Annotated in this window: 119 protein-coding genes and 3 pseudogenes (1 of these 122 cut by a window edge); 57 read left to right on the plus strand and 65 right to left on the minus strand. The window is 60.8% G+C overall.

Features of this window, described 5'->3' with window-relative positions:
* The 6 genes and pseudogenes from EV281_RS05950 to EV281_RS05975 form a co-directional block, all read right to left on the minus strand.
* Positions 1-80: pseudogene (locus EV281_RS05950) on the minus strand (cytochrome c biogenesis protein CcmE); the annotation flags it as partial.
* Positions 77-1249 (minus strand): c-type cytochrome biogenesis protein CcmI, encoded by a 1173-nt coding sequence (gene ccmI / locus EV281_RS05955; protein ID WP_132652028.1) that lies wholly within the window; start codon positions 1247-1249, stop codon positions 77-79. The gene ccmI and the pseudogene EV281_RS05950, both read right to left, overlap by 4 nt.
* 99 nt (positions 1250-1348) lie before the next feature.
* On the minus strand, positions 1349-1777 hold the full coding sequence (locus EV281_RS05960; RefSeq protein ID WP_132652029.1) for a hypothetical protein: 429 nt from the start codon (positions 1775-1777) through the stop codon (positions 1349-1351).
* Positions 1778-1897: 120 nt separating this feature from the next.
* Positions 1898-3301: a HAMP domain-containing sensor histidine kinase gene (locus EV281_RS05965; RefSeq protein WP_132652030.1), complete on the minus strand. Its 1404-nt coding sequence runs from the start codon at positions 3299-3301 to the stop codon at positions 1898-1900.
* Positions 3291-3962, minus strand: a complete 672-nt coding sequence (locus EV281_RS05970) for a response regulator transcription factor (protein WP_132652031.1) — start codon at positions 3960-3962, stop codon at positions 3291-3293. Before EV281_RS05970 ends, EV281_RS05965 begins: the two co-directional genes overlap by 11 nt.
* A gap of 54 nt (positions 3963-4016) precedes the next feature.
* Positions 4017-4265: a hypothetical protein gene (locus EV281_RS05975; protein ID WP_132652032.1), complete on the minus strand. Its 249-nt coding sequence runs from the start codon at positions 4263-4265 to the stop codon at positions 4017-4019.
* Between the two features lie 272 nt (positions 4266-4537).
* Between EV281_RS05975 and EV281_RS05980 the strand changes: the two genes are divergently transcribed.
* Entirely contained in the window at positions 4538-5752 is a 1215-nt protein-coding gene (locus EV281_RS05980) for an MFS transporter (RefSeq protein WP_132652033.1), read from the plus strand.
* Between the two features lie 518 nt (positions 5753-6270).
* On the opposite strand, the gene EV281_RS05985 is transcribed toward EV281_RS05980, so the two are convergent.
* The 4 genes and pseudogenes from EV281_RS05985 to EV281_RS06000 form a co-directional block, all read right to left on the minus strand.
* Positions 6271-6576, minus strand: coding sequence for a Dabb family protein (locus tag EV281_RS05985; protein WP_132652034.1), 306 nt, complete (start codon positions 6574-6576; stop codon positions 6271-6273).
* Positions 6577-6680: 104 nt separating this feature from the next.
* Positions 6681-7301, minus strand: a pseudogene (locus EV281_RS05990) (hypothetical protein); the annotation flags it as partial.
* 387 nt (positions 7302-7688) lie between these two features.
* Positions 7689-8255 (minus strand): TetR/AcrR family transcriptional regulator, encoded by a 567-nt coding sequence (locus EV281_RS05995; RefSeq protein ID WP_132652036.1) that lies wholly within the window; start codon positions 8253-8255, stop codon positions 7689-7691.
* A 21-nt stretch (positions 8256-8276) separates the two neighbouring features.
* The gene (locus tag EV281_RS06000) at positions 8277-8738 is read right to left on the minus strand and encodes a nuclear transport factor 2 family protein (protein ID WP_132652037.1); all 462 of its coding nucleotides are present in this window, start codon (positions 8736-8738) and stop codon (positions 8277-8279) included.
* A gap of 276 nt (positions 8739-9014) precedes the next feature.
* Here EV281_RS06000 and EV281_RS06005 point away from each other — a divergent pair, with 276 nt between their 5' ends.
* Positions 9015-10427 carry a hypothetical protein gene (locus tag EV281_RS06005; RefSeq protein ID WP_132652038.1) on the plus strand — a complete coding sequence of 471 codons (1413 nt, stop codon included), beginning with the start codon at positions 9015-9017 and terminating at the stop codon, positions 10425-10427.
* Between the two features lie 94 nt (positions 10428-10521).
* On the opposite strand, the gene EV281_RS06010 is transcribed toward EV281_RS06005, so the two are convergent.
* The 3 genes from EV281_RS06010 to EV281_RS06020 all read right to left on the minus strand — a co-directional run bounded on the left by EV281_RS06010 (position 10522) and on the right by EV281_RS06020 (position 14236).
* Positions 10522-10890, minus strand: a complete 369-nt coding sequence (locus EV281_RS06010) for a DUF983 domain-containing protein (protein WP_037105104.1) — start codon at positions 10888-10890, stop codon at positions 10522-10524.
* Between the two features lie 391 nt (positions 10891-11281).
* Positions 11282-12685, minus strand: a complete 1404-nt coding sequence (locus EV281_RS06015) for a PLP-dependent aminotransferase family protein (RefSeq protein ID WP_132652039.1) — start codon at positions 12683-12685, stop codon at positions 11282-11284.
* 120 nt (positions 12686-12805) lie between these two features.
* Positions 12806-14236 carry a PLP-dependent aminotransferase family protein gene (locus tag EV281_RS06020; RefSeq protein ID WP_132652040.1) on the minus strand — a complete coding sequence of 477 codons (1431 nt, stop codon included), beginning with the start codon at positions 14234-14236 and terminating at the stop codon, positions 12806-12808.
* Between the two features lie 88 nt (positions 14237-14324).
* On the opposite strand from EV281_RS06020, the gene EV281_RS06025 reads away from it, so the two are divergent.
* The 5 genes from EV281_RS06025 (at position 14325) to EV281_RS06045 (ending at position 17545) form a co-directional block, all read left to right on the plus strand.
* Positions 14325-15188 carry a DMT family transporter gene (locus EV281_RS06025; RefSeq protein WP_132652041.1) on the plus strand — a complete coding sequence of 288 codons (864 nt, stop codon included), beginning with the start codon at positions 14325-14327 and terminating at the stop codon, positions 15186-15188.
* Between the two features lie 53 nt (positions 15189-15241).
* Positions 15242-15958 carry a class I SAM-dependent methyltransferase gene (locus tag EV281_RS06030; RefSeq protein WP_132652042.1) on the plus strand — a complete coding sequence of 239 codons (717 nt, stop codon included), beginning with the start codon at positions 15242-15244 and terminating at the stop codon, positions 15956-15958.
* Between the two features lie 82 nt (positions 15959-16040).
* The gene (locus EV281_RS06035) at positions 16041-16730 is read left to right on the plus strand and encodes a glutathione S-transferase family protein (RefSeq protein WP_132652043.1); all 690 of its coding nucleotides are present in this window, start codon (positions 16041-16043) and stop codon (positions 16728-16730) included.
* Positions 16731-16739: 9 nt separating this feature from the next.
* Entirely contained in the window at positions 16740-17084 is a 345-nt protein-coding gene (locus EV281_RS06040) for a metalloregulator ArsR/SmtB family transcription factor (protein ID WP_132652044.1), read from the plus strand.
* Positions 17084-17545 carry an SRPBCC domain-containing protein gene (locus EV281_RS06045; RefSeq protein ID WP_132652045.1) on the plus strand — a complete coding sequence of 154 codons (462 nt, stop codon included), beginning with the start codon at positions 17084-17086 and terminating at the stop codon, positions 17543-17545. The genes EV281_RS06040 and EV281_RS06045 overlap by 1 nt, the downstream gene beginning before the upstream one ends.
* Here EV281_RS06045 and EV281_RS06050 read toward each other — a convergent pair.
* Complete coding sequence (locus tag EV281_RS06050; protein ID WP_132653188.1) at positions 17532-18152, minus strand: ABATE domain-containing protein; 621 nt, start codon at positions 18150-18152, stop codon at positions 17532-17534. The two genes, EV281_RS06045 and EV281_RS06050, sit on opposite strands and share 14 nt — an antisense overlap.
* Before the next feature lie 273 nt (positions 18153-18425).
* On the opposite strand from EV281_RS06050, the gene EV281_RS06055 reads away from it, so the two are divergent.
* The 3 genes from EV281_RS06055 to EV281_RS06060 all read left to right on the plus strand — a co-directional run bounded on the left by EV281_RS06055 (position 18426) and on the right by EV281_RS06060 (position 19936).
* A complete protein-coding gene (locus EV281_RS06055; RefSeq protein ID WP_245508234.1) occupies positions 18426-18854 on the plus strand; it encodes a TMEM175 family protein in 429 nt (142 codons plus the stop codon).
* 27 nt (positions 18855-18881) lie between these two features.
* A complete protein-coding gene (locus EV281_RS31560; RefSeq protein ID WP_245508235.1) occupies positions 18882-19028 on the plus strand; it encodes a hypothetical protein in 147 nt (48 codons plus the stop codon).
* Positions 19029-19096: 68 nt separating this feature from the next.
* On the plus strand, positions 19097-19936 hold the full coding sequence (locus EV281_RS06060) for an alpha/beta hydrolase (RefSeq protein ID WP_132653189.1): 840 nt from the start codon (positions 19097-19099) through the stop codon (positions 19934-19936).
* A 10-nt stretch (positions 19937-19946) separates the two neighbouring features.
* On the opposite strand, the gene EV281_RS06065 is transcribed toward EV281_RS06060, so the two are convergent.
* From EV281_RS06065 to EV281_RS06075, 3 genes are all read right to left on the minus strand, one after another.
* The gene (locus tag EV281_RS06065) at positions 19947-20321 is read right to left on the minus strand and encodes a VOC family protein (RefSeq protein ID WP_132652046.1); all 375 of its coding nucleotides are present in this window, start codon (positions 20319-20321) and stop codon (positions 19947-19949) included.
* Between the two features lie 74 nt (positions 20322-20395).
* Positions 20396-20830 (minus strand): DUF1801 domain-containing protein, encoded by a 435-nt coding sequence (locus EV281_RS06070; protein WP_132652047.1) that lies wholly within the window; start codon positions 20828-20830, stop codon positions 20396-20398.
* 9 nt (positions 20831-20839) lie between these two features.
* Positions 20840-21271 carry a DUF1801 domain-containing protein gene (locus tag EV281_RS06075; protein WP_132652048.1) on the minus strand — a complete coding sequence of 144 codons (432 nt, stop codon included), beginning with the start codon at positions 21269-21271 and terminating at the stop codon, positions 20840-20842.
* 163 nt (positions 21272-21434) lie between these two features.
* Here EV281_RS06075 and EV281_RS06080 point away from each other — a divergent pair, with 163 nt between their 5' ends.
* On the plus strand, positions 21435-23057 hold the full coding sequence (locus tag EV281_RS06080) for an ABC-F family ATP-binding cassette domain-containing protein (protein ID WP_132652049.1): 1623 nt from the start codon (positions 21435-21437) through the stop codon (positions 23055-23057).
* On the opposite strand, the gene EV281_RS06085 is transcribed toward EV281_RS06080, so the two are convergent.
* Positions 23054-24010 (minus strand): SDR family NAD(P)-dependent oxidoreductase, encoded by a 957-nt coding sequence (locus EV281_RS06085; protein ID WP_132652050.1) that lies wholly within the window; start codon positions 24008-24010, stop codon positions 23054-23056. The genes EV281_RS06080 and EV281_RS06085 overlap by 4 nt on opposite strands.
* Positions 24011-24126: 116 nt before the next feature.
* On the opposite strand from EV281_RS06085, the gene EV281_RS06090 reads away from it, so the two are divergent.
* Entirely contained in the window at positions 24127-25047 is a 921-nt protein-coding gene (locus EV281_RS06090) for an AraC family transcriptional regulator (protein WP_132653190.1), read from the plus strand.
* A gap of 159 nt (positions 25048-25206) precedes the next feature.
* A complete protein-coding gene (locus EV281_RS06095) occupies positions 25207-26112 on the plus strand; it encodes a S1C family serine protease (RefSeq protein WP_132653191.1) in 906 nt (301 codons plus the stop codon).
* 90 nt (positions 26113-26202) lie between these two features.
* Here EV281_RS06095 and EV281_RS06100 read toward each other — a convergent pair whose 3' ends face one another.
* Entirely contained in the window at positions 26203-26931 is a 729-nt protein-coding gene (locus tag EV281_RS06100) for an alpha/beta hydrolase-fold protein (protein WP_132652051.1), read from the minus strand.
* Positions 26928-27893: an acetylxylan esterase gene (locus EV281_RS06105; protein WP_132652052.1), complete on the minus strand. Its 966-nt coding sequence runs from the start codon at positions 27891-27893 to the stop codon at positions 26928-26930. The genes EV281_RS06100 and EV281_RS06105 overlap by 4 nt, the downstream gene beginning before the upstream one ends.
* Before the next feature lie 242 nt (positions 27894-28135).
* Between EV281_RS06105 and denD the strand changes: the two genes are divergently transcribed.
* Genes denD through EV281_RS06120 form a run of 3 tightly spaced genes read left to right on the plus strand, consistent with a single transcriptional unit; the run spans position 28136 to position 31014 of the window.
* Positions 28136-29122, plus strand: coding sequence for a D-erythronate dehydrogenase (gene denD, locus EV281_RS06110; protein WP_132652053.1), 987 nt, complete (start codon positions 28136-28138; stop codon positions 29120-29122).
* Between the two features lies 1 nt (position 29123).
* Complete coding sequence (gene otnK, locus EV281_RS06115; protein ID WP_132652054.1) at positions 29124-30386, plus strand: 3-oxo-tetronate kinase; 1263 nt, start codon at positions 29124-29126, stop codon at positions 30384-30386.
* Positions 30379-31014, plus strand: coding sequence for an aldolase (locus EV281_RS06120; protein ID WP_132652055.1), 636 nt, complete (start codon positions 30379-30381; stop codon positions 31012-31014). Before otnK ends, EV281_RS06120 begins: the two co-directional genes overlap by 8 nt.
* Here the strand turns inward: EV281_RS06120 and EV281_RS06125 are convergent.
* A complete protein-coding gene (locus EV281_RS06125; RefSeq protein WP_184327199.1) occupies positions 31011-31820 on the minus strand; it encodes an endonuclease/exonuclease/phosphatase family protein in 810 nt (269 codons plus the stop codon). The genes EV281_RS06120 and EV281_RS06125 overlap by 4 nt on opposite strands.
* Before the next feature lie 95 nt (positions 31821-31915).
* Between EV281_RS06125 and EV281_RS06130 the strand changes: the two genes are divergently transcribed.
* Together EV281_RS06130 and EV281_RS06135 are read left to right on the plus strand one after the other, a co-directional pair.
* Entirely contained in the window at positions 31916-32119 is a 204-nt protein-coding gene (locus tag EV281_RS06130) for a hypothetical protein (RefSeq protein ID WP_132652056.1), read from the plus strand.
* Positions 32120-32131: 12 nt separating this feature from the next.
* On the plus strand, positions 32132-32314 hold the full coding sequence (locus EV281_RS06135) for a hypothetical protein (protein ID WP_132652057.1): 183 nt from the start codon (positions 32132-32134) through the stop codon (positions 32312-32314).
* Position 32315: 1 nt separating this feature from the next.
* Here EV281_RS06135 and EV281_RS06140 read toward each other — a convergent pair whose 3' ends face one another.
* On the minus strand, positions 32316-33230 hold the full coding sequence (locus EV281_RS06140) for an SDR family oxidoreductase (RefSeq protein WP_132652058.1): 915 nt from the start codon (positions 33228-33230) through the stop codon (positions 32316-32318).
* 98 nt (positions 33231-33328) lie between these two features.
* Here EV281_RS06140 and EV281_RS06145 point away from each other — a divergent pair, with 98 nt between their 5' ends.
* From EV281_RS06145 to EV281_RS06155, 3 genes are all read left to right on the plus strand, one after another.
* Positions 33329-33895 (plus strand): TetR family transcriptional regulator, encoded by a 567-nt coding sequence (locus tag EV281_RS06145; RefSeq protein WP_132652059.1) that lies wholly within the window; start codon positions 33329-33331, stop codon positions 33893-33895.
* Between the two features lie 128 nt (positions 33896-34023).
* The gene (gene ampC, locus EV281_RS06150; RefSeq protein ID WP_132652060.1) at positions 34024-35181 is read left to right on the plus strand and encodes a class C beta-lactamase; all 1158 of its coding nucleotides are present in this window, start codon (positions 34024-34026) and stop codon (positions 35179-35181) included.
* 124 nt (positions 35182-35305) lie between these two features.
* Positions 35306-36817, plus strand: coding sequence for a mechanosensitive ion channel family protein (locus EV281_RS06155; protein WP_132652061.1), 1512 nt, complete (start codon positions 35306-35308; stop codon positions 36815-36817).
* Positions 36818-36820: 3 nt separating this feature from the next.
* Here EV281_RS06155 and EV281_RS06160 read toward each other — a convergent pair whose 3' ends face one another.
* Positions 36821-37306 (minus strand): YcgN family cysteine cluster protein, encoded by a 486-nt coding sequence (locus EV281_RS06160; protein ID WP_132652062.1) that lies wholly within the window; start codon positions 37304-37306, stop codon positions 36821-36823.
* A gap of 186 nt (positions 37307-37492) precedes the next feature.
* Between EV281_RS06160 and EV281_RS06165 the strand changes: the two genes are divergently transcribed.
* From EV281_RS06165 to EV281_RS06175, 3 genes are all read left to right on the plus strand, one after another.
* Positions 37493-39667 carry a PBP1A family penicillin-binding protein gene (locus EV281_RS06165; protein WP_132652063.1) on the plus strand — a complete coding sequence of 725 codons (2175 nt, stop codon included), beginning with the start codon at positions 37493-37495 and terminating at the stop codon, positions 39665-39667.
* 130 nt (positions 39668-39797) lie between these two features.
* Positions 39798-40385, plus strand: coding sequence for a DUF1214 domain-containing protein (locus tag EV281_RS06170; RefSeq protein ID WP_132652064.1), 588 nt, complete (start codon positions 39798-39800; stop codon positions 40383-40385).
* Positions 40378-40926, plus strand: a complete 549-nt coding sequence (locus EV281_RS06175) for a DUF1254 domain-containing protein (protein WP_132652065.1) — start codon at positions 40378-40380, stop codon at positions 40924-40926. The genes EV281_RS06170 and EV281_RS06175 overlap by 8 nt, the downstream gene beginning before the upstream one ends.
* 15 nt (positions 40927-40941) lie before the next feature.
* On the opposite strand, the gene EV281_RS31060 is transcribed toward EV281_RS06175, so the two are convergent.
* The gene (locus EV281_RS31060) at positions 40942-41112 is read right to left on the minus strand and encodes a hypothetical protein (protein ID WP_165911853.1); all 171 of its coding nucleotides are present in this window, start codon (positions 41110-41112) and stop codon (positions 40942-40944) included.
* A 540-nt stretch (positions 41113-41652) separates the two neighbouring features.
* Between EV281_RS31060 and EV281_RS06180 the strand changes: the two genes are divergently transcribed.
* Together EV281_RS06180 and EV281_RS06185 are read left to right on the plus strand one after the other, a co-directional pair.
* Positions 41653-41859 carry a hypothetical protein gene (locus EV281_RS06180; protein WP_132652066.1) on the plus strand — a complete coding sequence of 69 codons (207 nt, stop codon included), beginning with the start codon at positions 41653-41655 and terminating at the stop codon, positions 41857-41859.
* Between the two features lie 243 nt (positions 41860-42102).
* On the plus strand, positions 42103-43155 hold the full coding sequence (locus EV281_RS06185; protein ID WP_132652067.1) for a DUF2336 domain-containing protein: 1053 nt from the start codon (positions 42103-42105) through the stop codon (positions 43153-43155).
* A 39-nt stretch (positions 43156-43194) separates the two neighbouring features.
* Here EV281_RS06185 and EV281_RS06190 read toward each other — a convergent pair whose 3' ends face one another.
* From EV281_RS06190 to EV281_RS06200, 3 genes are all read right to left on the minus strand, one after another.
* Positions 43195-44826 (minus strand): ABC-F family ATP-binding cassette domain-containing protein, encoded by a 1632-nt coding sequence (locus EV281_RS06190; protein WP_132652068.1) that lies wholly within the window; start codon positions 44824-44826, stop codon positions 43195-43197.
* Between the two features lie 111 nt (positions 44827-44937).
* Complete coding sequence (locus tag EV281_RS06195; RefSeq protein ID WP_132652069.1) at positions 44938-45288, minus strand: DUF1491 family protein; 351 nt, start codon at positions 45286-45288, stop codon at positions 44938-44940.
* A gap of 163 nt (positions 45289-45451) precedes the next feature.
* Positions 45452-46426 carry an oxidoreductase gene (locus EV281_RS06200; protein WP_132652070.1) on the minus strand — a complete coding sequence of 325 codons (975 nt, stop codon included), beginning with the start codon at positions 46424-46426 and terminating at the stop codon, positions 45452-45454.
* Between the two features lie 156 nt (positions 46427-46582).
* On the opposite strand from EV281_RS06200, the gene EV281_RS06205 reads away from it, so the two are divergent.
* Positions 46583-47647, plus strand: a complete 1065-nt coding sequence (locus EV281_RS06205) for an AraC family transcriptional regulator (protein WP_132652071.1) — start codon at positions 46583-46585, stop codon at positions 47645-47647.
* Between the two features lie 45 nt (positions 47648-47692).
* Here EV281_RS06205 and EV281_RS06210 read toward each other — a convergent pair whose 3' ends face one another.
* Together EV281_RS06210 and EV281_RS06215 are read right to left on the minus strand one after the other, a co-directional pair.
* Positions 47693-48643 (minus strand): peptidoglycan-binding domain-containing protein, encoded by a 951-nt coding sequence (locus EV281_RS06210; protein ID WP_132652072.1) that lies wholly within the window; start codon positions 48641-48643, stop codon positions 47693-47695.
* Positions 48615-50180 carry a HAMP domain-containing sensor histidine kinase gene (locus EV281_RS06215; RefSeq protein WP_165911855.1) on the minus strand — a complete coding sequence of 522 codons (1566 nt, stop codon included), beginning with the start codon at positions 50178-50180 and terminating at the stop codon, positions 48615-48617. Before EV281_RS06215 ends, EV281_RS06210 begins: the two co-directional genes overlap by 29 nt.
* A gap of 423 nt (positions 50181-50603) precedes the next feature.
* On the opposite strand from EV281_RS06215, the gene EV281_RS06220 reads away from it, so the two are divergent.
* Complete coding sequence (locus tag EV281_RS06220; RefSeq protein WP_132653193.1) at positions 50604-51128, plus strand: DUF5330 domain-containing protein; 525 nt, start codon at positions 50604-50606, stop codon at positions 51126-51128.
* Between the two features lie 210 nt (positions 51129-51338).
* Positions 51339-51761 (plus strand): SufE family protein, encoded by a 423-nt coding sequence (locus tag EV281_RS06225; protein ID WP_132652074.1) that lies wholly within the window; start codon positions 51339-51341, stop codon positions 51759-51761.
* 55 nt (positions 51762-51816) lie between these two features.
* Here the strand turns inward: EV281_RS06225 and EV281_RS06230 are convergent, their stop codons facing one another.
* The 10 genes from EV281_RS06230 to EV281_RS06275 all read right to left on the minus strand — a co-directional run bounded on the left by EV281_RS06230 (position 51817) and on the right by EV281_RS06275 (position 61021).
* The gene (locus tag EV281_RS06230; RefSeq protein ID WP_132652075.1) at positions 51817-52242 is read right to left on the minus strand and encodes a YciI family protein; all 426 of its coding nucleotides are present in this window, start codon (positions 52240-52242) and stop codon (positions 51817-51819) included.
* Positions 52243-52513: 271 nt separating this feature from the next.
* Positions 52514-52945 carry a MucR family transcriptional regulator gene (locus EV281_RS06235; RefSeq protein WP_007821525.1) on the minus strand — a complete coding sequence of 144 codons (432 nt, stop codon included), beginning with the start codon at positions 52943-52945 and terminating at the stop codon, positions 52514-52516.
* A 431-nt stretch (positions 52946-53376) separates the two neighbouring features.
* Positions 53377-53715 (minus strand): monovalent cation/H(+) antiporter subunit G, encoded by a 339-nt coding sequence (mnhG, locus tag EV281_RS06240; protein ID WP_132652076.1) that lies wholly within the window; start codon positions 53713-53715, stop codon positions 53377-53379.
* Positions 53712-54032: a cation:proton antiporter gene (locus EV281_RS06245; RefSeq protein WP_132652077.1), complete on the minus strand. Its 321-nt coding sequence runs from the start codon at positions 54030-54032 to the stop codon at positions 53712-53714. Before EV281_RS06245 ends, mnhG begins: the two co-directional genes overlap by 4 nt.
* Positions 54026-54508, minus strand: coding sequence for a Na+/H+ antiporter subunit E (locus EV281_RS06250; RefSeq protein ID WP_132652078.1), 483 nt, complete (start codon positions 54506-54508; stop codon positions 54026-54028). Before EV281_RS06250 ends, EV281_RS06245 begins: the two co-directional genes overlap by 7 nt.
* Positions 54505-56052, minus strand: a complete 1548-nt coding sequence (locus EV281_RS06255; protein WP_132652079.1) for a Na+/H+ antiporter subunit D — start codon at positions 56050-56052, stop codon at positions 54505-54507. Before EV281_RS06255 ends, EV281_RS06250 begins: the two co-directional genes overlap by 4 nt.
* 202 nt (positions 56053-56254) lie before the next feature.
* On the minus strand, positions 56255-56632 hold the full coding sequence (locus EV281_RS06260) for a Na+/H+ antiporter subunit C (RefSeq protein ID WP_132652080.1): 378 nt from the start codon (positions 56630-56632) through the stop codon (positions 56255-56257).
* Positions 56632-57051 (minus strand): Na+/H+ antiporter subunit B, encoded by a 420-nt coding sequence (locus EV281_RS06265; protein WP_132652081.1) that lies wholly within the window; start codon positions 57049-57051, stop codon positions 56632-56634. The genes EV281_RS06260 and EV281_RS06265 overlap by 1 nt, the downstream gene beginning before the upstream one ends.
* A gap of 256 nt (positions 57052-57307) precedes the next feature.
* A complete protein-coding gene (locus tag EV281_RS06270; RefSeq protein ID WP_132652082.1) occupies positions 57308-59671 on the minus strand; it encodes a putative monovalent cation/H+ antiporter subunit A in 2364 nt (787 codons plus the stop codon).
* Positions 59672-60022: 351 nt separating this feature from the next.
* Complete coding sequence (locus EV281_RS06275; protein WP_132653194.1) at positions 60023-61021, minus strand: LacI family DNA-binding transcriptional regulator; 999 nt, start codon at positions 61019-61021, stop codon at positions 60023-60025.
* Between the two features lie 329 nt (positions 61022-61350).
* On the opposite strand from EV281_RS06275, the gene EV281_RS06280 reads away from it, so the two are divergent.
* The 5 genes from EV281_RS06280 to EV281_RS06300 all read left to right on the plus strand — a co-directional run bounded on the left by EV281_RS06280 (position 61351) and on the right by EV281_RS06300 (position 66686).
* Positions 61351-62832, plus strand: a complete 1482-nt coding sequence (locus tag EV281_RS06280; RefSeq protein ID WP_281026256.1) for a sugar ABC transporter ATP-binding protein — start codon at positions 61351-61353, stop codon at positions 62830-62832.
* Entirely contained in the window at positions 62829-64142 is a 1314-nt protein-coding gene (locus tag EV281_RS06285) for an ABC transporter permease (RefSeq protein ID WP_132652084.1), read from the plus strand. Before EV281_RS06280 ends, EV281_RS06285 begins: the two co-directional genes overlap by 4 nt.
* Positions 64129-65094, plus strand: a complete 966-nt coding sequence (locus EV281_RS06290; RefSeq protein ID WP_132652085.1) for a substrate-binding domain-containing protein — start codon at positions 64129-64131, stop codon at positions 65092-65094. Before EV281_RS06285 ends, EV281_RS06290 begins: the two co-directional genes overlap by 14 nt.
* Positions 65095-65233: 139 nt before the next feature.
* Positions 65234-65647, plus strand: a complete 414-nt coding sequence (msrB, locus tag EV281_RS06295) for a peptide-methionine (R)-S-oxide reductase MsrB (protein ID WP_132652086.1) — start codon at positions 65234-65236, stop codon at positions 65645-65647.
* Positions 65648-66035: 388 nt separating this feature from the next.
* A complete protein-coding gene (locus EV281_RS06300) occupies positions 66036-66686 on the plus strand; it encodes a pyridoxamine 5'-phosphate oxidase family protein (RefSeq protein WP_132653195.1) in 651 nt (216 codons plus the stop codon).
* A 93-nt stretch (positions 66687-66779) separates the two neighbouring features.
* Here the strand turns inward: EV281_RS06300 and EV281_RS06305 are convergent, their stop codons facing one another.
* Positions 66780-67850, minus strand: coding sequence for an FAD-dependent oxidoreductase (locus EV281_RS06305; RefSeq protein ID WP_132652087.1), 1071 nt, complete (start codon positions 67848-67850; stop codon positions 66780-66782).
* Positions 67851-67925: 75 nt separating this feature from the next.
* Between EV281_RS06305 and EV281_RS06310 the strand changes: the two genes are divergently transcribed.
* Positions 67926-68465 (plus strand): GNAT family N-acetyltransferase, encoded by a 540-nt coding sequence (locus EV281_RS06310; protein ID WP_132652088.1) that lies wholly within the window; start codon positions 67926-67928, stop codon positions 68463-68465.
* Entirely contained in the window at positions 68462-69208 is a 747-nt protein-coding gene (locus tag EV281_RS06315; protein ID WP_132652089.1) for a class I SAM-dependent methyltransferase, read from the plus strand. Before EV281_RS06310 ends, EV281_RS06315 begins: the two co-directional genes overlap by 4 nt.
* Before the next feature lie 51 nt (positions 69209-69259).
* Here the strand turns inward: EV281_RS06315 and EV281_RS06320 are convergent, their stop codons facing one another.
* The 5 genes from EV281_RS06320 to EV281_RS06340 all read right to left on the minus strand — a co-directional run bounded on the left by EV281_RS06320 (position 69260) and on the right by EV281_RS06340 (position 72239).
* The gene (locus tag EV281_RS06320) at positions 69260-69958 is read right to left on the minus strand and encodes a pentapeptide repeat-containing protein (RefSeq protein WP_132652090.1); all 699 of its coding nucleotides are present in this window, start codon (positions 69956-69958) and stop codon (positions 69260-69262) included.
* A 166-nt stretch (positions 69959-70124) separates the two neighbouring features.
* Complete coding sequence (locus EV281_RS06325) at positions 70125-70634, minus strand: GNAT family N-acetyltransferase (RefSeq protein ID WP_132652091.1); 510 nt, start codon at positions 70632-70634, stop codon at positions 70125-70127.
* A gap of 74 nt (positions 70635-70708) precedes the next feature.
* Complete coding sequence (locus EV281_RS06330) at positions 70709-71377, minus strand: hemolysin III family protein (RefSeq protein WP_132652092.1); 669 nt, start codon at positions 71375-71377, stop codon at positions 70709-70711.
* Between the two features lie 119 nt (positions 71378-71496).
* Positions 71497-71817, minus strand: a complete 321-nt coding sequence (locus tag EV281_RS06335) for a TraR/DksA family transcriptional regulator (RefSeq protein WP_132652093.1) — start codon at positions 71815-71817, stop codon at positions 71497-71499.
* Positions 71818-71828: 11 nt separating this feature from the next.
* The gene (locus EV281_RS06340; RefSeq protein WP_132652094.1) at positions 71829-72239 is read right to left on the minus strand and encodes a universal stress protein; all 411 of its coding nucleotides are present in this window, start codon (positions 72237-72239) and stop codon (positions 71829-71831) included.
* A gap of 283 nt (positions 72240-72522) precedes the next feature.
* Between EV281_RS06340 and EV281_RS06345 the strand changes: the two genes are divergently transcribed.
* Positions 72523-73386 (plus strand): VOC family protein, encoded by an 864-nt coding sequence (locus EV281_RS06345; protein ID WP_132652095.1) that lies wholly within the window; start codon positions 72523-72525, stop codon positions 73384-73386.
* 259 nt (positions 73387-73645) lie between these two features.
* Complete coding sequence (locus EV281_RS06350; RefSeq protein WP_132652096.1) at positions 73646-76459, plus strand: phospholipase D-like domain-containing protein; 2814 nt, start codon at positions 73646-73648, stop codon at positions 76457-76459.
* 72 nt (positions 76460-76531) lie between these two features.
* On the opposite strand, the gene EV281_RS06355 is transcribed toward EV281_RS06350, so the two are convergent.
* Entirely contained in the window at positions 76532-77605 is a 1074-nt protein-coding gene (locus EV281_RS06355; RefSeq protein ID WP_132652097.1) for an aldo/keto reductase, read from the minus strand.
* A 95-nt stretch (positions 77606-77700) separates the two neighbouring features.
* Between EV281_RS06355 and EV281_RS06360 the strand changes: the two genes are divergently transcribed.
* The 4 genes from EV281_RS06360 to EV281_RS06375 all read left to right on the plus strand — a co-directional run bounded on the left by EV281_RS06360 (position 77701) and on the right by EV281_RS06375 (position 80808).
* Positions 77701-78594, plus strand: coding sequence for a LysR family transcriptional regulator (locus EV281_RS06360; RefSeq protein WP_132652098.1), 894 nt, complete (start codon positions 77701-77703; stop codon positions 78592-78594).
* A 62-nt stretch (positions 78595-78656) separates the two neighbouring features.
* On the plus strand, positions 78657-79115 hold the full coding sequence (locus EV281_RS06365; RefSeq protein ID WP_132652099.1) for a MarR family transcriptional regulator: 459 nt from the start codon (positions 78657-78659) through the stop codon (positions 79113-79115).
* A gap of 41 nt (positions 79116-79156) precedes the next feature.
* Complete coding sequence (locus tag EV281_RS06370) at positions 79157-79561, plus strand: DUF1398 family protein (RefSeq protein ID WP_132652100.1); 405 nt, start codon at positions 79157-79159, stop codon at positions 79559-79561.
* An 80-nt stretch (positions 79562-79641) separates the two neighbouring features.
* Entirely contained in the window at positions 79642-80808 is a 1167-nt protein-coding gene (locus EV281_RS06375; RefSeq protein ID WP_132652101.1) for an AI-2E family transporter, read from the plus strand.
* A 30-nt stretch (positions 80809-80838) separates the two neighbouring features.
* On the opposite strand, the gene EV281_RS06380 is transcribed toward EV281_RS06375, so the two are convergent.
* Together EV281_RS06380 and EV281_RS06385 are read right to left on the minus strand one after the other, a co-directional pair.
* On the minus strand, positions 80839-81618 hold the full coding sequence (locus EV281_RS06380) for a polysaccharide deacetylase family protein (protein ID WP_132652102.1): 780 nt from the start codon (positions 81616-81618) through the stop codon (positions 80839-80841).
* 175 nt (positions 81619-81793) lie between these two features.
* Entirely contained in the window at positions 81794-82186 is a 393-nt protein-coding gene (locus EV281_RS06385) for a DUF930 domain-containing protein (RefSeq protein WP_132652103.1), read from the minus strand.
* Between the two features lie 231 nt (positions 82187-82417).
* On the opposite strand from EV281_RS06385, the gene EV281_RS06390 reads away from it, so the two are divergent.
* The gene (locus tag EV281_RS06390) at positions 82418-84526 is read left to right on the plus strand and encodes a S9 family peptidase (protein ID WP_132652104.1); all 2109 of its coding nucleotides are present in this window, start codon (positions 82418-82420) and stop codon (positions 84524-84526) included.
* Between the two features lie 51 nt (positions 84527-84577).
* The gene (locus tag EV281_RS06395; RefSeq protein ID WP_132652105.1) at positions 84578-85099 is read left to right on the plus strand and encodes a DUF1697 domain-containing protein; all 522 of its coding nucleotides are present in this window, start codon (positions 84578-84580) and stop codon (positions 85097-85099) included.
* Here EV281_RS06395 and EV281_RS06400 read toward each other — a convergent pair.
* The 3 genes and pseudogenes from EV281_RS06400 to EV281_RS06410 form a co-directional block, all read right to left on the minus strand.
* Entirely contained in the window at positions 85096-86001 is a 906-nt protein-coding gene (locus EV281_RS06400) for an SDR family oxidoreductase (RefSeq protein WP_132652106.1), read from the minus strand. The two genes, EV281_RS06395 and EV281_RS06400, sit on opposite strands and share 4 nt — an antisense overlap.
* A gap of 83 nt (positions 86002-86084) precedes the next feature.
* A pseudogene (locus EV281_RS32050) lies at positions 86085-86409 on the minus strand (TetR/AcrR family transcriptional regulator); the annotation flags it as partial.
* 149 nt (positions 86410-86558) lie between these two features.
* Positions 86559-88013 carry an MDR family MFS transporter gene (locus tag EV281_RS06410; RefSeq protein ID WP_132652107.1) on the minus strand — a complete coding sequence of 485 codons (1455 nt, stop codon included), beginning with the start codon at positions 88011-88013 and terminating at the stop codon, positions 86559-86561.
* 258 nt (positions 88014-88271) lie between these two features.
* Here EV281_RS06410 and EV281_RS06415 point away from each other — a divergent pair, with 258 nt between their 5' ends.
* The 3 genes from EV281_RS06415 (at position 88272) to EV281_RS06425 (ending at position 92826) form a co-directional block, all read left to right on the plus strand.
* Positions 88272-89774 (plus strand): protein adenylyltransferase SelO, encoded by a 1503-nt coding sequence (locus EV281_RS06415; RefSeq protein WP_132652108.1) that lies wholly within the window; start codon positions 88272-88274, stop codon positions 89772-89774.
* 43 nt (positions 89775-89817) lie between these two features.
* Positions 89818-90366 carry a glutathione peroxidase gene (locus EV281_RS06420; protein WP_132652109.1) on the plus strand — a complete coding sequence of 183 codons (549 nt, stop codon included), beginning with the start codon at positions 89818-89820 and terminating at the stop codon, positions 90364-90366.
* A gap of 120 nt (positions 90367-90486) precedes the next feature.
* Positions 90487-92826, plus strand: coding sequence for a glucose/quinate/shikimate family membrane-bound PQQ-dependent dehydrogenase (locus EV281_RS06425; protein ID WP_132652110.1), 2340 nt, complete (start codon positions 90487-90489; stop codon positions 92824-92826).
* Between the two features lie 51 nt (positions 92827-92877).
* On the opposite strand, the gene EV281_RS06430 is transcribed toward EV281_RS06425, so the two are convergent.
* Positions 92878-93561, minus strand: a complete 684-nt coding sequence (locus EV281_RS06430; RefSeq protein ID WP_132652111.1) for a type 1 glutamine amidotransferase domain-containing protein — start codon at positions 93559-93561, stop codon at positions 92878-92880.
* 127 nt (positions 93562-93688) lie between these two features.
* On the opposite strand from EV281_RS06430, the gene EV281_RS06435 reads away from it, so the two are divergent.
* Positions 93689-94573, plus strand: a complete 885-nt coding sequence (locus EV281_RS06435; RefSeq protein WP_245508237.1) for a LysR family transcriptional regulator — start codon at positions 93689-93691, stop codon at positions 94571-94573.
* 102 nt (positions 94574-94675) lie between these two features.
* Positions 94676-95185: a hypothetical protein gene (locus tag EV281_RS06440; RefSeq protein ID WP_132652113.1), complete on the plus strand. Its 510-nt coding sequence runs from the start codon at positions 94676-94678 to the stop codon at positions 95183-95185.
* Positions 95186-95243: 58 nt separating this feature from the next.
* On the opposite strand, the gene bla is transcribed toward EV281_RS06440, so the two are convergent.
* The 3 genes from bla to dmeR all read right to left on the minus strand — a co-directional run bounded on the left by bla (position 95244) and on the right by dmeR (position 97472).
* Complete coding sequence (gene bla / locus EV281_RS06445; protein WP_132652114.1) at positions 95244-96128, minus strand: class A beta-lactamase; 885 nt, start codon at positions 96126-96128, stop codon at positions 95244-95246.
* Between the two features lie 70 nt (positions 96129-96198).
* Positions 96199-97176: a CDF family Co(II)/Ni(II) efflux transporter DmeF gene (gene dmeF, locus EV281_RS06450; RefSeq protein WP_132652115.1), complete on the minus strand. Its 978-nt coding sequence runs from the start codon at positions 97174-97176 to the stop codon at positions 96199-96201.
* A 23-nt stretch (positions 97177-97199) separates the two neighbouring features.
* A complete protein-coding gene (gene dmeR / locus EV281_RS06455; protein ID WP_132652116.1) occupies positions 97200-97472 on the minus strand; it encodes a Ni(II)/Co(II)-sensing transcriptional repressor DmeR in 273 nt (90 codons plus the stop codon).
* An 85-nt stretch (positions 97473-97557) separates the two neighbouring features.
* Here dmeR and EV281_RS06460 point away from each other — a divergent pair, with 85 nt between their 5' ends.
* From EV281_RS06460 to EV281_RS06470, 3 genes are all read left to right on the plus strand, one after another.
* A complete protein-coding gene (locus tag EV281_RS06460; RefSeq protein ID WP_132652117.1) occupies positions 97558-97764 on the plus strand; it encodes a hypothetical protein in 207 nt (68 codons plus the stop codon).
* Between the two features lie 102 nt (positions 97765-97866).
* On the plus strand, positions 97867-98361 hold the full coding sequence (locus tag EV281_RS06465) for a GNAT family N-acetyltransferase (RefSeq protein ID WP_132652118.1): 495 nt from the start codon (positions 97867-97869) through the stop codon (positions 98359-98361).
* Between the two features lie 40 nt (positions 98362-98401).
* Positions 98402-98980, plus strand: a complete 579-nt coding sequence (locus EV281_RS06470) for a type 1 glutamine amidotransferase family protein (protein WP_132652119.1) — start codon at positions 98402-98404, stop codon at positions 98978-98980.
* On the opposite strand, the gene EV281_RS06475 is transcribed toward EV281_RS06470, so the two are convergent.
* From EV281_RS06475 to EV281_RS06490, 4 genes are all read right to left on the minus strand, one after another.
* Entirely contained in the window at positions 98962-99267 is a 306-nt protein-coding gene (locus tag EV281_RS06475) for a hypothetical protein (RefSeq protein ID WP_184327206.1), read from the minus strand. The two genes, EV281_RS06470 and EV281_RS06475, sit on opposite strands and share 19 nt — an antisense overlap.
* Positions 99268-99301: 34 nt before the next feature.
* On the minus strand, positions 99302-100216 hold the full coding sequence (locus EV281_RS06480; protein WP_132652120.1) for a cytochrome c: 915 nt from the start codon (positions 100214-100216) through the stop codon (positions 99302-99304).
* Positions 100217-100356: 140 nt separating this feature from the next.
* A complete protein-coding gene (locus EV281_RS06485; protein ID WP_132652121.1) occupies positions 100357-100800 on the minus strand; it encodes a cytochrome c in 444 nt (147 codons plus the stop codon).
* Between the two features lie 136 nt (positions 100801-100936).
* The gene (locus EV281_RS06490; protein ID WP_132652122.1) at positions 100937-101572 is read right to left on the minus strand and encodes a LysE family translocator; all 636 of its coding nucleotides are present in this window, start codon (positions 101570-101572) and stop codon (positions 100937-100939) included.
* Positions 101573-101700: 128 nt separating this feature from the next.
* Between EV281_RS06490 and EV281_RS06495 the strand changes: the two genes are divergently transcribed.
* On the plus strand, positions 101701-102402 hold the full coding sequence (locus tag EV281_RS06495) for a YafY family protein (protein WP_132652123.1): 702 nt from the start codon (positions 101701-101703) through the stop codon (positions 102400-102402).
* A gap of 75 nt (positions 102403-102477) precedes the next feature.
* Here EV281_RS06495 and EV281_RS06500 read toward each other — a convergent pair whose 3' ends face one another.
* Entirely contained in the window at positions 102478-103248 is a 771-nt protein-coding gene (locus EV281_RS06500; RefSeq protein ID WP_132652124.1) for an SDR family oxidoreductase, read from the minus strand.
* Positions 103249-103417: 169 nt separating this feature from the next.
* On the opposite strand from EV281_RS06500, the gene EV281_RS06505 reads away from it, so the two are divergent.
* The gene (locus EV281_RS06505; RefSeq protein WP_132652125.1) at positions 103418-104332 is read left to right on the plus strand and encodes an AraC family transcriptional regulator; all 915 of its coding nucleotides are present in this window, start codon (positions 103418-103420) and stop codon (positions 104330-104332) included.
* Here EV281_RS06505 and EV281_RS06510 read toward each other — a convergent pair.
* The 5 genes from EV281_RS06510 to EV281_RS06530 form a co-directional block, all read right to left on the minus strand.
* A complete protein-coding gene (locus tag EV281_RS06510; RefSeq protein WP_132652126.1) occupies positions 104329-105174 on the minus strand; it encodes a metallophosphoesterase in 846 nt (281 codons plus the stop codon). The two genes, EV281_RS06505 and EV281_RS06510, sit on opposite strands and share 4 nt — an antisense overlap.
* Positions 105175-105238: 64 nt before the next feature.
* A complete protein-coding gene (locus EV281_RS06515) occupies positions 105239-105460 on the minus strand; it encodes a hypothetical protein (protein ID WP_132652127.1) in 222 nt (73 codons plus the stop codon).
* A gap of 38 nt (positions 105461-105498) precedes the next feature.
* Positions 105499-105909 (minus strand): SRPBCC domain-containing protein, encoded by a 411-nt coding sequence (locus EV281_RS06520; protein ID WP_132652128.1) that lies wholly within the window; start codon positions 105907-105909, stop codon positions 105499-105501.
* Positions 105906-106229 (minus strand): metalloregulator ArsR/SmtB family transcription factor, encoded by a 324-nt coding sequence (locus EV281_RS06525; protein ID WP_132652129.1) that lies wholly within the window; start codon positions 106227-106229, stop codon positions 105906-105908. The genes EV281_RS06520 and EV281_RS06525 overlap by 4 nt, the downstream gene beginning before the upstream one ends.
* 150 nt (positions 106230-106379) lie before the next feature.
* On the minus strand, positions 106380-106982 hold the full coding sequence (locus EV281_RS06530; protein ID WP_132652130.1) for a superoxide dismutase: 603 nt from the start codon (positions 106980-106982) through the stop codon (positions 106380-106382).
* Positions 106983-107052: 70 nt separating this feature from the next.
* Between EV281_RS06530 and EV281_RS31065 the strand changes: the two genes are divergently transcribed.
* From EV281_RS31065 to EV281_RS06540, 3 genes are all read left to right on the plus strand, one after another.
* Positions 107053-107199: a hypothetical protein gene (locus EV281_RS31065; protein ID WP_165911856.1), complete on the plus strand. Its 147-nt coding sequence runs from the start codon at positions 107053-107055 to the stop codon at positions 107197-107199.
* A 288-nt stretch (positions 107200-107487) separates the two neighbouring features.
* On the plus strand, positions 107488-109029 hold the full coding sequence (locus EV281_RS06535) for a hypothetical protein (protein WP_312862133.1): 1542 nt from the start codon (positions 107488-107490) through the stop codon (positions 109027-109029).
* A gap of 134 nt (positions 109030-109163) precedes the next feature.
* Positions 109164-109360 carry the 5' portion of a class I SAM-dependent methyltransferase gene (locus EV281_RS06540; RefSeq protein ID WP_132652132.1) on the plus strand. It continues 454 nt past the right edge of the window, so 197 of the gene's 651 nt are visible here — the first part of the coding sequence; its start codon is at positions 109164-109166; the stop codon falls past the right edge of the window.

The raw sequence follows: 109360 nt of genomic DNA on the forward strand, positions 1-109360 counted from the left end.
AACATGACGAGCAGCACGGCAGCAGCAATGAAGCCCATGCCGCCGGCAATCACCGCCAGGCGTTTCTGCTTGCGCGTCATTCACTCTTTCCTTCCCTGGCCACCGATCCGTCCGCGGCAATGCCAAGTTCTTTCGCCAGCGCCAGCAATTGTTTGCCCTCTTCCCCTGGGGCCGGGAAGGCCGCAAGCCCGCGCTTCAGGGCATCTGCAGCGCGATCCTTGTCGTTTAAAACGGCGTAAGAGCGGATAAGACGCATCCAGCCGTCAAAATTGTTGGGATCGGCAGACAGTTTGGCATCGAGGCTTTCCACCATGGTGCGGATCATCTGCTGGCGATCACCGCTGCTCATCGTCTCGGCCGCCGCGACATCCTCGGCGGTCGGTCCGCCGGGTGCTGCCGATTGTGCGGCAGGCGGTACTTGTGCTGCCACCGCCGTGCCGCCGTTCTTGGCAATGTGCTCGTTGACCAGCGGCAGCCATGGCGCATCGGCCGGAGATTGCTTCGCCAATTCCTCGAAGGCGCCACGAGCCTCATCCGACTTGCCCGCCTGCTCCAGGCTCAGCGCAATGTAGAAACGCGCCCGCGGATTGTTCGGCTCCAGGGAGAGCGATTGTTCCAGTATCTTGCGGGCATCTTCCGTCACCACGCCCTCGGCGATTGCCATCAGCGTTTCGGCGAGGCCATCGAGGCGCGCCGGGCTCGGACCCAGCAGGCGGATGGCGTTGCGATAGGCGGTCTCGGCATCGGAGGCCCGCATGGTGTTGAAATAGATCGGCGCCAGCACATCCCAGCCCTTGCCGTCGTCAGGATTTTGCGCCAGATGCCGTTCCGCCTTGGCAACGAGAACGGCGATGTCATTGCCGGGATTGGCAAGCCGCGCCTGCAGCGGCTGCGATGGCAGTTCGGGCCTTCCGGTATTCATGTAAAGACAGAGCCCGATGATCGGCAGGAGCAGCACGATGAAGGCTTCGGTAACACGGTGATGCCTAAGGGGTTTGCTCTTCCCTGCCGGGGCAACACCGGAAACGGCGATCAGGCGCCGGCCGATTTCGGCGCGCGCATAATCGGCCTCTTCAGCGCTGATCAAGCCGCCGGCCAGATCCCGATCGAGTTCAAGCAACTGGTCGCGATAGACAGCGGCCTCGCCAGCACGCGTATTCTCAGCCGCCTTCGCTCCACGCAGAAGAGGGTAAAGCAGGATGGCGGCAACGGCCGCCGTCAGGAAGGCCACAAGAATCCAGAACAGCATATCGGCCCAATTACTTGAAGCGCGCCCTCATTCCAACTGCCAATGCCATGTTGACGAAGATTTGAGGCTTTTGGCCGCAAGGATAACGGGCGACAGAGCTCAGCCCAGCGGCGACCAGGTGCCATTCTCGTTGCGGCAGGCCGCACCGCGCGCGAGCGTATCCTTGCCATCGACAGTGACAGTATGGGTGTACTGTCGGCAATTCTGCGAGCCGACCTGATACGGCGCCGCCGCTACGACGCTGCCTTTCGCTTCGCGGCCAGTCCAGGTGACTGGCTGGCCGACGGCAGCGCCTTCCAGCGCTCGATATTCGGCTTCCAGTGCCCGCTGCTTGTCGCTATCGCTCAGCTGCACACCGGTGCGGGCGACGATGCCGCCCTGTAACGCCGAGATGAAGGCTGCCGAAGCCGGGGGCTTGCCGCCGCCAAAAAGACCGCGCGAAGCGGCACCCTTCGTCGTCGTGCAGCCAGAGAGCGCGACGGCGGCGATAAGGGAAGAAACGATCATGCCTTGCCAACGTAGAGTCATTGCAATCGAACCACGATCAGGGGTGGATTATCAGCCGATCGAAGTGCAGAGTCCCCGTGTCAGCATTAAGGCAAAGCATGCTATACATTTGCCACTATCTTTGTGACATCAAGCAGTTGCTCATGCAACATCCTTTGTCACACCCGGCAAGATAAGCTTGGCTTTCAGCCCGCCCCACTCTCCGCGCGAGAGCTCTAATCGGCCCTGGTATTCATTGGAAATTTCGGTGACGATGGAAAGGCCGAGGCCGGTGCCGGGCTTGCTCTCATCCAGCCTTCGGCCGCGCTTCAGCGCTTCGCGGATCTGGTCGGGCTCCAGACCCGGACCGTCATCCTCGACAGAAAGCTCCACCCAGTGCTTTCGGGCGCTTGCTTCCGTTCCCTTGACATCTTCGCCGGCCTCGACGGCCGAGAGGCGCACCTTGCTCTTTGCAAAGCGCGCGGCGTTTTCCAGGAGGTTGCCGACGGTCTCTTCGAGATCCTGCTGTTCCATGGCGACGGCCAGATGCGGCGGCTGGACGACCAGTTCGAATTCGGTCTCGACATTCAGGCGGCGCATGACGCGCACCAGCCGCTCCAGCGCCGGTTCGGCCTCGGTGCGGGCGAGCACGGATTCGCGCTGGGCGGCAATACGAGCGCGGTTCAGATAGGACTGCACCTGCCCCTGCATGGCTTCCGCCTGGTTGCGCACCAGATCGCCATGCGACCTGTCGAGCACACGCGCCTCATTGAGCAGCACGGCAATGGGCGTCTTCAGCGAATGGGCGAGATTGCCGACCTGCATACGGGCGCGCTCGACGATGCGGCGGTTGCTGTCGATCAGCGCATTGACCTCATTGGCAAGCGGCAGGATCTCGCGCGGGAAATCGCCCTTCAGCTGCTCGCTTTCGCCGGCGCGGATACGCTCCAGAGCGGCGCGCGCCTTGTCGAGCGGCTTGAGGCCATAGAGAATGGCGAGCGCGTTGACGATGAGACTGCCGACACCAAAGCCGGCAAGCGCGAGATAAAGCCGGTGGGAGAAATTGCGGACGTCATCCTCCACGACATCGACATTGCCTGTCACGCGGAAGCGCGCTGCGCGACCATCGGTATCGAGCACCACTTCGGTTTCCGCTACCTGCACCCGGTTCCCGGCTGCGTCCGTCACCTGATAATAGCGCTCGTAATTCTTGTCGAAGGGCGCTTCGACGACCGACAGAACAGGGATGGTCGCCGAACCCAACGAGGGTGAGACGAGCGGCGCGGTCGTATAGGTGCCGAGTGGCTCTACCACCCAATACCAGCCGGTCTTCGGCTGAGCGAAGCGCAGATCGCCGAGCTGCGGGCTGCCGGAGAGAGCGCCCTGATCGCCGATCGTCACGGAATTGATGACGTTGTAGAGCTGGGCGCGCAGCAAATCCTGAAAGCCGCGCTCGGCACTGCGCCGATAGAGCGTCGAGATCAACAGGCCGATCACCACCAGCGCCACCGTCGACCAGACTGTGGTCAGAAGCAGCACGCGTGCGGTGAGCGACTTAATTCGCATTGGTCGGCGCTTGGATGCGGTAACCGAGACCGCGCACCGTTTCGATCAGATCGACACCCATCTTCTTGCGCAGGCGGCCGACAAAGACCTCGATCGTATTGGAATCGCGGTCGAAATCCTGATCGTACATATGCTCGACCAGCTCCGTGCGCGAGACCACCTCGCCCATATGATGCATGAGATAGGCCAGCAGGCGATATTCATGCGAGGTGAGCTTCAGCGTCGCGCCGTTGACGATCGCCTTCGAGGTCTTGGTGTCGAGGCGCACCGGACCGCAGACGATTTCGGAGGAGGCATGGCCGGCCGCACGGCGGATCAACGCACGAATGCGGGCGAGCACCTCTTCGACATGGAAGGGCTTGGTCACATAATCGTCGGCGCCCGCATCGATGCCGGCAACCTTGTCGCTCCAGCGGTCGCGGGCGGTCAGGATCAGCACCGGCACGGTGCGGCCGGCGCCGCGCCATTTTTCAAGCACGGTCACGCCATCCATTTCCGGAAGGCCGATATCGAGGATGATTGCATCATAGGGCTCGGTATCACCAAGAAAATGGCCCTCCTCGCCGTCGAACGCCTGATCGACGACATAGCCCGCCTCTTTCAGCGTGTCGCTGAGCTGCCGGTTCAGATTGACATCGTCTTCGACTACCAGAATGCGCATCGCTTCGCCTTCTTCCGCTGCAAATCACTGGAACCTTGAATAAGCCGATTCCGCTTACATCGGAACCTTTACCGTCACCTTGCGCGGACGCTGGCCGTTGCCCTGAACGAGAACGGTGATGATGCACTTGTCACCCACCGGCTGCACGGAGAGAAGTTGGCCTCCGGTTTCCTCCACGACCTGCTGGGCTGCGGCGCTGCAATCGCCAGCCACACGCAGGACAAGCGTGTGCGTATCGTCCGGTGAGGGCGCCGAAACCGCCAGTCCGGCGGCCAGTGCTGCGACGCTCAGAGGAGAGGCCATGTGCTGTGCTTTCAATGTAATCCAACTTGGCCCGAATATGTACTCACGCGACCTGAATGGCAAATGAATGCACGGTAATGCGGGAATTTTAGAATAATTCTCGACTATTGCGCGAAATATGCTTGAATCCTGAATGATGGCCGCATGCCTTTTCATTGCAACGGAAATCTCGGCATCCACCAAATTCGTGCTGCATTTGTCCGATCGAACCTTTCGCCGTATGGTTGAAGCTGCTATCGCGTTCCCGCCTTCATCCATTCAATTTCAGAATCATGCAGAAATCATTCTCGATCCGTACGGCGCAGACAGTTGGCGTGCTCGCCGTCACTCAGCTTGTCGGCTGGGGCACCACCTTCGATATGCTTGGCGTCATGGGCCGCGTCATCGCGCCGGCACTTGGGCTTCCGAATGAAGCGATTTTTGCCGGCCTGACGATCATGATGGTGATCAGCGCTTTTGCCGGTCCGGTCACCGGGCGCTGGCTTGGCCGTTATGGCGCGGCAAAAGTGCTCGCCGCCTCGTCAATCACCTTCGCGATCGGCCTGCTGCTGCTTGCCGCCACGACAAACATCGTCGTCTATGCCATCGCCTGGGTCGTTATCGGCTTTGGCGGCGCGCTTGGCCTTTCGGCGCCCTGCTATACGGCCGTCGTGGAGCGCGAAGGGGTCAATGGCAAACGGGTCATTTCCATCCTCATGCTGTTTACCGGTCTCTCGGCCACCATTTTCTGGCCGGTCCTGACGCTGCTCAACGAGAATTTCGGCTGGCGCGTTACTTTTCTCGTCTCGGCCGGCCTGCAATTGCTCGTCTGCCTGCCGCTGCATCTCTTCGGCCTGCCGAAACCGGTAGCCAGCCATACGCAGGGCGCAGCCGCCGAGACGGCGCCGGTGGAGCTTTCGCCAGCCGACCGCCGCAAGGCTTTTCTGCTGATTGCCATCTCCACCACGCTCTGCACCTTCATCACCTTCGGCGTCTCGCCATCCCTGCTCGAAATCTTCCGCCAGACCGGCGCATCGCCGGCCCTTGCCCTGCAACTTGGTTCGGCCCGCGGCGTCATCGGCATTTCGGCGCGGGCGCTCGACATGCTGCTCGGCAAGCGCGGCAATCCGATCCTCACGTCGGTTATGGGCGTCAGCCTCATGCTGTTCAGCTTCCTGATGCTCTTCATCGTCCCGCCGTCGACGCCGCTGCTCGTCACCTTCGTGCTGCTCTACGGTTTTGGCTCCGGCGTGCTGGCTGTTGCCCGCGCGCTGCTGCCGCTCGCCCTCTTCTCGGCCAGGGAATACGGGTTGCAGGCCGCCCGCCTGTCGATGCCGCAGAATCTCGCCAACGCCATTGCGCCCGTCATCTTCACAGCCATTCTCGACCGCGCCGGCGCCGCCCCGACGATCATCACCTGCGCCCTGCTTGCGGCCGTCGCTTTGGTTTTCGTGCTGATGCTGATGGCGTTGGTGCGCAGCGCAAGGCCGAGCGCGCAGCCGGCCTGACCGGCAGCGGGCAAGGCGGCGCTGGCCTGCCGCATGCTCACTTCGCTTTCGAGATCAGCCATTCTCAATATCTATCGAGCTGGCCGCCCTGCCGTCAGCGCAGCGAACCCCCTCATGCGGCACCCGGAGCGGTCAATCCATTAAGCTTCTGAATCATTTGCAGTTTTTCTCTCAAAGATTGATTCAGGTCTTTCACGGATTGATTCATCTGCAGCCGGCATCATTTCCGGATTCCCTATCCATTTGAATCTGAATAAGAATTTTCAAAATTGGCCTTTTTTGCAGTGTTTTTTGAGCTAAGTCATTGATCCTGAATAAGTGATCCACTTTCCCTCATAATTTCGCATAAGGAAATTTCAAATCAAAGCAGGCGTTGCTGAACGAAAATTATTATAAAAAAGTCTAGGCGCGAGGCGTCACTTATTCAGAATCAATGACTTAGCCCAGCATAAAAGGGCCTTATCGAAATTCTTATTCATTTTCAGGCGATTAGACTGACGCAACCATCATCGTCAATCCTACAGGGGCCTGGTGACTGCCTTGCTGCTATCGAAATCGGCCGCAATCCTGGTATCGCGGAGCGGTTTTACGGTGCGGGTGGAACGGTCATAATCGGGATGCGCCTTGTAGGCGGCGAGCGCCTCCTCGCTTTCGAATTCGCCGTAAACGACGAAATCGACGGCGTTGCCCCACTGGTCCGTCTTGACGTTTTCGCCGATCTCCAGCTTCAGCGCATACGGAATGCCTGTCAGGATGGAGAGCCCCTTGCGCACCGCTTCGCGGTTTTCCTCCGGCACGGTGAAGAAGACGATATGGCGGATCACGCGGGATACTCCTGTGGCAATTCTCCAGGCCTAAGCTCTCTGGGCCCAAGCGGGGCGATAACACGCGCTGCCCGGGCCATCAACCGGGCCACAGTGCCGCGTCAGGCTCTGGGCCGGATCGCTGCCAGGAAGGCTCGCCCATATTCGGCAAGCTTTTCCGCCCTGTCGGTACCGTTGACGATGCGGCGGGCGTTCACCCAGTCTTCCTTCTCCTCATTGAGGTGGTCGGAAAGACGATGGCTGGTGAAGCTGCCGCGCAGCATGCCCTCGATCAGGATCGCTACGGCCGGCGCCATTTCCATGGCGCGGTCAGGCTGAGCAACAAGATCGATGCCGGTCACCTCGCTCATCGCTTCGTAATTGCGCCGGTGTGTGAGCTGCACCAGCCCGCGCCCGAGCCAACTCTTGCCGTCCTCGTCCGGCCGCCAATAGGGCGTCTTCACCCAGGAAAGCCGGCCGCTTGCAAAGGCCGTCTCAAGGATCTCGACGGCGCGCGAATCGCTTGTTGCCAGCGTCTCGCGTACAGGCTGCATCGTGTAGGCCGTTTCATGAAAAGCGGTGGCCAATATATAGGCCAGCCATCGTCGATCTGCGGTAGCCAAATTCGCGTCCCAGTAGTCGATGATAGCGTTCATGCCTTCGATCTGGGCCGGCGTGAGGCTGCCCTTGAACAGGGTGGTATGCACGGTGTCGAAGAAGAATTGCCGGTCGAGCGGGACAGTCATGATATGCTTCTCAGAGGCCTGTTGTGGTTAACGTCCGCTTAATCGATTGAAATTAATTTAATCGTTTCAAGTGTGACGCCGGTTCATTTACACGCAGTTTGTATTGTGCGATGCATCAATCCGTAAGCACATCCTTGCTGAGGAAGAGAGGAATAAGATGCAGACGAGCACGGAAACTCCGACCAAGATCCCCCAGCACGTCGTTGACCAGATGGAAAACGAGTGGCGCCAGGTACGCACGCAACGCGAGAGCCCACGCCCTGTCCACCTGCCCTCACAGAAAGACGCTTAAACACAACTCTGCCGGGTGAGGCCGTCATAGACCCCTCACCCGCGGGTTCCCGGGCTCGCCGCAGCGGCGTTTCTGCCGACTGAGATGCCATCCAGTTATCCTCCAGATTTCGCCGCAGCCAATCTCTCAGCCAGCCGATCCAGGGTCCTGCGGAACATATCCCTGTCATCCAGCGCCCGCGAAAGCACCAGCGCGCCCTGAATGCCGGAGACAACCTCTTCGGCAGCAGCAAGCGCGGTGTCGTCATCGCAACCGGCGCGGATCAGAGCCTGGCGCAACGCCTCGATCCAGCGAACGAAATAGTCCCGGATGGCGGGGGAAAAGCGCTGGCGGGTTTCGTCCAGCGCAAAGGCACCGACGAGGCAGATGCGGCTGCCGGAGCGGAAATAGTCCATCACATTCACCCACATCGCCTCGATCGCCGCGCTGGCATCATCGCGGCGCAGGGGTTCATAAACAGCGCGTTCGAACCAACCGTCAACATCGGCAAGAACGACGGCAGCCATTTCCTCCTTCCCTCCGGGGAAGAAGTGATAGAGGCTGCCCTTGCCGATGCCGGTACGCTCGGTGATGCGGCTGAGCGTCGTGCCCTCGTAGCCGAGCTCGCGGAAGACTTCGCCGAGCAGCGGCACGACGTCGGCACGTTCATAAACGGTCTTCACAATTCACCTTGCCTTCTGGCCTCAAAGGCCGAGGTCGGAAAGGCCCGGATGGTCATCGGGCCGCCGGCCGAGCGGCCAGTGGAACTTGCGATCCGATTCCCGGATCGGCAGATCGTTGATGCAGGCGAAACGGCGCTGCATCAAGCCCTCGGCATCGAATTCCCAATTCTCGTTGCCATAGGAGCGGAACCAGTTGCCGCTGTCGTCATGCCATTCATAGGCAAAGCGCACCGCAATGCGATTGTCGGTGAAGGCCCAGAGTTCCTTGATCAGCCTGTAGTCCAGCTCCTTTGCCCACTTGCGGGTCAGGAAAGCGACGATCTCGGCGCGGCCGGTAACGAATTCGGCGCGGTTTCGCCACTGGCTATTCTGGGTGTAGACAAGCGAAACGCGCTGGGGATCGCGGCTGTTCCAGCCGTCTTCCGCCAGGCGGACCTTCTGAGCTGCGGTTTCCTGTGTGAATGGGGGAAGCGGTGCAGGCATGATCAATCTCCGTTGCGTTTCTGTACCTTTCGTTATTCATTGTACTAATCGGTACAGTATTGCAACAAATCTTGGCACTCGATGTCTGCGGCATTTTGACTGGATTTGGGAGGAGTGCCACTCGCGGTGCGTGCGCCCAAACCCCGCGCATATTCGACCGAATGAACCTTTAAATTGCATCCTATACGTATATGATCCGATACGGAATCTTGGGACGCTTGAAGAGAAATATAAAATTGCGAGCGGCCCTCTATTTCGGAACATGGGAGGGGATAGATGCCTGCGGATGTTGCAATCCTTCATGGCTGGAGCGACACGGCCCAATCCCTCACTCCGCTTCGCGATTTTCTTGCTCAAAACAACTTCAACGCCCAGCGCATTCTGCTTGGCGATTACATCTCCCTCTATGATGATGTCCGTATCGAGGATGTCGCTGCGCGCATGGATATCGCCGTCAATGCGGCGATCAAGAGCGGCCGGCTCAAGCCGCCTTTCGACATGATCGTGCATAGTACCGGCGGACTTGTCGCACGCGAATGGATTTCCCGATTCTATCCCGATGGCGCCAATTGCCCGGTCAGGAAGCTGGTGATGCTGGCGCCGGCCAATTTCGGCTCGCGGCTCGCCTCCACCGGCAAGAGCATGCTCGGCCGTGTCATCAAGGGCTGGAACAACTGGTTCCAGACCGGTACGGAAATGCTGAACGGGCTGGAGCTCGCCTCCTCGTATCAATGGGATCTCGCACTGCGAGACCTGCTCGACCCGTCAGGCCAGGCTGCCGGCCCCTATGGCACCGACAAGATCATGCCTTTCGTCATCGTTGGAACCATGGGCTATGACGACGCGCTGCGGCGGATCGTCAATGAGAATGGGGCGGACGGGACGGTGCGCTGCGCCGCCGCCAACCTCAACGCTCGCGGCTTCACGGTGGATTTTTCCCGGGATGAGGACAATCCCGAAGTCTCGATCTGGCATATTCGCTCCGGAGACACGGTCTTTCCCTTCGCAATCCTGCCGGACCGCAACCACGGATCAATCATCAAGCCGAACGAAGAGAGCGACGCCGGCGCAGCCGTATCAAGCCGGCTCGGCAAACTGATCCTGCAAGCGCTAAACTGCAAGGATGCGGGAGAATATACCGCCATTTCCAGCGAATGGTACGATATCAGCGAGGAAACAGCGGCAAGCACGCCCGCGAAGATCGGCAAAGCAATGCCTGACGATCCCAACGCGCTTCACCAGTATTTTCAGCTCATCATCCATGTCCGTGATGACCAGGGGCAATCGATCGATGACTACTTCATCGAATATTTCTCGCCCCATCAACGCGGTACTGATGAATCGGTCGTCTTCCATCGAGAAGTGCTCGATAACGTCCACGTCAACAGCCTGGCGCCGTCGCGCCGCTGCTTCTTCGTCGATCGAACAGACCTGATAGGCAAGTACTACAAGATCATCAGCAAGGATGAAAACCAGGTCGTTGCCGTCAGTCTCTCGGCCAGCGACCCGGGCAAAAACGTCCACTACTTCGATGCCCAGAAGGTCGGAGCTGCGGGCAATCTCATCGTGCATCGCGCTTCTGACGATCGGCAGACGGTGCTAGGTCCGCAATGCCTCAGGCGCAACACCACCCATCTGGTCGAAATCATCATTCCGCGCCGGGGGATCGACAAGGTCTTCAAGATCTGAGGATCAGGAAGGACTGTGCATGCCCCGGCATGATGCCGCAAGCCGCCGATCGCTCGGCCCAGTCACAGAGGCCATCACATAGATCGACCGCACGTCAGGCGAGCTTGCCCTCTTCCGCCTTGTAGAAATACTGGCTTGCGACCAGCCATCCCTTCAGCGGCCTCAGTGGCGGAATACAGGTGGCGAACATGAAGGGACCGGTCACCAGCAACTGGACCCAGAGCGGCGCCGAGAAGGCAACTTCCAGCCACACGCCGAGCAGCACACTCGGCACGCAGGCGAAGCAGATGACGAAGAAGGCCGGGCCGTCGGCCGGATCGGCAAAGGAATAATCCAGCCCGCAGACTTCGCATTCCTTCTTCAGCGTGAGGAAACCCTTGAACATATGTCCCTGTCCGCAGCGCGGGCAGCGCCCCCGGATGCCGGTCTGCATCGGAGGGAGAGGAGGATATTCGGTGTCCATGACGATCTCTCTTTCAGCGGTCTCAGGCATCGCGCAATATGCATTCAATGCCAACAATGAGTGCATACAATATAACTACATTGAAAGCGAATTGCCAGTCTATTAGTCAGAATGACGCAGAGATGTTGTTGGTTCGATTTACGGGGTTTGGCGACGGCGGGATTTGTCACCGCTGGAACAAGTTTGAGCGCTCGCCAAAACCCCTCCCCACAAGGGGGAAGGACTAACCCGTGGCACCACGTCACCCATCCAGGAACGTCGAAGAAGCAGCAGACGGGCGCGGCAAATTAAGCCCCTCCCCCTTGTGGGGAGGGGTTTGGGGCGGGGTCTTTATTGATTCATTCGATAACGGAGGACGAAGCAGGGTCGCTCCGAACCGGAAGTCTGTAGTCTAGAAGAACGAAGCCGACATTTCCGGCGGGCCTTCCAGGGCGTGGGCCATGAAGTCCAGCGCGCCCTTCAGCCTCTCGCGGATGATCGGCCCGCCGAGGCAGACGCGCACGGCTTCGGCAGGCGTACTCTCCACTGTGAAGGCATCGCTCACCACCACGCCAATGCCGGAGGCGCGCATATGGCTGCCGAAAGTCGAGCGTGTCCAGCCGTTGGTAAGCGGCAGCCAGATATTGAAGCTGATCGGATCGGCCTTGTAGCTCTCCGGCGGCAGGATATCCGCAACCATCTGCTGGCGGGCACCCGCTTCAGCGCGGATGAAGCGCAGGATCGCGTCCGCCGTGCCATCCTCGATCCAGCGGGTCGCCAAGGCCATGTTCATCGGCGAAGCCATGACATTATTGGTGCGCATGGCGCTGGCGAAGGGCCAGATCGCTCTGGTATCCGGAGCAACCACATAGGCAAGCCGCAGGCCGGCGCCGATGCATTTGGCGAGACCACCGATATGCCAGGTGAGGTCAGGCGCGATCGCCGCCAGCGGCGATGGTCCATCCAGGGGAATGAAGCCATAGGCATCATCCTCGACGATGGGCACATGATATTTGCGGGCGACGGCAGCGATTTCCTCGCGGCGCCTTTGCGGAATGGTGAGCGTCAGCGGGTTCTGCAGTGTCGGATTGAGATAGAGCGCCTTTGGCTGCAATCGCTCGCAGGCATCGGCAAAGGCATCCGGCAGGATACCCTCTTCATCCATCGGCAGGCCGAAGAGATTGAGGCGGAGCTGGGCGGCGATCGAGCGGATGCCGGGATAGGTGATGTTTTCCGATAGGACGGTCTCGCCCGGTTTTGCGAGCAGGCCGAAGATCGCGAGCAACGTCGGATGGGCGCCTGGCGTCACGAAGATGCGCTCCTGCGACGGCGCCACGCCACGGCGGCCAAGCCAGACGGCAGCCGCCTCCTTGTCCATGCCGGAACCACCGAACGCCTGATAGCGCAGCAGCGGGACAAGGTTGGCCGCCACGACCGACATGCCCTCGCGCATGCGGGCGAGCAGTTCCGGATCGTCTGGCTCCGGCGGCAGGTTCATCGAAAAATCGACCACGGATGTGCGGCGCGGATCTGGGGCGGCTTCGGCAATCGGGTCGCGCCGCTCCCTGCCCTGCCCGCCAGTGACGAAGGTGCCGCGGCCGACATGCGAATCCACCAGCCCGCGCTTTTGCGCCTCCACATAACCGCGCGCCACTGTCGTGAAATCGATGTTGAGCCGCTTTGCGAGTTCGCGTTGCGGCGGCAGCCTGTCGCCGACGGCCAGCGCGCCACTGCGCAGATCCATCTCGATCAGATCCGCGATCGCCATGTAGCGGGGGCTCGATGAGCGGTTGAGATCAGGATGCCAGTCTTTCATGTCGTGATCCACGAGCTGCGATCGGGGGCGAGATCGGGTTCGGTGGGAACCAGATAGAATTGACTGTATATTGTTGCGCGACGATCCTGTCATCCAAAAACATCTGTCTGCGACAGCGTATCACTCAGCCGCCCGTTCGGCCTCCTCGAGCGCATCATGCAGGACATCGAAAACCTTGCTATCGAGCGTTTGGGAGACATTGAAGCGCATGAAGCCGGTGGCCGATTGCGACAGGCTGAAGGCATTGCCCGGTGCGAGCACGACATTACGGGCGAGCGCGGCACGCGCGACGACAGCGGCATCCAGACCATCCGGCAGGCGGCACCAGAGGAACATGCCGGCCTGCGGCTCCAGCCAGGGGCATATGCCCAAGGTCTTCAGCCGGGTGCTGACATCGAACATCGCCTTGGAAAGGCGGCCGCGCAGGCTTTCCGTATGCTTGCGGTAGCTGCCGTCGCTCAGCACGCCGAGCACCAGTTCGGCCGAGAGCCGGCCGCCGCCGAAGGAGGTGGCGATCTTGAGGTCCGTCAGGCCCTCGATCCATTCGGGCTTGGCGGCGATGAAGCCACAGCGCGCCGAGGCGGAGAGCGTCTTCGAGAAGCTGCCGATATGGATGACGCGGTCCAGCCCGTCGAACGCAGCAAGGCGGGGTGCGGCTGCATGTTCGAAATCGGCGAAGATATCGTCCTCGATGATGGTCAGGCCGTGCTGCTCGGCGAGCTTCAGCAGGCGATGGGCCGTGACCGGCGAAAGTGTGGCGCCGGTCGGATTGTGGATTGCCGAATTGGTGATGTAGAGCCGCGGCCGGTGCTCGGCGAGCGCGGCGGCGAAGAGCTCGATATCGGGGCCGGAGGGCGTATAGGGAACGCTGACGACCTTGGCGCGATGGGCTCTCAGCAGCGCATGAAAGTTGAAATAGCAGGGATCGTCGACCAGCACCGTATCACAGGGCTCGATCAGGAAACGGCAGAGGAAATCGATCGCCTGGGTTCCGGATTCCGTCAGCATCAGTTGATCCGGCGAAGCCTCGATGCCGCGCTCGGCCATGCGCCGGACAATGAGCTGGCGCAGGGGCTGGAGGCCGAGAGGCGAGCCGTAATCGGCGAGGCTTGTGGGATCGGCGCGCGACAAAGATCGAAGGGTTCGGCGGATCGCGTCTTCGGGAAACCAGGAAGGCGGCAGCCAGCCGCAGCCGGGCTTCAAGTCGCTTTCGCGCGCCTCCAGCGACTGCCGCGATATCCAGAAGGGATCGACGGCGCGATCGAGCTTCGGGCCGATATCGGCAAGCGAGAGCGGTGCTGCCTGGCTCGCGACATAGAAGCCGGAACCGGGCCGCGAGAGAATCGCGCCTTCCGCCACCAGCCGCTCATAGGCATCGGCCACGGTGGAGGCCGAGACTTTCAAGCTTGCCGAGAGGCCTCGGATCGAGGGCAGTTTTGCGCCGGGTGTAAGGCTGCGGCCGGCGATCCGTTGCCGGATGGTCGCCATGACCATTGCTGTCAGTGTATTTCCCTGCTCCCGGTCGCCCATCCGTACTGGTCCTTTCACCATTACAGTTTTGGCAAACTGTACCGAACTGTGGCTGGCTGCGCCAGTGCGAAACGTTGATAAGCGTGGGACGAACAATGAGGAGTGCCGCATGGATCGCACAGCGACCGGATGGATCAATGGTTTTATTGGCGTGCTGATCTTCAGCGGATCGCTGCCGGCCACGCGTGTGGCTGTCATGCAGCTCGATCCGGTCTTCCTCACGGTGGCGCGAGCGGCGATTGCCGGCATTCTGGCGCTCTGCCTGCTGATCGCCTTCCGAGAGAAGCGGCCCTCGCGCCAGGATCTCATCTCGCTTGTCGTCATCGCGCTCGGCGTCGTGGTTGGCTTCCCATTGCTGACAGCGTTGGCGCTGCAGCATGTGACCTCGGCGCATTCCATCGTCTTCATCGGCCTTCTGCCATTGGCGACGGCGATCTTCGGGGTCATCAGGGGCGGCGAGCGGCCGAAGCCTGCCTTCTGGCTCTTCTCGTTTCTCGGCAGCGCTTTGGTCGCTGGTTTTGCGCTGATGCAGGGGCTCACCGCCTCGCCCATCGGCGATGCGCTGATGCTCGGCGCCATCATCGTCTGCGGGCTTGGTTATGCCGAAGGCGCACGGCTGTCGCGCCGGCTCGGCGGCTGGCAGGTGATCTCCTGGGCGCTCGTCGTATCGCTGCCGGTCATGTTGGTGGCTGCCATCGCCTACCGACCGCCGTCCTTTGCCGATATCCAGACGCCCGCCATGCTGGGGCTTGCCTATGTCTCGCTCTTCAGCATGCTGATCGGCTTCATCTTCTGGTATCGCGGGCTTGCACAGGGCGGTATCGCTGCCGTCGGTCAGCTGCAGCTGCTGCAGCCCTTCTTCGGCCTGGCGCTGGCCGCAACGCTGCTGCGTGAAACGGTGAGTTGGTCGATGCTTGCCGTGACAGTGGCGGTCATTCTCTGCGTGGCCGGAGCACGCAAATACGCGAAATAGGCTCTCGCCTCCGAAATTTGACAGGCTCCGCATCATGTAATAATCAAAGTTACATGATTAGAGACGATTGGCATCCGAACACATCCGACACTCCCAAGCCGGGGTCCCCGTTCATCGGGGATGCCGTCAAATCCTATCTCGAAGGTCCGCCACGGCAGGTGCCGGGTTTCTCAAGCCTGCATCGCATGGCGGCGATGCTGATTGCCGAACGAGCACCCGAAGACGGCCGGGTGCTAGTGCTTGGTGCCGGCGGCGGGCTGGAACTGAAGGCCTTTGCCGAGGCGCATCCGGGCTGGACCTTCGACGGGATCGATCCCTCCGCCGACATGCTGCAGCTGGCGAAGCAGGTGGTTGGTGATCGTGGCAGCCGCATCGGCTTTCATGAGGGCAGCATCGATGTTGCGCCGGAGGGACCATTCGACGCGGCCGTTTGCCTGCTGACCTTCCATCATATCCCTATCGAACAACGGCTTGAAACGCTTCGACAAATTCGCCGTCGGCTGAAAACGGATGCAGCCTTCGTGGTTGCGCATGTGAGTTTCCCTCAGACGGAGCCGGAGCGATCGATATGGATTGATCGTCACATCGCCTATGGCGCACCCGATGGAGCGGACCCTGCCCTGTTGGATCATGCTCGCAAGGCTATGCGCGAAAGGCTGCATATCCTTGCGCCGGAACAGGAAGAGGCCATGCTGCGCGAAGCGGGCTTTTCGGATGTCACGCTTTTCTATGCCGCCCTCAGCTTCAGGGGATGGGTGACCTACGCGTGAAAACTTTCCGATACTGGAAAGTGTCTTGCCCTGCTGTTATGATGACGATATAGTTTCCAATATTGGAAACCATAGGTGACTCATGACGCTGACGCTTTACCTTCATCCCCTCGCCTCCTTCTGTCATAAGGTGCTGATTGCGCTTTATGAAAACGGGACCGCATTCGACAGCGAGATCGTCGATTTCGGCAATCCGGACTCCGCGGCAGCGCTGCTCGACAAGTGGCCGGTCGGCAAGATCCCGGTTCTGCATGATCAGGCGGCGCGGCGCACGATCCCGGAGACGTCGATCATCATAGAATATCTGCAGGCCCGCCATCCCGGGCCGGTGCGGCTGCTGCCGGACGATCCGGAAGAGCTCTTGCAGGTGCGGCTCTGGGATCGTTTCTACGATCTCTATGTGAGCGTGCCCGTGCAGAAAATCGTCACGGACAGGATCCGGCCTGCGGATGCCCATGATCCGCACGGCGTTGCCCAGGCGCACGCAACGCTCGATCAAGCCTATAAGATGATCGAGGCGCATATGCAGGAAAAGCTCTGGGCAACAGGGAACGATTTCACGATGGCCGACTGCGCGGCCTTGCCCGCACTGTTCTTCGCCTCCATCGTGCATCCGTTCACCGGGGAGCAGCAGGCGCTTTCCTCCTATCTGGAGCGTCTGTTACAACGTTCTTCCGTCAAACGCGTGCTGTCGGAAGCGCAGCCCTATTTTTCGATGTTTCCCTATCGGGAGGCGATGCCGGCGCGGTATCTTGAAGCTGCGGTATCTTGAGGCAATGGAATGGCAGAACTGGCGCCAGCCGAATTCGACCGGATGTTTCAGGCGCTCGCCGATCCCTATCGGCGCGGCTTCGTGGAGCAACTTTCGAAGGGACCGGCCTCCGTCACGGAACTGGCAGAGCCCGCCGATGTCGGCCTGCCGGCCGTGCTGAAACACCTACGCATTCTCGAAGAAAGCGGCATCGTCATTTCAGAAAAGACCGGGCGCGTGCGCACCTATCGCATGCAGCCAAAGGCATTCGGCGCCATCAACCAGTGGATCGAGCAGCGACAGGCCGAAATGCATGCGGCCTTCGACCGCCTTGCCCTGCTGATGGCGGAAACCCCTGAGGAAAAGGATCACTGATGGGTGTCACCGTCAATCATCGAACCTTCGTCATCGAGCGCGATCTACCCGGCAGCGTCGCGCATGCTTTCCGTTTCTGGTCGGACCATCAGCTGAAGCGGCGCTGGACGGCCTGTCATCCCGACTGGCAGGTGATGGAAGATCGTTTCGACTTCGAGATCGGCGGGGCCGAGCGCATGACATGGCGCAAGCCAGACGGGACCGAGCAGGCGATGCGCGCCCATTATCTCGAAATCCATCCGCGCGAGCGCATCGTCTATGCCTATACGATGCTGACGGCGGGCAAGAGCATATCCTCATCGCTGGTGACGGTCGAGTTCACCGGACGCGGCGCCACGACGCTGATGACCTTTACCGAACAGGCCGTCTTTGGCGACCCCAGGGACGGCGATATCAGAGAAAGCGGCACCGGCATCGGCTTCGACCGGCTTTGCGAGGAAATGGCGGCTACGCCTGCTTGACCCGGTGACGGTGCGCCGCCTGCTTGGCCCGGTTGCCGCAGAGCGCCATGCTGCACCAGCGCCTGCGGTGGCCGCGCGTGTGATCCGCAAAAAGCAGCGTGCAGGACGGGCCTTCGCAAGCCTTCACATTCAAAAAATCCTCCGTACAGACGAAGCGGCCGAGCGCTTCGCCGACCGGTAGCAACAGCGCTTCCGGCGAGCGCCACTTGCGCATCGGCTGAAACTCGAAGATCTCGCCTTCGCCCGTCTGACGCGCCACGACGCGGCTATAGCCTTCGTCGCGCTCCAGCAGGCGGTTCAGCGGCTCCAGCTCGGTGAGCGCATCAGGCTTTAACTGCTTTCCCTTATGCTCGCGGACGAAAATCCGGAACCACTCGCGCAGGCTCCGCGCCTGATCGGCGACCTTGTCCAGCTCGCCCGGCAGCGCCTGGGCGCGGATGGCATCGAGTGTTTCCGGCGAGACGAGCCTTGCCTGCTGAAGCCAGCGCAGCAGGCCTTCCCCATCCTCGATCCAATCGATCGGCACATCGACCGGTGTCGCCACCGAATTCAGAAAATCCAGCGCCAGCGCATCGCCGAGAAAAAGAGCTGGAGAGTGGTTATCCATCATAAATCCTATTCAGGCTACCGCCTGCAATGCATGGCAGCGCTCCAAATACACGGATTATATGTAACCGTTTAAAATGTAGTTGACAAGTTACTTACTCAGTAGTAACCATTCTACGTGAGTTTGGACGGTTATGTCGCTCAAATAAGAAGAAGGCAGCCGCATAGCGATGGCGACGGCGCGAGAAGCTGAGCCGCAAGTCATCCGTGAGCGGCGGCGAGCGTGGCCACAGGCTGAATCCACCTGTCAATCGAGCTCCGAGGAGTGAGGCAAATGCGCGAGCATAAGGTTACGACAGAACGCGTCGGCGCGTTTTCGGACGGCATGATCGCCGTTGTCATCACACTCATGGCGCTGGAACTGAAAGCGCCGGAGGAAGCAACGGTCGGCGCGATCCTGGCGCTCTGGCAAACACCGCTCAGCTACGGCCTGAGCTATCTGTTCATCGCCATCATCTGGGTCAACCACCATCATCTGCTGCGGTTGGTGCGCTATGCCTCGCCGCAACTCATCTGGATCAACTTCGCGCATCTGTTCCTGGTGTCGCTGCTGCCATTCACGACGGCCTGGATGGCGCGCACGAATCTGGCGCCGGTCCCGGTCGCCGCCTATGCGATGGTCTTCGTGCTCGTCAATATCGCCTATCTGTTCTTCGAGCGGGAAATCCTCGCCCATGCCGAGGCAGGCGACATGCCGGAGTAGGCCCGCAGGCTGGCCCGCCGCCGGACATTGCTCGGCCTTGCCACCTTCACGGCAGCAGGGCTTGCCGCCCCGGCCCTGCCGCTTCTGGGCTTCGCGCTGATCTGCTGCGCGCTGCTGCTCTATCTGCGGCCGGAAATCTTCAACCATCGCCAACAGCAACACCGGGGCCGCTGACGCCCGCCCGACACCACGATCCCAACCATGTCAACTGCACAACCACGTCAACTGAAGGAATCATGATGATGACCAATATCAGCTACCGTACAGCCACTGTTGATGGCACCAAGATCTTCTATCGCGAGGCTGGTCAGAAGGGCGCTCAGAAGCTTCTGTTGCTGCACGGCTTCCCAACCTCGGGGCACATGTTCCGCGACCTGATCCCGCTGCTGGCCGACCGCTACCACATTATCGCTCCCGACCTTCCGGGCTTCGGCCAGTCTGACGATCCTGTGGCCAACAGCTTCGACAGTATCGCAGATACGATCGACCGCTTCACCGAGATCGTCGGCTTCGACCGCTTTGCCGTCTATGTGTTCGATTATGGCGCGCCGACGGGCTTCCGGTTGGCGGTAAAGCATCCCGAGCGGATCACGGCGATCATCTCGCAGAACGGTAATGCCTATGAGGAAGGCCTCAGCGACGGCTGGAACCCGATCCAGGCCTATTGGCAGGATGCGACGGAAGATAACCGCAATGCGCTGAAGGCGTTTCTCGGGCCGGAAGCAATCGTTTGGCAGTACACACATGGCGTTACCGATACGGCCAGGATTTCACCCGATGGCTATTCGCTCGACAATTTCTATCTCTCGCGGCCGGGTGCTGAAAATGTGCAGCTCGATCTGATGGGCGACTACAAGAGCAATGTGGCGCTCTATCCGACCTTCCAGGAGTATTTCCGTACCTACAAGCCGCGCTTCCTCGCCGTCTGGGGCAAGAACGATCCCTTCTTCCTGCCGCCGGGCGCGGAAGCTTTCGCCCGCGATATTCCTGATGCTGTGATCAAATTCTTCGACACCGGCCATTTCGCGCTTGAAACGCATGCGGAAGAAATTGCCGCTGCGATCCGCGATTTCCTCGGCTGAGGCTGACCGGCTATCCGGAGGTGATGCAGAAATTGTTGCCTTCCGGATCGTTCAGCACGGTGTAATCAGCCGTTTCGCGCACAAAGGTCGCTCCCAGGGATATCAGGCGCGCGACCTCTTCTTTTCGGTCGTCGGCGGCGATATCGAGATGGACGCGGTTGCGGGCGGGCCGTTCTCCGCGCCGAAGGTGGAAACAGAGGCGTGTGCCCGGCCCCTCCACCATCACCACAGGGTCAGTCTCAGGTGTCAGACCTAACGCGGCGAGGCGGGCGATCTCGGCATCGTCATAGGGCAAGATTTCGTAACCATCGAGCGCCGCGGCCCAGAAGCGGGCGACGCGGAAGGGTTGATCGCAATCGATGACGATTTCCTTCAGCCGCCCCATCGGCGCCTCATGTCAGCTGAGGCGAAAGGGAGTGCCTCCCGGTATCGGCAGTGATCCCCACTTCGTGCATCAAGTTAGGCGCTCGCTTTCTTCGATGCAGGTTTACGCGCGGTGTTCAGCGCCACCGCAGCCTGCACGAGGGCCTTCAGCGCCGCCTCATTGATCTCCTCCCCTTGGCGGATATCGATCGCGCGTCGCGTATTGCCTTCGAGGCTCGAGTTGAAAAGACCTGTGGGGTCTTCCACGGAAGCGCCCTTGGCGAAGGTCAGCTTCACCACGGCCTTGTAGGTTTCGCCGGTGCAGATGATGCCGGCATGTTCCCAGACCGGGACGCCGCGCCATTTCCACGTTTCCTCCACCTCCGGGTCGGCCTCGCGGATGATGGCTCTGACGCGGGCAAGTGTTTCGCCGCGCCAGTCGCCAAGCTCCTCGATCTTGGCATCAATGCGTTCGGAGGGAGAGGCTTCCTCCGGTTCCGCTTCCTTCTTCGTCGTCGACGCCTTCTTCATGGTCTCTCCTTACATTTTCTCGCCGGGCAGCAGGCTTGCCTGTTTCACCCAAGATGTAAACTGCGCCTCGTCGATCTCATCCTGTTCGCGAATGTGGAAATAGCGTGTTTCCGCGGTCTTGGGTTCTCCCGGCGGAACGGGCTGCAAGGCAGCGCCGCGGAAGAAGGCGACCTTGATATATTTGTCGAAACAGTGGATGCCGAGGAACCAGCCGTCGCCTTTCTTGCCGTAGAGCGGCGAGTTCCATTTGACGGCTTTGTGGGCATCGGGGACGGTGCTCATGATCAACGTGTCGAGGCGGCGTCCGACCTCGCTTTTCCAGCCGGGCATGGCAGCGATATAGGCCCGCACCGGGCCATCGCCCTCGCCTTTTGCGATCTGCGGATTGCCCCCGGATAACAGCTTCGGCGCTGCCGGCTTGGCTGATGTCTTATCGGTCATGAGTTCCTCCACGGGTGGGGATAATAAGGGAGGCTGCCTCGATTTCCAGTCACACGGAACCGGCCGTTTTCAACATCACAGCTTCATGACGCTGAAAACCTGCGACAGGAGCGAAAACCCGTGGCATAAGGGCGCCAAATTCTTCCAAGCTCCCGCGTCAAACATGATCCGTATCGAAAATATCAGCAAGCAGAACAGCCACCGCATCCTCTTCATCGAAGCCACTGCCGCCCTCAATCGCGGCGAAAAGATCGGCCTCGTCGGCCCGAACGGCGCCGGCAAGACGACGCTTTTCCGCATGATCAACGGCGAAGAGCTACCGGATGAAGGCCAGGTCTCGGTCGAGAAACACGTGACCATCGGCTATTTCAACCAGGATGTCGGCGAAATGGCCGGCCGCAGCGCGGTTGCCGAGGTCATGGAGGGCGCCGGCCCCGTCAGCGTCGTCGCGGCGGAATTGCGCGAGCTGGAAGCGGCCATGTCCGACCCCGATCGCATGGACGAGATGGACCAGATCATCGAGCGCTATGGCGAAGTGCAGGCGCGCTACGAGGAACTGGACGGCTATGCGCTCGAAGGCCGCGCCCGTGAGGTTCTGGCGGGCCTCAGCTTCAGCCAGGAAATGATGGACGGCGATGTGGGCTCGCTTTCGGGCGGCTGGAAGATGCGCGTGGCGCTGGCCCGCATCCTCTTGATGCGCCCGGACGTAATGCTGCTCGACGAACCGAGCAACCATCTGGATATTGAAAGCCTGATCTGGCTGGAAGAGTTTCTCAAGACCTATGAAGGCGCACTGCTGATGACCTCGCACGACCGCGAGTTCATGAACCGCATCGTCACCAAGATCATCGAGATCGATGCCGGCTCGCTGAACAGCTATTCCGGCGACTACGGCTTCTACGAGCAGCAGCGGGCGCAGAACGAAAAGCAGCAGCAGGCACAGTTCGAGCGCCAGCAGGCGATGCTCGCCAAGGAAATCAAGTTCATCGAGCGCTTCAAGGCGCGCGCCAGCCATGCCTCGCAGGTGCAGAGCCGCGTGAAGAAGCTGGAAAAGATCGAGCGCGTCGAGCCGCCGAAGCGCCGCCAGACGGTGGCCTTCGAGTTTCAGCCGGCGCCGCGTTCGGGCGAAGATGTCGTCAATCTCAAGAACGTGCACAAGAAATACGGCAGCCGCACCATCTATGAGGGGCTGGACTTCATGGTCCGTCGCAAGGAGCGCTGGTGCATCATGGGCGTCAACGGCGCCGGCAAATCCACGCTCCTGAAGCTGGTGACCGGCACCGCCGATCCCGACGCCGGCACGGTGACGCTTGGTGCGAGCGTGAAGCTCGGCTATTTCGCTCAGCACGCCATGGACCTGCTCGATGGCGACCGCACCGTGCTCGAATGGCTGGAGGATTCCTTCCCGCTTGCCGGCCAGGCACCGCTGCGCGCACTGGCGGGCTGCTTCGGCTTTTCGGGTGACGATGTCGACAAGCGCTGCCGCGTGCTTTCGGGCGGCGAGAAGGCCCGTCTTGTCATGGCGAAGATGCTGTTCGACCCGCCGAACTTCCTCGTGCTCGACGAGCCGACCAACCACCTCGACCTCGACACCAAGGAAATGCTGATCAAGGCGCTCGCCGACTTCGAGGGCACGATGCTCTTCGTGTCGCACGACCGCCATTTCCTGGCTGCGCTTTCCAATCGCGTGCTGGAACTGACACCCGAGGGCATCCACCAGTATGGCGGCGGTTATACCGAATATGTCGAGCGCACCGGCTACGAGGCGCCCGGCATCCACGCTTAAGAGCGAGTGAAAGCGTCTATATTAGTCAGTTCCGCCGAGAGCGCCCACAAACGGGCCGCCTGGTCGGGATCGACGGCATAGGCACGCACGCTGGTTTCCGCACCGTCATCGGAGATGACGGCGACATCGCAATCTGCGCAATAGAGGCCGCCGAGTCCTTCCAGCTGCGGCGAGGTTGCGGCCCAGACCTGTGTCGCGGCACCCTGCGCGGGCGTCTTGAAACTTGGGTCTATCGCGTTGCCCTCGGCATCGATCCAGCCGGCGGCGACCATGTCCTCCTTCTCCAGATGCCGCTGCAGCGGTGTCAGGATCTTGCCGGGATGCAGCGAGAAGGCGCGTATGCCGGCATCCCTGCCCAACCTATCGAGCTGCACCGCAAAGAGCGCGTTTGCGGTCTTCGACTGTCCATAGGCCTGCCACCGGTCATAATCCCTGGAGAACTGGACATCGTTCCAGCGGATAGGCGTGATGCCATGGGCACCGGAGGAGACCGCAACCACGCGGGCTCCGCTTGCAATCGCCGGCCGGAGACGGTTGACGAGCGCGAAATGGCCCAGATGGTTGGTGGCGAACTGCGCTTCCCAGCCCGGCCCCACCCGCGTTTCCGGGCAAGCCATGATGCCGGCACTGTTGATGATGATATCGGCCTTGTGTCCCGAAGCGACGAAGCGCTCGGCAAACTGCCGCACGCTTTCAAGGTCGGCGAGATCGAGTCTGTCGATCTCCACATTTCCGACATCTGCGAGTGTTTGGGTGGCCTCCTCTGGCCGGCGGGCGCCGACCAGCACATGCGCGCCTGCCCGCGACAGCGCCTTGGTCGTTTCCAGCCCGAGGCCGGAATGGCCGCCGGTGACGATCGCGAGCTTGCCCGAGAGATCGATGCCGGCGAGCACGTCGTCAGCCGTCGAACGGGCGCCGAAACCGGAGCCGATGGGGTGTTGTGCGTTTTCCATTGATGTCTCCCTTCTGCTTTCGGTCGAAGAGTAATGCGGTGGCGCGCATACGATCTATGCGCTAAAGTCCGTAATCTGTTTGCAATCGTCCGGATTTTCGCATGAATTCTGTTTCGGTGGATCCCCTTTCCGACGTATTGGCGCTCCTGAAGCCGAAGAGCTATGTCTCGCTGGGGCTCGATGCCGGCCGCGACTGGGCGATCGATTTCCCGCCGCCTCAGGGCATCAAGTTCAATGCCGTGCTTTCAGGCAGTTGCTGGCTGGAGATGGATGGTATCGCTGAGCCTGTCCGGCTGGAGGAAGGCGACTGTTTTCTGCTGACGCAGAGCCGGCCTTTCCGCATGATGAGCGATCGCAGCCTGCCGACAATCCCGGCCCATGATATCTATGCGCATGCGAAGGACGGGATTGCCACCTGCAACGGCGGCGGCGCCTTCTTCCTGGTCGGCAGCCGTTTCGGCTTTTCCGGCGCTGGCGCGGACTTGCTGGTCGGCATATTGCCGCCCGTCGTCCACATCAGCGAACATTCGGATCAGGCTTCGGTCCTGCGTTTTGCGATCGACCAGATGGCCCGCGAGCTGCGCAGCCGGCATCCGGGCGGTTTCCTGATGACCGAGCATCTGGCGCATATCATGCTGATGCAGATCCTGCGGCTCTATCTTGCCGCACCCGATACCCAAGGCACCGGCTGGCTCTTTGCGCTTGCAGATCGGCAGATCGGCCTGGCGATCGGCGCCATGCATGCCGAACCCGCCCGCCGCTGGACGCTGCAGCAGCTTGCTGCCCTGGCCGGCATGTCGCGCTCCTCCTTTGCCGAGCGCTTCAAGGAGAAGGTTGGAGCAGCGCCAATGGATTATCTCACCCGCTGGCGCATGATGCTGGCAAGCGACCGGCTGACAAACGGCAGCGAGCCGATCGGCACGATCGCTCTTTCGCTCGGCTACGAGTCCGAAAGCGCCTTCAGCACCGCCTTCAAACGGGTGATGGCACGCTCGCCGCGGCGATATGGCCGGGAGGCGGCCAGCCAAGCGAGATAAGATCACGTAAAATAGGGCCGACGGGTAAAAGACCGCCGGCTGCAGGTCTTGCAGCGGAGCGTTCGGTTACATAGTTATCAGGGGAATGGTATGCGTCCGGCCCTTGCCGGCCCTCGCAACATTCCCGGCCTTTGTGCCGCGCCTTACGAGGATGAAACCATGAATATCGACAGGATTCTGCGGTCAGTTGTGGCCGTTCGCGCCTCCATCCCCGAAGATGCCTTCACCGCGAATACGCTGGGCACCCGCCGGGAAGGAAGCGGCGTCGTCATCAGAGATAACGGGCTGGTGCTGACCATCGGCTACCTGATCACCGAAGCCGATGAGATCTGGCTGACGCGCCAGGACGGCAAGGTCGTTCCCGGCCATGCGCTGGCTTACGATCAGGAAACCGGCTTCGGCCTCATCCAGGCGCTTGCGCCCCTCGACCTGCCGGCCGTCGAAATCGGTGACAAGGTCAAGACGGCGGTCGGCGATGCCGTGCTCTTTATCGATGGCCTTGGTGAATTCGTGGAGGCTCATATTGTCGCCAAACAGGAATTTGCGGGCTATTGGGAATATCTGCTCGATGAAGCGATCTTCATTGCGCCCGCCCATCCTTCCTGGGGCGGCGCGGCGCTCATCAGCGACGAGGGCAAGCTGCTCGGTATCGGTTCGCTACGCCTGCAGATGGTCCAAGGCGACGAGGTCGCCGATATCAACATGGTCGTGCCGATCAATCTTCTGCCGCCGATCCTTGAGGACGTGCTGAATCACGGCCATATCGACAGACCGCCACGCCCCTGGCTCGGCGCCTTTTCGGCCGAAAGCAACGGCGAAGTCGTGGTCATGAGCGTTGCCAAAGGCAGCCCGGCGGCCAAGGCCGGCCTGCAGCAGGGTGACGTCATCTCGGAGATCCGCGACGGCGAAGTTGACGGATTGGCCGATTTCTACCGCAAGGTCTGGAAGAGCGGCCCCGCCGGAGCCGAAATCCCGATGCGCGTGCTGCGCAATGGCCGCGAGGCCTGGCTGCGTATCAAATCGGCCGACCGTAACAGCTTCCTCAAAAAGCCGCTGATGCAGTAAGGCGGGGCGAGAGCCCCGCTGGCCGGTATCAGAGATAGAGTTGCCCCACCCGGCAGCTTTTATATGTAGAGGAGCGCCATCCGGCAGTCTTTATATGTAGAGTGGCGCCATCCGGCGCCAGGCTCCGGCGCGGTGTGCCCTGCCATCCCAGAAATGCAGCTGATGGCCGACGCCTTTTTCCGCGAGCAGGCGGCTGAGATAGCGGTTGTTATCGAGGAAGGGATCCTCGTTGCCGATCGCCAGAACGATATCGACCTGCCGCAACTTCTCCAGCCGCCAGTCGGAGTCGAGACCTGGAAGGAAATGCGTCGGCATGTGGAAATAGACGGTTTCGTCGTAATAACCGTCGAAGAGATCGCCGAAGGATTCGACCTTCATCGTCAGGTCGTAACGGCCGGAAAAGGCCACCAGCTTGCGGAAGAGATGCGGGTGGCGGAAGACGAGGCTGGCTGCCTGAAAGGCGCCGAGGCTGCAGCCGTGGACGATGGTGCATTCGTGGCTGTTGCGGCCCTCCATCAGCGGCAGAACCTCGTTCAGTACATATTCCTCGAAGGCGATATGGCGACGGATGCGATCGGCAGGATGACGGCCGAAGTCGTAGAAGGTCTCGTTCGCAAGACCCTCGATGCAGAAGAGTTGCAGATGGCCGGCCTCGAGTTTGTCCCTGAGGCTCGCGACGATCCCGAGATGTTCATATTCCCAAAAGCGCCCTTCCCGCGTTGGGAACATCAGGACTTTGGCGCCGGTGTGCCCGAACACCAGAAGCTCCATGTCACGATGGAGCCGATCGCTGTACCAGCGCAGATATTCTCGGTTCATAGACCCCTGAAAAACCGCCCGACTCGCTCACGCAGCGAAGCTTGCTGCGCTGCACTGTCAGAATAGTCGAAATGCCCGGCATCCAGGATGAAGATTTCATTAAATTTTGACTTCGGCAGCGCGTTCGCCACCGCGAACTGACAGGGCGGCGCCACAGCCGGATCGAAGAGCGCGACGGCGGCCAGCATCGGCACGGTAATGCGGGTGGCGGCCGTCGCGGAATCGAAAAGGCGAAGGTTTTCAAAGACCTTTGGATGGGTCTTCGCGTATTCCTGCACCGAATGGGCGCTGCCAACCGTCGGCAATGTCAGCCACTGCTTTCTATCCCCGAAGGTCGGCACGGTCAGATGGCCACGTTTGATCCTGTTATCGAAGGGAATGCCGAGCGCACCGATACCACCGCCGAAACTGATGCCGCTGTAGCCGATACGGCCCTGGACCACGGGATAGAGTGATAGCAGCGCCGAGACGGCAACCCAGAGATCCTCGACGCAGCCGCCGATCACATAATGATCGGGATGGTCGATATCGTGCAGCACATGCCAGGGGGCGTCGGGCGAGATCGACAGATGGGCGCTGCGCGACATGCCGCGGAAGCAAGGAAAAAGGATCGCGGTTTCCTCGACCGGAATATCGAAGTCCGGCTGGTCGCGGCCCCCATAACCATGGCCGACGACGAGTCCGCGTTTGACTTCACCCCTGCGGGGCGTGAGCAGCCAGCCCCCGATGCTGAAGCCATCGGTGGACGTATAAACGATATCCCGCACCTGCCAGTCCGGATGGGTATCCTGGCTCGGGCTCAAGCGCGGCTCAGGCTTCACAGCCAGCGCTCGGGCATAGCGCTTCTGCCAGAAGGCATCGAATCCCGGGGGCGCTTCCGGCGGGCGGATCGCCCGCAAGCCGGCGAGTGTCATGCCGTAGGTCGGATCGAAGTCGAAAGGATAGTCTGTCGGGATGCTCATGCAACGCTTGTTGCCGCGAAATCAGCCGCGCAGCAAGGCCTGCAGGAGGAAAAGCATCTATGCTTGGCCGTCGCCTTCGATACTTTGCGGATCGACGTTTCAACCCACGATCAAATGGCCCCCCGAAATTGCGTGACAGCCTCGCCCGGCTGGTCTTAACTGTATCAGCGCCATGCACGCCGACTCAGGCGACGGCGCGTTTTCGGTTGCGTTCATTTCATCGGTCGGAGGGACCGCTTCAAATGAAAATCCTTGTTATCGGCGCGGCCGGAATGATCGGCCGCAAGCTCGTCCGTGCTTTGTGCGAGCGCGGCACGCTGAATGGCAAATCCATCGATGCGCTGGTTCTGGCGGATGTTGTGACACCGGAAAAGCCTGCCTTCGGCGGCGCGGTGGAGGCCTTGGCGGCGGATCTTTCGCAGCCGGGCGCGGCCGAACAGCTGATCGCCCATCGGCCGGACCTGATCTTCCATCTGGCGGCGATCGTCTCCGGCGAGGCTGAGGCCGATTTCGAGAAGGGCTACCGCGTCAATCTCGACGGTACGCGCTTCCTGCTCGAAGCGATCCGGCTTGCCGAACAGCCCTATTGCCCGAAGCTCGTCTTCACTTCTTCCATCGCCGTCTTCGGCGAACCGCTGCCATCGGTCATCGGCGATACGCATCATCTGACGCCGCTGACGAGCTACGGCACGCAGAAGGCGATCTGCGAGTTGCTGCTGGCAGATTATTCCAGGCGTGGCTTCCTCGACGGTATCGGTATCCGCCTGCCAACCATCACCATCCGCCCCGGCAAGCCGAACAGGGCCGCCTCCGGCTTTTTCTCCAGCATTCTGCGCGAGCCGCTGATCGGCCAGGAGGCGGTGCTGCCGGTCGGCGAAAGCGTGCGCCACTGGTTTGCAAGCCCGCGCGCGGCCATTGGATTCCTGCTCCGGGCGGCCGAACTCGATACCGCACCGCTCGGCCAGATCCGCACACTGACCATGCCGGGATTGGCGGCGACCGTCGGTGATGAGATCGAGGCGCTCAGGCGCGCGGCCGGCGAAAGTGCCGTGAAGCTGATCCGGCGTGAACCCGATGCTGGGGTTGCCAAGATCATTGCCGGCTGGCCACAGAGCTTCGATGCCAGCCGCGCCCTTTCGCTCGGTTTCACAGCCGAGACATCCTTTGACGACATTATCCGCGTCCATATCGAGGACGAACTGGACAACAGACTGCCGGAGCGCACCTGACATGCTGCTTGGAGCCATTGCCGATGATTTCACCGGCGCCAGCGATCTTGCCAACACCCTTGCGCGCGGCGGCATGTCGACCATGCAGTTCGTCGGCCCAGGCCGCGGCAAGGTAAATTGCGAAGCGGGCGTGGTGGCGCTGAAGACGCGTTCGGCGCCGGTCGAGGACGCGGTGTGGCAATCGATGGATGCGGCGCGCTGGCTGCTGGATCAGGGCTGCGAGCAGATCTTCTTCAAATATTGCTCGACCTTCGATTCCACGCCTGAAGGGAATATCGGCCCGGTGGCCGAGGCCTTGCAGCGGCTGACCGGCGCCACTGTCACGGTCGTCTGCCCCGCCTTTCCGGCGACGGGCCGGCGGGTGTTCATGGGTCACCTCTTCGTCAAGGACAAGCTGCTCAGCGAATCAGGCATGGAAAACCATCCGCTGACGCCGATGACCGATCCCGATATCCGCCGCTGGCTGCGGCACCAGACGCGCGGCGGCATCGGCAGCATCACGCTCGATACGGTGCGAGAAGGTTCTGGCGCCATTCGCAGCCGGCTGCGTGACGAACTGGCTGAGGGCAACCGCCTCGTCGTCGTCGATGCGATCGAGGATGCCGATCTTCTGACCATCGGCGAGGCCGCTGCCGATCATGAGCTGGTGACCGGCGGATCGGGCCTGGCGCAGGGGCTGGTGCGCAACTTCGCCAAGCGCGGCAAACTATCCGGCGTTCCCGCCGAAGTGCCTGCCGTCAGCGGGCCGGGCGTCATCCTCTGCGGCTCCTGCTCGCTTGCCTCGCAGAACCAGGTCGCCTGCCATCTGCAGAACCATCCGGGACTTTCTATCGATCCGGCGGCCATCGTGCGCGGCACCATGTCGATCGAGCATGCCGCCCGCTGGGTGGCCTCCAACGCGGCCGACAATCCGATTGTCTATTCAACCACTTCGCCCGACGTCGTCAGCTTCGTGCAGCAGCGCTTCGGCCGCGAAGAGTCGGCAAAAATCCTTGAGGATTTCTTCGGTGGTCTTGCCAAGCGGCTTGCCGATTCCGGCACGCGCCAGATCGTCGTCGGCGGCGGGGAGACGTCAGGCGCCGTCGTCGAAGCACTCGGCCTGACGCGGATGGTCATCGGTGCGGAAATCGATCCCGGCGTGCCTGTGCTGGTTTCCGAGCGCGGCCGGCCGATGCGGCCGATCGGCCTGGCGCTGAAGAGCGGCAATTTCGGCTCCCCGGACTTCTTCGCCAAGGCTCTCGACAGGATTGCCGGCCATGAATGAGACAGCACTGCGGGAAGCCATCGTCCGCTGGGGAAAATCGCTGTTCGAACGTGGGCTTACGGCCGGTTCCTCCGGCAATATTTCGGTGCGTATCGCGGACGGCTATCTCGCAACACCGACCAATTCCTGCCTCGGCTTTCTCGATGCCAACAGGATTTCGAAACTCGACAGCAACGGCAAACATGTTTCCGGCGATGCGCCGACCAAGGAACTGCCGCTGCATTTTTCCTTCTATGAGAAGCGGCTGCAGACGGGGGCTGTCGTGCATCTCCACTCCACGTATGCGACCGCCCTTTCCTGCCTCGCCGATACCGATCCCAAGGATGCTATACCGCCGCTGACGCCTTATGTGGTGATGCGGGTCGGCAAGGTGCCTGTGATCCCCTATACGCGGCCGGGTTCGACCGATGTGAAGCCGCTGATTGCCGAAATTGCCGGTGAACACAGCGCGGTGCTCCTGGAAAACCACGGGCCGATCGTATCAGCCGCTACGCTTGATTCCGCGGTCTTTGCCATCGAAGAGCTGGAAGAGGCGGCGAAGCTCTCGATCATCACCCGCGGCATGAAGGTGCGGCAGCTGAACTCTACGCAGATCGCCGATCTGGAGAAGCATTTTAAGCTTCGCTAGGCAAATTCAAGTAAAAGCGCCCGGTGGTCGGAAACCTCTGGTCGCTCGACAACCTCGAAGCGCTCTACCGCTACCTCCGGCGTCACCAGCATATAATCGGCAAAACGCCCTTCCTTCGGATAGAGAGAGGTGCGGGTATCGATAAAACCTCTGCCGATGACGAGATCATTGAGGCCGAGGCGGCCAAGCTTCTCGAAGGTGATGCTGTCAGGCAGCACATTGAAATCACCGCAGACGACCAGTCTTTCGTCACCGGGCCAGACGCGTTCGATCAGTTCGACCAACGCGTCAGCCTGGGCATGCCGGGCCGGAATGTCGCTCTTGCCGGCGGGATCACGCAGGCCGTGAAGCTGCGCGACAGTGACGGGAAAGCCGCCAGCATAGTCGAATAATCGGATGCAGTGGGCATTGCGGGCGCGCGGATGCTCGCCCCAACCATCGGGGGAGAACCGGCCATGGATGAAATCTGCTGCCTGACCGATCACCGGATATGATTTGCGCACGAAGGTGGCGATGCCGAATTCGGTATGGAAAGTCGTCTCCCCGTGAAAGAGATCGCCCCGCGCAAAGGGAAAGAAAAAGCCGTCATGGCCGGGCAGAAGGGCGGCGATCTCGTCATAGAGATGGGCACGCTGCGGCAGGACCGTGTCGCCGTCACGATATTCAAGCCAGTCCGGAGTATCGGTGGCCGATCGCACCACTTCCTGCAGGCAGAAGACATCGGCCTCTGCCGTCGCGAGATAATCGGTCAGCGGGGCGTGGATGCTGCCGCCCCAGACATTCAGCGAAATGATGCGCAAAGCCATACCCTCTCCCTCTTTGGCGGGAGACTAACAGATTCTCCGGCGGAACAATGCCGCTGCTGCCCTGTTGTCCTCTTGAACAGCAAAGGAGAAACGTAATGGCATCGAACAGCCCCAAGGATGGTGCGCCCGGCACCACGGATCAGTCGCCGCGCTGGGAAGGGCCGCAAGGCACGAAGCCCTCAGGTTATCTGCATGCGAAGGATGATCCGGAAAAGGCCCGTGACGCACACGGTGAAAATCTCAACCACCCCAAGGTGAAAAAGGTCTCCGATGCCTTCAAAACCAAAGAAGACGATTAAGAGGATGGGACGATGGCCAAACCGCAACCTTTCATGAAACCGGAAGAAGGCTCGCCCGCCGATATCCGCAAACGCGACGCCGATGGGAAAAAGACGGATGGGCAGCCCGTCATCACCCCCGAGTCAGGTGATGACGAAAAGCAACAGCAGGCTCCGCTGATCAATCCATCGGGCGGCGGTGGCGTGACCCGATGAATCACCGGTAGCCGGTATCATCAGCCGGCTTGCCAGCCTCCTGCACCTCGGCAAGGTAACGCCAGCAATCCGGGCGCGTACCGTCGAGATCGTTGAAGCCGTAGGCATCGGCCAGCTGGAAGCTCGAAAGCGATTGGCCGTTCCATCTGTTGCGGTCGGGATCGGCAGCCAGCGCTGCCACTCCCCTGCCGGTGAATCGCGGTGTCTCCGAGATGACAAAATGCGGCTGGACCTTGACGCCATCCCGCCAGTTTTCTTCCGTGACGCCATAGATCTCCAGCATCATTTCCGAGCGCATCCAGCCGGGCGAGAGCGACACCGCAGTCGCGCCGCGCGACGCCAGATCCCTGGCATGGGCCCAGGCCATGCGGTTCGTGCCGGTCTTGACGAGATCGTAATAGGGGCAGAGCCGATAATGCGTGGCATTGTATTCGGCCGTACCGTCGGTCATTTCGACCAGCAAGCCGCCCGGCTTTTCGATCATCAGCGCCAGAGCGTAATGGGCGGTGATGAAATGGGTGTCGATGGCAAGCCGCAGCATGCGAAGGCCCTTGTCGAGGGAATGTTCCCAGACAGGCTTGTCCCATTCGGTCAAATGCTCGCCGCCCCAGATATCATTGACGAGGATATCCAGCCGGCCCTGTTCGGCCCGGATGCGGGCAACCAGCGCTTCAACTTCACCCGGAATCAGATGATCCACCCGAATGGCGATGCCATTTCCGCCCGCAGCGCTCACCAGCTCGGCGGTTTCTTCAATCGTTTCCGGACGCCCGTATTCGGATTGCTGCGCGCGGGTGGTGCGTCCGGTCACATAGACGGTCGCGCCTGCGGCACCCAACTCCACCGCGATGCCGCGGCCGGCGCCGCGCGTTCCACCGGCGACGAGCGCCACCTTGCCCTTCAGATCCACTGTCATTTCGCTGTCCTCCTCGCTAGAAGCAATCGTGGCCAACCGGCTTCTTGAATATAAACGAATATTCGTTCATAAACACGGCGAACACAAGAGGAAATTCCATGCCGCGCCCGCGTACGCTTTCCGACGAGCAGCTGCTTTCCATCGCCCTCGGCGTGATCCAGTCCGAGGGGCCAGACGCGGCAACCTTTGCGGCGGTTGCCAAGGCAAGCGGCCTTTCGGCCTCGACACTGGTGCAGCGGTTCGTCACCAAGGCCGGCATGTTGCGGGCTGCCCTGCTCTATGCCTGGGACAGGCTGGATGCGGAAACGGCGCGGCTTGCAGACACCATGCCCAAGACACCGGATGGTGCGATTGCGCTGCTCGCCGGCCTCTCCCTCGACTATGGCGACAATCCTGCCGCCTATGCGGAGGGTCTGCTCCTGCTGCGGGAAGATTTTCGCGATCCGGTGCTGCGCGCCCGGGGTGCTGTCTGGGGCGCCACGCTGACAAGGGCGCTTGCCGAGCGCCTCGGACAAGAGAAGGAGCCGCAGATCATCGCCCGATTGATGCTGTCGCAATGGCAGGGGGCACTTCTCTGGTGGGGCTTTTCATCAGAGGGCTCGGTGGCCGATTACGTGGAGCAGGAATTGCGCCTTTTCCTGGCCGCTCTTGGGTCCTCCGGCTGACCGTCAGGATGCCGAGCCCAAATTTATCTAGGGTCTCCTGCGAGTTCTTCTCGTTTGTAGTGGGGCAAAGGGGCGCGCTATCGACCATGCATCGGCCATGTCGCCGGATGCAGATGGAGAAAACGCTCGTGAAATTCAGACACTGCCTTATCGCCCTCACCTTGTCGGCGAGCCCGCTTCATGCCGCCGAAATGACCGATAAAGCGTTCCATGAGATGGCAGACCGCGTCTTTCAGCCGGTGATCAAGGAATACGACATTCCGGGGATCGCCGTCGGCGTTTCAGTGAACGGCTCCGATTTCTACTACACCTATGGCGAAGCCTCGCGAGAGACGAAAGCGCCGGTTACCAGCGACACGATCTTCGAGCTCGGCTCCGTCAGCAAAATTTTTAACGTCACGCTTGCCGCACTCGCCGAACAGCGCGGTCTGCTTTCTCTAAACCAGCCGGTTTCTGCCTACCTGCCCGAGCTCAAAGGCAGTGCCTTCGACAAGATCACGCTTGTCAATCTCGCCACCCACACATCGGGCGGCCTGCCGCTGCAGGTGCCGGACGCGGTGAAGGACGATGCCGAGTTGATGACCTATCTCAAGAACTGGAAACCGCCCTACAAGGCGGGCACGATGCGTTCCTATTCGAATGTCAGCATCGGCCTTCTCGGACGCATCGCCGGACAGCGCTTGGGCAGCAACTATAAGCAGGCCGCGGAAGGCCAGCTGTTCCCGGCCCTCGGTCTCAAGAGCACGTTCGTCGAAGTTCCCGCCGCAGCCATGGATCGTTACGCCTTTGGTTATGCCAAGGCCAGCAAGCCGATCCGCGTCGGCCCCGGCGTCCTCGATGACGAGGCCTATGGCATCAAGTCCACCGTCCGCGACATGGTTCGTCTGCTGGAATTCAATCTGAAGCCTGGCACACTGGCCCCGGACCTGGCGGCAGCGATCGAGAAGACACATACGGGCTATTTCGACACGGCCTATTACACGCAGGACATGGTCTGGGAGCAATATGCCTGGCCGGTCGCGCTCAAGCGGCTTCTCGACGGCAATTCCGCCAAGATGAGCCTGGAAAGCCAGCCGGTCAAAAAGCGGGCAAAGCCGCTTGCGCCGCAGACATCAGTGCTGATGAACAAGACCGGATCGACGAACGGCTTCGGCGCTTATGTCGTGTTGGTGCCGACGGCGCAGATCGGGCTGACGGTGCTGGCGAACCGGAACTATCCGAATAACGCACGCGCCGAAGCAGGACTGAAGCTCATCCAGGCACTTGAGGCATACGCCGCGAAATAGCCGCCACGTCGGCCGGTCGCGGCCGGCCGACGTCACTGGTGGTGATACCCTATCCATTCGTGTCAGAGGACAGAACTTCTTTATCCGTGATATAGGGTCGAACGCCCCAACCAGGATGCAATGCATGTCATGGACTATGGTGGACGATCCGCTGTATCAGTTTATCGCTCTCGTTCTGCTCAGCGCCGTGGCACGGTTCATCTTCGGACGAAACCCGACCTTCCGGCTGATCGCCAATTTCGTCTTCTTCGCACTGCTGACGTGGCTGCTCATCGAGAACAAGATTGCGCCCTATACGTCAGACATGGGCGAAGCGACGGATCTTTTCCGGCGCATTTTCGTCGGGGTCGCCAAGGCGGTCTGGTGGATCGGCGGGGCGATGGTGCTGGCAAGCTCGGTGCGGCTCTTCCTGATTTTCGAGCGCAAGCCGCGCGAGGCGCGTCTGCTGCAGGATCTCGTCGTCGCCGTGATCTATGTCGGCGCAGCACTTTCAGTCGTAGCCTATGTCTTCGGCGTGCCCGTTGCCACGTTGATCGCCACCTCGGGCGTCTTCGCCATCGTGCTCGGCCTTGCGCTGCAAAGCACGCTGAACGACGTCTTCTCCGGCATCGCGCTCAATCTCGGCCGGCATTACAGCGTCGGCGACTGGATCGTGCTCGACGACGGCGTGCAGGGCCGCGTGGTGGAGACGAACTGGCGCTCCACCCACCTTTTGAACGGCACCAACGACCTCGTCATCGTTCCCAATAGCGCGCTCGCCAAGGCGCGGCTGACGAACCTCACCAGCCCCGAGGAAGCACATGGCATTTCGCTGAAGATCCGGGTCGTGCCGACTATCTCGCCGGCGGCCGTCGAGGAGACGATGCGCACGGTGCTGCTCAGCAGCAATGCCATCCTGAAATCCCCCGCGCCCGTCGTCAGCGTCACGGGGCTGGACAGCAGCGCCATCGAATTCGAGCTTTCCTTCCGCGTCTCCGGACTTGGCGAGGCGACGGCCGCCAGGAACGAGGTCTACGACCTCGTCTATCGTCATGCCAAGGCCGCGGGCCTGCAGCTCGCCTCACCTGCCGGTTCGCCGCCGGTCAATCCGTTTGCCGATCCGCCGGAGGAAGCTGGAAAACACCTGAACTCGGCGTGGCGGCTGCTCAACGCCATCCCGCTCTTCTCGACGCTGACGGAAGACGAAAAGGAGTCGCTTGCAGCAGACATGAAACGGCTGACTTTCCGCAAAGATGCGCTGATCGCGACGCAGGATACGTCGCTGACCTCGCTGATGATCGTGCGGCGCGGCGTTGCCGTCGTCGAGCGGAAAGAAGGCAATGAGATCATCGAGCTCGCCAGAATTGCGCCCGGCGACCTGTTCGGGGAGCGCGGCGTGCTGATGGGAGCGCTGGAGCCGGCCAATATCCGCGCGCTCACGTCCGTCGTGGTCTACGAGATCGCCAAGGACCATCTTGCCACGATCATGCAAGAGCGGCCGGCACTTGCAGAAGAACTAGGCCTGCTGCTGTCGCGGCGGATCGAATCCGAGAAACATCGCTTCAGTGCAGGCGTATCGGCTGAAGCCAGCCATCCGACGACACTGACGACGCGCATCCGGCACCTATTCCAGATTCCCCACAACAACTGGTCGTAGCCCTTAGCTGACCTTTTCCTCGGCTTCTTCGGCATCTTCTCCGACCGTCAGCGGCCAGTCGACGACGTAATCCTCGAAATCGTCGAGATCGACGTCATTTTCGCTGACGGTGCGGCCGCGGGCGGAAATGCCGGCGGCATGGACGGTGTCGGGATCGCCCGAGATGAGCGGGTGCCACCAATAGAGATCGCGGCCCTCGTTGACGAGCCGATAGCCACAGGTCGGCGGCAGCCATTCGATCTCTGGAACGTTCTCCTTGGTGAGCTGAACGCAATCGGGAACGAAGTCCCAGCGGTTCGCATAGCTGGTACAGCGACAGCTCTCGCTGTCGAGCAACTTGCAGCGGATCGAGGTGAAATAGACATCGCCGGTATCCCATTCCTCGATCTTGTTGAGGCAACAGAGGCCGCAGCCGTCGCAGAGGCTTTCCCACTCCTCGGCATTCATTTCGGCAAGCGTCTTGCGCTTCCAGAAGGGCAGATCGTTCATGGTTCGCTTCTTGCAACAGCCGCCCGCAAATTCGCGTGACGACCGTTCAACTCTCTTGTTCTTGTCCGCAAAATCAACCAATTATTCAACATGCTCCGGCTATCCGGAGAGTTGCGGCCCCTTTCAGGCCCCGCTCCGGCGTCCGGTTCTACCGCCGCCGAGCGCGATCAGGCGGGAATATAGGACGTGCAGGATCCGGACAACCCAAATAATGGGCCAGAAGAGGCCAAAAACGGGCAAGGCAAGAAGCAGCCGTCGAAAAACCGGCACCTGCTGCTGCGTATCGATTCATGGATCGACTCGACCGTCTGGAACGCCGGCTTCCGCGCCGCCGAGATCTGGGAAGATACCACCATCTTCTTCCGTCGCTTCCGCGTTCGCGGCTGGAAGCGCGCGGTATTCGAACTCGCCGGCGAAGGGCTAACGCTCGGCGCCGCCGGCATGGTGCTGATGCTCGCGCTCGCGCAGCCGGCCTTCGAAGCCACCAAGGAAGACTGGCGCAACCGCGGCGATTTTGCCGTCACCTTCCTCGACCGCTACGGCAATGTCATCGGCCATCGCGGCGTCATCCATCAGAATTCCGTGCCGATCGACGAACTGCCGGATTCGCTGATCAAATCTGTCATCGCTACCGAAGACCGGCGCTTCTTCGATCATTTCGGCATCGATGCCATCGGTCTCTTCCGCGCCATGGTCACCAATGCCCAGGCCGGCGAAGTCGTCCAGGGCGGCTCGACGCTGACACAGCAGCTCGCCAAGAACCTGTTCCTCTCGAACGAACGTTCCATCGACCGCAAGATCACCGAGGCGTTCCTCGCGTTTTGGCTGGAGGCGAACCTCTCCAAGAAGGAAATCCTCGCGACCTATCTGGACCGGGCCTATATGGGCGGCGGCACATTCGGGGCGGCGGCAGCGGCGCAATTCTATTTCGGCAAGAACATCACCGATGTGAATCTGGCCGAATCCGCCATGCTCGCCGGGCTCTTCAAGGCGCCGGCGAAATATGCCCCGCATGTGAACCTGCCGGCCGCCCGCGCCCGCGCCAACGAGGTGCTGACCAACCTCGTCCAGAGCGGGCTGATGACCGAGGGGCAGGTGATCGCCGCACGACGCAATCCTGCCAATGTCGTCGACCGCAACGAGGTGGAATCGCCCGACTTCTTCCTCGACTGGGCTTTCGATGAGGTGCAGCGTCTCTCGCCGCGCTTCCATCAGCGCTCGCTGATCGTGCGCACGACGATCGACATGGGCATCCAGCAGGCGGCGGACGATTCGATCGAGACGTCGCTGCGCGAATATGGCGAAGCCTATCATGCCAAGCAGGGCGCGATGGTGATAATCGAGAATGGCGGCGCCGTGCGCGCCATGGTCGGCGGCCGCGACTATGGCGAGAGCCAGTTCAACCGCGCCACCAAGGCGCTGCGCCAGCCGGGCTCCTCCTTCAAGGTCTATACCTATTCGGTGGCCATGGAGAGCGGGATGACGCCGAAGACGACGATCATCGACGCGCCGATCTCCTGGGGCAACTGGAGCCCGCATAATTACGAAAACCGCTACGCCGGCCGCATCACATTGGAAACGGCGATCGCCCAGTCGATCAATACGGTGCCGGTACGTCTTGCCAAGGAAAAGCTCGGCATCCAGCCGATCCGCGCCATGGCCAAGGCGATGGGCGTCGAAACCCCGATCCGCGACGACGTGACGATCCCGATCGGCACGTCCGAGGTGACCGTTCTCGATCAGGCGACCGCCTATGCGGTATTCCCGACCGGCGGCTATCAGTCGCGCCGCCACGGGATCACGCAGATCCTCGACTACGGCGGCGATGTCCTTTACGACTTCGACCGTGATGAACCGCCAGCCCAGCGGGTGCTTTCCGAACAGGCCGACAGCTATATGAATCAAATGCTGTCACGTGTGCCCTATTTCGGTACCGCACGCAAAGCCGCGCTCGACAACGGTATCGTCACCGCCGGCAAGACGGGTACGACGCAGGCCTATCGCGACGCCTGGTTCGTGGGCTTCACCGGCAACTATACCTGCGCCGTCTGGTTCGGTAACGACGACTATACGTCGACGAACAACATGACGGGCGGCTCGCTGCCGGCCATGACCTTCAAGCGCGCCATGGACTATGCCCATCAGGGCGTCACGCTGCGTCCGATCCCCGGCATCGAAAATCCGCTGCCATCCGAGAAGGATATCGCCAAGGCGCAGGCCAACAAACCAAAGGACGGCACGCCGACCCTCGTTCGCCCGCGTATGCTCTCGGTGCAGTCGACCAACATTCTCAAGGGCATCGGCCAGAAGCTGGAGACTGCCGCGCCACTCGCGGTGCAGAAGGTCGCAAGCGCGGAGTGATGTTTCCGCTATTTTAGCAAACCGGGATGGCTGGGTCACCAAGACATGGGGGACACATCGCCCCATGGCATTCCACCTCGCCAGAATCAGTGGTAACCCTCTCAACTGATTTGATCTTCAAGGGCGCAAGGTGTTTCGGTTCCCCCTTTTCATCCTGATCACCCTGATCGTCGCCTTCGGCGGCGGCATCATGATTTCGCTCTATGCGCTGGATGCGACGCAGGGGTTCGGAGCGATCAAGCTCGGCGCCTGGGAGGCTTTTCCGGAGCTGCAGACCGTCGATGCCGACCCTTATGCAAAGTCGCACCGGGCGCGCGCCGGCAAGCTGCTTTATGGCAGCGCTGAAGGCCTGACTTTTACCGCGAGCGTGGATGATAGCGGCGAACGGCTGAATGCCGCCTGCCATTACCGGATCATCGGCCAGACACCACCAGCGCGGTTGTGGACTCTGTTTACTGCCGACAATGCCGGCAACCCGGCCTCGCTGCAGCAGACCCTGCCTGCGGCGCTGAATTCGTGGACGGTGCTGCGCCAGCCGGATAGCAGCTTTGCGATCGACATCTCGTCGCACGCCCAGCCAGGCAACTGGCTGGCGCTGCCGCAGGCCGGCACGTTTCGACTGGTGCTGACGTTGTTCGATACGCCGACGGCCGGCAGTTCCGGGGTGATCGATCTTTCCATGCCGAAGCTCACCAAGATCGGGTGCGGCGATGCTTAGGGTGTTCTTCGCGATCATAACAGGGCTTTTCGGCGCCGCGCTGCTCCACCTCGTCATCATCCTCGCGCTGCCGCACTTTACCGGTCGCGATGCGGCGACGCGTGTCGCGGCGGAGGGCGATCCGAACAATTTCTATCTGCTGACCAACCGCTACGACGAGGCAGGGCTTGCCAACGGCGATCCGTTCGTGCGCACGGCCGTCTGTTCTTTCGATGTGAGCGATGCGCCGGTGCATTTCACCGCCAAGGGCAATGTGCCTTTCTGGTCGATCGCAATCTATGACAGCGCCTCCAACGAGGTCTTCAGCATGAACGACCGCACTTCGGTCGGCGGCGCGCTCGACGTTCTTGCTGCAAGCCCGATCCAGCTGACCGACCTGCGCAAGAACCTGCCGGAGGAGCTGCAGCAGACGATCCTGGTGGAAATGGCGCATCCCGAGGGATACGCAGTGCTGCGTACGCTGGCGCCGCAGGCAAGCTTCGACGAGGCTGCGCGCGCCTTTCTGACTGCGGCGGGCTGCGACGAATTCGGCACCCGCTAGAGTTGTCTACTCGCTTTACTTGTTCTTGACACGCGGCGCAGAATGCGCCGGTTTCTTGTCGGGGGTTTCGACGAGCCGCTCGTAACGGACGCCGGTGAACCAGAGGATTTTTGCTTCGCGGGGCTCATGTCCCGTGCGGCGCGGCGACTGGGGCAGCCGGTCCGCCAATGCGACTACAATTGCCATTCTCGTCTCCATGCACTGCCCGAGACGGATGAACTTGCGATGGATTTCACCCTGCCCGCCATGCTGCGGGCCAGCGCGTCCTCAGACGCCGGATGAACCGGATCGAGGGCATTCGCGCCTTTCTCACGGCACCTGATCGAAATACCGTGATGCTGCGGAGCTTCCACGATCCAGACCTCCAAACCGCGTCGTTCCTGTCCGAATTGAGACACACGACCGTTAACAGATTACTAATATTCGGCCACTGCTTTCGGCAGCCTGCGCGACGGAGAGATAACGCGCAGAATGGTTGTTTGGTTTCAGCCGCAGAAAAGAAAAGATATGCTGAGAGCCAGTCGATAAAATTAGAAATAATCCAAATGGTTAATTGCTCTTCTCCACCAAAGAGGCAATCTCGCCGTGGGTGTTGCAAATATGCGTCACGGAAATATTAATTGCTGCAAGGGTGGATAGGTGTATCGTGATCTCATCGGCCGAGGGTTAAGGCGACGGCCGCTTGGGAGATGATACGTGCTCTTGCCCTCATACGGAGAGGAACCCATGCCCTTTCTGTATAATTCCGCATTCACCTCAAAAGATCTGGATGTGTTACGTCGTGCGCTGGATGCGTGGTGCGCGGAAAAGCATGTCGACATCGGAAGTGTCGAAGCGCAGTCCGCTGCTTCGGCTGCGCTCGACCTCTATCAATCAGGCTATAACGATCATGACAAGCTGCTGGCGGCACTCAGGGATCGCAAGGGCCTTTAGGTTATATGCCGGTATTATGAGAACTGGCAATCGCCCACTTCCGGCGCGTTGATTTTATTTTGACGGCTTATCAAGCCGCAACACGCAAAACGTGTATAATTCTGTTGCATTTTAATAGAATCTTCAGCAAGCATTAACCGTACCGGTGTAGGATTTGTTCATAACCGTATGGTCTGACACGCGTCCCGCCAGCGCTTGTCGGCTCACGGTCTCCCGCTTGTTCTGCGTTTTCGGGGTGTTCTTGTGCGTGACCGGTTTCGAGACCTAGAGGGCCCTATGGCCATCAGGAAGAAGGACGTGGTGTTAATGGCGACCGTCAGCAGTTTCGAGAACCTGTCGCATCCGACACGCTCCGAGCTGCGTCAGTTTGCCGAACTCTTCATGCCGCTTTTCCAGGCCTCCTCCGAAGAGGCAAGACGCCAGGCGGTTGCAGCCCTTTCCCAGTGCGAGAACATACCGGCAGCTGTTGCGCTCTTCATCGGCAATCAGCCGATCGAGGTCGCCGCGCCGTTCCTCGCCTCCTCCAAAGCAATCAATGACGATACGCTGATCACGATTGCCCGCACCCATGGCGCTTCGCATGTGAGGGCGATCGTCAGCCGCGATGCCCTATCGCCCAAGGTCATCGATGCGCTGGTGGCGCTGCGCCAGGCCGAGCCGCGCCCGGCCGCGGCTGCCGACTCTGCCGAACCGCAAGCCATGCCGCTTTCGTCCTTGCCCGCCAAGCCCGAAGTGGATCCACAGGAAGTACAGCGCCTTGAAAATGAAGAGGCGCTGCGCGAGCGCATCCGCGGCCTTGCCGGACATCTCGGCCGCAACGATCAGGACCGGCTTGGCCTGCGCTCCTTATCCGATATTCAGGAGGCGCTGCTGGTGCGTTTTGCGCGCTCGCGGGAAGCTGCGCATTTCGCCACTGCTCTGGCCGATAGTCTGTCGGCGAGCCGCTGGCTTGCGGAGCGCATCATGCTCGACCTCTCGGGCCAGCAACTCGCCACGACGCTGACGAGCCTTGGCATGGGCTTCCTCGATTCCGTCTTCGTGCTGGAGAAGCTCTATCCGCATCTTGCCGAAGTGCGGGAGAATGTCAGCCGCGCTTTCCTCGTTCTCGATGCGCTGGACCCGGAAGAATGCCATGCCCGCGTGGAAGCGTGGCGTCGCGCAGACCGCTATACCTATAATCCGCAAGCGCCGGCCCCGGCCCAGCCGGCTCCCGCCACACAGGCGCCGGCACCCGCTTACCGTTTCATCCGGCAGGCGCCGATGCGCGATCTCAATAGCGTCAGGCGGGCGCGCTAGGAGCATTTCCCGGAGACTGCCTGGATAGCCGTTCTCGTCTCAGGTCCTTACGGCAGAATCGCTTGGCACTTTTGCGCGATATGCTTGACGCTCCGGCAGCTCCAGCCGGCGCGTGATGCCGACCATTTCCAAAAACACCTCATCGTGACTGACGATTAGCAGCGCGCCGTCATAGGCTCTCAGGCCGGCTTCGACGGCGGCGATGGAATCAATGTCCAGGTGATTGGTCGGTTCGTCGAGGATCAGCAGCGCCGGCGGTGTCGCGCCGCCGAGAACGCAGGCAAGGCCGGCGCGTAAGAGCTGGCCGCCCGACAGCGTGGACACGATCTGCAGCGCCGCATCGGCCCGGAACATGAAGCGGGCAAGCGAGGCGCGGCAGGCATTTTCATCCGATTGTGGGTTCAGCCGCCGGAAATTGTCGCGAATCGACATCTTGGGATCGAGCAGGCCGACACGCTGGTCGAGCATAGAGAATGAGGTCAGCACGCGGACCGTCCCCTCCCACGGCTGGAGATCGCCCGAGATCAGCGCCAGCAATGTCGTCTTGCCCGAACCATTCGAGCCGGTGACGGCAATACGTTCGGGTCCGGTGATTTCGAAAGATAGCTTGCGGATGATTGGTTCGCCTGCCTCATAGCCGGCCGTGACCGCATCGATCTTCAGCACTGATCTGCTTGGCGGCAGGCCAGTCGAAGGCAGCTTGACGGAGAGCGGCTGCAGGATCTCGATGCGTTTGCGCGCCTCCTCGGCATCCTCCAGCGCCTGGGCGTGGCGGCGTTCGGCAAGGCGAGCATTTTCACCGCTGGTATTTTCAGCCTGACGCTTCAGGCCGCCAGCAACGATACGCGGCATGTCGCCCTTGGCGGCCTTCTTCTTGCCGGCGCTGTCCTTGCGCGCCTTCCGCTCGGCCGTTTCCTGGGCGCTGCGGGCAACCTCCGCCACGCGTTTCCTGGCATCGGCGAGATCATGTTCGGCGGCGGCCAGTTCCAATGCCTTGCGAGCGCGGTAATCGCTCCAGTTTCCGCCATAGCGCGTGGCGCCAAGCGTCGTCAGCTCGACGATGGCATCCATCGTCTCCAGCAGCTCACGGTCATGGCTGACGATCAGAGCGCCGTGCCGCCAGCCGCCGAGAAGCGAGATCACCGCCTCGCGGCCATCGCGATCCAGATTGTTGGTCGGCTCGTCAAGGATGAGGAAATCCGGCTCCGCGAAGATCAGGGCGGCGAGTGCCGCGCGAGTGCGCTGACCGCCGGAAAGGGCGGCAAGAAGCGTCTGCGGCCCGGCGGCAAGGCCGGACCGTTCCAAGGTTGCATCAATGCGGGCTTCGAGGGTCCAGTCGGCGGCAGCAAGTTCGTCAGCGCTCGCCTCGCCGCTTTCGGCACGGCTGATGACAGCGAGAGCTTCGGTCGCACCGAAGAGATCGGCGACCGTGTCATCCGGCCCGACCTGCACGCTCTGACGCAGGATGCCGATCGTGCCGGACACTGAGACGGAACCCGTCTGCGGTTGCAACTCGCCGGCGACCAGCTTCAAAAGCGTGGTCTTGCCCACACCATTGCGACCGACGAGGCCGGTGCGCTCGGCGTTGAAGCTCAGATCGATATTGGAGAAAAGCGGCCGGCCGTCAGGCGTGGACCACGAAAGATTGGAAAGCGTGATGGATGCAGGCATGGAAATCCCCGATGGCAAGGCGAGTTGGCATTGCGATCAGGTTCGAATCCATTGTGCACCATCCTGTTGGTATTGCGAATGGCGGTAAACTAGGCGGGAATGACTGTGAATTCAAGGCAGTTGGTCGCGGGCAAGCGGCACAAGCGCCGAAACCTCGTCTGCCTCCAGCTCGACAATCCAGAGATCGGGGTCGAATTTGCGTTCTCGGTCCAGGATCTCCCGTACCTGGTCCGGCTCGACGCGTTCGAGCCGGAGTTCGAACAGGCGATCGCCGCTGCTCTCTTCATCGAAGAAGGTTTGTGGGGCGGGCGCGTAGAGGGTTTCGAGACCATCGCGGAAGCGCTGGCGGATGAAGATAGCACCGGCCTCCTCCGCACCCTTCTTCTCTACGGCAGCGAAATTGCCCGCGGCGAAGACACGGCGGACGAGAGCGGAAACGTAGATATCGGTGCGCAATCTCATGAGCGGGATATAGACTGTGCGGCAAGTGGCAGCAACGCTTATACCTTGACTGCCAGCCGCAAGCTGACCCGACCGGAGGCGTCATGCCGCTGTCGGCCGCAAAGCCACGGATCGCACCTGCGTCATGCGAGTAAAGAGCAAACCTCCGGGGATCGCCATATCCTCAGCTCTGCGTCAGGCCCGTTAGTCTTTCGCTCATCTGCCAGAGGCGTTCGGCAAGTTCCGGATCGGTCGCCCAGGGACGCACACCGAGCATCTCCTCAGAATCGGCGGGCACGGCCCTCGCGATATCGCAATTTTCGCAATAGACGCCGCCCATGCCTTCGAGTTTTTCGCTGACTGCGCACCAGACGGTGGTCGCAGCCCCCTGTGCGATGGTCTTCTTGTTGTTCTCGGGGTCGATCACCGGGTTGCCGTCAGCATCCACGAAGCCGGTCGACTGCAGATATTCGCGCGACTGGTGGCGGACGAGATCGGTCGTGACGATGCCGCCCGGATGCAGCGAGAATGCGCGAACGCCCTCCCTTGCGCCTAACGCATCCATGGAGACGGCAAAGAGAGCATTGGCCGTCTTCGACTGACCATAGGCTGTGTAGGGCTGATATTCGCGGTTTTCGAACATCGGATCGTCGAAATCGACGCCAGAGCGGATATGGGCGCGCGAGGAGACGGCAACCACACGAGCGCCTTCCGCCTTCACCAGCGCCGGCCAGAGGCGGGCGGCGAGCTGAAAATGGCCGAGATGGTTGGTGGAGAACTGCGATTCATAGCCGCGTCTGTCGCGCGTCAGCGGATTCGCCATGACGGCAGCATTGTTGATGAGGAAATGCAGCGGCTCGCCATTCTCGAGGAAACGATCTGCAAAGTCGTCGATCGTATCCGGATCCATCAGATCCATATAATCAAGCGTCAGGCCCGGTACGGCCTCTGCAGCCGCCCTTGCCTTCTCGATGTTGCGGGCGGGCACGATGACCTTGGCGCCGGCCGCTGCCATGACGCGCGCGGTCTCGAGGCCAAGGCCGGCATAACCGCCTGTGACGATCGCTACCTTGCCGGCGAGATCATGGCCGGCAATCACGTCTTCCGCCGTGGAAGCCGCGCCGAAACCGGATCCGATAGGAGCTTGGGGAGTGGACATGGGATGTCTCCTTTCTGGAGCCTTTCCGTTTCTCTCCGAGTCACGAAAATGCTCTGTACCTTTGCTTTTCCGCAATTCCGGACGCAAAACCGCTGCGCACTTTCGCTGGAATTGCTTTAGTCGGGAAACATCTATGTCCGGCAAGCGGGATTCTGAATGCTTGTAAATCCCGATTTCTTGCGCCATCGTACAAACATGACGAGTGATCCCCTCTCCGAAATGCTCAATCTGCTCGACGCGCGCTGCCTGATGGCCGGCGGGCTGATTGCCGGCGGGCCCTGGGCGCTCGCCTTCCCGCAGCCGAACCGCATCAAGATCAGTGCGGTTGCCAAGGGCCGCTGCTGGCTGGTGCTCGACAATGGCAACCCGCCGATCCTGCTCGAAGCCGGCGACGTCATCCTGTTGAACGGCCAATACCCGTTCATGCTGGCAAGCGATCTGGCAGTGAAGCCGACGGATGCCGCGACTGCCTTCAAGGAGAAGGTTAACGGCATGGCGCGACACGGCGCCGGCGAGGATTTCCTCTATATCGGCGGCCATATCGCGCTCGGACCGACCGGCATGGCGCTGCTGCTCGATGTCCTGCCGCCCGTCATCCATGTGCGGGCCACACTTGCGGAAGCCGGCGTGCTGCGCTGGCTGCTCGATCAGCTCGTGCGGGAAATGGCGGCCGGCAAGCCGGGCGCGCTGCTTGCCTCGGCTCAGCTCTCGCAGCTCATCTTCGTGCAGGTGCTGCGCGCCCATATCATGACATCGGAGCCGCTGACGGTCGGCTGGCTGCGCGCCTTCGGCGACGAGAAGATCGCCCCCGCATTGCGGCAGATGCATGCGGATCCGGCGCATGACTGGCAGCTTGGGGAATTGGCGAAAGCCGCCGGCATGTCGCGCACCAGCTTTGCGCTGCGCTTCAAGACGGTCGCGGGTGTGGCACCGCTCACCTATCTGACCGCATGGCGCATGCGCCTTGCCGAACGGGCGCTCCGCGAGGGATCGATGCCCGTCTCCTCACTGGCGCTTTCGCTCGGCTATACTTCGGAAAGCGCCTTCTCCAACGCCTTCAAGCGGGTAACCGGCGTTGCGCCGAGGCGCTACCGAAGTTCGGCGGCCATCAATATCGGACCGATCGAAGAAGTGGTCGATGTGGAGGGGCGGGCGCCGACAACGGATTACCGGCCCCTGCGGCTGGCGAACCAACCGTCAGCCCCGGCGCGGCAGGGCTGATCTCGGTCTCGTATTTGGCTTTTCATGATTTACGCGAGTTGACGATCAGATCGCGCCGATTTCTTTGAGTTTCTTCAGCACGGCTTCGCTCGGCTCGCCATTTTCCGGCAGATTATAGTGTTTCTGGAAGTGACGGATGGCGGCGCGGGTCTGTTCGCCAGCGACACCATCGACGCCGACATTGGCGTAGGCCATGTTGGCGAGGCCCTTCTGGATCTTCAGTACCAGATCGACATTGGCGATTCCCGATAGCGGAACCTGCTTCGGCGAGGCCGGCGCCGTCTTGACGGTCTTTTCGGCGCTACGGATGGCGGCGGCGACCGGATCTTCCTCCGTTGCCTTCGATGTCACATCTTCCGGCGGTTTTTCGACAGGAATGGTCGAGGGGCCGACAGCATCGGTCCTGAGCGCGGCAAGCACATCCGGTGTAGCGTCGCCGCTTTGCGCCATGCCGACCGTTTCCTCGAAGAAGAGGATGGCAGCGCTGGTGCGCGGGCCGATGACACCATCGGCATTGCCGTTATAGAGGCCGCGGCGGATCAGTTCCTTCTGAATATCCATGACGAGTTGGTTCGGCTGCTGGCCGGAAGCAACCGGTGGCGTGGATTCGGTGGTCGCGGCAGCATCATCCGGCCGCTCGATGCGGAAGGTGGTGACATCGCCCTGCGGCTCAGGCTGCGGACGAAAGCCGATGGCATAAGGCGCGTCCGGATCGCGGGTGCGGAAGATCGGATGCGGGTGTGCACCCGGCTGATACCAGAGCGCATTGGCGGCAACGAAAGAAAAGATGACGACGAAGGCGATCGTGCCGCCGGCAATGGAGGGATTGCGGCCGATGACGCCGCCGAGCGCGCCAGCGCCCTGCAATCCAAGGCCACCCAGCGCCGCTACGCCCTGCACGCCGATACCGCCGAGTGCTGCCGCACCGGTCATCAAAAGGCCCTGCTGATGCCGGCCCTTTTTGCCCTTAGGCGATTTTCGCTTGCGCGCGGCCATCGAAGAGCCCCTCCTCCACTTCCGCGGCATCCACCGCGCTCTTCAGCCGCGGCGGAAATTCGACCGCCCCCGTCTGGTTGTTAGCCTCGCCAGTGCAGGCGCCGGAACCATCCGCCGCGACCTCGATGGTGATGATCGTGCCCTCGCCGGGCTGGCTGGCGATGGCGAAATGGCCGCCATGCAGGGCAACGAGCCCTTTGACCAGCGAGAGGCCAAGACCCGTACCCTCGAATCGGCGGGTATAATCATTCTGGATCTGGACGAAAGGTTGGCCGAGCGTCGCGAGCCGGTCGGCCGGAATGCCGATGCCGGTATCGCTGACCGTCAGCTTGAGGATACCGTCGCGCATCGCCGCATCGACGGTGACCACGCCGCCGGCCTCTGTGAATTTCACGGCATTGCCGACAAGATTGATAAGGATCTGCTGCAGCGCGCGCTGGTCGGCAACGACCTCGCCGATGCCGCGCTGGACGCGGCTCGTCAGCGTCACGCCCTTGCTCTTGGCCTGCAGGGCAAGCATCGATTCGCAGGAACGGATCGAGGCACCGATATCAAAGGGCTCCAGCATCAACTCGTAGCGGCCGGCTTCGATCTTGCTCATATCCAGCATCGTGTTGACGACCGAGAGCAGATGCGCGCCTGATTCACGGATCAGGCCGGCATATTCGCGCTGACGCTCATTCTCGAACTTGCCGAAATATTCGCCGATCAGAATGTCCGAAAAGCCGAGGATGGCGTTCAGCGGCGTACGCAGCTCATGGCTGACAGCGGCGAGGAAACGGGATTTGGCATCGTTGGCCGATTCCGCATCTGTCACGCGCGCCTGCGCTTCGGCGCGAAGCCGCTGCTCCACCGACACGTCGTGCAGCTGGGCAATGACAGCCGAAAGCATGCCGTCGATATCCCGCCGCGCGGTCATATCCATACGCAGATAGGCGAACTGGCGGTAGTCGTGCGAGACCGAGGGACGCTCAAACCTCAGATCGACGATTGCTTTTTCCTCACCCTGTCGCAGGGCATCCAGTGCCTGCAGGAAATGGATGCGGTCGGAGACATGAACCTGCTCGAAGAAGCCCCTGCCTTTCGGATCGCGCATCCAGGCAAGATAGTCGCGCTTATCGCGGCCACCCGCCTCCGTCACGCTGCCGTGCGGATCGAGGAAGAGCACAAGGCCCGGGCTCATTTCAAGGAAGAGATCGTCGGCGCTTGTCGTAACAGCGTTCTGGGGCGCAGCCTGGCGGGCCAGCGCAATACTGCCGACGGCCGAAAACAGGAACGCGGCGCAGACGGTGGCGACGCCGGCGGGCAGTGCGACAGCGGGGCTGGTGACGAGGGAGAGGCCAACAGGCGCGGCGACAAGGGCGGCAGAGGACAGGAATACAAGGCGGCGCAGAATGGCGAGCTCGCTCTGGCGCACAGCTTCGCCACCACTCGTCCGGGAGAGCCAGCCTGCCGCTGCCCGGTCCACGAGGGCCGTCGCCCGGCCGCCAATGTCACTCAAAAAACGCACGCAATACCTGCCCGAAAGGCCTTTCATTAACCCGGACAATAGGCCCCCGCGGCTTAAGGAAAGGATAAGGCAAAGTCGCCCTCCACAGCCCAAAACCGCCAAAAGTCCCATTTTGGGCCATCTGCACGGCTCTTTGGATTTTGTGGTTAATAGCCGGTAAGCGACGGATTTTCCTTGTATTTCAGCATCGCGTTAACTCTTGTGGCAAGGCGGCGGGCCAAAAGCCCAGCAATTGCAGTCCGCGGCTGCCACCATGCTTAACAGCGATCGGTAGAATTTGACTGAAATGCCCCGAAAATGCCGATCATTAAAATTCGAATCAAATTTGCCGTAAATGCCGTGGAGTTTCGAAAAGCGGCATTCGCAACTTCACGATAGGGTTCAATCACACCGGACAACCGGCCCTGATTCGGCAGCAAGACCGGACGGGGAAACAGGATGGGCAAGACAATGTGGTTTCTGATCAAAGGATCATTCTGGTTTGGCCTAGTGCTCGTAGCGCTCTCCGTTTTCTCTTCGGAGAGCTCCGACAATGCCGGCCACACACAATTGCAGTTTTCCGACGCCTTCACGGCGGTCAGCGGCGCCTATGACTATATGACCGGCATGTGCGCCGAAAAACCCGAGGTCTGCACCAAGGGTGCGGAGACCTTGACGGCTCTCGGCTACCGGGCCCGTGAAGGCGCCCGTGTCGCCTATGAGCTGCTCGATAGCCAGTTCAAGGACGATGCGTCCAAAATGGCTTCCGCAAAGTCGGCTGTGCCGCCGGCGCCTGTGGCGCTTGCCGCTCCTTCCCTGCCGGAAACGGTCACCAATACGGTGCGTGAGGCGCAGGCTGCGCTGAACCAGCCGATGCCGCATATGCCGCAGCCCTACCGCCCGCCGGTCGATGACGGCGCTTCAGCCGAACAGGTCGTCACCGGCACCATTCCCGCCGGCACGATCCCGCTGCCGACGCCGAAGCCGGCGATCTGACGAATTCTGCGGGCGATCCGCCCGTGTCCAAGCTTGCATCGGTGGTCCGCATGACGCGGAGATGCCCCATGCCTGACGTGCCTGCCCTGTTTATTTCAGCACTTTGCTGCGCCGTGAGGATGCCCATCCCTCACGGCGTTTCTTTTTGACGGTTCAATTCTGCGGTCGGTTCGCCTATATGATCAGGTAATAGCGAAAGGCCTGACAAGCATGGCAACCCTCGACCAGATCATCGACGACTTCTCCTTCCTGGACGATTGGGAAGACCGCTACCGATATGTCATCGAACTCGGCAAGGCTCTGCCGGAGCTGGCCGAGGAAAAGAAGACCTCCGAGAACAAGGTGATGGGCTGTGCCAGTCAGGTGTGGCTGGTGACGCATACATCAGGCAATCCGGACAATCCGCTCATGACGTTCGAGGGCGATTCCGATGCGCATATCGTGCGCGGCCTCGTCGCCATCGTGCTCGCCACCTATTCCGGCAAGATGGCATCCGAAATCGCCTCGCTTGACGCTTTCGAGATCTTCTCCAGGATCGGGCTCACCGAAAACCTCTCCTCGCAGCGCTCCAACGGGCTGCGCTCGATGGTCAATCGTATCCGCGAGGAAGCACGCGTGCGGGCCGCCGCCTGAGGCAGCCACGCGCCCGGAGAAATAGCCTCCGGACGCGTCGCAATTTCCGATCAGATCATTTGCTGTCGGCCATCTTTTCACGCAGGCGCTCTTCCTGCTCGATGAGCTCCGGCGTGAAGGCCTCACCGAAATCGGCAGCTTCAAAGACCTGACGGATTTCAATCTCGCTCGGGCCCGGCATCGGATTAGGGCAACGCTTAACCCATTCGAGCGCCTCCTCCATGTCCTTGACCTGCCACAGCCAGAAACCGGCGATCAATTCCTTGGTCTCGGCAAAGGGGCCGTCGATCACCATGCGCTTCGGACCATCGAAGGCGACGCGCTTGCCCTTGGAAGACGGATGCAGGCCCTCGCCTGCCTGCATGATGCCGGCATTGACGAGATCTTCGTTATACTTGCCCATGGCGGCCAGAAGCTCGGTCGAGGGCATCACGCCCGCTTCGCTGTCCTCAGTCGCCTTGACGATAACCATTACGCGCATTGTCTCTTCTCCTCTTATTACGGCGGCACGAGCGCCCGCCTGTCCTCAAACTTTTCATGCAATTCCGAACGCAAAACCGCAGCGCATTTTGCTGGAATTGCTCTAGAGACGGATGGGCTATTAGCAGGCCGACATTTTTGTCGTGTTTTCTTCGAAGATAAATGACAGTGGGCGAATGGTCATTCGAGATGCGCGCCATCTTCGGAGCGCAAATACGAAAAAGCCGGGCACCAGGCCCGGCTCTTTGTATCGTCCAGCGGTGTGAGACCCTTCAGCCGCGGCCGCGCTTGCGGCGCTGTCCCAAACCCATTTCCTTTGCGAGGCGCGAGCGCGCTTCGGCATAGGCCGGGGCCACCATCGGGTAATCGGCAGGCAGATCCCACTTCTCGCGATATTCTTCCGGCGCGAGATTATGATGCGTCATCAGGTGACGCTTCAGGGACTTGAAGTTGCCGCCACATTCCAGGCACGTAATCTGCTCGTCCTGTACGGACTTGCGGACAGAGACTGCGGGCTTCTGCTTTTCGACGACCGCTGCCACCGGCTGCGGTACGGACGTGTTGCTCAGTGCCGAGTGTACGTCGGAAATCAGATTGGCCAGGTCGCTGACCGGCACAACGTGGTTGCTGACATAGGCCGCGACGATATCGGCCGTCAGTTCCACAAGCAGCTCCGGCGCATTGCCGGTCGCCATATCCGTCATATTCTTTCTCCTGTTAGCATGCTCAAACGGTCCTTCTCCCAGAAGGCAAAGAACCCTCGTCGTAGAGCTAAACAGCAAAAGAGCAGGATGCAGCCTTTGTTCCGAAAAACCGGAAATCCACCCCTAGATTCCGAAGACCGTTTTCTGCACCAATACTGCCTGAAGGTGAGCTAGTACATGTTCTTCCAGGCAGTCACCCAGTTAGACATTGGCAATCAAGGCTGAGGGACTTGGAAGCAGTACGATTCTAATTCACAATCAGAACTCTACTTGGATTTTCAAATAGCATCGTTTTCCCAAAAGGCCAATTATTAATTGTGATTTTCCTAGAAAAAAAATCCATCACAAAGAATTGGTCAGCAGTTTGGAAAGCTTTACTCGCGATTCCAGTGCGTAAGTTTGCGTAAATTGCTTAAAATTCTGAATAGCCCTCATCCTCGGCGCATTCGCATATCGTCACGTATTGAGATAGGAGCTGGGAAATGACCAGTTTTATGCGAAGCTCTCGCAAGAAGGTGTGCAGAAACAGGCGCTGTTAGAATGAAAAACAAGAAACCGGCCAGTGCTCTGGCAAACACGGCAAGTTCGCCCGAGTAAAGTCCGGCGGCAAGCAACAAGAGGCCGGAACCGACGGTGCCGGCTTTGGAGGCGGCGTGCATGCGCGTGTAGAGATCCGGTAGACGCACGATGCCGATTGCTGCCGCCAGCGCGAAGAACGCGCCTGCCAGCAGCAGCACCGCCGTGATTACGGCAAGCATATAGTCCATCATTCGCTTCTCCCATGCGACTCGCGCTCAGCCTCTCTCAACGCTCTGCGCGAAAGCACAAAACGGGCGAAGGCGACGGTTGCCAGGAAACCGACGAGGCCGAGCGAAATGGCGATATCGATGTAAAGCGAGAAGCCGGTGCGCACGGCGACAACGGCGATGAAGCCGATCGCGATGCCCGTCAGCATGTCGAGCGCCAGAATGCGATCCGGCAGGCTGGGTCCGGTCACTACACGCCAGACGGTGAGGAAGAGCGCGACGCAGAGAATGCCAAGGGCCGTGACGGCGGCGACGGACACGATGGCGGCGGGTGTCATGATCCAAAGGCCTCCATGATGCGGCGCTCGAAGCCACCAGCGATATCGCGTCTGACCGCCTCCGGATCGGCGCAGTCCAGTGCATGGACATAGAGCGTGCGGCGATCCTCGGATACATCGACCGAGAGCGTTCCCGGCGTTAGCGTGATGAGATTGGCAAGGAGCGTAATCTGGAAATCGCTCCTCACCGTCAATGGGAAAGCGAGAATGCCCGGAGCAAGCTGCATGCGCGGCGAAAGCACCGTCAGCGCCACCCGCCAGGCCGAAAGCGCCAATTCCTTCAGGAAAAGACCGGCAAGCAGGAGGATGCGCAGCGGACGGATGCGGCGCGGCGCGGACCGGCCGGTAAAAGCCTCGCGCACGACGGCGAGCGACAGCAGCGACAGGGCCAGACCGAGCACGAAATTATGCGGCGAGGCGCTGCCTGTCACGGCAACCCATGCAACGGCGAGCGGCAGGCTCAGGAACAGGACGATCATCGCACGGCTCCTTCCGGAAAGACCGAGAAGATATAAGCGTAGGGATCAGCAAGCCCGTCGGCCGCTGATCGAGCAGCCTGCAGCAATTGTTCCGGCAAGATACCGAAGCCGGTGACGAGGATCGTCAATACGACAAGCGGCACGCCGACTGTCCAGCGCGTCCGCACCCGCGGCAGGGGCAGCACGGACGGACGCCAATAAGCAAACAGGAAAAGGCGACCGAACGCGATTGTAAGCAGGAAGCCGCCGAGCAGAATGGCGCCTGCCAGCCACCACGCACCGAGATCGAGCGAAGCCTTGACCAACAGCGCCTTCGGCCAGAAACCGGAAAAAGGCGGCAGGCCGCAGGCGGCGAAGAACAGCATGAGAGACATCGCAGCGAACCCGCCGTTCTGGCGATAGAGTCCCCCGAGTGCCGCAATCGAGAAGGAGCCGCCTCGCCTGCCCGCTTCGCCGGCCAGCAGATAGAGTGCCGTCATCAGCACGACCGAATGCAATGCATAGAAGACTGCGCCCCCGAGGCCATCGGCGGTGCCGAGGGCCGCGCCGACCAGCATATTGCCGATGCCCGAGATCACGACATAGCCGAGCATCCGGCGCAGGTCGGATTCGGCGAGCGCACCCAAAGCGCCGACGAGGATGGTCAGGGCACCGACGATGGCGATCAGCAGGCTGAGTTCATCCCGCTCGGTGGGCAGCAGCATGACGAGGACACGCAGCAGCGCATAGACGCCGACCTTGGTCAGCAGGCCGGCAAAGAGCGCTGACACGGCGATGCGAGGAGTATGATAGGAGGCCGGCAGCCAGAAATTCACCGGAAAGGCGGCGGCTTTCATGGCGAAGGCCAGCAGGAAGAGGCAGGCAAGCGTCATCAGCGGCGCCGTGCCACTGAGCCCCGCCGCCCGCTCGGCGATATCTGCCATGTTGAGCGTGCCGAAGCTCGCATAGAGGACGCCGACAGCGATGAGGAACAATGTCGTGGCGATGAGGTTCAGCACCGCATATTTCAGTGCGCCATCGATCTGCGCCCGTTCGGAGCCGAGGATCAGCAGGCCGAAGGAGGAAATGAGCAGCACCTCGAACCAGACATAAAGATTGAAGATATCGCCGGTCAGGAAGGCGCCGGTGACGCCGGCCATCAGCAGCATCAAAAGCGGGAAAAAACCGTATCGCCGGCCGCTTTCGGTCGTGTCCGACAGGGCGTAGATGCCAGCGGCAAGGGCGGCGACCGCTGCGGCGAGCGCCATCAGCGCGCTGAAAACATCCACGGTGAAAGCAATGCCGAAGGGCGGAAGCCAGCGGCCCATGACCATGGTAAGCGGGCCGTTTCGGGCGACCTGCCATAGGAGAGCGGCGTCGAGAAGCAGCAGGATGACGAGACTGGCGATGGCGATCCATGCCTGCAGCCGGGGAAGGCTGCGCAGCATGAGCAGGAGTGCCCCGAGGCAGATGCAGATTGCAACCGGCAGGATCGCCAGCCAGTGCGCCGGCGGGACTGGGGTGGTGACCATGGCTGCCGAGAGATCGGAAACGGGCGCGGCCATTAAGGAGCGACTCCCTTTGTGGTCGGCGGATAGGCACCCCCCTCTGCCCAGCCAATCTCCCCCACAGGTGGGGAGATTGGCTGGGCGCACCCGCCCGCCCAAACAACAGTTGTCAAACGGGACCTTGCCGCGAGTCGATCTCCCCCCTTGTGGGGGAGATGCCCGGCAGGGCAGAGGGGGGTAGGCATCCGCACAACCATCCTCAATACCCCATCGGTGGCATCGGCCGGTCTTCGGGCTCGGCATCGTGCATGTGAGTCGTATCGTCCGTACCGAGCTCCTGATAGGCGCGATAGGTCAACACCAGCAGGAAGGCGAGGAAGGAGAAGGAGATGACGATCGCAGTCAGGATCAGCGCCTGCGGCAGCGGGTTAGCAGCGCTTGCCGGCAGCGCATCGGCACCCGCGGGGACGATCGGCGGGACCTCGCGGGTCAGCCTTCCCGCCGTGAAGATCAGGAGGTTCACTGCATTGCCGAGGATGGCAATGCCGAGCATGATGCGGATCGAGAAACGCGACAGCATCAGATAGATGGCGGCCGAGAAGAACAGGCCGACGAGGATGGCGAAGAGCGGCTCCATCAGTCCACCTCCCTTTCTTCCAGCGCCAGCGCAATCGAGGCGACTGCTCCGAGCACGACGAAATAGACGCCGAGATCGAAGAGCGTGACGCTGGAGAGCGGCACTTCCACGCCGAGGACGTTGGGATAGACCCAGAGGCCGGTCATGAAGGGCACGGCAAACAAGATGGATATCAGACCAGCGAAGCAGGAGAGCAGCAGGCCGAAGCCGGCAATTGCCAGCGGATGAAAGCGGATCGCCCGGCGCACCGCCTCCACACCGAACGCAATGCCGTATATCGCGAGCGCAGAAGCGGCGATCAACCCGCCGATGAAACCGCCGCCCGGCTCGTTATGCCCTCGCAGCAGGATGAAGACGGAAAAGAGCAGCATCAGCGCGGTGATGAAGGGTGCAACCGTGCGGAAGATGAGGGTGTTCATGCGGCGCCTCCGCGAAGAGGCGCTACTGGATCAATCGAAAACCGATTGGAAGTATTCAAGTAACGGGTCGGGAGCAAACCTCCCTCCCTCATTCCTGTGCTTGTCACAGGAATCCAGCCACGGCGCGTCCGCGCCGTGAATGACTCGTCTTCTGAAAGGGAAAGGGTCTCCTGTGCCCAAGGACTTGGGCACGCTGGATTCCTGTGACAAGCACAGGAATGAGGGAGGTCAAGGATACGCGCCGAGCCAGCAAACATCATTCCGCGCCCTCCGTATCCGGATCGTTCGTCGCGAGCTTGCGTTCAGCATTGCCGCGGACGCGGATGAGCGCGAGGATCGCCAGCCCCGTCACGGCCACGACGGCGATTTCGCCGAGCGTATCCGTGCCGCGGAAATCGACGATGATGACATTCACGACGTTGGCGCCGTGGGCGATCAGCTTCGAATGGGCGTTAAAGAAATCGCTGAGCGTCGTGTTGAACGGTGCTTCCGTGGCGCGCATCAACAGCAGCGCGAAGCCGAGGCCGCAGGCGAGCGAAAGGGTAATATCGAAGAGGCGCCGAACTCCGTGGCGCCGATCCGTCGGCGACAGGCGCAGCCGGGTCATGACGAGGGCGAGGATGACAACTGCGAGCGTTTCGACCATGAACTGCGTGAAAGCGAGGTCCGGCGCGCCGAAAAGTAGAAAGATCAGTGCAACCGCAAAGCCCTGAATGCCGAGCGAGACGATCGCCGTCAGCCGGTCGCGAGCGATCAGCACGGCAAGAAGGCCGGCTACCGCGATGAGCATGATGCCTGCCTCATGCGGGCGCAGCTCGGCGGGCCAGACAAAAGGCAGCGGCAGTTCGCCATGGACGATAAGCGGCACGAGCAGGATCGCGGCGACGCATACGAAGGTGGAGGCGACGTAGATATCCAGCCGCCCCGGCTGAACGACGCCGATGGCGCGATGGGCGAAACGGACCAACGCCGTGACGACATGGTCGAAGCCGCGATCCGGACTCCGGGCGGAACGCAGGAGAAAAGCCACGAGCGTGCGAGCGTGGTCGAGCTGCCAGTAGACGACGATACCGAGCACCACCGTCAGCAGCGACAGCGCAAGTGGCACGCCGACATGCGGCGCAAGTGTAACGGAGACGACGTTGGTGGCTTTGCCGGCAACGGCAGAGGCCATGGGCGAGGATAGCCCGCCATGCGTGAAACCTGAGAAGAGCGCCGCAAGCAGGCCTGCCAGAGCGAGGGTTGCCGGGCCTAACCACAGCAGCACCGGCGCCTCATGCGGATGTTTCGGCGTTTCCACCGGCCCGCCGATAAAGGGTCTCAGCCCCACGGCAAAGGCGATTGCAAACATCAGCGCATTGCTGAAAACCGCGATGGCCGTGACGAGGATGGAATAGGGATCGCCAACGGCCAGAGCGGTATAGATTTCCTCCTTGGCGAGGAAGCCGAAGAAGGGGGGCAGGCCGGCCATGGAAAAGGCGGCGGCTATGGCGATCGCGAAGGTCAATGGCATCGCCTTTCGCAGGCCACGAAGCCGCGTGATGTTGCGCGTGCCGGTCTCGTGATCGATGATGCCTGCGACCATGAAGAGCGCGCCCTTGAAGAGCGAATGCGCCACCAGATAAAGCACTGCTGCCTTGATAGCATAGTCAGAGCCGAAGCCGGTGAGCAGCACCAGCAGGCCGAGAGAGGAGACGGTCGTATAGGCGAGTTTCAGCTTCAGATCCGTTTGGCGGATGGCGAGCACCGAGCCGGTGAGCAGCGTCAGGCCACCAAAGATGGGAAGCAGGACTTCCCATGCCGGAGTCGCTCCCATGACCGGGTTCAGCCGCATCAAGAGGTAGACGCCGGCTTTCACCATCGTGGCGGAATGGAGGTAGGCGGAAACCGGCGTCGGCGCTTCCATGGCGTTCGGCAGCCAGAAATGAAACGGAAACTGCGCCGATTTGGTGAAGGCACCGCCAAGCACCAGCAGCAACGTCGTGAAATAGAGCGGGCTGCCTCTCACGACATCGCCTGACTGCATCAGTTCGGAGAATTGCGCAACGCCTGTCAGCCCCCAGAGGATAAGCAAGCCGGCGAGCAATATCAGTCCGCCTCCGCCCGTGACCACCAGCGCCTGAAGAGCGGCTCGCCGCGACGCCTCCCGCTCATGATCGAATCCGATCAGCAGGAAGGAGGTAATGGAAGTGAGCTCCCAGAAAATGAAGAACGTTAGGAAGCTGTCGGAGACGACGACGCCGAGCATCGCGCCCATGAAGAGAAAGATGAAGGAGAAGAACCGGCCCTGATCCGGATGCCCTTTCAGATATCCGCCGGCATAGAGCACGATCAGCGTGCCGATACCGGTAATGAGCAGCGCGAAGGCGAGCGACAGCCCGTCCAGGAACCAGGAAAACCGGACGCCGAGGCTCGGCACCCAGTCATAACCGCCCGTCACGATCCGGCCGCCGGCAATATCGGGCACGAGACTCAGGAAATGCAGGAAAGCCAGCAACGGAGCAACGGCGAGCAGCCATGCGCCGTTTGCACCGGCAACGCGGATGAGAACCGGCCCCGCGAGAGCACCGATCAGCGGCAGGCACAAGGCCAGAAATGTCAGGGCCGTGACATCGGCCATGTCCCCTCCCCGCGAATTCGGATGAAAGCCAGTAAAAACAGCCAGTTTTCATGACTTAGGCGACTCGGCTGATCGCCTCAAGCAATTTCGGCCACCTGTCGGAGGTGGATGCGGCTGTCTTCACAGGCTTGGTGTTCAAGAAAGGCGCGTAGCGAGCCGGGAAACGGAGCTGTACAGGACGAAGAAGACAAGCGGCAGGGGCCGGAAAAAAGGTGATTCATCGTCATGCGCCGATTGGGTAAAGCTTAAGTTGCGCAGCGAAACGGCACGGCCTGATTCAGCGGCCCGGTCAGACGCAGGCTTGTATCATCGTCCTGAAGGGAAAAGAACCGCAGACAGATTATTCTCAGATCAACCTAAACGAGGCCTACAGGATTCACGGATCATCAATCGGCCCTTTAGAACGATGTGCCGCGGCTCACGTCGCTTCTTGTCGGCAACCCGACTGAGAATGAGTTCTGCAGCCTGTTCTCCGATCGCTTGAACCGGCTGCGCGATGGTCGTGAGATTGGGCTGAAACACGTCGGCCCAGGGGAAATCATCGAAACCCGCCACCGAAATATCACCGGGGCAATCCAGACCGACGTCGCGGATGGCCTTCATGACACCGATGACCATCAGGTTGTTGGCGGCAAATATTGCCGACGGCCTGTCCGGCCGTGTCAGCAACTGCATCGTCGCGGTGTAGGCATCCTTTGCCCGGAAGTTGCCGAGCCTGACGAACTCATCGCCGTAGTCGATGCCGGCCTCCTGCAAGGCGGCGAGATAGCCGGCCAAGCGATCCCGGCCTGTCGATGTGGAGAGCGAACCGGAAATATAACCGATGTTCCTGTGTCCAAGGTCGATGATGTATTTCGTGGCCGACTTGACCGCATCCTCGTTATCCACGACGACCGCATCGGCGTCGAGATCATGACATAGGCGGTCAATGAGGACCACCGGAGTATTTGCGCCGCGCAAATGACGCCGCAGACCGTCATCGTCACCGGCCGCCGCGATGATCAACCCGTCAACCATGCGATCCAGCAGCAGCGATATCTGCTCTTCCTGCAAGGATGCGCTTTCATCGGTGCAGCAGAGCATCACGGCATAGCCGGCACGGTGAAGCACGTCCTGGATGACGGCGACCACGTCGGTGAAGAATGGATTAGTGATATCGGCAACAACCAGCCCGACCGTCGTCGTCGTGCCCATCTTCAGGCTTCGGGCAACGGCATTACGCTTGTAGCCGATCTCCTGGATCGCCTGCTCGATCCGCTCGCGCAACTTCTTGCTCACCGGCGCCGTTCCGTTGACTGCGGCGGAAACAGTTGCAACCGACACGCCAGCCGCCACGGCGACGTCCTGCATCGTCGGGACAGCCTTGCTTATCTTGCCTGAGATACGGTCCATGATTCGAAACGTTTCAAATATTTTTCTGAGCCGATGTTAGGAAATAACCTTCTATTTTGCAATCTTCTGCTGCTGCTGAAAGCGTGAAAGCTTGACAATAACGAAACGTTTAGATTAGCGTCAGATGATAAATGCGGACATGCTGGAGGGGAGGCCATGGTGTCATGCAAAGCGGACCTCGGGTCCCACAGGGACCTCATGTTTCTCAGGTAGACCCGCCACGTGGTCCTGGCGACCCCCTGCTGTCGGCACTGCATGTTTCAAAGAGGTTCGGCGGGATCGCCGCGCTGACGGACGTGGCATTCGACCTTCATGCCGGCGAGATCCACGCGCTGATGGGAGAAAATGGCGCGGGCAAATCAACCCTGATGAAGATTTTCTCGGGCGTGCATACCGAATATGAGGGTGAAATCCAGCTCGATGGCCGGCCTGTGAAATTCGCCAGCGTACGGGATGCCGAGGACGCCGGAGTGGCGATCATACACCAGGAACTGAATCTCGTTCCGGAGCTCAGTGTCGCCGAAAATATCTTCCTCGGTCGCGAGCCGCGTATCGCCGGCCTGTTCATCGATAAGCGCAAATGCGTGGTCGAGGCGCGCGCCCTGCTGAGGCGGCTCGGCATTGATCTTGCTCCTGAGGCGCGTGTCGGTTCGCTGCGGATCGGCGAGCAGCAACTGGTCGAGATTGCAAAGGCACTCTCCCTCTCCGCCCGCGTGCTCATCATGGACGAGCCCACTTCGGCGCTATCGCCTGGAGAATGCGTGCGGCTCTTTGCCATCATGCGCCAGTTGGTGCGGCACGGCGTCGGCATCGTCTACATCTCGCACCGAATCGACGAAGTCATGCAGCTCAGCGACCGCGTGACGGTGTTTCGCGATGGCCGGCATGTGTGGACCAGAGTGATGTCGGAGACCGACGAAGATCGGATCATCGCCGCCATGGTCGGACGCGATCTTGGGCATGGCGAAAGCCAACGCAGTTCGACCGCGAAGGAAGTACTGCTTTCCGTCCGGGATCTGTCGCTCGCCGTAACGGGCCGGCGCGGTAGGCGCAACGTGCTGAAGGAGGTCGGTTTCGACCTTGCGGCAGGCGAAATTCTCGGCATAGGTGGGCTGCTCGGCGCCGGCCGGACGGAAATTCTGCAAGCCATTTATGGCGCGGCTGCCGGCCAGGTTGGCGGCAATATCTTCATCGACGGCAAGCCTGTGCGTCTCCGCTCTCCCGTCGAAGCGCGCCGCCGCGGTATCTCGCTGCTCACCGAAGATCGCAAGTCACAAGGACTGCATCTGCGTGACACGATCACCGACAACATCGCCCTGCCCGTGGTCAATCGGCTAGCACGTTTCGGCATTCGCAAATTTGGTTCGGAAGAGAAGCTGGCGACTGATGCGGTCAAGTCACTTGGTATTCGGGCCGCTGGCATCGATCAAGCCGCCGGTACGCTCTCCGGCGGCAACCAGCAGAAGGTGGTGATTGCAAAGTGCCTTGCGGCGAATCCGAGAATCCTGCTTCTCGACGAGCCGACTCGCGGAATCGACGTCGGGGCGAAGCGGGAAATCTACGAGCTGATCTTCAAACTCGCCGCCGATGGTATCGCGATCATCGTCGTTAGCTCTGAGATGCCGGAACTTCTGTATCTGGCCGACCGCATCCTGGTTATGTCGGAGGGACGGCAGACCGGCATCCTGGATCGCGCCACCGCGACGGAAGAACGCATCATGCAGCTTGCCGCTCCGCGGTCGGCACAGCGCGAAAAGGCAGTGCAATGAATCTCATTCTCAGGACCAAGCTCTATTGGGGACTGATCTCGATTTTCCTGATCGGGGTGCTCGCGTCGCCGACGACATCGTCCGGCAAGAACATCTTCCTGTCGGCCGGCAACCTTCTCGACGTGCTGCGTCAGGTTTCGACGACCGGACTAATTGCAACCGGCATGACCGCCGTCATCCTGACGGGCGGCATCGACCTGTCGGTCGGCTCGATGATGGCGATCTGCAGCGTGGTTTGCGCCATGCTGCTTACCGTTCCGGGCGACACATCAGCGGTGTGGATCGGCATACCCTCCGTCTGTCTCGCCGCACTGGTGATCGGCGCGGCCGGTACGCGCTTTCTGTTTCTCAATATCGAAAAATCACGGGGCGCCGGAGCCCGGGACACAGCGCTCGACAGGGTGAGGGGCATCGGCATTCCGGCCGTAGTCGGCCTTCTGCTCTGCGCCTTGCTGCTCTTCTATCTTCTGCCGCAGATCGACCGCAAGTTCGGCGTGATCGGCGTCCTGCTGATCACGCCCGCGGTCGGCCTGCTATTCGGGACGATCAATGGCGTTGTCATCGTCGCCGGCCGGCTGCAGCCTTTCATCGTTACGCTGGCGATGATGGTCACCGCGCTCGGGATCGCGCGGCTGACGGCGGGGCAGAACAATGCCGTTTTGCCGGTATATACCGGATCGAACGCAACGGAGGACTTCGAGAACCTCCGTTCGCTGGTCTTCGGCATCGTGCCGACGCCTGGCATCTTCTTCCTGGCAGCGATCATTCTTTATGCCGCCGTGCTCAGGTTGACGCCGTTTGGTCGCTATATTTATGCCATTGGCGGTAACGAGGAGGCCGCGCGCCTTTCGGGCATCGACAGCGGCAATATCAAGATTGTCGCCTATGCGCTTTCCGGCCTGCTAGCCGGCATCGCCGCCGTGCTTTACGTCGCGCAGTACCGCCAGGGCAAACCCGATGCCGGCGCCGGCCTTGAACTCGATGCCATAGCGGCAGTGGTGATCGGCGGCACCAGCCTGATGGGCGGCCGTGGCGGACTAGCCGGCACCTTCTGCGGCGTCCTCATTTTCGGCCTGCTCTCCAATATCCTGCAATTGCACAACATCGATTCCAATCTCCAGCTGGTGCTGAAGGGATTGATCATCGTCGGTACCGTGCTTGTCCAGGAGCGCAACGCCAGTGACATTCTCTCGCGTTTCCAGCTCATGATGCCGAAGACGGTGAGAAATCCAACGTCCGCGGAGGAGCGGTCGTCAAAAGAGATCCTGTCTCTTAACAACCTCGGAGGAAACGAAAATGAAACGTCGTGATTTGCTAAAGCTTGCTGTCGCAACAACCGCACTCGCCACCACGGCCCTGATCACGGTCAATTCGGCCGCGGCTGCCGACAAGAAATGGCGCATCGGCTTCTCGCAGGCGACAACGATCGAGCCCTGGCGTGCGCAATTCAACAAGGACATTATCGCCGAGGCCGCTAAACATCCCGAAGTCGAATTGATCATCACCGATGGTGAGGACAAAACTGAGAAACAGGTAGCGGACGTTGAAAACCTGATCCGCCAGGAAGTCAACGCACTGCTGGTATCGCCGAAAGAATCGGCTGGCCTTACCGGCGCGGTGCAGGAAGCCATCGATGCAAAAATTCCGGTCTTCGTACTCGACCGCAACGTCGACACCGATAAATATGTGCAGTTCGTCGGCGGCGACAACAAGCTGATCGGCGAGGCGGCCGGCCAGTATGCCGTTGAGCTTCTGGGTGGCAAAGGAAAAGCCAAAGGAACCGTCGTCGAAATCTGGGGTGGCATGGGGACGCAGCCGGCCCATGACCGGCACGACGGCTTTCATGAATTCACGGACAAGGAGCCGGGGATAAAATATCTGCTGGATCAGCAGTCGGGCGACTGGAAGCAGGATCAGGCCTACAACATCATGGCGACTGCGCTGCGCAACAACGAGCACATCGATCTGGTCTACGGCCACAATGATCCGATGGCTTACGGCGCCTATCTCGCAGCCAAAGATGCCGGCCGCGACAAAGAGATGAAATTCATCGGCATTGACGGCCTGCCGAACGAAGGTGTGCAGCTCGTCAACAAGGGAGAGCTGACGGCAACCTTCGTCTACGCAACGCCCGGCGCGGAGGGGCTGCGTCAGGCCATCAAGTATCTGAATGGCGAGAAGGTCGAGAAGACCGTCGTCCTGCCCACCATGAAGATTACCAAGGAAAACGCGCCTGACATCCTCAAAGCCAATGGACTGTAAGCAGGCTGAGACGACGATGCTCCCGGCACCTGTGTCGGGAGCATCGACCCGTTCCCCTTCGTCCCAGACTTGATCAATCGTGCCCAACGCACCACATTTGCGCACGAAAAGAGATTGCCCCCGGCGAAAGGAGCACTCCATGGCCGAAACGACCGCCACCCCAAAAGTTCACAGGACCGATGCCGAATGGAAGGAACTGCTGACTCCCGAGCAGTACCGCATCACCCGCCAGCATGGCACCGAACGCGCCTTTACCGGCCCCTATTGGGATTCTTTCGAGACCGGTCTCTACCGCTGCGTCGGCTGCAATGCCCCGCTCTTCCGCTCCGACACGAAATTCGATGCCGGATGCGGCTGGCCGAGCTATTTCGAGCCGGTTTCGCCTGATGCCGTGACCGAGCACCGCGATACCACCTATGGCATGGTGCGCACGGAAATCCGCTGCGGCACGTGCGAGGCCCATCTCGGCCACGTCTTTCCCGACGGGCCGCCGCCGACCGGCCTGCGCTATTGCATCAACGGGCATTCGATGGTTTTCGAGCCCGGCAAGTAAGGGAAAGCAGCCCTCCAACGCGCCCGCGGCTGCCGCAAGCAATTCGTGAAGCTATCCTGCGGGTACGTCTTCCGCGAACGCCGGTGTTCGCGGTGTCAAAAAGATTCAATGCAAGACCGTCGCTTCAATTGGAATCTGCGACGAGCACAGCCGCCGCTTTTCGGGGTTGATCCTCATTTACGGGCTGAGCCGCATTCGACAATTTCCAGACTAGTCGAACTTGGTCTTCTTGATCGCATCGAAGTTTTACGGTATCGATATTTATGAGGTACGTACCTCATAAAGCCATTCGCGCGGCTCCGGCTCATCGAGTGGTGCTAGAATTTTCTGACGCTGAGAATGAAAACGGAACGCCGGGCAAGGCTGATCAAACCGTCGAGAGCATATGATGAATGAGTTCAAGCTTAATCCAGAATTTGCCATAGGAGATGAACAATCTCTTCGAAGTCTCTTCGACGCCACTCACGCCCTGGCAATACTGAAGTGCCAGGATACTCTTGGCGAGCATGCGCGGGAGTTTATCAGGCGTTCGCCGTTCTTGTGCATCGGCACACAAAATCCCGATGGAAAAGCAGATGTCAGTCCTCGCGGCGATCCTGTCGGTTTCGTTAAAATTCTGGATGAGCGCACACTGGCCATACCAGATCGACCGGGCAATAACCGCCTGGACACTCTGGTCAACATCATCGCCAACCCGAGCGTTGGACTGCTATTCATCATTCCTGGGTTTGACGACACATTGCGCGTGAATGGGCAGGCCACTCTGGTAAATGATCCTGAACTGCTGAAGAGCATGAGTGTCAATGATCGCGCGCCCAAACTCGCGATCGTGGTTAAAGTGAATGAAGTTTTCATGCATTGCGCCAAGGCCTTTCGGCGCTCTCATTTATGGAGCCCGGAACATTTCCAAGATCGCACCGAGATGCCCTCTCTCATGAAGATCATTCTGGACGAAACAACGGGCGCGCCCAGCAATAAGGACGAGATGCGCCAAATGGACGACGAGCTGGAAAAAGATTACCAGAAGACACTTTATTAGCCGTTTGATACGCGCAGATAGTCTGCGGCGGAAACATCAAATTTCGCCACAGATGGTGCTCCAGTTAAGAGCAGGCCCTACCGGATTCGCTTCTTACATCAGGCCAGCGGGCGGGATGAGCGGCGAGCGCCTGCCTTCCAGCACATGCTCCGCGGCAAGCCGGCCGAGCAGCGGCGCGAGGATAACGCCGGGATGGCCGACCGCAGCATAGGCACCCTCAACGCCGGGCAGGAAACCCAGCCGCGGCATTCCATCGGAGAAGAAGGGCCGGTAACCGGCGACGGCCTCGACTAGTGACACGCGCTCGGGCAAGCGCAGGCGCTCATGCATGATCTTCAATATCCGCCGGCCTACACTTTCCGGCGCGTTTTCCTCGCGATCATCGATATAGCCCTTGGCGACGTTCAGCCTGTTGTCCGCGGATTGGCGGATTTCCAGGCCGGGGCCTCGGAGGATGCGGCTTAGCACGGGTTCGGTGCAGCTGTAGCGCAGGATGATCGACGGTGAGGCTTCGACACCGGTGCGGAAGCCGAGGTTTTCTGCCAGCCGGTCAACGGCAGTTCCGGCGGTCAGGATCACGAGATCGGCTTCGATCACGCCGCCATCGTCGAAGCGCACACCGGTTACTATGTTGCCTGAAAGGGTAAGGCTTCCGACCTTGCGGCCGAAGGTGGCGGTTATGCCGGCGGCATCGATCAGATCCCGCGCCAGCCTTGCAGGATCGAGCGCGAGATCGAGGGGCGAAAAGATGGCGCAGGCGGGAGGCTTGAGCAAATTGGGCTCCCATGCGGCGATCGTCGCGGCATCGACCAGTTCGACATCCGTCCCCGCAGTGCGATGGGCCGCGGCGAAGGCCTCGGTTTCAGCGGGGCTTGCAAGCCAGAAGAGCGAACCGGCGCGCGCGGCCACGAAGACACCAGGCAGATCTGCCTGCAGGCGGGCATATTCGACGAGCGCCTCCTGCACGAGGCCGTAATTTATGGCTCCCGGCGCAATATTGATGATATTCACCCAGCCGAAGGCGCTTGACGTCACGCCGCTGCCTGCGGCCACGCCCTCCTCCACCATATGGACCTCGGTTCCGCGCCGAGCAAAATGGAAGGCGAGCGAGGCTCCGACAATGCCGGCGCCGACAATGATGACGCGTATCTTCGCAGGTGCCATGGCGGGAGTCCTCCTGTAGAACCGAACCGGGAACCGGCGCGGCTTAGGCGTGCTCCATGACAGAGGGATGAAACGATGACGGCCATGCGGGAAATCCTGCGCAGCGACCGGCTGGTGTTGCGCGAAATCACCGTTGCGGACCTACCGGCGCTCGAGCGCATCTTCGGCGACCCGCTGTGCATGCGCCATTACCCTTCCGTGAAGGATGGCGCGGCAACGCGGGATTTCTTCGAAAGGCTTGCCTTCGGAAGCTACGAGAAAAATGGCTTCGGCCTCTGGGCGATGATCGATCGTCGGAGCGGCGATCTGCTCGGCGACTGCGGGATCACGCTGCAGGAAACGTCGAGTAGGACAGAGCCGGAGATCGGCTACCATCTCTGGCGAGATCATTGGGGCAAGGGCTATGCCACCGAGGCTGCAACTGCCTGTCGCGACCATGCCTTCTCGGTGATGGGATTGTCGCGCATCGTCAGTATCGTCAGCCTGGAAAATCTCCCCTCGCAGAAGGTCGCCGAGCGGGTACATCAGAGGAGAGAGATATTCAGCAAGCAGAATGCGGCCGGCGAGACGGTCGAGCGCTATCTCTACATCAGCGAAAAAACATCAGGCACATGAGCACGGTTTCCGACGATCCCCTCTACCGCGACCCTTCCCTTGCGCAATTTTACGACGCGGCCAATCGCTGGGGTCCGGATTTCGATTTCTGCGTGAAGCTTGCGGAAGGTGCGCAGTCTGCACTCGACCTTGGCTGCGGCACCGGCGAGCTGACGGCTGCCCTTGCTGCGACGCGTATCGTCACCGGCGTCGATCCGGCTGCGGCAATGCTCGATATCGGCAGATCGCGGCCGGGTGGCGACCGGGTGGAATGGGTCGAGGGCGACGCCCGCATCGTTCGCCTCGGCAGGAAATACGATCTCGTCGTGCTGACGGGGCACGCCTTTCAGGTTTTCCTGACGGAAGAAGACCAGCGCTCAGCACTCGCCACGATCGCAGCCCATCTCAGCCCTGCCGGCCGCTTCGTGTTCGATACACGCAATCCCGGTTTTCGAGGAGAGCGTGATGTGCGCCACAGCAGCGTGCGTCAGCTCGAACATGCGCAGCTTGGAACGGTCGAGGCCTCGGACGAGTCGCATTACGACGAGGCGACCGGCATTCTTTCCTATGAGAACGTCTATCGTGTTCGTGCGACGGGTGAGCGTTTCGCCGGCCGCTCGAAAATCCTCTATACCCCACGCGACAAGCTCTCGGGCATGATGCGCGATGCCGGGCTAACCGTCGATGTATGGTATGGCGACTGGGAGGGCAGCCCATTCCACGTGCGCTCGCGCGAGATTATCCCGGTTGGTCGACTTGCCTGAGCCTGGGTCTTTTACGCAATTCCAAACGCAAAACCGGTTTGCTGAAATTGCTTAGTCCTGCTCCTGCGGGCAGGGCCAGTTCGAAGGGACGGAAAGCCCCGGAGGCAGCTTGGTGGAGGAATCGCCGCAGGCGAGATCGATCTGCGCCTGCTGCAGACCAGTGGCGGCGGACAAATCCAGCCCCTCGATGCGGGTCAGAAACATGAAGGCGCGGTCGAAACTGATCGGGCCATCATAACTTGCACCGGTCAGATCGGCGCGGGAGAGATTGGCGAGCGCGAAGCTGACGCCGGTCAGCACCGCCTTGTCGAAATTGGCACGGCCGAGCTCAGCCTTCTCGAAATTCGCCTTGGTCAGCTGCGCGCCTGTGAAATCCGCCCGCTGCAGCTCTGCACCGGCAAAGTTTGCACCATCGGCGACAGCGCCGGCAAAAGTCGATCGATAGGCTTCGATTTTTGCGAAGTTGGCGCCTTGGACGGTGGCGCCTCCTAGCGAGGCCCGCACGAAGGTCGCCTTTTCCGCATTCGCGGAGTTGAGGTTCGCACCGCCGAGATCGGTCAAAGAAAAATCCGTGCCGACGAGATTGGCGCCCTGGAGGTCGCTGCCCTGAAGCATCAGGTTCTTCTTGGTGCATTCCTGCCAGTCCAGCTTCGGCGAAGCCGTACTGCCGCAACTGGCGGCCATTGCGGGCAGCGAATAGGCCGCTATAGCCAGGAAAGCCGAAAGACCGAGCACCGGGCGTCCAAACATCAACCTCTCCTCTACGAGTCGTGCCATCAGAGATTTTCTACAAGGCGCAGACTACGATAAAAATATGGTTAGTGCCCCGCCGGCAATCAATCTGGACATGGGCAATCTGGACATGGGCAATCTGGCTTTGGGCAATTCGGTTACGGGCAATCCGGAGACGACCCTGTCAGGCTTTCGGTACGCGCAGTTCCATGCAGGTCAGGTCCAGCCAGCGGCCGAACTTGATGCCGACCTCGGAAAATGTGCCGGCGACGCGGAAGCCGAGCTTTTCGTGGAGCTTGATGGAGGCCGTGTTTTCAGCCTCAATGCCGGCGATCATGACGTGGACATTGCCGGCACTCGCGTGCTCGATCAATGCGCGCATCAGCTTTTCGCCGATGCCCGCACCGCGGCAATCCTTATCGACATAAACGGAATGCTCGACCGTGTGTCGGTAGCCGTCGAAAGCGCGCCAGTCGCCATAGGAGGCGTAGCCGGCGACTTTGCCGTTCATTTCGGCGACGATGACCGGAAAGCCCCTGCCCTTGCGGGCCTTGAACCATTCCAGCCGGTTGTCGAGGTCGACGAGCGTTTCATTCCAGATCGCCGTCGTATGCTCGACCGCGTGGTTGTAGATGTCTCTGATGGCAGGAAGATCGGCTTCGGCGGCGTCCCGGATGAGAACGGTATCGGTCATGTGGCAGGCCCGGTTCGGAATGGTCTTGCTTTTCGCGGCATACGCCGGGCGCGGTCCGATGTAAACGCCAGATATCAGAAGGTTGGGACTGGGAGGCTGAAGCAGGTGAGCACGGCCGAATAATGTACGGCGGCGGCGGCCACCACGAAGCCGTGCCAGATGGCATTCTGAAAACGCAACCTCTCCCAGACGTGAAAGATGACGCCCAGCGAATAGATGATACCGCCGATGACGATCAGCAGCATGGAGGCATAGGGGATGCGCGAGGCAACGGGTTCGGCCACGAGTATGCCGCTCCAGCCCATGGCGAGGTAGAGCAGGATCGCCAGCCGGTCGTATTTCCCCGGAAAGACGCATTTGACGAAGATGCCGAAGGCGGCGATCAGCCAGATGAGGATCAGCATGCCCCACAAAAGCGGATCGTCGGCGCCACGTTGCAGGAATGGCGTGTAGGTGGCGGCGATCAGGATGAATATCGCCGAATGGTCGAACCGGCGCAGATACCATTTGGTGCGCGACACCGGCCAGATATTATAGGAAAAGGAAATGCCGAGCGTCAGCACCAATCCTACGCCGTAGACCCAGGCGGCAACCACCGCGCCGGCGGGGCTCCAGAGAGTGGCGTAGAAGATCAACACGGTCGCGCCGATCAGCGCAAAGAACAGACCGACGCCATGGACGATGCCGTCTGCGATCAGCTCATATCTGTCGTAAGCCCAGCGAATGCCGTTGAACTCGCCCATGCTCGCACCCTTGCTCAGCACAAGGGAATGGTCGCATTGAATTCGCAAAGGCGCAACCGGACGTCTGGTAGCGTCAGGTTAAATCTTTGTGACGGGCCATGCTCATTTTTGATGGCGCTCTACCTGTCCGCCGCGCAATCCTCACAGAGCGGCGTCTGCGGCAGCACTGCGAGGCGCGCCTCGGATATTTCGGCGCCGCAGCGGGCGCAGATGCCGTAGGTGCCCTTAGCGATGCGTTCGAGGGCGGCGTCGATGGCGCGAAGCTCGTCCTCGCCAGCCTGGCCGAGGCCTTCCAGCACTTCGTCATTCTCGTTTTCGATGGCTCGGTCTTCGTCATCGGCCGCCTTGGTGCGGCTGAGGTCCGTATCAATCTGGCGCAGGCGCGCTGTCAGTTCATGCCAGCGGTCGCGCAGAATCTTTTCCTGAAGTTTCGTATCCATGGCTTCACGTCCTACCGATCCACCAGCACCGAGCACTTTGCGTGGCGCACCACGCGGTCGGCGGTGGCGCCGATAAAGTAATTGTAGATATCGGGAATGTGCGAGGCGACCATGATGAGGTCTGCGCCGTGGTCTTCCGCCGCGGCAAGGATGCCGTTGGCGGGTGGGCCGTTGCGGACTTCGACAGTGGCCGAAATGCCGGTTTTGGCGACGAGCGCGCCCAGCCGGTCGCGCCCTTCCTTCATGGCATCCTCGACGATGTTTCCCGGAAGCTCGATGGCGACATAGGTCGGAACATCCTCGACGACGTTAAGCAGGATGATCTCGCCGCCGTCATCGAGCAGCCTTGCCGCCTTACGGAAAATCTTCTCGCCTTTATCGATGCTGCCGATTTCTATGGGAACAATGATCTTCTTGTACATCTGGCCCTCCTGGAGGTGTTGCTCTTCGTCAACTTCGTCTCTGGATAGATAAAGCGCATTGACTGATATCAAGTGGGGCGCGAGTGGTCGTCAACGTCTGCAGAACGCTTCATCTTCAAAAGCCGGCCTTCTGTGAACAATGAAAATGGGCCATATAGTCATCAAGTACAGCAGCCGAGGGAGCTTACAGGCGAATGGACCGGCGAAAATTCCTCGCGCTCGCTACGGGCGGCACTTGCCGCCATCGCCGGTACGTCTCAATTCCAAGGCAGGAGATCATCCCATGACGTCACCAAAAACATCTTATGCGCTGACGCGCCCTGCCTATATCGACCAGTCGCATCTGGTCGTGAAAGACTTGGCCGCGGTCTCCGGTTTCTATCAGAAGATGCTTGGCCTTTCAGTGCTCGAAAAGACGGCGAGCGGCGAAGTTCTCGGCGTCGCCGGCGTGCCGCTGCTGACGCTGACAACGGATAGCAATGCGCGCGAAGCGCCCCGCAATGCTGCCGGCCTCTTCCACACCGCTTTCCTGATGCCAAACCGCACCGAACTTGCCCGCTGGCTGCGTCATGCCGCTCGGAACAATGTCGCGCTCGATGGCGCCTCCGACCATCTGGTCAGCGAGGCGATCTACCTTTCCGATCCGGAGGGCAACGGTATCGAAATCTATGCGGACCGGCCGCATGAGAGCTGGAAATTCCATCCGGACGGCATGGTGGAAATGTCGACGCTGCGCCTCGACCTGCAGTCACTCCATGACAGCGCGCCTGATGATGCCTGGGGCGGCATGGCCGACGGTACCGCGATCGGTCACATCCATCTGCAGGTCGGCGACATCCCGCAGGCGGACGCCTTTTATCGGGACGTGCTCGGCCTGAAGGTGATGGCGCGTTATCCGAGCGCGAGCTTCTTTGCGACCGGCGGTTACCACCACCATCTCGCAGCCAATATCTGGAACAGCCGCGGCGCCGGCATACGCGCCGACAATATGACCGGCCTTTCGGACTATAGGATCCGGTTCAACGATAAGGAAACGCTCGACAAGGCCGTTTCCAAGCTCGACGAGCTGGAGATCAAGAGCGAGAAGCGCGATGGTGGCGTCTTCCTCAGGGATCCGTGGGGTATCGGACTTACGCTTTCCGCCTGAGGAATATCTTCTAAAGCATTGAAAAGGACCGTTTTGGTATTCGCCGAAACGGTCCTTTGCGTTTTCAGCGAACTCCCAAAACAGTCGCACTCTATTTGTCGCCTGGACGGTCGCACAGCAGCGATTGCGCCAGGCTCGACGCTATCATGCGGCTGTAATAAACTGAACGTATCTTGCCGATTTACAACCCTCAATAGATTTCGCAGCCATTCCCCATCGTACACCGACGAAATGTCCGCCATCGGACGGAGGAGGCAGAGTGACAGTGGAGGACTCCCAGCGCGTTCGGCAGGTCGCAGAGCAGGTTGCGGCCGCCAGCCCGCCGGATGTGCAGGCGGACATCAACGCGCTGCTACGCAGTGCACAAAAACCCGGCTGGCTCGATGAAGCCGGACGCGCCATGAATATCCGCTACGGCGGCGTGCGCGCATTGATGAACCGGGATCAGCCGGTCGACGAAGGCGTCGATATCGGCCCGCCTCCAGTAGGCGATTTGGAGACGATCGTCTTTGCGGTGGGTACGCCGGTTTTCCTCGTCAGGAACAATGCCGTCGACATCGACAGCGCCCGCGAGGAAGCGAAAGCCTGGCGCCGTATCCTCACCGACAATGCTGCGAACGTGAACCGGGCGATGGTTTCGATTGGCCGTGTCGACGTCACCAATGCCGACCGCGACTATGCCGGTACCGCGTGGGTGATCGATGATGGTCTTGTCGTCACCAACCGCCATGTGGCCAATCTCTTTGCGGAAGCAAGCGGCACCGGCTTCAAGTTCAAGATCGGTTTCGATGCGCGCCACGATATCGGCGTCAACATCGACTTCCTGGAGGAATATGGCAACGCCGCCAGCGATGAGGTGAAGATCGAACGCGTCGTCTGGGTGGCGCCCGAAAGTGGGCCCGACGTTGCCTTCCTTAAGCTGGAGCAGAAATCCTCGCCGGTCGGCCGCCTGAAGCTCGATCTTGCTTCCGACCTGCCGGTGCGCAACCTGCCGGTTGCCGCAATCGGCTATCCCACCAGCGATTCCCGCTTCTCCGATCAAAGGCTTGCCGAAAAGATCTTTGGCGGTGTCTTCACCAAGAAGCGGCTTGCCGTCGGCAACCTGCTGGCCGCCGACGAGAACCGTATCACCCATTCATGCTCCACCCTCGGCGGGAACTCCGGCTCTCCGCTCCTCGACATCGGCACGGGCAGGGTGACGGGGCTTCATTACAGCGGAACGGAATTCATCGAGAATGATGCGGTGCCGGCAGCCCTTCTGCGGCGCTGCCTGCAGCGCGCCCAGGGATTGCTCCAGCAACCGCCACCGAACGAGGAAATCACCGTGAACGAAGGCGATAGAAGTGGAGGCGGCGGCAAAGTGACATTCACCGTGCCGCTAAAGATTACCGTCGAACTGGATACCGCGGCACTGCAATCCTCGCTCGCAAGCGGAGCCGCGACCGCGCCTTCGGGGCCGGCCATCGTTATGAGTGCGACCGGTTCCGGTCCCAATCCGCTGCCCCCCTCGCCCATCCCGATGCCGACCAAGGAGCAGGTATTGGCAGCGGTCCGCACCGCAAGATCTCTGCTTGCCAACCGGGATGACGTCGTTGCCATCAAGTCGGGCTATCGCTTCGAGAATGGCGAGATCACCGATCAGCGCGCCGTCGTGATCGCGGTCAACCGCAAGCTCGAGCTCGGTGCCCTGGAATCGCGGGGCCGCACGAAGCTGCCTGACTATTTCGACGGCGTGCGCACCGACATCACCGTCGCCTCGGCCCAGGATCTCTTCGGCCTCGACATGGACGAAGCTGCGCAGCCGAGCTGGCATACGAGTTACAAGAAGCGCGACGATCTGCCCCTGACCCGGCGCCCGGTCAACGGCAAATTCGTCATCCATACCGGACCTGACGCGAGCTGGCCGCAGCTTGGCCCGTTCCTGTCGAAGACCCGCAAATCGCTGGTCGTTGCCATGTACGATTTCGGAGCGACGAATGTCGCCAATGGCGTGCTCGATGCGGTCAAGGGTCAGGCAGAAACCATCTCTATGGTGCTGCAGATGGGCGGCAAGGTGCATGACGGCGATCTGACGGATGCCGAAGCGGTCGCGGAGATCCGCGAGGCAAAGGGCAACAAGTTCGATTTCGCGCCGGCTAGCGTCGGCAAGAACGGCATCTTCGACTCCGCTTATCATATCAAAGTCGCCGTACGCGACCACAATGCCATGTGGCTTTCGAGCGGCAACTGGCAAAGCTCCAACCAGCCCAATGTGGCACCTTTGACAAACAAGGACGACGCAGCGTCAGCGCTGCGGCTCTACAATCGCGAATGGCATGCCATCCTCGAAGATGCCGGGCTCAGCAAGCTCTACGAGGATCATATTCTGCGCGATCTGGAAGAGGCCAAGGCGGTAACGGAGGCCGGCATCGTATCGGAACAACTGGTGTTCCTGCCTGCCAACCTCGCCATCGACACGCTCGAAGCGCCTGAAAAGCCCCGCTACTTCCAGCCGCTGACCGGCGAGCGCACAATCGACGTGCAGCCGATCCTGACGCCCGACAACTATATCGATACGGTATTGCCCTTTATTCAATCGGCCAAGAGCCGGATCTACTTCCAGAACCAAAGCTTCAACACCAAGACGGTGGGCGACGGCTATCGCCGGCTGCTGGATGCGCTGCTCGAAAAGCAGAAGGGCGGGCTCGATGTGCGCATCATCTTCCGCAGCTTCGGCTCCGAAGACCGCGACGTCATCAGCAACGCCAAGGAATACGGCTTCGATACCAATAAGATCCGCAAGCAGAAGAACTGCCACACCAAGGGCATCATCATCGACAGCGAAGCCGTGCTGATGGGCAGCCATAACTGGACGACAGCCGGCACCGGCTTCAATCGCGATGCGAGCCTGATCTTCTATGATGTCGAGATCGCCAAATTCTACGAGGAAATCTTCCTCTACGACTGGAACCGCATCGGCCCGGCAAAAATAGATGAAAATCTGCCGCCGCCGATGCTGGCACCGGCCGGAGGCGAGACGGCACCACCGTCAGGCTACATCGCCGTCCCGCTTTCGATCGCGCTTGGACGATGAATTTCGAAGCGCAGCATCCAGACGACAAATGGCGCCGCTTCCGGCGCCATTTTCATTTGCATGCCTCAGACTTCAACGACGGGGCTCAATCGTCACTTCGCCGAACATGACGCCGCGCGTGAGTGGCTTGGCGAGAAAATCATGCGGGAAGCCGAGGACGATGGCGCTTGCCTCGGCGAGGCGGGCGCGATGCTCATCCGACAGCACGACATCGAGTGCGCCCAGATTGTCTTCGAGCTGGGCCATCGTCTTCACGCCCATGATCGGCGAGGTGATCGCCGGATTAGTGAGCGTCCAGGCGATCGCCACCTGTGCCGGCGTCCTGCCGATGTCGGCGGCGATCTCCTTCACCACATCGGCGATACCGAGATTGCGCTCCGTCAGCGAACCGTTGCCGGCGGCGACATTCTTGCGGGTGCCGACAGCGCTCGCCGTGCCACCACCGATATCGAGATCGGCGCGGCTATATTTGCCGGTCAGGACGCCCATGCCGAGCGGCGACCAGGGGATGACGCCGAGGCCGAGCTCATGCGCCATCGGGATCAGATCACGCTCCACCGTGCGCTCGATCAGGCTGTATTCGATCTGCAGAGCCACCAGCGGTGCCCAGCCGCGCAGGTCGGCAAGCGTCTGCATGCGCGCGACCTGCCAGGCAGGTGTATCGGAAATGCCGGCGTAGACAATCTTGCCGGCACGCACGAGGTCGTCCAAACCGCGCATCACTTCCTCGACCGAGGTCGTGAAGTCCCAGGCGTGCAGATAGAAGAGATCGATATAATCGGTGTTCAGCCGCTTCAGGCTGTCTTCCACCGAGCGGACCATGCTGCGGCGATGGTTGCCGCCGGAATTCGGATCCTTCGGACGCGAGGTGATCGTATATTTGGTGGCGATGACAAGCTCATCGCGGCGGCCTTCGGCAAAGCGGCCGACAAGTTTTTCGGAGGTGCCGCTGGTATATTGGTTGGCGGTATCGATGAAATTACCGCCGCGATCGACATAGGCGTCGAACATGCGGCGCGATTCCTGCTCATCCGCACCCCAGCCCCAGTCGGTTCCGAAGGTCATGGCGCCGAGCGACAGCGGCGAGACGCGCAGGCCGGAACGGCCGAGCAGACGGTAGCGGTCGAGGGACAATGTATCGGTCATAGGAATCTCCTGTCGTTGCAGACAGAAGATGCGCCTTGCCGATACTAACAACAATGCTACATTATCAGCATAGCTTGTTTAGAAAAGAGAGCATAATGCGCGGCAGCGACTATGCGGAATTGAAGGCTTTTGCGGCAGTGGCCGAGCATGGCAATTTTGCGCGTGCGGCCGCGCGCCTCGGCATATCGCCTTCGGCGCTCAGCCAGACGATCCGCACACTCGAGGAGCGGATGGGCATCCGGCTGCTCAACCGCACGACACGCAGCGTGGCGCCGAGCGAGGCGGGACAGCGGTTGCTGGCTCGGCTTCTGCCGGCGCTTGCCGATCTCGACCAGGCGGTGGCGGATGTTTCAGCGCTGCGCGATACACCGGCCGGTCTGTTACGCATCAACGCGCCACGGGTCGCGATCGTCCACAGGCTGGCGCCGCTGATTGCCCCCTTTCACGCGGCCTATCCTGACATCGTCATCGATATCGTGGTCGAGGACAAACTCGCCGATATCGTCGCAGATCGCTTCGATGCGGGCATCCGGCTGGGCGAGATGGTGGAAAAGGACATGGTGAGCGTGAAGCTCGGCGGCGAGATGCGGCTCATCGTCGTTGCCTCGCCCGATTACGTCGCACGTCACGGCATGCCGGGGACGCCGCGCGACCTGCGCGACCATCCCTGCATCGTCTCCCGCTGGCCGACGGATGGCAGCCTCTATCACTGGGAATTCGAACGCGGCGATGAAAAGCTTGAGGTGTCGGTTTCAGGGCCGCTCAGCACCACCGACAACGATCTGATGCTGCGGGCGGTTCTCGACGGGATCGGCATCGGCTATCTCTTCGATTATCACGTCGCCGACTATCTCGCCGACGGCCGGCTGATCAGCATGCTCGACGACTGGACGCCGCCCTTCCCCGGCTTCCACCTCTATTATCCAAGCCGGCGCCAGATGCCGCCGCCCTTGCGCGCCTTCGTGGACTTCATCGCACGGCAGCGCTAATCCAGATAGTTGACTAGGAAACAATATTCATATAGTTTCCTAGTCAACAAATGGAGACGCGTATGCAATATCCGTCGATTTCAGCCCTGACGTCGCATCTCGGTTATTGGATGCGAATGGTTTCGAACCAGGTGTCCTTGGCATTCGCAAAAAAGCTGGAGGCGAAGGATGTCACCGTCGCCGAATGGGTCGTAATGCGCGAACTCTACGATGTTGAGGCGCTAGCCCCAAGCCGGCTGGCAGAGCGCATGGGCATGACGCGGGGCGCGATCAGCAAGCTCGCCGACCGGCTGATCGTCAAGGCGCTGATCGCGCGTCATGCCAGCCCCGATGATGGACGGGCACAGACGCTGGCGCTGACGCCGGAAGGCCGGCGGCTGGTGCCGGAACTGGCGGCTCTCGCAGACACCAATGACGCGGAATATTTCGGCCATCTACCGCCTGACGAAAGACGGATGATCGAGGACACGCTGAAGGCCATCGCCGAACGACGGGACATACGCACGATACCAGTCGAATAGACCGTCAAAGCTATACCCAAACGCAGAAAAGGAGCGCGCAGATGGATGCGCAACAGAGAATCGTTGCCGAAGAATGCACAGCCGCATCCGAAAAGGACCGTATGAGCTTTTCCCAGGTGCTGGGCGCGCTCGCCGGCGCCGGCTTCGAGGGATATTTTACCGACCTGCGCCGGGCGGTGAAAATCTATTATCTGCCTGACGGCGGAAACATCGAGATCGCGACCGGCGGGGAAACGCCGCCCGTTGCCGACGTCTTCGATTCCGCCGCTATCGCCGAGGCCGTGCGGTGGGCGCAGGCAGCAGAGGCTGACTACAGCTACAAGGGTTTCTGCGAAAGGATCATGGCCGCCGGGTGCATGGGCTATCTCGTCTCGCTGCTGGGTCGCCGCGCAGTTTATTTCGGCCGCACCGGCGAAACGTATGTCGAGCATTTTCCGAACCGGTAGCTTTCCCCGGCCCCACGGAACCGGCAGCAGCCCTTTCGCGTTGATTGGCGAGGCAATGGGGCTTCGGGGACGGATCACACATGGACATCGCCAATGGCATCAAAAGACAGTCTGGCAAGGCCCCTCTTGGCGAACGCCATGTGAGCGCATGGGCACGAACGTTTCAGGAGGCGGCGGAAGAGCTTCCGTCGGCTCCGATCCGCCGCGTCGAGAAGGATGGGCTCGATGTCAGCATGGCATGGGCCATCATCGGGATTTTCAGCATTCTGGGGCTTGCCGCCGTCTACCTGATGTCGCTGATCCTGATTCCGATTACCCTCGCCGTCGTCGTCGGCATGATCCTCGGTATGGCGGCGGAAAAACTTTCGAAGATGGGCGTGCCGCGTTTGGCCAATGCGGCGATCCTTTCCATCGGCGTCGCGCTCATTGTCTTTCTGCTCATCAATTCGCTTGCCGGACCTCTGGCGATGCTCGCCAACGAGGCACCCGGTTTCATCGACCGTACTGCGCAGCACATGATGCCCTATCTGGAGCGGATCGAATGGCTGCACATCACGCCCGCCACCTTCCAGAGCGGACCGATGTCCATCGACGCGCTGCTCGAAAACACCGGCAACGTGCTGCATGTGGTAACGACAAACCTGACTCCCGCGCTGGTGCAGGGGCTGATCTTCTTTGCAGCGCTGCTGCTTTTTCTCGCGAGCCGCGTGAGCCTGCGCAAAACCATCATCATGACTTTTCGCACCCGTGCGCAGCGGTTGGCGGCCATCCGCGTCATCAATGCCGTGGAACAGGCGCTTGGCTTCTATTTTGCCACCGCGTCGCTGATTTACGTGGCGCTCGGATTCATGATGACCGTCATCGCCTATGCGGGCGGGCTGTCCATGCCTGTCCTCTGGGGTTTCTTCGCCTTTCTTTCGAGTTTCATCCCCTATCTCGGCATCACGATGATGACCGTCGCCGTTGCCATTGGTGGCATCCTGACCCATGACGGCTTCATCATCGGCCTTATCCCTGCTGCGGCCTTCTTCACCGTCCACCTTGTGATGGAGAATCTGATCTTTCCGGCGGTCATGGGCAGGCGTCTGGAGATCAACCCGTTCATCGTCTTCCTGGCGATCATCTTCTGGACATGGATGTGGGGCGCGGTCGGCGCGATGCTGGCGTTGCCGCTCTCGCTCGTCGTCATGACCATCATCGACGAATTGCTCATCGACGAAAGACCGCAGCCCCAACTGCCTAAGTAAGCACCATCGGACGACACACGCCGATTTCGCCTAGTCCGTCGTCTTGTCGTCGCCTGTATCAGCGACGTCCTGCAGCCGAACGAACTCCGTACCCTTGGCCTTGAGGTCGACCAGCGCCTTAGCGACACCCTCGCCGGCCGCATGGGTCGGCTGGTTGATGTGGGAGATCACGACATCGCCATCCTTGGCCGAGGAAATACGCTTTTCCGTCACCGCCGCGCCGAGCAATGAGCCGCCGTCGCCATTTACGGAATAGCCGGCGATGCGATAACCCATGGCGCGGATCTGGCCGATGGCGGAGAGATCATATTTGGCGGTCGAGCCGCGGAACCAATGAGGTGCAGGAATGCCTGACGCGACCATGGCCGCAGCGCCGCCCTCCACCTCCTGCCTGACGGCATCGGGCGAACCGGCGGATGGGATGCCATAGACCAGCACCGGCTTGTCGATCGCCGGAATGTGTTTCTCGCCGTGATTTTCCAGCTCGAAGAGATCGGGATACTGTAGGAAGACGGCAACGGCCTTCGGATTGCGCTTCAACCAGCGGGCGGTGACGAAGATCGTCGCGGGAATGCGTTCGTTGACCAGCGTCGAGAGGATGCGCTCGTCGGCCTCGCCCATGCAGGCATCGAAGGTGATCGCGATGCGCGCATGGCCGGCGAGGTTCGAGCGAGCGATATGCAGATGTGGCTCGACCAGTTTGGGACCCGTGGCGACGGGGGAATGGGCGGGCACAGCGGGCGGAACTTCCGTAGCAGATGCCGGCGATGTGGCAAGCAGCAGCGCAGAGCCAAGAAGAAGACGGTTCATGAAGAATCAGATTCGTTTGATATTTTAGGTAATGTTAAAGCAAAGAAATAAAGCGGGCCATGTGGCCTGATGCCGCCGGGCGAAAGGCAGATCGCGTCTCAATCTGCCCGCATTCGTGTGCCTGCATTGCTGTGACTGCCAAAGAAATACGAAAGACCTAGAGCACGCCGAAGTCTCAATCGTAGAGGTAATATTTCGTCCATTTATCCTTCGGTACCTTGTCACCGATCTTGTACTTCAGGTCGCGCACATTGATGTGTTGCGGACCGGTGATGCAGGTATAGGAAAGATGGTACCAGTCGCCCTGGCTGCGGAAGACGGCGCCTGGAGCTTCGAGGCGGTCGTCGCTCGGGATCGGGTCCTTGAAGGTGTAAGCGATCACCTTGTCAGGCCGGAAGCCGGTGCCGTCCTTGTTGATCCGGCTCATGGCTTCCGTATCGCAGCTCTGTTCGAGGCGGGTGGCGGGATCAAGCTTTTCCAGTTGCTTCTTGATGGCAGGGTCCACAGCGTAGGAGGACGTGGCGGCAAGGCCCATGATAGACATAAACAGGACCAGACGTTTCGGCATTACGGAGAAACCTTTACTGTTATGCATTCTTCATATTGCCGCCGACAGCTTGCCGGGGCCCGATGCGAGTGTAATTTTCGCGCAGTGCTAGCGGACATTCTTAAACAATGTGGTGACATCAAGGCAACGCGCAGGCCATTTTGTCCCAAGACGGTTCATCCGCTGGTGCTTGATCATAGCCCGTAGCACCTCTATCTCTTGCCCACCGATACCGCCTTTACGGAGCTTTCCTTGACCGCCTTCAAGAACCTGCCCGCCCCGCCCGCCGCCGAAAAGAGACCCGTCTCCGACACGCGTCACGGGATCACGCGCACCGACGACTATGCTTGGCTGCGGGCCGACAACTGGCAGGCCATGTTCAAGGATCCATCGATCCTCGACCCCGCGATCCGCGCCCATCTGGAAGCCGAAAACGGCTACATGAATGCGGCGATGGAGGACACCAAGCCGCTGCAGAAGACCCTGTTTGCCGAGATGCGCGGGCGCATCAAGGAAGACGACAGTTCCGTGCCGACGAAGGACGGCGCTTACGCCTATGGCACGTCTTACGTGACCGGTGGCGAGCAGCCGCGCTATTTCCGCATCCCGCGCGACGGCGACATGAAGGACGAGACGATCCGCACCATCCTGCTCGACGGCGACAAGGAAGCCGCCGGCAAGGCCTATTTCCGCCTCGCCGGCCTCGACCATTGCACCGACCACAGCCGCGGCATCTGGGGCTATGACGACAAGGGTTCGGAATTTTTCACACTGCGTGTGCGCGATCTTGCGACCGGCGAGGATCTGCCCGATCTCATCGAGAATACCGGCGGCGGCGGGGTCTGGGCTCCCGACGGCAAGAGCTTTTTCTATTCAGCGCTCGACGAGAACCATCGTCCGTCGAAAATTTTCCACCATGTCATCGGCACGCTGCAGAGCGAAGACCGGCTGGTCTACGAGGAAGAGGATGCCGGCTTCTTCATGGGCGTCGGCGGTTCGCTGCTCGACGATTTCATTTATATCGACATCCATGACCACGAGACCAGCGAATACCGGCTGCTGTCGACCAAGGATCTGATGGCAGAGCCGAAGCTGGTCGCCGTACGCGAGGAAGGCATCGAATATTCGCTGACGGAGGGCGGCGATGTCTTCTACATCCTCACCAATGACGGCGGCGCCAAGGATTTCAAGATCATGGAAGCGCCGGTTGACAGACCGGGCAAGGAAAACTGGCGTGAAGTCGTGCCGCACAAGCCGGGCACGCTCATCATCAGCCACATGGCCTATGCCCGCCATCTGCTGTGGCTGGAGCGCAAGGACGGCCTGCCGCAGATCATGATCCGCGACCGGCGCACCGGCGAGGAACATGCGATCGCTTTTGACGAGGAGGCCTATTCACTCGGCCTCTCGGGTGCGGCGGAATATGATACCGACGTCATCCGCTTCTCCTATTCGTCGATGACGACGCCTTCGCAGCTCTACGACTACAACATGGTCACCCGCGAGCGCACGCTCCTGAAGACGCAGGAAGTGCCTTCCGGCCATAATCCCGACGACTATGTCACACGCCGCGTCTTCGCACCCGCCTGGGATGGCGAGAAGGTGCCGGTCACCCTGCTCTATCGCAAGGACACGCCACTCGACGGTTCCGCCCCCTGCCTGCTTTATGGCTATGGCGCCTATGGCATCACCATTCCGGCTGGCTTCAATACCAACTGCCTGTCGCTCGCCGATCGCGGCTTCGTCTATGCCATCGCTCATATCCGCGGCGGCAAGGATAAGGGCTTTGCCTGGTACGAAGACGGCAAGATGGACAAGAGGACCAACACCTTCAAGGACTTCATCGCTGCTGCTGACTATCTGAATCAGGAGAAGTTCACGTCTTACGCTGGTATCATCGCCGAGGGCGGATCGGCCGGCGGCATGCTGATGGGCGCCGTTGCCAACATGGCGCCGGAGAAATTCGCCGGCATCATCGCCGCCGTTCCCTTCGTCGATGTGCTGAATACGATGCTCGACGATACGCTGCCGCTCACTCCTCCGGAATGGCCGGAATGGGGCAATCCGATCGAGAGCCGCGAAGAATACGAGCAGATCGCCGCCTATTCGCCCTATGACAATGTCGGCGCGAAATCCTATCCGCCGATCCTGGCCCTCGGCGGCCTGACGGACCCGCGCGTCACCTATTGGGAGCCGGCCAAGTGGGTCGCGAAGCTGCGTGAGAAGACGACGGGCAGCGCCCCGATCCTGCTCAAGACCAATATGGACGCTGGCCATGGCGGCGCTTCCGGACGCTTCCAGCGGCTGGAAGAGATTGCGTTCGAATATGCGTTTGCAATCAAGGTAGCTGGCAAGATGTAACGGTCGGATGTGGCGTGCCCTGCGCACGCCACGCAATCAAGGGAGGCAGAAATGTCCGTCTATATCGCGCTGCTACGAGCAGTGAATGTCGGCGGCACCGGCTCCCTGCCGATGACCGAACTGAAGACAATCTGCGAAGAGCTCAGCTTTGCCGATGTGAAGACCTACATCCAGAGCGGCAATGTGCTGTTCCGCTCGGATGAGGCCGAAAAAGCAGTCGAGGAGAAGCTCGACGAGGCCCTCGGGAAAAAGCTGGGAAAACGGCCCGGCGTTATGGTGCGCAGTCGTAGAGAACTCGATGCCATCATCGCCGATGCGCCTTTCCCCGAAGCCAAGCCGAATTTCCTGCTCGTCTATTTCCTGCCGCAAGCGGCACCCAAAGATGCTTTGGAAAAGATGGTGGCGCCCGATCGCGAGGAAGCAAAGCTCGCTGGCCGCGAAATCTATGTGCATTATCCCAACGGTTCCGGCCGATCGAAGCTGAAGCTGCCGGCGCTAAAAACCGGCACCTCCCGCAACCTCAACACCGTGCGCAAGCTGGCCGACATGGCAGCTCAGATGGAAGGCCGCTAGGGCTGTCCGCTGCCGCCTGCCGCACCATAGATCTGACCGTTTGCATAGCTCGCGTCGGCAGCGGCAAGCTGCACGTAGATTGAGGCGAGCTCGGCCGGCTGACCGGGCCGTCCGAGTGGCGTATTGCCGCCGAACTTGACCAGCTTTTCCTGCGTCTGACCGCCACTGACCTGCAGCGGTGTCCAGATTGGGCCGGGCGCGACGCCGTTCACGCGGATACCTTTCGGCCCCAGCTGCTTGGCCATGGATTTGGTGAAATTCATCATCGCCGCCTTGGTCATGGCGTAGTCGACCAAATTGGGTGAAGGGTCGTAGGCCTGTTCCGACGTCGTCTGGATGATCGCCGATCCCTCGCGCAAGTGAGGCAACGCCGCCTTCGTCAACCAGAACATTGCATAGATATTGGTTTTCATCGTTGCATCGAAATCCTCGCTGGAGATATCGGCAAGCGACTGACGCTGCTGCTGTCGTCCGGCATTATTGACGAGAATATCGAGTCCGCCGAGCTGGCGCACAGTTTCGGCGACGATCTTGCGGCAGTATTCTTCATCCCTGAGATCGCCGGGAAGTCCGACTCCAATACGCCCTTCTTTTTTGATCAGCTCGATCACCTCGCGGGCATCGGGCTCCTCATCCGGAAGATAGCTGATCGCGACATCGGCCCCTTCGCGGGCATAGGCGATTGCTGCGGCGCGACCCATGCCGGAATCGCCGCCGGTGATCAGTGCCTTGCGGCCCTTGAGGCGGCCGCTGCCCCGATAACTCGTCTCGCCATGGTCCGGCTTCGGCTCCATGTCGCGGGCAAGCCCCGGAAAGGGCTGGGTCTGCGACGGAAAGGGCGGCTTTGGAAATTTGCCACGGGGATCATGGAAGGTCTTATCGTCGCTGATTGGGCTGGCCATTGCCTGCTCTCCCTTCGGTTTGCGCTGCGGGGCATAACCGCGCAGGCACCTATCGGTTCCCTGCGGGGAGAAAACGAGCGCACCTACAGCCGATCGCTGTCGCCGGCTGTTCCATAGAGCTGCTCGCGCCTCACGGCAACGAGGGGAGGTTCGGTCGCGGGCAGGAACAATATCTTCACGAAGGTGCGCAGCATGAGTACCTGTTCGGCAAGCGTATTTGCCGCCTTCCAGCACCGAGGAAACCAGATCGGCAAGCTGGTCGACATCGACGGGTTCGCGCGGCGTGTAAACCTCCATGACCTCGCGGAACATGCGGCCAAAGCGGCGGCGCCAGGCAAGCACGGCGTTTCGATTGGTTTCCTGTATTTCCCGGTCGAAGAGGCGTTCGTAATAACAGACAGTGGCCACTGGCGTTGCAGGATATCGATCTTGACGCCATCGAGGGCATCGACAGCCGCAGGGCCAACGGGCCTCAGGCGGACCAGCGCGAGAGGCATCACCTGTCGCGACGCAAGCGATTGCGAGAGCTTGTCGGCCTCTGAAGAGAGGAAGGCGCCTCAGCTTCTGGCTGCGGCGCCTTTCGCCTGTTTGCTCCTGTAACCGCTGATCTCCTCGCCGGCGGTCGGCGAGAAGCGCAGGTTCCAGAACGTGGCACAGATCGAGATCAGCGTGACGACGATGAAGGCCGCGGAGAAATCGCCTAGCTCAGGCGTTTCGACACCGCTGAAGGCCATGGAACCGTGCAGCGCCAGCGCACCAATGCAGATGCCGAGCGAAAGCATGAGCTGCTGGAAAGTCGTGTAGAAGCTCGTCGCCGAACTCATGCGATCCTGACCGATCTCGTCATAGGCGATGGTATTATAAGCGGTGAACTGGAACGACATGAAGAAGGCGCTCAGCACCAGCGCGATGAAGATCAGCGGCATCGGCCAGTCCGGCCGGAAGGCGGCGCAGAGACCGTAGCCGATCGTGCCGAGAATGCCGTTGATGATCAGGCTTCGACGAAAACCGACGCGGCGGAAGACGGCCTTTGCCAGCGGCTTCATGAACAGCGCGCCGAGCGCGGTTGAAATGACGATCTGGCCGGCTGCGGCAGCCGAAAGCCCGAAGCCGATCTGGAAGAGCAGCGGCAGCAGGAAAGGCTGCGCGCCCTGGGTGATGCGGGTCAGCGAACCGGCAATGACAGACGTGCCGAAGCTTGGCACCTTCATCAGCGAGAAATCCATTATCGGCGCCGGATGCTTGCGGGCATGGCGCAGATAGGCGATGCCGAAAAGCAGGCCAGTGGCGATAAGGAGGATCGATAACGACGCCTCCCCTTCATGGCTCGACAATTCGAAACCGAAGAGCAGCGAGCCGAGCGAGATGCCCGAGAGAATGAAGCCGATCGTATCGAAGGGACCAGCGGCCTTGCCCTTCACCTCGTCGATATAGATTGACACGAAGATCATGCCGATGATGCCGATCGGCACGTTGATGTAGAAGATCCAGCGCCAGTCGAGATAGGTGACGATGAAGCCGCCGAGCGGCGGGCCGACGATCGGGCCGATCAGCGCCGGCACAAGGAGCCAGGACATGGCGCTCACCATATCTTTGCGGTCGACGCTGCGCATCAACACGAGCCGGCCGACGGGCATCATCATGGCGCCACCGATACCTTGCAGCAGGCGGGCGAGAACCAGGAACGGCAGGGTCGGAGCGAGAGCACAGAGGATGGAGCCGATAACGAAGACAGCGATTGCCGAGCGGAAGACGGTGCGGGAACCGAAACTGTCGGCCATGCGGCCGCTGGCCGGAATGAAGATCGCCAGACTGAGCAGGTAAGAGGTCAGTGCGATCGACATCGCCGGGGCACCGACACCGAAATCGCGCGCCATTGTCGGCAGCGCGGTCGCCAGCACGGTTGCATCGACGTTTTCCATGAGCATGGCACTCGCGACAATCATCGCGATCACCCGGAAATTGGGTGCTGCGCGCCGGACCATCGGCGCATGATAAATCTGATCCGACATCGTCAGGGATCACTCGCAGTGGCACGGCGGAGCACACGGGGCGACAGGGCCGCGGGGGATGACATGGCAATGATGCCAAGGGGAGATGATTGGCTATACGCCTGCAATCATGGCAGCGCTATGTCTTTTATGGCAAATCTGCTTTGACGAGAGGTAAAGACAGATCACCATTCCTTGCACTTCTTTGCCCTTCGTGAAGGAACGATTTGAGATCAGAATCGGCTTGCGTGGCCCCACCCCCAGCCCTACCTATTAGCCATGACCTCCGCGCTCCAAAAAAACCGGCCGGATACGGCCTTCGGCTTCGACAACAGCTATGCCCGGCTGCCGCAGCGTTTCTTTGCCATGCAGGCGCCGACGCAGGTGGCGGAGCCGCGGCTCATCAAGCTCAATGAGCCGCTGGCCAGAGAATTGGGGCTTGATGTCGACATCCTGAAACGCGATGGCCCGGCGATCTTTTCCGGCAATCTTGTCCCCGAGGGGGCCGAACCGCTGGCGATGGCCTATGCCGGCCACCAGTTCGGGCAGTTCGTGCCGCTGCTCGGCGACGGGCGGGCGATCCTGCTTGGGGAGGTCATCGACCGTAAAGGAGAGCGCCGCGACATCCAGCTCAAGGGCGCGGGGCAGACGCCTTTTTCGCGCCGCGGTGACGGGCGGGCAGCGCTCGGTCCGGTCCTGCGGGAATATATCATCAGCGAGGCGATGTTTGCGCTCGGCATTCCGGCGACACGGGCGCTTGCTGCCGTTCTGACAGGCGAAGGCGTCAGGCGCGAGGATATCCTGCCCGGCGCGGTCTTCACGCGCGTGGCGGCAAGCCATATCCGTGTCGGCACCTTCCAGTATCTCGGCGCGACCGGAGACGAGGACGGCATCAAAACGCTCGCCGATCATGTCATCGAACGCCATTATCCCGAGCTCAAGGCCGCGGAAAATCCCTATCTCTCCCTCTATGAGGCGGCCTGCGACCGGCAGGCGTCGCTGATTGCCCGCTGGCTGCAGGTCGGCTTCATCCACGGGGTGATGAACACCGACAATATGACAATCTCAGGCGAGACGATCGATTTCGGTCCCTGCGCGTTCATGGATGCCTACGATCCGATGACGGTCTTCTCGTCGATCGACCAGCGCGGGCGCTATGCCTATGCCAACCAGCCGGGCATCGGGCAATGGAACCTTGCGCGGCTTGGCGAAGCGTTGTTGCCGCTGATCGACGCCGACAGTGACAAGGCGATCGAGCATGCCAACGCCATCATCAAGGCCTATGGCGAACGCTTTCACGCCTATTGGCTGCAGGGCATGCGCGGCAAGATCGGCCTTGTTTCCGCCGAGGACGGCGATCTGGAGCTGATCCAGGCGCTGCTGGCCTTGATGCAGGCACAGGGCGCGGATTTCACGCTGACCTTCCGGCGGCTTTCCACGCTTGCCGATGATCGGGAGGCGGAAAGTGTTTTCGCCTCGAACTTCCGCGAACCGGCGGCTACCGCCGAGTGGCTCGGCCAATGGCGCGAGCGGATCTCGCGTGATCCGCAGACATCCACGGAGCGAGCTGCGGCGATGAAGCGGGTCAATCCGGCCTTCATTCCGCGCAATCATCGTGTCGAGCAGGCGATCGAAGCGGGGGTTGAGGACGGCGATTTCTCGCTGTTCGAAGCGCTGCTGACCGTTCTTTCGAACCCTTATGAGGAGCAGCCGGCGTTCGCGGCCTATATGGACCCGCCAAAGCCCGAAGAGCGGGTGCTCCAGACTTTCTGCGGGACCTGATTTCAACCAATTCCCTATCAAACCGGCCATACTACTGGAGATAATGATGACCGACCTCCTCGATATTCCCGTCAAGACCGTTCAGGGGCGCGAGACGACGCTCGGTGAATATCGTGGCCAGGTGCTGCTCATTGTCAACGTCGCCTCCAAATGCGGGCTGACAGTGCAATATGAAGGGCTCGAAAAGCTTTATGCCGACAAGCGCGAACGCGGCTTCGTCGTCGCCGGTTTCCCGGCCAACGACTTCAAGGGCCAGGAGCCGGGCACGGATGCAGAAATCCTGGATTTCTGCACCAGCACCTTCGGCGTCGATTTCCCGATGTTCTCGAAGATCTCGGTCAAGGGGCCGGACAAGCACCCGCTCTACAAGACCTTGACGAGTTCGGGCGTGGAAACGACCGGCGAAGGGCCGATGCGCGAGCGGCTGAAGGGCGCCGGCTTTGCCGGCGACGACAGCGAAATACTCTGGAATTTTGAGAAATTCCTCGTCGGGCGTAACGGCAAGATCGTTGCCCGTTTCGCCCCCGACGTGACGGCGGATGACAACCGCCTGCTCTCGGCGATCGACCGCGAGCTTGCAAAAACGAACTAGTGCGGCAGTTCAACCGCCGCCAAATGTGGCGGTTGAAAGGCAGGCCTCCCGCTCTATCTGCCTGATCGGCGCATGTTTTTAGCCACCCTCCGATCCGGCTAACCAGCGGGAGACTGCCTTATGGCAATCGTCATTACTTCCATTCTCTTCATCATCTTCGGCCTGGCGCTAGGCACTGGCGGGCTTTGGCTCGTCACACTCGGCGGCAGCGTTTTCTATCTCTTTGCGGGACTGATGTTCCTGTTGACGGCAGGCCTGCTGCTCATGCGCAAGGCGGCAGCGCTCTGGGTCTATGCAGCGCTCGTGGTCGTGGCGCTTGCCTGGGCGATCTGGGAGGTGAGGTTCGACTGGTGGCAACTCGGCCCGCGCGGCGGCGTCATCATCCTCTTCGGGCTCTGGCTGCTGACACCATGGATCCGTCGGCCGCTCGGTTTCCGCAGCCCGACAGGCGCGTATTACGGCGCCAACCCCTGGCCTCTCGCCATTCCGGTCATCGCCGCCATCATCGTCGCCGTCTATTCGATGACGACGGATCCGCACGACCTCGCCGGCGATCTGCCGACGCAGGCAGCCACTGCAACGCCTGTCTTCGGCGGCAATGTGCCTGACGGCGAATGGCACCAATATGGCCGCACGCCCTACGGTCAGCGTTATTCGCCGCTCGATCAGATCACTGTGCAGAATGTTTCCAGCCTGAAAGAGGCCTGGCGTTATCAGACTGGCGACGTGAAGCGCCCTGACGACGTCAGCGAAACGACGTATCAGGTGACGCCGCTGAAAGTGGGCAACACACTTTATCTCTGCACGCCGCACAATTGGGCGATCGCGCTCGATGCCAAGACAGGGCAGCAGAAATGGAAATATGACGCCAATTCCGGCATGAACCCGGACCGGCAGCACCAGACCTGCCGCGGCGTCACCTATTACAGCGATGCGGCGACCGCTGCCGGCCAACCCTGCAAGGAGCGCGTCTATCTGCCGACCTCGGATGCGCGGCTGATCGCGCTCGATGCCACCAACGGGCAGGTCTGCACCAGCTTTGCCAATCAGGGCGTGCTGCAGTTGCAGACCGGCATGCAGTATAATCCAGCCGGTTATTATTACTCAACCTCGCCGCCGGTCGCTGTCGCCGGAAAGCTCATCATCGGCGGCGCGGTAAACGACAACTATTCCACGCAGGAACAATCGGGCGTCATCCGCGCCTACGACATCAACAGCGGTGCGTTGCTGTGGAACTGGGATTCCGGCAATCCGGACCAGACAACGCCGCTGCCGGAGGGCCAGCATTACACGACGAATTCGCCAAACAGCTGGTCGGTCTTCAGCGTCGATGAACAGCTCGGCATGGTCTATATCCCGCTCGGCAACCAGGTGCCCGACCAGCTCGGCATGAACCGCAGCGAGAATGTCGAGAAATTCTCCTCCTCGGTCGTGGCGCTCGACATCAATACCGGACAGCTGCGCTGGGTGCAGCAGTTCGTCCATCACGATCTCTGGGACATGGACGTGCCGGCACAGCCGGTGTTGCTCGACCTGACGAAGCAGGACGGAACGTCGGTGCCGGCACTGGTGGCATCCACCAAGCAGGGCGATATCTACGTGCTCGACCGGCGCACGGGCCAGCCGATCATTCCTTTCAAAGAAATCCCGGCGCCAGGCGGAGCGATCCCCGAGGATCATACCGCGCCGACGCAGCCGATCTCCGATCTCACCTTCTCGCCGGAACCGCTGCAGGAAAAGGACATGTGGGGTATCTCGCTGTTCGATCAGCTCGCCTGCCGCATCGAGTTCCACCGCTACAAATATGAAGGCCGCTATACGCCGCCTTCGCTGCAGGGAACGATCGTCTATCCCGGCAATTTCGGCACCTTCAACTGGGGCTCGGTTGCGGTCGATCCTGAGCGGCAGGTGATGTTCGGCATGCCGACCTACCTCGCCTTCACCTCCCGCCTGGTGCCGGCAGCTGACATTCCGCCGCGCGGGCAGGATCAGAAGGGCAGCGAACAGGGTCTCAATCGCAATGACGGCGCGCCCTACGGCGTGTTCATGGGGCCTTTCCTCGGGCCTCTGAAGATCCCCTGCCAGGCGCCGCCATGGGGCTATGTGGCAGGCGTCGATCTGCGCACCGGCCGCATCGCCTATATGCACAAGAACGGCACGGTGCATGACATGACGCCGCTGCCCCTGCCCTTCAAGGTCGGCGTGCCCGGTATCGGCGGGCCAATGATGACCAAGGGCGGCGTCGCCTTCCTGGGTGCCGCCGTCGACAATTATCTGCGCGCCTACGACGTGACGAACGGCCGCCAACTCTGGGAAGCCCGGCTTCCGGCCGGCGGCCAGGCGACACCGATGACCTATATGACCGATGATAACAAGCAATATGTCGTCATTGTTGCCGGCGGGCACGGTTCGGTCGGCACCAAGCCGGGCGACTATGTAATCGCCTATACGCTGCCGTAACATGGCTTACGACCGGACCGGATCTGCTGCCGGCCGGTCGTCCTGTCGTTGTCAGGCGGCGAGCAGGTCGCGGATTGCTTCGCCGACGCCGGTGGCAGATTGCGGGTTCTGGCCGGTGATTAGCCTGCCGTCGGCCACGACCTTGGCATTCCAGTCAGGCGCCGGATGGTGCCTGGCGCCACGCTCAATAAGCGTGCTTGCGAGCAGGAAGGGAACCGTCTTGTCGAGGCCGACAGCCCGCTCTTCCGAATCCGTGAAAGCGCTGACGTTGCGGCCGGAAACGAGATAGCTGCCGTCGCTGAGCTTGACATTTACCAGTGCCGCCGGGCCATGGCAGACCGCCGCGACGATGCCACCCGTCTCGAAGATTTTCCGGGTGACGCTTTGGACGGCCGGACTTGCCGGCAAATCCCACATGGCGCCGTGACCGCCGGCGAAGAAGATCGCCGAATAGCCGGCGGGATCGACATCGGCGAGTTTCGCCGTGGTCCGGATCGTCTGGCGGAATTTCTCGTCGTTCCAGTAGCGGGCGTTCGCCGCATCTTCGAGGTCGAGCCCGTCGACCGGCGGCTCACCGCCTTCGATCGAGGCAAATTCGACCTTGATACCCGCCGCCTCGAGGACGGCCAGCGGGTGCGTCACTTCGCCGAGATAGAAGCCGGTCGGCTGGCCGCTGTCGCCTTTTACGCCGTGACTGGTCAGTACGAAGAGTACGGGCTTTGCTGTAGATGTCATCGCTTTCTCCTGTTGTCCGATCGACCGTCGAAGGTTGATTTTCATTCGATGACGAGGATTTATTAGCTCCTCTTGAGATGATAAAGTTGCCTCGGCGGAAATCATCTGTTCTTCAAAGGCCATGATCATGCGACGTTTCGATCATCTCGGCGATGTGGAGGCTTTCACGACGGTTGTGGAAAAGGGCTCGATGAGCGCAGGAGCAATCGCCTTATCCACCACACCTTCGGTGCTGAGCCGGGCGATCACCCGGCTGGAGACGCGGCTTGGCACACAGCTCATGCGGCGCACGACACGGCGCCTGAGCCTCACGGACGCCGGTCGCGCCTATCTGGAGCAGACGCGGGCCGCCTTTTCGCTGATCGAGGACGCCGAGCGCGCGATACAGGGGCAGGACGGGGAGATCAGCGGCCGTGTGCGTCTCAGCGTCTCCACCACTTACGGCCACTTCCGTCTTCCGGAAAAACTAAAGCGTTTTAGCACCGTCCATCCGGACGTGCATGTCGAGGTCAGTATCACCAACCGGAATGTCGATCTTGTCGCGGAAGGCTACGATCTGGCGATCCGTCTCGGGCCACTGCCGGACAGCGGGCTCGTCGCCCGCAAGCTCCAAGATGCGCCGCTTCGGCTCGTCGCCTCTCCTGAATATGTCAGGCTTGCCGGTATGCCGCTGACGATTGCGGATCTGGCACAGCACGAATGCCTGCCCTTCATCATGCCGAGCACTGGCCGGCCGGCGCCCTGGCTCTTTCGCGTCGATGGGGTGGAGGCTGACTGGACGCCGGGCGGGACAATCGAGATTCATGATGACGTGCTGGGCGTCGTCTCGCTTGCCGAGGCCGGCATGGGCATCTGCCAGAGCTATGATTTCATCGTTCGCGAGAGAATCAGCCGCGGCAGCCTGATCGAAATACTTGCCGAGGCGGGCGGGCGTTCGCGCCCCTTCTCGCTGGTTTATGCCCCGCATCGCCGTCTCTCCGCCGCGACGAGGACATTGATCGATTTCCTGTGAACCGGAGAGAATCTAAGGATTTTCTCACGTTCAGGTAGAGCCGCAAGCCTCGGACAGGTTCGCGGGAGGATGATGCTGCCGGTTTTTCAGGGGGACTTTTTCATGGAAATCGGTAGCAGTCTTTCAATTTATTCCGGCCTCGGTTCGCTTTTCGAGCAGGGCAAATCCAGGAACAAGCAGGCCGACGAATTCGGAGGCAGCACGCGCAGTCAATCCGGCGCCGGCCTGCAGCCGAGCACGACCCCGCCTTCCATCGCCAATACGATGTGGGCGGTTCAGGCCGGTAACGAGACCTATATCAACCAGCCGTCCGAAGACGAAATGGCGACCAAGGCGGCGCATAGCAGCCTGGTCGACGAATTTTCCGACTGGAGCAACATGGACCCGGCAGAGTTCATCCGTGCCCGGTACCTTGAGGCACATGGCCTGACCGAAGACGACCTGAAGGCCATGCCGGCCGATCAGCGCGAGGCGATCGAGAAGGAAATTGCCGAGCAGATCAAGCGTGAGCTTGCCGGTATCGAAGGCGGGGGAGACGGAGCCGAACAACCCTCGACGAGCGGACAATCCAGCGCAACCCAACCCGCAGACGAAACACCCGCCGAGAGCTAGGCATTTTTTCACACAATTCCGGGCGCAAAAACGCTGCACACCTCTTGCTGGAACTGCTCTACACCATCTCGGTGATCATCTTGCCGATCTCGGCAAAGACGGGGTTGAATTCATCCATTTTCACGGTCGTTTCGGCCATATAGACGGTGGCGACGATCGGGCCACGGTTGGGCGGCCAGATGATGGCGATATCGCCGGCCGAACCGTTGTCGCCCGTGCCGGTCTTGTCGCCGATCTTCCAGTCGGATGGCAAGCCTGCGCGCAGGCGCCCGCCGCCAGTCGTATTTGCCACCATCCAGTCGACTAGCTGATTGGCCGAATCTTCCGCCAGGACGGAGCCGAGGGCGATATTGCCGAGCGAGTCGAGCATAGCATCCGGCGTCGTGGTGTCGCGCGGATCGCCTTTTGCCGCCTCGTTCAGTGCCGTTTCCATGCGGTCGAGCCTCGTGGTGCCGTCGCCGATGGAGCGGAGCCAGTCGGTGAGCGCTGCCGGACCGCCAAAACTTTCCAGCATCAGGTTGCCGGCCGTGTTGTCGCTGAGCGTAATGCCGGCTTTGCAGATCTCGGCCATGGTCATGCCCTCGCCGCCGGCGTGCTTTTCCGTCTCTGGTGAATAGGTGACGAGTTTTTCCTTGCCGTAGGTGACGCGCCGGTCGAGCTTTTCATCACCCCTGTCGACGCGGGCGAGCACGAGGCCGGCAGCCAGAACTTTGAAGGTGCTGCACATGGCGAACGGCTCGCTGCCGCGATAGCCGAAGGAGACATTTGTGTCGCTGTCGAGGACGGAGACCCCGAGGCGCCCGCCAATGCGCGCTTCCAGTGCTGCAAGCCGCTTGTCAATATCATCATTCTGCTGCTCTGCACGCACACGAGCGGCAAAACCCAGCGCAGGCAACAGCAAGGCGGAGCCCATGAAGCTGCGGCGGGTAAGGCTGTGATTCATGAAGACCTCCGAGGAATCAGGATCGCAGGCGTAAGGCCCGATTGCGGCGGCATCTCGGCTTTTGACGGAATCAGGCGGCGCGCGTGACCTCCACCGTCACATGCGACAACTCGTCCAGGCTCGCCAGCCGCTGCTTATAGAATGCCGTGTCGCGCGGTTGCGGCGTCAGCACAGCGACGATTGCCGCGTGGTGGCCGGGGCCGACCTGCCAGACATGCAGATCGGTGATCTGGTCGCCATCGCCTTCGATCGCGCCGCGAATCTCGTCCGGCAGCGTCTCCCCTTCGGAGAGTACATCGAGTAGCACGGCGCCCGACGATTTCAGCAGTCCCCATGACCATTGCGCAATGATGAGCGCGCCGACGATGCCCATCAGCGGATCGAGCCACAGCCAGCCATAAAGGCTGCCGAAGGTGAGCGCGGCAATGGCGAGCACCGATGTCAGTGCGTCCGCGATGACGTGCATATAGGCGGAGCGGATATTGTTATCGGCGTGACCGCTGTGGCCATGGTCATGGCCGTGGTGATGATCGTGACGGTGAGCATGTCCGTGTCCGTGTCCGTGAGCATGTCCATGGCCGTGATGATCGTGGCCACCGCCGCTCAGCAACCAGGCGCTCACGAGGTTGACCACAAGGCCGATGACGGCGACGGCAATCGCCTGACTGAAGCTGATCGGCACGGGCGACGTGATGCGCAGGAAGCTTTCCCAACCCATCAGCAGGGCAATCATCGCCAGAATGATGGCGCTTGCGAAGCCAGCGAGATCGCCGAGCTTGCCGGTGCCGAACGTGAAGCGCGGGTTGCGCGCCTGTTTGCGGGCGAAGAGATAGGCGAGCGCGGAAATCAGCAGTGCGCTGGCATGGGTGGACATGTGCCAGCCGTCAGCCACCAGCGCCATCGAGCCGTATATCGTGCCGGCGGCGATTTCGACCACCATCATGACTGCGGTCAGCGCGATCACCAGCCAGATGCGGCGCTCGTTCCGGGCATGATCCTGCCCCAGGAAGACATGTTCATGTCCGTGGGTATTCGTTCCGGCATTCATCGCCATCTCCTGATCGATCCGCCTCAGCGGATATAGGTTCGCAATATTTCCGATATTTCCTCGACCGCTTCCGCCCTCGCCTTCTCGTCGGCGGCATGCAGCACATGTTCGTGCAGGTGATCGTCCAGCACCTCGCCGGTCAGCCCCGTCAGCGCGCCGCGCACGGAGGCGAGAAGCTGCAGGATTTCGCCGCAGGGGCGCTCGGCTTCCAGCGCGCGCTCGACGGCCTCGAGCTGGCCTCGGAGGCGGCTGACGCGGGCGATGAGCTTCTTCTTCTGGTGGGTCGTATGGGACATGATCGCCTCTAATTAGGATAGGGGGGTATACTATTTCTTGTCGAAAGGTGAAAGCGACAAGGCGACGCATCTCACGGATTTCGTCATGTCCGATCTCAAACACGCTCTCGAGGGAAACGCCTCGAACGCGGCCATGGCAACAAAAGCAAGCGGAAATGCGCTGACGAACGCTCCGCTGTCCGAACTAACGCCACCTGATCGGCCATTGACAAATGAGCGGTTTCGGAGGATTGATCTTGGCATGATCGAGAACGCGCACCATAACCGCTCGTATTTTTGGCTGTACCTGTAAGGGGCGGCCAAGACAGATCATAATGTCAACAAGCCGCCGTCAGGCGGCTTTGTTGTATCGGCAGCGTCCTGACGGCATAATTTCGAAAAGGACGCGAAAACCGTGCTTGAATTAGAAGACAGCGAAATATCGCTCATGCGCCCGCCGGTGGTGACGATCCGCGCCGCCAAACCCCGCGACATCGCCGAACTCCATGAAATGATCGGCCTGCTTGCCGCTCACCACGGCGACATCTCGGCCTCGACGCCGGAGCAGCTCGAACGCGATCTTTTCGGCCCGACGCCCTGGATCTCGGCTATCGTCGCAGAAGGCAGCGAGGGTCTGATCGGCTACGCCATCCTCGTCCCGCTCTACCGGGCGCAGGAAGGCAAGCGCGGCATGGATCTGCATCACCTTTTCGTGCGTGATGGCCATCGCGGCCATGGCACGGGTCAGCTTCTGGTCGACCGCGCCCGCGAAACCGCACGTATGGCAGGCTGCGATTACCTTTCCGTCAGCGCTGCCACCGGCAATGTCAAAGCGCACCGCTTCTACGAACAAATGGACTTCACCCCTCGCCCGGTCACCGGCATGCGCTATATGCAGGCTCTGTCGTGAGCGGCACCAGCCGCTCGGCCATCTTGCAAGGGAGGAAAACATGACCCGACTGGCGGTGGTTCTGACCGACGGCTTCGCGGACTGGGAAGTGGGGCAGCTTGCTGCCTCCGCCCGCACCCATTTCGGCTTCGACGTGGTGACGGCAAGTCCCGGCGGCGCAGAGGTGCGCTCCATGGGCGGGCTGCGGGTGGCCGCCGATACTGTCGCCGAAAACCTGCATGGTGACGCTTTCGATGCACTTGTTATCTGCGGCGGGACGATCTGGGATACCGAAAAGGCACCCGACCTTTCGCCCGTCATCAACGATTTTATCGGGCGCGGCAAGCTCACGGCGGCGATCTGCGGCGGGACATTGGCGTTGGCGCGCGCCGGTGTGCTGAACGACATTCCGCACACCAGCAATGCGCCTGATTTTGTCGCCAGTGCCGAGGGTTATCGCGGCCAGGCGCACTACCGCGACGGACCACAGGCTGTGCGTTCAGGCATGATCGTGACCGCACCCGGCTCGGCACCAATCACCTTTACGGCGGAAATCTTCCGTGCCCTCGGCTTCGGCAGCGAAGAGTTAGATACCTATGTGCAGATTTTCGGCGCGGAGCATCAGCCGAAGGCGGCGTGAGCCGCGCTAAGCAACTCTATCACTTCGGCCGTCGTGCCTTGGCGGTCGCCTCGTGCGCCCGGCCGGGTCGCCCATTGGTGAAGTGCCGACTTGACGAAGAGGAAGGCAGCGGCCCGAGCCTGCGCAAGATCGCCGGGATTATCGAGAGGGCTCGCCATCTTTGCCTCCATGGCAGCAAGCGTATCTGTGAACCAGCGCGCGAGCACCGCGTTGCGCGCGCCAAGGCGATCCCTCATGCGGGCGATGGCGGCGTCAGTTTCCTCGAGCGACGGATGGTTCATGGCCATCAATCTAGCCTGTGGCGCTTGCCCGAGGCAGGCGCTACTTGCTCGGCACCGCCTTCAAATAGGCGGAGATCGCTTCGATATCGGACTGCGGCAGACGGGCGATATTCTGCTGCACGTCGACCATCTGCCCGCCGGCGGAGTCGAAATCGGGGGTGAAGCCGGTCTGCAGGTAGTTGGTGATATCGGCCTCGCTCCAGGAGCCGATGCTTTTCGAGCCCGGCGTGATATCGGGTATGCGACCCTTGCCTTCCGGGTTAGGGGCGCCGGCGAGCCACTGGTCGCGGACGAAGCCGCCGAGGGAATCGCGTGGGGTATGGCATTCGCCGCAATGGCCGAGGCCTTCGACCAGATACTGGCCGCGCTTCAACCTGTCATCGGCGTTGGCGAGTACGACGCGCGGCTGGTCATTGAAATAAAGGAGCTTCCAGGCGCCGAGCGCCAGGCGGATGTTAAAGGGGAACGGCAATTCGTGCGGCGGGACGACATTGCTGCTCTTCGGCAGCGTCTTTAGATAGGCAAAGAGATCGTTGACATCCTTGTCACTCATGCGCGCATAGGAGCCGTAAGGGAAGGATGGGTAAAGATGCTGGCCGTCGGGACCGACGCCGCGCTTCATAGCGTTGCCGAACTGGGCGAGCGTCCAGCGGCCGATGCCCGCCTGTTCATCCGGGGAAATGTTGGGGACGTGGAACGTGCCGAAGGGGCTCTTCAGTGCGAGACCACCGGCAAGGGTCAGCTTCGTATCGCCTTGCGCGCCAGGGGCGGCATGACAGCTGACGCAGCCGCCGGCCCAGAACACTTTTTCGCCGTTTGCTACGTCGGGCGCACCGAGATTGGCCCAATGGCTTTCCGGCAGCGGGTCCGGCGCGGTGACGAAATAAAAAACCGCGCCGCCAATCACGACGACGCCGATGAGACAGAGCACAAAGCGGACGAACCTGCGGACCATGCGCCGCCTCTCCTTCTATCGATATCAAGGGCATTCCGGGATTCGCTCGCCGGGTCCCGCTGCCGGCGAGAATAAAGCGATCCGCACCGGCGGCAAGGGCCGGTGCGGATGACGGGGTCGTCTGGGAATGGCTCTATCGCTTAGTCCTTCTTGATACGATAGAGCTGATGACAGCCACCGCAATTGCCGCCAACGGTGTTAAGCGCCGCGCCAACGCCGGCAGCATCAGCCGGCAGCTGGGCGAGCACGGTCTCGGCGTCGGTAGACAGCTTCATGGCGCGTGCCTTGAAGTCATCCATGTTTTCCCAGATCTTCGGGCTTGCTTCGCTGTCGCCCGTCTCGGTGCCCGGCTTGAACTGCTCCGGGAAAGCCTTTGCGGTTTGAGCGATCGTCGTCAGTGCTGCCTTGACGGCATCCGCATCATAGGGCTTCGTGCCCTTGGCGATGGCCGAAAGCGCACCTGCTGCGCCACCGATCTGCTTCATCATTCCAACGCGTGCGTCATGCGTGCCGTCGGCCGCCATGGCCGAACCGATGGCAATGCCGGCAAGCGCAACAGCCGTCGCTATTGTTTTCCAATTCATTCTTCTCTCTCCATTGTTCCGCCGGCAAAACCGGCCGGGGCAAATCTGCACGGCGATCATGACAAAATCCACCTCGCCGCATAGTCACGTTTGGCCGGATCCTCATAAAAACAATGTGATAAGCATCGATGGAATATTATGCAGTCTTCCATCCTTGCCAGAGGCTGATCGCCGATATGACGACCAGCAGCAGGCCGGCGAGACGGCCGATGACAGCAGTCGTATTCGGGTTGGAAACCAGGAGATCACGGCTGCGACCGGCGGTCATGGCAAGCGTGCCATAAACGCCAAGCTGCGTGAGCACCGTCATGGCGCCCATGATCAGGCCCTGCAGCCAGATCGGCCCATATTCCGGCTTGATGAATTGCGGATAGACCGCCAGCACGAAAATATAGGCCTTGGGATTGACGAGGCAGGTGACTGCCCCCTGCCGGAACGCCTTCCAGGTGGAGCGCGCCGTGCCGGGGCCGACCGCCTCGACCTTGATCGAACTCCTCATCAGCGAGATGCCGATCCAGATCATGTAGGCAACGCCGGCAAAGAGCAGCAGGTTGAAAACACCCGGCAGCATGGCGACGAGGATGCCCACTCCCGCCGCACCATAGGCGGAATGCACCGCCCCGCCCAGCATGATGCCGCTGGTAGCGGCGAGCCCCCGTCTGGTGCCGCCGGTCAGCGCATTGGCGAGCACGAAGAGCATGTCCATGCCCGGCACGATGATGATGCCGAAGAGAAGGGTGAAGTAGAGCCAGAGGCTTTCGTGATAATTCATGTCAGTTGTCCGTCCCGTATTCCTAGGTGCTTTTCCAGGAAGCACATTAATTTCAAATCGATAGATGGGCTCTATACGGCAGGCCAACTGACAATGTATTGTCAGGAGCGTGGGAGAAAGGGTGGCAAATGCGCAAGGCCTCCAGGCTTTTCGAGATCATCCAGATATTGCGGCTGGCGAAGAAGCCGATGACGGCCGCCGTCATGGCCGAAAAGCTGGAAGTGACGGTGCGCTCGATTTATCGCGACATCGCCGCGCTGCAGGCAATGCGGGTGCCGATCGAGGGCGGGCGCGGCATCGGCTACATCATGCGGCCAGGCTTCGATCTGCCGCCACTGATGTTTTCGATCGAGGAAACCGAAGCGATCGTGCTGTCGCTGGCGCTGCTGGAACGCACCGGCGACGACGAACTGAAGCTCGCCGCCCGACGCGTCAATCAGAAGCTTGCCGGCGCCGTGCCGCCGCCGCTCCGTCAGGCTATGGAGAACAAGGCGCTGTTTGCGTGGGGCACTATCGCTCCTGCACCTCCGGGAATGGATCTTGCCATGGTGCGCCGGGCAATCCGCGACGAGCGCAAGCTTAGCCTCAATTATCGCGACGAAATGGGACGTGCGACCGAGCGGATGATCCGCCCGATCGCGCTGATCTATTATTCCCAGACCGCTAATATCGTCGCCTGGTGCGAACTCAGGCAGGCCATCCGCAACTTCCGCAGCGACCGGGTCGAGGCCTGTGCGGAGGCCGACGCCTTCTTCAAGGGCGAAGGCGACGCGCTGCGGACGTTTTGGACGCAAAGCTGGACGGAAGGGCCTGTCGCAGCGAATGCCTGAACCGCTGCCCCGGAAACGAGGCAAGAGAGACCCGGACGCAACCGGTACGTTCTTGATCGCTTTCAAGGAAGCAAATCAGAGCGCCATGCCGCCGGAGACCTCGATGCGCTGGGCGTTGACCCACCGATTGGCTTCCGTCAGCAACGAGGCGATCATCGGGCCGATATCGTCGGGCACGCCGGCGCGGCCAAGCGCCGTCATGGCGGCGACCCGGCGGTTGATCTCCGGATTATCGCGGACCATACCGCCACTGAAATCCGTTTCGATGGCACCGGGTGCAACGGTGTTGACGGCAATGCCGCGGGCGCCAAGCTCATTGGCCATATAGCGCGTCAGCACCTCGACAGCGCCCTTTAGCGAACCGTAGGCCGAGGAGCCCGGTACGGCAACGCGTGCAAGACCACTGGAAAGATTGACGATGCGGCCGCCATCGGCAATCACCGGCAGAAGCTTCTGCGTCAGGAAGAAGACGCCCTTGAAATGGATGTTATAGAGCTTGTCCATTTCCGCCTCAGTCGTCTCGGTGATCGAGGCGTGGTAGGCGGTGCCGGCATTGTTGACAAGGAAGTCGAAACGGTCACGGCCCCAGCTCTTCAGCACCGAGCGGACGCTGCCGACGAAGGCGTCGAAGGCTTCGACATTGCCGGTATCGAGCTGCAGGGCAGCGGCCTTGCAGCCGAGCGCCTCGACTTCAGTCACGACCTTGTCTGCCTCGGCACGGTTGGAATTATAGGTGAAGATCACGTCGACGCCATCACGGGCGAGGCTGACGACGGTGTTTCGGCCGAGGCCGCGGCTGCCACCTGTGACGATTGCGATTTTGGAAAGTGCGTTCTGATCGGTCATCTCGGTACTCCTTGTTCAGATGGCTGGAATCTAGGACCTGACAGCCCTTTCCTTGAATGCCGAAAGCCTCGAATTTCTTGCCTATTCCTCCAACCGGCTTGTCCGCTTGCCGGCAGGCAGTAAGATGACGGGGCATAAGCACCGCACGGTCTGCCACCGGAGAATGATGATGTCCGACGCAATCAAGAACGCTATTACCGAATACATGGAGAGCCATGGTGGCGGCGACGGTCTCTACACGACGGCACTGCCCGGTCTTTACCTGATGCGTGCTTCGACGCTCACCATGCCGAAGCCGGCGATCTATCGCCCGGCGCTCTGCATCATCGTCGACGGTGCCAAGCAGATCATGTTCGGCGAGCGGCTTTTCACCTATACGGCGATGCAGGCGCTGGTGATCAGCGTCGAGATGCCGGCCTTCGGACAGGTCATCCAGGCGAGCCCGGAGCGGCCGATGATCGCGCTGACCCTGGAGCTCGATGTCACCATCCTGCGGGACGTTCTCGAAGAGATGGAAAGCCCGCCCAAGCCATCCGGCGAAGGCGGTCAGGGTGTTTTCGTCCAGCAGTTCGGACCGGAATTGCAGGACTGCACCCTGCGGCTGATGCGAATGCTGGCGACGCCGAAATCTATCCCGATCCTGCGACAGGCGATCTTGCGGGAAATCAGCTTCTGGCTGCTCACAGGCGAGAACGGCGGCGAAGTCTGCAAGCTGGCGCTGCCTGGAAGCCAGACGCGGCGCGTGGCCGATGCGATCCATCTCTTACGCGACAACTTCACTGCGCCTGTCCGTGTGGAACAGCTGGCGGCGGCAGCAAAGATGAGCCCCTCTTCCTTCCACCAGCATTTCAAGATGCTGACCTCGATGAGCCCGCTGCAATATCAGAAACAGCTCCGGCTTCTGGAGGCGCGGCGGCTGATGGTGGCTGACGGCATCAATGCCGCCAATGCGGCCTATCAGGTGGGTTATGAAAGTGCTTCGCAGTTCAGCCGCGAATATACGCGCATGTTCGGCACGCCGCCAAAGAAGGATGCGCTGGAGCACCGGGCACAGCCGGCAACAGCGGACACAGAACTGATTTAGTAATTCAGTCGGCGGCTGTCCTCGCGGCCGAAACCGCGGATTTCCAGCCGGTCGGCATAGACATCGACGATGGCGAAGGTGTTCTCGTTCTCGGTATCGACAACACCCTTGAAATTGACGAAGTGGCAGCCGGCGACCTGGCCGTAATTGCCGACATGGTTATGGCCGTTGAGATAGGCAACGACATTGTCCTGCGAGGACAGGAGCTCGACGATACGCTCGCGATCCCACATGTCATGTTCACAGGGCGGGTGGACGGGGAAGTGATTCATGACGATCACCTTCTCGCCCTCGACCTTCGCTTGTTCGATTTCGCCTGCGAGCCAGGCAAATTGCTCGTCGCTGAGCGATGCATTCCATTCATGCGCGTTCTCGGCGCCGGCGGCCAGCAGAGCCGCCAGTCGCTCGCTGCCGAGCACGCGGAAGGGATGGCCTTCCGGCGATGAGAAGATGCTGACTTCATTGCCGTTGAGCACGATGAAGCGGAAACCGTGACGCTGGAAACTGTAATAGGACGCCGGCATGCCGACACGCTCTGCAACCTTTTCCAGATATTGAGGGGCGACGCCGAAATCATGATTTCCGAGCAGAAAGTGCGCCTCGTGACGCAGCTTTTCATAGACGGGCAGGATATCGTCGAAGCTTCTGAAATCGCGGTCGATGATATCGCCGAGCGTCATGACGAAGCTCAGGTCCTCGCCATTGAAGGTCTCGATCGCGGCAGCAACCTTGGCGAGGCTGTTGGCGTAATAGCGCCCCATCTCGACTTGCGGTTCTATGGCGGCATATTGCGGATCGGCGATGATGCCGAAGCGGAAATAGGGAAGATCAGCTGATGACATGCGGCGTGATGTAGTGGCCGCGGATGACAGCGATGTGACGGTGCTGCCAACCGCGGCGCAACCCTCACCTCGTGGCGGGCGCTTCGCTCTGACGGTCGCTGAAATAAGGCAATGCGAACATGTAGAGGCCGCTGAACAACATCAGGAAAAGAGGCGGCAGCGGCGAATAGACCACCCAGGCCGGCGGCGTGCCGAAAGCCATGGTGGCGAAATTGGCAATGACCGTCAGCGTGAAGATTATGGACAGCCAGCGGTGAAGCTGGCGGATAAACTTGTTCCAATTCATTGGCATTTCCTCCTCAAGCAGGCTTCTGCGTCTGTATTTCAGTCTTGACGCACCAGAACCTGCTGCAGATTGTCGAAGAAGCGCTGCCAGCCGAACTTTGCGCCCTGGTAGGCCTGTTCCTGATCCGGACGGAAACCTGCCTGCTCCATGCGCAGATGCGTGCCCGAACCGGCAGGGGTCAGCGTCCAGGTGACGGTGCTTTCGAGGCCATAGGCATCCCAGGTGTAAGTGAGGGTCCTGTTCGGCTCGATTTCCAGTACTCGGCAATCGACGGAACCCCATTCGGCAGTGAACTTGAAGCTGTGATCGCGCACAGGCTTGAAGTCACTCTTCATTAGCCATTCCTGGATGAGATGCGGCTGCGTCAGCGCACGCCAGATCTTCTCCGGCGGGAAAGCAATCTCCCGCTCGATGATGACGGAGCGGACTTCAGTTGCGGTGTCGTTCATTGGTCCATCCTTTTGAGCAAATCTTCCAGAGCGTCGAACCGGCCTTCCCAGAAGCCGGCCATCTCCGTCGTCCAGTCCGCCAGAGGAGCAAGCGCCTTGATCTCGGCGCTGTAATGCGTCTGGCGGCCTTCATGACGGTCGCGCACCAGGCCGGCGGTCTTCAGCACCGCCAGATGCTTCGAGACGACCGGTTGGGAAACGCCGGCCCCGACCGTCAGAACGCCGACCGTCTTCTCGCCTTCACGGCATAGACGTTCGAAGATGGCGCGTCGGGTCGGATCGGCAAGCGCCCGGAAAAGTGCGTCCTGAACATTCGACATCAGAATTCATACCTGGTTGGCTATGGATTTACTTATAGCCATATGGGTATGAATGAGTCAAGCGGCCTTCGCAGCATTTGTTTCGGCAGAAACGAAAACACCCGACGCTTGGCGGCACCGGGTGCTGAAAAACCAAAACTTTCGAAGTGCTTACTTCGTAGCCGCTTCGTAGCGCTCCAGGACGTAATCCCAGTTGATCAGGCTGTCGATGAAGGCTTCGAGATACTTCGGACGAGCGTTGCGGTAGTCGATGTAGTAGGAATGTTCCCAGACGTCGACGCCGAGGATCGGGGTCGCGCCGTGAACCAGCGGGTTTTCGCCGTTCGGGGTCTTGGAGATTTCGAGCTTGCCGTTCTTGACGGAAACCCAGGCCCAGCCGGAGCCGAATTGCGTTGCGCCGGCATTGGCGAAATCGGCCTTGAACTTGTCGTAGCCGCCGAGGTCGGAGTTGAAGGCAGCTTCGAGCTTGCCCGGCAGCTTGTTGCCGCCGCCGCCCTTCTTCATCCACTTCCAGAAATGGACGTGGTTGTAGTGCTGAGCGGCATTGTTGAAGAGGCCGGCATTGGTGCCGAAGGACTTCTTGACGACGTCTTCCAGGGAGAGATCGGCCAGGCCGGCTTCCGCTGCAAGCTTGTTGCCGTTGTCGACGTAAGCCTTGTGGTGCTTGTCGTGATGAAACTCCAGCGTCTCCTTCGACATGAAGGGAGCAAGCGCTTCGTAGTCATAGGGAAGTTCGGGCAATTCGAAAGCCATATCAGATCTCCTCTTGGCAATAGATTGCGTCATCGGCAGGTGAGGCGGAACATAGGAGGGGAAGCACGGAGTGGCAACCGGCGAATTATCAAAAAACAACGACTTCGAGGAAAAATTGCCTCCTGCGGCAGGCTCTCTTCAAAAGCACAAATCACAGTCTGTGCCACGCCTTCCTGGAGATGAAACCGATATGACGGCAAAAAGGGAAATGGCATGAAAAGGAATGGAGTCCCTCCCCTCGCCAAGCATTATTTTTCTCAAGCCATGTGCCGAAAACGAGCTCCGCTCGCGTCTCGCCCAACGCGTTCAGGGTACGCCTCCGGGATTTCAATAAAAACCTGTTAATTTCCCTTAGGCGCTTTTGACAGGCCGCGAGGAGCACGTCTTAGATGCAACCCAGAGCTACCGGAGAATGTTAGTCTGACATTCTCCGGTATTTTCTTAGTTAGCATTGCTTAAATCATTTCAGGGACTTCTGACATCAACTTCGGGGCGTGTGATGGTCATGAGCTTTTTTCGTCGTAATGAAGAACCGATGAAGCCGGGTGCAAGAGTATCCGGCCATCGTCCGATGTCGTCCGTGACCGAGCAAACCGCTCTCGCTGATAAGCCGCCGGTGCAGTACAGCGTTTCAGAAATTGAGGATTTCCAGGCTTTCGGCACGGCAATCGAGGAAAACAAGCAGTCCTCCGAAGAGCTGCTCGTCAGCCTGACATCTCTGCAGGAGCGTGTCTCCTCGCTGCTCGGCGCACACAGCCAGTCGCTCAACGAAACGGGTGCTCTGCGGGCAGAATGCTCACGCCTGGCCTCGCTGCTCGATTATGAGAGCAATGCACGGCGCAAAGCCGATCAGGACAATCAGCGCCTTGCGATCGAAAACAAGGGACTGAAGGTCGATTGCAGCCAGCTTCGTGTCGAGGCCAGCACCTACCGCGAAGAGCTGATCAAGCTGCAGGGCGTGCATGAGCTGACACGCGAGGAATTCACCGTGGTCGAGGCGCGGCTGATCGATGCCGAGCGCGAGCTCAGCGACCGGGCGCTGCAGTTCGACGAGGTTTCCTCACACCTTCGCCGCACACAGCAGGACCATGATGTGCGCAGCCGGGAACTGGCGATCACGCGCGAAAAGCTGGATCTGGAAACCACGGCCCATCAGCTGCTCATCGAAAGCTCGCGCCGCGAAAACAGCATCCAGCTTCGCGAAATCGCGCGTCTCAATGAAGAGCGCAGCCACCTCAAGACCAATCTGTCCGAGCATGAGGCGCTGACGCGCAGCCTGCAGTCCTCCATCTCCAACCTGAAGCAGGATCTAGCTGCTTCGGAAGAGCGTTATCGCCGCCTGGAAACCGAATTCGAAACGCTGGAAACCTCCTCGACGCTCGAACTGGCCAACCTGCGCACCAAGCATGAGGCAATCGGCTCGAAGTCCGAGCTCGTCGAGAAGCTGCTGTCGACCGCCAACAGCCGCAACAAGATGACGGACGAGGAGTTGCAGTCGACCCGCGCGGAACTGAAGCGCACGAAGAGCGAACTTGCCACGGCGCTGACGCGCCTGGAACGGATGACGGATGAGCTCAACCGGGTTCGCCTCAATGGCGCGGAAAGCGAAGCTGCCCGCCGCGAGCTCGCTGCCCACAGCAATGATCTCGTGATGAAGCTGCGCGAGGCTGAAAGCCAGCGCAACAAGCGCGACCGTGAGATCGAAGCCTTCAAGAACGATCTCGATACGCGCCTCGATACCGACCGCTACGAAATCAGCCAGCTGCGCACGAGCCTGGAAATCGCCAAGTCGGAAATCCGCCAGCTGCGTGCCGAGCGCGCAATCCTCAGCGGTCAGCTGGAAGTGGCGCGCGGCGATCGTCCTGCCGTCGCCGATGTCCCGCCTCTCGCGGAGCCCGAGAAGGAAGAGGTGCGCATGCCGGCCGCCAACTTCGCGCCGATGATTGATATCTCCAGCAAATCGTTGCGCGGCAACGGCATGATCGCCGACTCCGTCAACGACGAACTCGCGGTCGTCGAAGCGACGCTGCGCACGCCGGCAGAGTGATCAAGGCTTGGTTCGGCGGGGAGGAAACTCTCCGTCGACGGCAAAAGCAGCAAGTCTGACACGTCCTTTACCAGTCAGTCGGAACTCGGGCCTGCCTTTCGGAGTTTGGAGGCAGGGGATGAAGGAGGCGCCGCATGCGACATGTCCAAAATCGGGCTGACGATCAGCAGAAAATCTATCAGCGCTGGGCGCCGGTCTACGACCAGGTCTATCGAAGCATCCTGCGCGACGGACACCGCACGCTTGCGCGGCTTGCTGCTGACGCCGGCACGGATATTCTGGAAATCGGCGTCGGCACCGGCCTGGTGCTCTCTTACTATCCGCGTCGCAG

This window comes from Rhizobium sp. BK418, assembly GCF_004341105.1.
Lineage (GTDB): Bacteria > Pseudomonadota > Alphaproteobacteria > Rhizobiales > Rhizobiaceae > Rhizobium.

Bases quoted from the DNA above. Each gene is read 5' to 3' on its own strand.
- EV281_RS06260 (WP_132652080.1), bottom strand. From the start codon at position 56,632: ATGGAGCCGCTCTTCGCCATCCTCGTCGGCCTGTTCTTCTCGGCCGCC.
- EV281_RS06425 (WP_132652110.1), top strand. From the start codon at position 90,487: ATGGCAATCGTCATTACTTCCATTCTCTTCATCATCTTCGGCCTGGCG.
- EV281_RS06210 (WP_132652072.1), bottom strand. From the start codon at position 48,643: ATGGCCGCGCGCAAGCGAAAATCGCCTAAGGGCAAAAAGGGCCGGCAT.
- EV281_RS06055 (WP_245508234.1), top strand. From the start codon at position 18,426: ATGCGCGAGCATAAGGTTACGACAGAACGCGTCGGCGCGTTTTCGGAC.
- EV281_RS06175 (WP_132652065.1), top strand. From the start codon at position 40,378: ATGCTTAGGGTGTTCTTCGCGATCATAACAGGGCTTTTCGGCGCCGCG.
- EV281_RS06490 (WP_132652122.1), bottom strand. From the start codon at position 101,572: ATGAATTATCACGAAAGCCTCTGGCTCTACTTCACCCTTCTCTTCGGC.
- EV281_RS06325 (WP_132652091.1), bottom strand. From the start codon at position 70,634: ATGACCGATACCGTTCTCATCCGGGACGCCGCCGAAGCCGATCTTCCT.
- EV281_RS06285 (WP_132652084.1), top strand. From the start codon at position 62,829: ATGAATCTCATTCTCAGGACCAAGCTCTATTGGGGACTGATCTCGATT.
- EV281_RS06010 (WP_037105104.1), bottom strand. From the start codon at position 10,890: ATGGACACCGAATATCCTCCTCTCCCTCCGATGCAGACCGGCATCCGG.
- EV281_RS06380 (WP_132652102.1), bottom strand. From the start codon at position 81,618: ATGAACCGTCTTCTTCTTGGCTCTGCGCTGCTGCTTGCCACATCGCCG.
- bla (WP_132652114.1), bottom strand. From the start codon at position 96,128: ATGAATCACAGCCTTACCCGCCGCAGCTTCATGGGCTCCGCCTTGCTG.
- EV281_RS06530 (WP_132652130.1), bottom strand. From the start codon at position 106,982: ATGGCTTTCGAATTGCCCGAACTTCCCTATGACTACGAAGCGCTTGCT.
- EV281_RS06385 (WP_132652103.1), bottom strand. From the start codon at position 82,186: ATGCCGAAACGTCTGGTCCTGTTTATGTCTATCATGGGCCTTGCCGCC.
- dmeF (WP_132652115.1), bottom strand. From the start codon at position 97,176: ATGAATGCCGGAACGAATACCCACGGACATGAACATGTCTTCCTGGGG.
- EV281_RS06220 (WP_132653193.1), top strand. From the start codon at position 50,604: ATGTGGTTTCTGATCAAAGGATCATTCTGGTTTGGCCTAGTGCTCGTA.
- EV281_RS06040 (WP_132652044.1), top strand. From the start codon at position 16,740: ATGGCAGAACTGGCGCCAGCCGAATTCGACCGGATGTTTCAGGCGCTC.
- EV281_RS06015 (WP_132652039.1), bottom strand. From the start codon at position 12,685: ATGAAAGACTGGCATCCTGATCTCAACCGCTCATCGAGCCCCCGCTAC.
- EV281_RS06060 (WP_132653189.1), top strand. From the start codon at position 19,097: ATGACCAATATCAGCTACCGTACAGCCACTGTTGATGGCACCAAGATC.
- EV281_RS06180 (WP_132652066.1), top strand. From the start codon at position 41,653: ATGCCCTTTCTGTATAATTCCGCATTCACCTCAAAAGATCTGGATGTG.
- EV281_RS06000 (WP_132652037.1), bottom strand. From the start codon at position 8,738: ATGCCTGCACCGCTTCCCCCATTCACACAGGAAACCGCAGCTCAGAAG.
- otnK (WP_132652054.1), top strand. From the start codon at position 29,124: ATGCTGCTTGGAGCCATTGCCGATGATTTCACCGGCGCCAGCGATCTT.
- EV281_RS06230 (WP_132652075.1), bottom strand. From the start codon at position 52,242: ATGCGCGTAATGGTTATCGTCAAGGCGACTGAGGACAGCGAAGCGGGC.
- mnhG (WP_132652076.1), bottom strand. From the start codon at position 53,715: ATGATGGACTATATGCTTGCCGTAATCACGGCGGTGCTGCTGCTGGCA.
- EV281_RS06125 (WP_184327199.1), bottom strand. From the start codon at position 31,820: ATGGCTTTGCGCATCATTTCGCTGAATGTCTGGGGCGGCAGCATCCAC.
- EV281_RS06135 (WP_132652057.1), top strand. From the start codon at position 32,132: ATGGCCAAACCGCAACCTTTCATGAAACCGGAAGAAGGCTCGCCCGCC.
- EV281_RS06160 (WP_132652062.1), bottom strand. From the start codon at position 37,306: ATGAACGATCTGCCCTTCTGGAAGCGCAAGACGCTTGCCGAAATGAAT.
- EV281_RS06505 (WP_132652125.1), top strand. From the start codon at position 103,418: ATGTCCGACGCAATCAAGAACGCTATTACCGAATACATGGAGAGCCAT.
- EV281_RS06155 (WP_132652061.1), top strand. From the start codon at position 35,306: ATGTCATGGACTATGGTGGACGATCCGCTGTATCAGTTTATCGCTCTC.
- EV281_RS06340 (WP_132652094.1), bottom strand. From the start codon at position 72,239: ATGTACAAGAAGATCATTGTTCCCATAGAAATCGGCAGCATCGATAAA.
- EV281_RS06225 (WP_132652074.1), top strand. From the start codon at position 51,339: ATGGCAACCCTCGACCAGATCATCGACGACTTCTCCTTCCTGGACGAT.
- EV281_RS06525 (WP_132652129.1), bottom strand. From the start codon at position 106,229: ATGTCGAATGTTCAGGACGCACTTTTCCGGGCGCTTGCCGATCCGACC.
- EV281_RS06395 (WP_132652105.1), top strand. From the start codon at position 84,578: ATGTCCGTCTATATCGCGCTGCTACGAGCAGTGAATGTCGGCGGCACC.
- EV281_RS06485 (WP_132652121.1), bottom strand. From the start codon at position 100,800: ATGAATTGGAAAACAATAGCGACGGCTGTTGCGCTTGCCGGCATTGCC.
- EV281_RS06375 (WP_132652101.1), top strand. From the start codon at position 79,642: ATGGACATCGCCAATGGCATCAAAAGACAGTCTGGCAAGGCCCCTCTT.
- EV281_RS06020 (WP_132652040.1), bottom strand. From the start codon at position 14,236: ATGGTGAAAGGACCAGTACGGATGGGCGACCGGGAGCAGGGAAATACA.
- EV281_RS06205 (WP_132652071.1), top strand. From the start codon at position 46,583: ATGCTTGTAAATCCCGATTTCTTGCGCCATCGTACAAACATGACGAGT.
- msrB (WP_132652086.1), top strand. From the start codon at position 65,234: ATGGCCGAAACGACCGCCACCCCAAAAGTTCACAGGACCGATGCCGAA.
- EV281_RS06365 (WP_132652099.1), top strand. From the start codon at position 78,657: ATGCAATATCCGTCGATTTCAGCCCTGACGTCGCATCTCGGTTATTGG.
- EV281_RS06420 (WP_132652109.1), top strand. From the start codon at position 89,818: ATGATGACCGACCTCCTCGATATTCCCGTCAAGACCGTTCAGGGGCGC.
- EV281_RS06195 (WP_132652069.1), bottom strand. From the start codon at position 45,288: ATGAGATTGCGCACCGATATCTACGTTTCCGCTCTCGTCCGCCGTGTC.
- EV281_RS05970 (WP_132652031.1), bottom strand. From the start codon at position 3,962: ATGCGCATTCTGGTAGTCGAAGACGATGTCAATCTGAACCGGCAGCTC.
- EV281_RS06190 (WP_132652068.1), bottom strand. From the start codon at position 44,826: ATGCCTGCATCCATCACGCTTTCCAATCTTTCGTGGTCCACGCCTGAC.
- EV281_RS06025 (WP_132652041.1), top strand. From the start codon at position 14,325: ATGGATCGCACAGCGACCGGATGGATCAATGGTTTTATTGGCGTGCTG.
- EV281_RS06130 (WP_132652056.1), top strand. From the start codon at position 31,916: ATGGCATCGAACAGCCCCAAGGATGGTGCGCCCGGCACCACGGATCAG.
- EV281_RS06075 (WP_132652048.1), bottom strand. From the start codon at position 21,271: ATGACCGATAAGACATCAGCCAAGCCGGCAGCGCCGAAGCTGTTATCC.
- EV281_RS06265 (WP_132652081.1), bottom strand. From the start codon at position 57,051: ATGAACACCCTCATCTTCCGCACGGTTGCACCCTTCATCACCGCGCTG.
- EV281_RS06105 (WP_132652052.1), bottom strand. From the start codon at position 27,893: ATGAGCATCCCGACAGACTATCCTTTCGACTTCGATCCGACCTACGGC.
- EV281_RS06315 (WP_132652089.1), top strand. From the start codon at position 68,462: ATGAGCACGGTTTCCGACGATCCCCTCTACCGCGACCCTTCCCTTGCG.
- EV281_RS06070 (WP_132652047.1), bottom strand. From the start codon at position 20,830: ATGAAGAAGGCGTCGACGACGAAGAAGGAAGCGGAACCGGAGGAAGCC.
- EV281_RS06140 (WP_132652058.1), bottom strand. From the start codon at position 33,230: ATGACAGTGGATCTGAAGGGCAAGGTGGCGCTCGTCGCCGGTGGAACG.
- EV281_RS06120 (WP_132652055.1), top strand. From the start codon at position 30,379: ATGAATGAGACAGCACTGCGGGAAGCCATCGTCCGCTGGGGAAAATCG.
- EV281_RS06335 (WP_132652093.1), bottom strand. From the start codon at position 71,817: ATGGATACGAAACTTCAGGAAAAGATTCTGCGCGACCGCTGGCATGAA.
- EV281_RS06460 (WP_132652117.1), top strand. From the start codon at position 97,558: ATGTCCGATCTCAAACACGCTCTCGAGGGAAACGCCTCGAACGCGGCC.
- EV281_RS06310 (WP_132652088.1), top strand. From the start codon at position 67,926: ATGACGGCCATGCGGGAAATCCTGCGCAGCGACCGGCTGGTGTTGCGC.
- EV281_RS06320 (WP_132652090.1), bottom strand. From the start codon at position 69,958: ATGTTTGGACGCCCGGTGCTCGGTCTTTCGGCTTTCCTGGCTATAGCG.
- EV281_RS06005 (WP_132652038.1), top strand. From the start codon at position 9,015: ATGCCTGCGGATGTTGCAATCCTTCATGGCTGGAGCGACACGGCCCAA.
- EV281_RS05965 (WP_132652030.1), bottom strand. From the start codon at position 3,301: ATGCGAATTAAGTCGCTCACCGCACGCGTGCTGCTTCTGACCACAGTC.
- EV281_RS06355 (WP_132652097.1), bottom strand. From the start codon at position 77,605: ATGACCGATACATTGTCCCTCGACCGCTACCGTCTGCTCGGCCGTTCC.
- EV281_RS06035 (WP_132652043.1), top strand. From the start codon at position 16,041: ATGACGCTGACGCTTTACCTTCATCCCCTCGCCTCCTTCTGTCATAAG.
- EV281_RS06305 (WP_132652087.1), bottom strand. From the start codon at position 67,850: ATGGCACCTGCGAAGATACGCGTCATCATTGTCGGCGCCGGCATTGTC.
- EV281_RS06440 (WP_132652113.1), top strand. From the start codon at position 94,676: ATGGAAATCGGTAGCAGTCTTTCAATTTATTCCGGCCTCGGTTCGCTT.
- EV281_RS31060 (WP_165911853.1), bottom strand. From the start codon at position 41,112: ATGGCAATTGTAGTCGCATTGGCGGACCGGCTGCCCCAGTCGCCGCGC.
- EV281_RS06255 (WP_132652079.1), bottom strand. From the start codon at position 56,052: ATGGCCGCGCCCGTTTCCGATCTCTCGGCAGCCATGGTCACCACCCCA.
- EV281_RS06235 (WP_007821525.1), bottom strand. From the start codon at position 52,945: ATGACGGATATGGCGACCGGCAATGCGCCGGAGCTGCTTGTGGAACTG.
- EV281_RS06080 (WP_132652049.1), top strand. From the start codon at position 21,435: ATGATCCGTATCGAAAATATCAGCAAGCAGAACAGCCACCGCATCCTC.
- EV281_RS06475 (WP_184327206.1), bottom strand. From the start codon at position 99,267: ATGGCCATGAACCATCCGTCGCTCGAGGAAACTGACGCCGCCATCGCC.
- EV281_RS06095 (WP_132653191.1), top strand. From the start codon at position 25,207: ATGAATATCGACAGGATTCTGCGGTCAGTTGTGGCCGTTCGCGCCTCC.
- EV281_RS06250 (WP_132652078.1), bottom strand. From the start codon at position 54,508: ATGATCGTCCTGTTCCTGAGCCTGCCGCTCGCCGTTGCATGGGTTGCC.
- EV281_RS05960 (WP_132652029.1), bottom strand. From the start codon at position 1,777: ATGACTCTACGTTGGCAAGGCATGATCGTTTCTTCCCTTATCGCCGCC.
- EV281_RS06200 (WP_132652070.1), bottom strand. From the start codon at position 46,426: ATGTCCACTCCCCAAGCTCCTATCGGATCCGGTTTCGGCGCGGCTTCC.
- EV281_RS06535 (WP_312862133.1), top strand. From the start codon at position 107,488: ATGAGCTTTTTTCGTCGTAATGAAGAACCGATGAAGCCGGGTGCAAGA.
- denD (WP_132652053.1), top strand. From the start codon at position 28,136: ATGAAAATCCTTGTTATCGGCGCGGCCGGAATGATCGGCCGCAAGCTC.
- EV281_RS06100 (WP_132652051.1), bottom strand. From the start codon at position 26,931: ATGAACCGAGAATATCTGCGCTGGTACAGCGATCGGCTCCATCGTGAC.
- EV281_RS06500 (WP_132652124.1), bottom strand. From the start codon at position 103,248: ATGACCGATCAGAACGCACTTTCCAAAATCGCAATCGTCACAGGTGGC.
- EV281_RS06030 (WP_132652042.1), top strand. From the start codon at position 15,242: ATGATTAGAGACGATTGGCATCCGAACACATCCGACACTCCCAAGCCG.
- EV281_RS06510 (WP_132652126.1), bottom strand. From the start codon at position 105,174: ATGTCATCAGCTGATCTTCCCTATTTCCGCTTCGGCATCATCGCCGAT.
- EV281_RS06515 (WP_132652127.1), bottom strand. From the start codon at position 105,460: ATGAATTGGAACAAGTTTATCCGCCAGCTTCACCGCTGGCTGTCCATA.
- EV281_RS06480 (WP_132652120.1), bottom strand. From the start codon at position 100,216: ATGGTCCGCAGGTTCGTCCGCTTTGTGCTCTGTCTCATCGGCGTCGTC.
- EV281_RS05975 (WP_132652032.1), bottom strand. From the start codon at position 4,265: ATGGCCTCTCCTCTGAGCGTCGCAGCACTGGCCGCCGGACTGGCGGTT.
- ccmI (WP_132652028.1), bottom strand. From the start codon at position 1,249: ATGCTGTTCTGGATTCTTGTGGCCTTCCTGACGGCGGCCGTTGCCGCC.
- EV281_RS06145 (WP_132652059.1), top strand. From the start codon at position 33,329: ATGCCGCGCCCGCGTACGCTTTCCGACGAGCAGCTGCTTTCCATCGCC.
- EV281_RS06400 (WP_132652106.1), bottom strand. From the start codon at position 86,001: ATGGCCAGCCCAATCAGCGACGATAAGACCTTCCATGATCCCCGTGGC.
- EV281_RS06085 (WP_132652050.1), bottom strand. From the start codon at position 24,010: ATGGAAAACGCACAACACCCCATCGGCTCCGGTTTCGGCGCCCGTTCG.
- EV281_RS06435 (WP_245508237.1), top strand. From the start codon at position 93,689: ATGCGACGTTTCGATCATCTCGGCGATGTGGAGGCTTTCACGACGGTT.
- EV281_RS05980 (WP_132652033.1), top strand. From the start codon at position 4,538: ATGCAGAAATCATTCTCGATCCGTACGGCGCAGACAGTTGGCGTGCTC.
- EV281_RS06495 (WP_132652123.1), top strand. From the start codon at position 101,701: ATGCGCAAGGCCTCCAGGCTTTTCGAGATCATCCAGATATTGCGGCTG.
- EV281_RS06410 (WP_132652107.1), bottom strand. From the start codon at position 88,013: ATGTCGGATCAGATTTATCATGCGCCGATGGTCCGGCGCGCAGCACCC.
- EV281_RS06300 (WP_132653195.1), top strand. From the start codon at position 66,036: ATGAATGAGTTCAAGCTTAATCCAGAATTTGCCATAGGAGATGAACAA.
- EV281_RS06045 (WP_132652045.1), top strand. From the start codon at position 17,084: ATGGGTGTCACCGTCAATCATCGAACCTTCGTCATCGAGCGCGATCTA.
- EV281_RS06520 (WP_132652128.1), bottom strand. From the start codon at position 105,909: ATGAACGACACCGCAACTGAAGTCCGCTCCGTCATCATCGAGCGGGAG.
- dmeR (WP_132652116.1), bottom strand. From the start codon at position 97,472: ATGTCCCATACGACCCACCAGAAGAAGAAGCTCATCGCCCGCGTCAGC.
- EV281_RS06275 (WP_132653194.1), bottom strand. From the start codon at position 61,021: ATGCAGGACGTCGCCGTGGCGGCTGGCGTGTCGGTTGCAACTGTTTCC.
- EV281_RS06470 (WP_132652119.1), top strand. From the start codon at position 98,402: ATGACCCGACTGGCGGTGGTTCTGACCGACGGCTTCGCGGACTGGGAA.
- EV281_RS06050 (WP_132653188.1), bottom strand. From the start codon at position 18,152: ATGGATAACCACTCTCCAGCTCTTTTTCTCGGCGATGCGCTGGCGCTG.
- EV281_RS06065 (WP_132652046.1), bottom strand. From the start codon at position 20,321: ATGGGGCGGCTGAAGGAAATCGTCATCGATTGCGATCAACCCTTCCGC.
- EV281_RS06370 (WP_132652100.1), top strand. From the start codon at position 79,157: ATGGATGCGCAACAGAGAATCGTTGCCGAAGAATGCACAGCCGCATCC.
- EV281_RS06360 (WP_132652098.1), top strand. From the start codon at position 77,701: ATGCGCGGCAGCGACTATGCGGAATTGAAGGCTTTTGCGGCAGTGGCC.
- EV281_RS06290 (WP_132652085.1), top strand. From the start codon at position 64,129: ATGAAACGTCGTGATTTGCTAAAGCTTGCTGTCGCAACAACCGCACTC.
- EV281_RS06345 (WP_132652095.1), top strand. From the start codon at position 72,523: ATGACGTCACCAAAAACATCTTATGCGCTGACGCGCCCTGCCTATATC.
- EV281_RS06415 (WP_132652108.1), top strand. From the start codon at position 88,272: ATGACCTCCGCGCTCCAAAAAAACCGGCCGGATACGGCCTTCGGCTTC.
- EV281_RS06215 (WP_165911855.1), bottom strand. From the start codon at position 50,180: ATGAAAGGCCTTTCGGGCAGGTATTGCGTGCGTTTTTTGAGTGACATT.
- EV281_RS06270 (WP_132652082.1), bottom strand. From the start codon at position 59,671: ATGGCCGATGTCACGGCCCTGACATTTCTGGCCTTGTGCCTGCCGCTG.
- EV281_RS06430 (WP_132652111.1), bottom strand. From the start codon at position 93,561: ATGACATCTACAGCAAAGCCCGTACTCTTCGTACTGACCAGTCACGGC.
- EV281_RS06330 (WP_132652092.1), bottom strand. From the start codon at position 71,377: ATGGGCGAGTTCAACGGCATTCGCTGGGCTTACGACAGATATGAGCTG.